Annotated in this window: 87 protein-coding genes, 1 tRNA gene and 2 pseudogenes (1 of these 90 only partly in view); 57 read left to right on the plus strand and 33 right to left on the minus strand. The window is 40.1% G+C overall.

What is annotated here, in order from left to right; all coding sequences use genetic code 11:
- Positions 1-13: the end of a DUF418 domain-containing protein gene (locus tag ACFX4L_RS04095; protein ID WP_377383440.1), read on the plus strand. Its footprint begins 1169 nt before the window's first position; only the last 13 of its 1182 coding nucleotides appear in the window; its start codon lies off the left edge, out of view; it ends in the stop codon at positions 11-13.
- 132 nt (positions 14-145) lie between these two features.
- Positions 146-490, plus strand: coding sequence for a YisL family protein (locus ACFX4L_RS04100; protein ID WP_377383442.1), 345 nt, complete (start codon positions 146-148; stop codon positions 488-490).
- A 54-nt stretch (positions 491-544) separates the two neighbouring features.
- Here the strand turns inward: ACFX4L_RS04100 and ACFX4L_RS04105 are convergent, their stop codons facing one another.
- Positions 545-1111 (minus strand): DUF2777 domain-containing protein, encoded by a 567-nt coding sequence (locus ACFX4L_RS04105; RefSeq protein WP_089363648.1) that lies wholly within the window; start codon positions 1109-1111, stop codon positions 545-547.
- Positions 1112-1431: 320 nt separating this feature from the next.
- Between ACFX4L_RS04105 and asnB the strand changes: the two genes are divergently transcribed.
- Entirely contained in the window at positions 1432-3279 is a 1848-nt protein-coding gene (gene asnB, locus ACFX4L_RS04110; protein ID WP_377383443.1) for an asparagine synthase (glutamine-hydrolyzing), read from the plus strand.
- 43 nt (positions 3280-3322) lie between these two features.
- Here asnB and ACFX4L_RS04115 read toward each other — a convergent pair whose 3' ends face one another.
- Positions 3323-5077: an alpha-glycosidase gene (locus tag ACFX4L_RS04115; protein ID WP_377383445.1), complete on the minus strand. Its 1755-nt coding sequence runs from the start codon at positions 5075-5077 to the stop codon at positions 3323-3325.
- A gap of 370 nt (positions 5078-5447) precedes the next feature.
- Here ACFX4L_RS04115 and ACFX4L_RS04120 point away from each other — a divergent pair, with 370 nt between their 5' ends.
- From ACFX4L_RS04120 to ACFX4L_RS04135, 4 genes are all read left to right on the plus strand, one after another.
- Positions 5448-6695 carry an extracellular solute-binding protein gene (locus ACFX4L_RS04120; RefSeq protein WP_089363651.1) on the plus strand — a complete coding sequence of 416 codons (1248 nt, stop codon included), beginning with the start codon at positions 5448-5450 and terminating at the stop codon, positions 6693-6695.
- A gap of 150 nt (positions 6696-6845) precedes the next feature.
- Positions 6846-8381 carry an alpha-amylase family glycosyl hydrolase gene (locus ACFX4L_RS04125; RefSeq protein WP_377403985.1) on the plus strand — a complete coding sequence of 512 codons (1536 nt, stop codon included), beginning with the start codon at positions 6846-6848 and terminating at the stop codon, positions 8379-8381.
- 78 nt (positions 8382-8459) lie between these two features.
- On the plus strand, positions 8460-10109 hold the full coding sequence (locus tag ACFX4L_RS04130) for a glycoside hydrolase family 13 protein (protein WP_284471475.1): 1650 nt from the start codon (positions 8460-8462) through the stop codon (positions 10107-10109).
- 330 nt (positions 10110-10439) lie between these two features.
- Positions 10440-11483, plus strand: coding sequence for a LacI family DNA-binding transcriptional regulator (locus tag ACFX4L_RS04135; RefSeq protein WP_377383449.1), 1044 nt, complete (start codon positions 10440-10442; stop codon positions 11481-11483).
- A gap of 294 nt (positions 11484-11777) precedes the next feature.
- Here the strand turns inward: ACFX4L_RS04135 and ACFX4L_RS04140 are convergent.
- From ACFX4L_RS04140 to ACFX4L_RS04160, 5 genes and pseudogenes are all read right to left on the minus strand, one after another.
- Positions 11778-12590 (minus strand): annotated as a pseudogene (locus tag ACFX4L_RS04140) (MBL fold metallo-hydrolase).
- A 102-nt stretch (positions 12591-12692) separates the two neighbouring features.
- Positions 12693-13568 carry an SDR family oxidoreductase gene (locus ACFX4L_RS04145; RefSeq protein ID WP_061462066.1) on the minus strand — a complete coding sequence of 292 codons (876 nt, stop codon included), beginning with the start codon at positions 13566-13568 and terminating at the stop codon, positions 12693-12695.
- Positions 13569-13809: 241 nt separating this feature from the next.
- Positions 13810-14301: a YajQ family cyclic di-GMP-binding protein gene (locus ACFX4L_RS04150; RefSeq protein ID WP_061462067.1), complete on the minus strand. Its 492-nt coding sequence runs from the start codon at positions 14299-14301 to the stop codon at positions 13810-13812.
- Between the two features lie 124 nt (positions 14302-14425).
- Positions 14426-14557 (minus strand): DUF3941 domain-containing protein, encoded by a 132-nt coding sequence (locus ACFX4L_RS04155; protein WP_089363655.1) that lies wholly within the window; start codon positions 14555-14557, stop codon positions 14426-14428.
- Positions 14558-14626: 69 nt separating this feature from the next.
- On the minus strand, positions 14627-15493 hold the full coding sequence (locus tag ACFX4L_RS04160; protein ID WP_377383452.1) for a DegV family protein: 867 nt from the start codon (positions 15491-15493) through the stop codon (positions 14627-14629).
- A gap of 156 nt (positions 15494-15649) precedes the next feature.
- Here ACFX4L_RS04160 and ACFX4L_RS04165 point away from each other — a divergent pair, with 156 nt between their 5' ends.
- Positions 15650-16492: a YitT family protein gene (locus ACFX4L_RS04165; protein ID WP_284471472.1), complete on the plus strand. Its 843-nt coding sequence runs from the start codon at positions 15650-15652 to the stop codon at positions 16490-16492.
- Between the two features lie 287 nt (positions 16493-16779).
- Here the strand turns inward: ACFX4L_RS04165 and ACFX4L_RS04170 are convergent, their stop codons facing one another.
- From ACFX4L_RS04170 to ACFX4L_RS04180, 3 genes are all read right to left on the minus strand, one after another.
- A complete protein-coding gene (locus ACFX4L_RS04170) occupies positions 16780-16971 on the minus strand; it encodes a DUF3813 domain-containing protein (RefSeq protein WP_061462070.1) in 192 nt (63 codons plus the stop codon).
- Positions 16971-17123 carry a hypothetical protein gene (locus ACFX4L_RS04175; protein WP_377383454.1) on the minus strand — a complete coding sequence of 51 codons (153 nt, stop codon included), beginning with the start codon at positions 17121-17123 and terminating at the stop codon, positions 16971-16973. The genes ACFX4L_RS04170 and ACFX4L_RS04175 overlap by 1 nt, the downstream gene beginning before the upstream one ends.
- Before the next feature lie 104 nt (positions 17124-17227).
- Positions 17228-18043, minus strand: coding sequence for a Cof-type HAD-IIB family hydrolase (locus ACFX4L_RS04180; RefSeq protein WP_377383455.1), 816 nt, complete (start codon positions 18041-18043; stop codon positions 17228-17230).
- Between the two features lie 241 nt (positions 18044-18284).
- Here ACFX4L_RS04180 and ACFX4L_RS04185 point away from each other — a divergent pair, with 241 nt between their 5' ends.
- From ACFX4L_RS04185 to moaA, 3 genes are all read left to right on the plus strand, one after another.
- Complete coding sequence (locus ACFX4L_RS04185; protein WP_377383457.1) at positions 18285-19073, plus strand: prolyl oligopeptidase family serine peptidase; 789 nt, start codon at positions 18285-18287, stop codon at positions 19071-19073.
- Between the two features lie 106 nt (positions 19074-19179).
- The gene (locus tag ACFX4L_RS04190) at positions 19180-19488 is read left to right on the plus strand and encodes a metal-sulfur cluster assembly factor (protein ID WP_061462072.1); all 309 of its coding nucleotides are present in this window, start codon (positions 19180-19182) and stop codon (positions 19486-19488) included.
- 112 nt (positions 19489-19600) lie between these two features.
- Positions 19601-20614 (plus strand): GTP 3',8-cyclase MoaA, encoded by a 1014-nt coding sequence (gene moaA, locus ACFX4L_RS04195; protein ID WP_377383458.1) that lies wholly within the window; start codon positions 19601-19603, stop codon positions 20612-20614.
- A gap of 292 nt (positions 20615-20906) precedes the next feature.
- On the opposite strand, the gene ACFX4L_RS04200 is transcribed toward moaA, so the two are convergent.
- Positions 20907-21596 carry a Crp/Fnr family transcriptional regulator gene (locus ACFX4L_RS04200; protein WP_284471468.1) on the minus strand — a complete coding sequence of 230 codons (690 nt, stop codon included), beginning with the start codon at positions 21594-21596 and terminating at the stop codon, positions 20907-20909.
- Between the two features lie 225 nt (positions 21597-21821).
- On the opposite strand from ACFX4L_RS04200, the gene argC reads away from it, so the two are divergent.
- The 8 genes from argC to ACFX4L_RS04240 all read left to right on the plus strand — a co-directional run bounded on the left by argC (position 21822) and on the right by ACFX4L_RS04240 (position 31727).
- Positions 21822-22859, plus strand: coding sequence for an N-acetyl-gamma-glutamyl-phosphate reductase (gene argC / locus ACFX4L_RS04205; RefSeq protein ID WP_284471467.1), 1038 nt, complete (start codon positions 21822-21824; stop codon positions 22857-22859).
- A gap of 16 nt (positions 22860-22875) precedes the next feature.
- Positions 22876-24108: a bifunctional ornithine acetyltransferase/N-acetylglutamate synthase gene (argJ, locus tag ACFX4L_RS04210; protein ID WP_284471466.1), complete on the plus strand. Its 1233-nt coding sequence runs from the start codon at positions 22876-22878 to the stop codon at positions 24106-24108.
- Positions 24109-24120: 12 nt separating this feature from the next.
- Positions 24121-24894, plus strand: a complete 774-nt coding sequence (gene argB, locus ACFX4L_RS04215) for an acetylglutamate kinase (protein WP_377403988.1) — start codon at positions 24121-24123, stop codon at positions 24892-24894.
- The gene (locus ACFX4L_RS04220; protein WP_284471464.1) at positions 24891-26042 is read left to right on the plus strand and encodes an acetylornithine transaminase; all 1152 of its coding nucleotides are present in this window, start codon (positions 24891-24893) and stop codon (positions 26040-26042) included. Before argB ends, ACFX4L_RS04220 begins: the two co-directional genes overlap by 4 nt.
- A gap of 81 nt (positions 26043-26123) precedes the next feature.
- Positions 26124-27206 (plus strand): carbamoyl phosphate synthase small subunit, encoded by a 1083-nt coding sequence (locus ACFX4L_RS04225; RefSeq protein WP_377403991.1) that lies wholly within the window; start codon positions 26124-26126, stop codon positions 27204-27206.
- Positions 27199-30318 carry a carbamoyl-phosphate synthase (glutamine-hydrolyzing) large subunit gene (locus ACFX4L_RS04230; RefSeq protein WP_377403994.1) on the plus strand — a complete coding sequence of 1040 codons (3120 nt, stop codon included), beginning with the start codon at positions 27199-27201 and terminating at the stop codon, positions 30316-30318. The genes ACFX4L_RS04225 and ACFX4L_RS04230 overlap by 8 nt, the downstream gene beginning before the upstream one ends.
- Complete coding sequence (gene argF / locus ACFX4L_RS04235) at positions 30315-31274, plus strand: ornithine carbamoyltransferase (protein ID WP_377383468.1); 960 nt, start codon at positions 30315-30317, stop codon at positions 31272-31274. The genes ACFX4L_RS04230 and argF overlap by 4 nt, the downstream gene beginning before the upstream one ends.
- A 273-nt stretch (positions 31275-31547) precedes the next feature.
- On the plus strand, positions 31548-31727 hold the full coding sequence (locus tag ACFX4L_RS04240) for a YjzC family protein (RefSeq protein WP_061462081.1): 180 nt from the start codon (positions 31548-31550) through the stop codon (positions 31725-31727).
- A 53-nt stretch (positions 31728-31780) separates the two neighbouring features.
- Here the strand turns inward: ACFX4L_RS04240 and ACFX4L_RS04245 are convergent, their stop codons facing one another.
- The gene (locus ACFX4L_RS04245; RefSeq protein WP_061462082.1) at positions 31781-32539 is read right to left on the minus strand and encodes an IclR family transcriptional regulator; all 759 of its coding nucleotides are present in this window, start codon (positions 32537-32539) and stop codon (positions 31781-31783) included.
- Between the two features lie 405 nt (positions 32540-32944).
- Between ACFX4L_RS04245 and ACFX4L_RS04250 the strand changes: the two genes are divergently transcribed.
- From ACFX4L_RS04250 to clpB, 5 genes are all read left to right on the plus strand, one after another.
- Entirely contained in the window at positions 32945-33892 is a 948-nt protein-coding gene (locus ACFX4L_RS04250) for a fumarylacetoacetate hydrolase family protein (RefSeq protein ID WP_377403997.1), read from the plus strand.
- A 1-nt stretch (position 33893) separates the two neighbouring features.
- Positions 33894-34385, plus strand: a complete 492-nt coding sequence (locus ACFX4L_RS04255; RefSeq protein WP_289320812.1) for a DinB family protein — start codon at positions 33894-33896, stop codon at positions 34383-34385.
- Positions 34386-34415: 30 nt separating this feature from the next.
- On the plus strand, positions 34416-35528 hold the full coding sequence (locus ACFX4L_RS04260) for a cupin domain-containing protein (protein ID WP_377404000.1): 1113 nt from the start codon (positions 34416-34418) through the stop codon (positions 35526-35528).
- Between the two features lie 124 nt (positions 35529-35652).
- Positions 35653-36852, plus strand: coding sequence for an FAD-dependent monooxygenase (locus tag ACFX4L_RS04265; protein WP_377404003.1), 1200 nt, complete (start codon positions 35653-35655; stop codon positions 36850-36852).
- Positions 36853-37086: 234 nt separating this feature from the next.
- Positions 37087-39678: an ATP-dependent chaperone ClpB gene (clpB, locus tag ACFX4L_RS04270; RefSeq protein WP_061462087.1), complete on the plus strand. Its 2592-nt coding sequence runs from the start codon at positions 37087-37089 to the stop codon at positions 39676-39678.
- Between the two features lie 80 nt (positions 39679-39758).
- On the opposite strand, the gene ACFX4L_RS04275 is transcribed toward clpB, so the two are convergent.
- Positions 39759-39950, minus strand: coding sequence for a YjzD family protein (locus tag ACFX4L_RS04275; RefSeq protein WP_061462088.1), 192 nt, complete (start codon positions 39948-39950; stop codon positions 39759-39761).
- A 296-nt stretch (positions 39951-40246) separates the two neighbouring features.
- On the opposite strand from ACFX4L_RS04275, the gene ACFX4L_RS04280 reads away from it, so the two are divergent.
- The 3 genes from ACFX4L_RS04280 (at position 40247) to ACFX4L_RS04290 (ending at position 42361) form a co-directional block, all read left to right on the plus strand.
- On the plus strand, positions 40247-40969 hold the full coding sequence (locus ACFX4L_RS04280) for a hydrolase (RefSeq protein ID WP_284471457.1): 723 nt from the start codon (positions 40247-40249) through the stop codon (positions 40967-40969).
- A 102-nt stretch (positions 40970-41071) separates the two neighbouring features.
- On the plus strand, positions 41072-41905 hold the full coding sequence (locus ACFX4L_RS04285) for a Rossmann-fold NAD(P)-binding domain-containing protein (protein ID WP_377383474.1): 834 nt from the start codon (positions 41072-41074) through the stop codon (positions 41903-41905).
- Positions 41906-42178: 273 nt separating this feature from the next.
- The gene (locus ACFX4L_RS04290; protein ID WP_061462091.1) at positions 42179-42361 is read left to right on the plus strand and encodes a ComZ family protein; all 183 of its coding nucleotides are present in this window, start codon (positions 42179-42181) and stop codon (positions 42359-42361) included.
- Between the two features lie 42 nt (positions 42362-42403).
- Here the strand turns inward: ACFX4L_RS04290 and ACFX4L_RS04295 are convergent, their stop codons facing one another.
- Positions 42404-42625, minus strand: coding sequence for a hypothetical protein (locus ACFX4L_RS04295; RefSeq protein WP_089363674.1), 222 nt, complete (start codon positions 42623-42625; stop codon positions 42404-42406).
- A 201-nt stretch (positions 42626-42826) separates the two neighbouring features.
- Between ACFX4L_RS04295 and ACFX4L_RS04300 the strand changes: the two genes are divergently transcribed.
- The 4 genes from ACFX4L_RS04300 to ACFX4L_RS04315 all read left to right on the plus strand — a co-directional run bounded on the left by ACFX4L_RS04300 (position 42827) and on the right by ACFX4L_RS04315 (position 46822).
- A complete protein-coding gene (locus ACFX4L_RS04300; protein WP_061462093.1) occupies positions 42827-43762 on the plus strand; it encodes a beta-ketoacyl-ACP synthase III in 936 nt (311 codons plus the stop codon).
- Between the two features lie 53 nt (positions 43763-43815).
- Complete coding sequence (fabF, locus tag ACFX4L_RS04305) at positions 43816-45054, plus strand: beta-ketoacyl-ACP synthase II (protein ID WP_061462094.1); 1239 nt, start codon at positions 43816-43818, stop codon at positions 45052-45054.
- A gap of 132 nt (positions 45055-45186) precedes the next feature.
- The gene (locus ACFX4L_RS04310) at positions 45187-45957 is read left to right on the plus strand and encodes a DUF2268 domain-containing putative Zn-dependent protease (RefSeq protein WP_061462095.1); all 771 of its coding nucleotides are present in this window, start codon (positions 45187-45189) and stop codon (positions 45955-45957) included.
- Positions 45958-46066: 109 nt separating this feature from the next.
- A complete protein-coding gene (locus ACFX4L_RS04315) occupies positions 46067-46822 on the plus strand; it encodes a YjbA family protein (protein ID WP_034314514.1) in 756 nt (251 codons plus the stop codon).
- A 34-nt stretch (positions 46823-46856) separates the two neighbouring features.
- Here the strand turns inward: ACFX4L_RS04315 and trpS are convergent, their stop codons facing one another.
- Complete coding sequence (gene trpS, locus ACFX4L_RS04320) at positions 46857-47843, minus strand: tryptophan--tRNA ligase (RefSeq protein WP_061462096.1); 987 nt, start codon at positions 47841-47843, stop codon at positions 46857-46859.
- A gap of 531 nt (positions 47844-48374) precedes the next feature.
- Here trpS and ACFX4L_RS04325 point away from each other — a divergent pair.
- Positions 48375-49553, plus strand: a complete 1179-nt coding sequence (locus ACFX4L_RS04325; RefSeq protein ID WP_377383477.1) for a putative glycoside hydrolase — start codon at positions 48375-48377, stop codon at positions 49551-49553.
- A gap of 56 nt (positions 49554-49609) precedes the next feature.
- Here ACFX4L_RS04325 and ACFX4L_RS04330 read toward each other — a convergent pair whose 3' ends face one another.
- The gene (locus ACFX4L_RS04330) at positions 49610-49798 is read right to left on the minus strand and encodes a hypothetical protein (protein WP_061462097.1); all 189 of its coding nucleotides are present in this window, start codon (positions 49796-49798) and stop codon (positions 49610-49612) included.
- 98 nt (positions 49799-49896) lie between these two features.
- On the opposite strand from ACFX4L_RS04330, the gene ACFX4L_RS04335 reads away from it, so the two are divergent.
- The 6 genes from ACFX4L_RS04335 (at position 49897) to pepF (ending at position 57772) form a co-directional block, all read left to right on the plus strand.
- Positions 49897-50478: a GNAT family N-acetyltransferase gene (locus ACFX4L_RS04335; protein ID WP_061462098.1), complete on the plus strand. Its 582-nt coding sequence runs from the start codon at positions 49897-49899 to the stop codon at positions 50476-50478.
- A gap of 834 nt (positions 50479-51312) precedes the next feature.
- On the plus strand, positions 51313-51708 hold the full coding sequence (spxA, locus tag ACFX4L_RS04340) for a transcriptional regulator SpxA (protein WP_061462100.1): 396 nt from the start codon (positions 51313-51315) through the stop codon (positions 51706-51708).
- A 467-nt stretch (positions 51709-52175) separates the two neighbouring features.
- Positions 52176-52844 carry an adaptor protein MecA gene (gene mecA, locus ACFX4L_RS04345; RefSeq protein WP_061462101.1) on the plus strand — a complete coding sequence of 223 codons (669 nt, stop codon included), beginning with the start codon at positions 52176-52178 and terminating at the stop codon, positions 52842-52844.
- Between the two features lie 114 nt (positions 52845-52958).
- Entirely contained in the window at positions 52959-54467 is a 1509-nt protein-coding gene (gene cls / locus ACFX4L_RS04350) for a cardiolipin synthase (protein WP_377404006.1), read from the plus strand.
- Positions 54468-54564: 97 nt separating this feature from the next.
- Positions 54565-55776, plus strand: a complete 1212-nt coding sequence (locus tag ACFX4L_RS04355; protein WP_377383482.1) for a competence protein CoiA — start codon at positions 54565-54567, stop codon at positions 55774-55776.
- A gap of 178 nt (positions 55777-55954) precedes the next feature.
- Positions 55955-57772, plus strand: a complete 1818-nt coding sequence (pepF, locus tag ACFX4L_RS04360; RefSeq protein ID WP_289337962.1) for an oligoendopeptidase F — start codon at positions 55955-55957, stop codon at positions 57770-57772.
- Between the two features lie 1431 nt (positions 57773-59203).
- Here the strand turns inward: pepF and ACFX4L_RS04365 are convergent.
- From ACFX4L_RS04365 to ACFX4L_RS04380, 4 genes are all read right to left on the minus strand, one after another.
- Positions 59204-60094, minus strand: a complete 891-nt coding sequence (locus ACFX4L_RS04365) for a ClpXP adapter SpxH family protein (RefSeq protein WP_081108725.1) — start codon at positions 60092-60094, stop codon at positions 59204-59206.
- A complete protein-coding gene (locus ACFX4L_RS04370; protein ID WP_377383487.1) occupies positions 60091-60495 on the minus strand; it encodes a globin domain-containing protein in 405 nt (134 codons plus the stop codon). The genes ACFX4L_RS04365 and ACFX4L_RS04370 overlap by 4 nt, the downstream gene beginning before the upstream one ends.
- Before the next feature lie 233 nt (positions 60496-60728).
- Entirely contained in the window at positions 60729-61388 is a 660-nt protein-coding gene (locus ACFX4L_RS04375; RefSeq protein ID WP_377417070.1) for a lytic transglycosylase domain-containing protein, read from the minus strand.
- Between the two features lie 23 nt (positions 61389-61411).
- The gene (locus ACFX4L_RS04380) at positions 61412-61990 is read right to left on the minus strand and encodes a CYTH domain-containing protein (RefSeq protein WP_377383491.1); all 579 of its coding nucleotides are present in this window, start codon (positions 61988-61990) and stop codon (positions 61412-61414) included.
- Between the two features lie 322 nt (positions 61991-62312).
- Between ACFX4L_RS04380 and yjbM the strand changes: the two genes are divergently transcribed.
- The 3 genes from yjbM to ACFX4L_RS04395 are packed head-to-tail and all read left to right on the plus strand — an operon-like array spanning position 62313 to position 64706.
- The gene (yjbM, locus tag ACFX4L_RS04385) at positions 62313-62933 is read left to right on the plus strand and encodes a GTP diphosphokinase (protein ID WP_061462108.1); all 621 of its coding nucleotides are present in this window, start codon (positions 62313-62315) and stop codon (positions 62931-62933) included.
- A gap of 46 nt (positions 62934-62979) precedes the next feature.
- A complete protein-coding gene (locus ACFX4L_RS04390) occupies positions 62980-63774 on the plus strand; it encodes an NAD kinase (protein ID WP_061462109.1) in 795 nt (264 codons plus the stop codon).
- Between the two features lie 17 nt (positions 63775-63791).
- Positions 63792-64706 carry an RluA family pseudouridine synthase gene (locus ACFX4L_RS04395; RefSeq protein ID WP_284471449.1) on the plus strand — a complete coding sequence of 305 codons (915 nt, stop codon included), beginning with the start codon at positions 63792-63794 and terminating at the stop codon, positions 64704-64706.
- A gap of 90 nt (positions 64707-64796) precedes the next feature.
- On the opposite strand, the gene prpE is transcribed toward ACFX4L_RS04395, so the two are convergent.
- Positions 64797-65540, minus strand: coding sequence for a bis(5'-nucleosyl)-tetraphosphatase PrpE (prpE, locus tag ACFX4L_RS04400; protein ID WP_377383494.1), 744 nt, complete (start codon positions 65538-65540; stop codon positions 64797-64799).
- A 145-nt stretch (positions 65541-65685) separates the two neighbouring features.
- Between prpE and mgtE the strand changes: the two genes are divergently transcribed.
- Positions 65686-67026, plus strand: coding sequence for a magnesium transporter (gene mgtE, locus ACFX4L_RS04405; protein ID WP_375166308.1), 1341 nt, complete (start codon positions 65686-65688; stop codon positions 67024-67026).
- A 135-nt stretch (positions 67027-67161) separates the two neighbouring features.
- The gene (gene fabI, locus ACFX4L_RS04410) at positions 67162-67935 is read left to right on the plus strand and encodes an enoyl-ACP reductase FabI (protein ID WP_284471448.1); all 774 of its coding nucleotides are present in this window, start codon (positions 67162-67164) and stop codon (positions 67933-67935) included.
- Positions 67936-67968: 33 nt separating this feature from the next.
- On the opposite strand, the gene ACFX4L_RS04415 is transcribed toward fabI, so the two are convergent.
- The 4 genes from ACFX4L_RS04415 to ACFX4L_RS04430 are packed head-to-tail and all read right to left on the minus strand — an operon-like array spanning position 67969 to position 70184.
- Positions 67969-68295, minus strand: a complete 327-nt coding sequence (locus ACFX4L_RS04415; RefSeq protein ID WP_377404009.1) for a Ger(x)C family spore germination C-terminal domain-containing protein — start codon at positions 68293-68295, stop codon at positions 67969-67971.
- Positions 68292-68576 carry a spore germination protein gene (locus ACFX4L_RS04420; RefSeq protein ID WP_377404012.1) on the minus strand — a complete coding sequence of 95 codons (285 nt, stop codon included), beginning with the start codon at positions 68574-68576 and terminating at the stop codon, positions 68292-68294. The genes ACFX4L_RS04415 and ACFX4L_RS04420 overlap by 4 nt, the downstream gene beginning before the upstream one ends.
- A gap of 38 nt (positions 68577-68614) precedes the next feature.
- Entirely contained in the window at positions 68615-69709 is a 1095-nt protein-coding gene (locus ACFX4L_RS04425) for a GerAB/ArcD/ProY family transporter (protein ID WP_377383500.1), read from the minus strand.
- Positions 69684-70184 carry a GerAB/ArcD/ProY family transporter gene (locus tag ACFX4L_RS04430; protein ID WP_377404015.1) on the minus strand — a complete coding sequence of 167 codons (501 nt, stop codon included), beginning with the start codon at positions 70182-70184 and terminating at the stop codon, positions 69684-69686. The genes ACFX4L_RS04425 and ACFX4L_RS04430 overlap by 26 nt, the downstream gene beginning before the upstream one ends.
- Positions 70185-70394: 210 nt before the next feature.
- On the opposite strand from ACFX4L_RS04430, the gene ACFX4L_RS04435 reads away from it, so the two are divergent.
- The 9 genes from ACFX4L_RS04435 (at position 70395) to spoVIF (ending at position 74975) form a co-directional block, all read left to right on the plus strand.
- Positions 70395-70715, plus strand: coding sequence for a hypothetical protein (locus ACFX4L_RS04435; RefSeq protein ID WP_061462117.1), 321 nt, complete (start codon positions 70395-70397; stop codon positions 70713-70715).
- A gap of 11 nt (positions 70716-70726) precedes the next feature.
- The gene (locus ACFX4L_RS04440; RefSeq protein ID WP_284471444.1) at positions 70727-71296 is read left to right on the plus strand and encodes a hypothetical protein; all 570 of its coding nucleotides are present in this window, start codon (positions 70727-70729) and stop codon (positions 71294-71296) included.
- Positions 71297-71310: 14 nt separating this feature from the next.
- Positions 71311-71676: a DUF1360 domain-containing protein gene (locus tag ACFX4L_RS04445; RefSeq protein ID WP_284471443.1), complete on the plus strand. Its 366-nt coding sequence runs from the start codon at positions 71311-71313 to the stop codon at positions 71674-71676.
- A 289-nt stretch (positions 71677-71965) separates the two neighbouring features.
- Complete coding sequence (locus ACFX4L_RS04450) at positions 71966-72463, plus strand: hypothetical protein (RefSeq protein ID WP_061462120.1); 498 nt, start codon at positions 71966-71968, stop codon at positions 72461-72463.
- 18 nt (positions 72464-72481) lie between these two features.
- Positions 72482-72952, plus strand: coding sequence for a stage V sporulation protein AC (spoVAC, locus tag ACFX4L_RS04455; RefSeq protein ID WP_061462121.1), 471 nt, complete (start codon positions 72482-72484; stop codon positions 72950-72952).
- A 3-nt stretch (positions 72953-72955) separates the two neighbouring features.
- A complete protein-coding gene (gene spoVAD, locus ACFX4L_RS04460) occupies positions 72956-73972 on the plus strand; it encodes a stage V sporulation protein AD (RefSeq protein WP_061462122.1) in 1017 nt (338 codons plus the stop codon).
- A 24-nt stretch (positions 73973-73996) separates the two neighbouring features.
- Complete coding sequence (gene spoVAE, locus ACFX4L_RS04465) at positions 73997-74353, plus strand: stage V sporulation protein AE (protein WP_061462123.1); 357 nt, start codon at positions 73997-73999, stop codon at positions 74351-74353.
- A gap of 102 nt (positions 74354-74455) precedes the next feature.
- Positions 74456-74608: a YjcZ family sporulation protein gene (locus ACFX4L_RS04470; protein WP_081108729.1), complete on the plus strand. Its 153-nt coding sequence runs from the start codon at positions 74456-74458 to the stop codon at positions 74606-74608.
- A gap of 112 nt (positions 74609-74720) precedes the next feature.
- Positions 74721-74975, plus strand: coding sequence for a sporulation-specific transcription regulator SpoVIF (spoVIF, locus tag ACFX4L_RS04475; protein ID WP_061462124.1), 255 nt, complete (start codon positions 74721-74723; stop codon positions 74973-74975).
- A gap of 132 nt (positions 74976-75107) precedes the next feature.
- On the opposite strand, the pseudogene ACFX4L_RS04480 reads toward spoVIF, so the two are convergent.
- Both ACFX4L_RS04480 and ACFX4L_RS04485 read right to left on the minus strand, forming a co-directional pair.
- Positions 75108-76435: pseudogene (locus tag ACFX4L_RS04480) on the minus strand (IS1182 family transposase).
- A gap of 341 nt (positions 76436-76776) precedes the next feature.
- Positions 76777-79050, minus strand: a complete 2274-nt coding sequence (locus tag ACFX4L_RS04485; protein WP_061462125.1) for an ATP-dependent helicase — start codon at positions 79048-79050, stop codon at positions 76777-76779.
- A gap of 150 nt (positions 79051-79200) precedes the next feature.
- Here ACFX4L_RS04485 and ACFX4L_RS04490 point away from each other — a divergent pair, with 150 nt between their 5' ends.
- The gene (locus ACFX4L_RS04490) at positions 79201-79497 is read left to right on the plus strand and encodes a hypothetical protein (protein ID WP_377404017.1); all 297 of its coding nucleotides are present in this window, start codon (positions 79201-79203) and stop codon (positions 79495-79497) included.
- Positions 79498-79552: 55 nt separating this feature from the next.
- Here the strand turns inward: ACFX4L_RS04490 and ACFX4L_RS04495 are convergent, their stop codons facing one another.
- The 5 genes from ACFX4L_RS04495 to ACFX4L_RS04515 all read right to left on the minus strand — a co-directional run bounded on the left by ACFX4L_RS04495 (position 79553) and on the right by ACFX4L_RS04515 (position 82462).
- Positions 79553-80041 carry a spore coat protein gene (locus ACFX4L_RS04495; protein WP_061462127.1) on the minus strand — a complete coding sequence of 163 codons (489 nt, stop codon included), beginning with the start codon at positions 80039-80041 and terminating at the stop codon, positions 79553-79555.
- A gap of 236 nt (positions 80042-80277) precedes the next feature.
- On the minus strand, positions 80278-80541 hold the full coding sequence (locus ACFX4L_RS04500) for a hypothetical protein (protein WP_061462128.1): 264 nt from the start codon (positions 80539-80541) through the stop codon (positions 80278-80280).
- 159 nt (positions 80542-80700) lie between these two features.
- Entirely contained in the window at positions 80701-81129 is a 429-nt protein-coding gene (locus ACFX4L_RS04505) for a GNAT family N-acetyltransferase (RefSeq protein ID WP_061462129.1), read from the minus strand.
- 4 nt (positions 81130-81133) lie between these two features.
- Positions 81134-81649 carry a YjcG family protein gene (locus tag ACFX4L_RS04510; protein WP_089364809.1) on the minus strand — a complete coding sequence of 172 codons (516 nt, stop codon included), beginning with the start codon at positions 81647-81649 and terminating at the stop codon, positions 81134-81136.
- Between the two features lie 90 nt (positions 81650-81739).
- Complete coding sequence (locus ACFX4L_RS04515) at positions 81740-82462, minus strand: alpha/beta hydrolase (RefSeq protein ID WP_284471440.1); 723 nt, start codon at positions 82460-82462, stop codon at positions 81740-81742.
- Positions 82463-82654: 192 nt separating this feature from the next.
- Between ACFX4L_RS04515 and ACFX4L_RS04520 the strand changes: the two genes are divergently transcribed.
- Complete coding sequence (locus tag ACFX4L_RS04520; RefSeq protein WP_061462132.1) at positions 82655-83212, plus strand: phosphatidylglycerophosphatase A family protein; 558 nt, start codon at positions 82655-82657, stop codon at positions 83210-83212.
- Between the two features lie 17 nt (positions 83213-83229).
- Here ACFX4L_RS04520 and ACFX4L_RS04525 read toward each other — a convergent pair whose 3' ends face one another.
- Positions 83230-83451, minus strand: coding sequence for a hypothetical protein (locus ACFX4L_RS04525; RefSeq protein WP_061462133.1), 222 nt, complete (start codon positions 83449-83451; stop codon positions 83230-83232).
- Between the two features lie 215 nt (positions 83452-83666).
- Here ACFX4L_RS04525 and ACFX4L_RS04530 point away from each other — a divergent pair.
- The 3 genes from ACFX4L_RS04530 to ACFX4L_RS04540 all read left to right on the plus strand — a co-directional run bounded on the left by ACFX4L_RS04530 (position 83667) and on the right by ACFX4L_RS04540 (position 86069).
- Positions 83667-83738, plus strand: a tRNA-Val gene (locus tag ACFX4L_RS04530).
- Between the two features lie 958 nt (positions 83739-84696).
- Positions 84697-85434: a tRNA pseudouridine(38-40) synthase TruA gene (gene truA, locus ACFX4L_RS04535; protein ID WP_377383509.1), complete on the plus strand. Its 738-nt coding sequence runs from the start codon at positions 84697-84699 to the stop codon at positions 85432-85434.
- A 110-nt stretch (positions 85435-85544) separates the two neighbouring features.
- A complete protein-coding gene (locus ACFX4L_RS04540) occupies positions 85545-86069 on the plus strand; it encodes a type 1 glutamine amidotransferase domain-containing protein (protein ID WP_377383511.1) in 525 nt (174 codons plus the stop codon).
- Positions 86070-86261: the final 192 nt, after the last annotated feature.

Below are 86261 nucleotides of genomic sequence, written 5' to 3' on the forward strand. Positions count from 1 at the left end.
TATGCGTCGATGATGACTAGATGAGAAGAAATGTAAATGATGTTCATTAAATTGTTGATTTTACCTATTCAGCTGAATCTTAGTTTTGTTTTTTTGTAAAAGCCTATGATATGATGAAATGGAAACTGAACGAGGGGGCAAAAAAATGACTACACATATTCATATTACAGCTTGGGTTATCGGAATCATTCTTTTCTTTGTCACATATTCGATGCTTAAAAGCGGAAATCCGAAAGCAAAAATGTTACATATGATAACACGTTTATTCTATCTATTGATTTTCCTTACAGGCGGAATGCTGATCACGAATTTTAGTGTTTACGCAGTGAAAATGATTGTCGGAATCATCGTGATTGCGGCGATGGAAATGGTGTTGGTCCGTACGAAAAAAGGGAAAAGCACAGGTGCCATGTGGATATTGTTCATCGTTGCGTTTGTATTCGTCCTTTATTTAGGGCTTTCCCTGCCACAGGGAATGGACTTTTTTTAATACAGAATGGAAACGGGTAAATGAGGAAATCTCATTTACCCGTTTTTTTACAAGTTATTGTGAATTCACTTTCTCAATGACGATCCTTTTTCCAGTGTTAAGTGTGAATTCAAAACGATCGTGATCCTTTTTACCATAAGAAAAATGGTGCTGAACGAGACATATTTGGCTCTCGTTATCAAAGGTGAAGAAATTCACGCCGGACTGGTTAGGGACTGCCCTTAAAAAAGTGAGCTGATTATAGCTATATATACAATCATAAATAGAAAAATCAAGTGAATTCAAGGTCGTTACAAATTGGAAAAAGGAATCGTCGTTCAATTCTTCCAATAAACGTTCAAAAGAGTAGAGCAGTTTTTTGCGAATCCGAATGGGCTCATTTTCCCTTAAGAAGGTGATTTCCCGGTGAAGCAGGATTTTCCCCTCTTCTTCAATAACTCCTTGCCGCCAGCGCCCACCCCTGTACACTTCAATGATGCTATCAACGTGGTCTTCAATGGAGCACGCCTCATCAGTTTCATCATCGAAAAAAATCCATTGTTGATTGATATTTTCCACTGTTCCTTCGGTAAAGCCTCTTGTTTGCCTGTTCATTAACTTGATTCGTTGTTGCTGACTCATACATATACCTCCAATAGTGGAATCCTCACCTACTTTTTAGTCAAAATCCAATGAAAATATAACTGTATATTTTAAAATATTATGGACAAATAACCATCTTTCCGTCTTTGCATAGGCTATGTTTAAACACGGGATACTTTGCTCAACAATTCATTAACAACGTCGGGCGTTGTGGCAGGGGGTCTTACGGAATGATGCTGATCGATACTTAAATCTTCTTTGCAATGGTCTTCGAATTTACAAATATGGAACTGTAAATCTTTTTAAGACAGGGAGCCAATATTTTTTTGATAGTCCGGATAGAAAGGATGAATTTTAAAATGTGTGGGATAACAGGCTGGGTGCATTTTCAAAAAGATTTACGGACAAAAACGAAAACACTGGAAAACATGACAAAAACGTTGGCAAAGCGGGGGCCAGACGAGGAAAATGTTTGGTGCGAAGCCCATGTTGCCTTTGGTCATAAACGGTTAACGGTTGTCGATGCGGAAGGCGGAAAACAGCCGATGACGAAATATCACGAAAACGGCAGGTATACGCTTTGTTATAACGGAGAGCTATATAACACCGAGGATATTCGTAAACAGCTATTATTAAAAGGATATTCCTTTAACGGTCATTCTGATACAGAAGTTTTACTAACTTCTTATATAGAATGGAAAGAAAAATGCATTGACTTGTTCAATGGGATTTTTGCGTTTGGGATTTGGGATGAAAAGGAACAGAAATTATTCGTTGGAAGAGATCGGATGGGGGTAAAGCCATTCTTTTACACGGAAAGGGACGGCGGGTTCATTTTTGGATCGGAATTGAAGGCGATTCTAGCCCATCCCGATGTTAAAACGGAGATCGACCGCAGTGGACTATCTGAAGTTTTTGGTGTTGGTCCATCCAGAAAGCCAGGTTCAGGCGTATTTCATAATATCCAGGAGTTAAGGCCTGCCCATGCGCTTACCTTATCAAGGAAAGGTCTCCGGATTTGGAGATATTGGAATGTGAAAAGCGAAGAACATCGAGATACCCTTGATGAAACGGCCGAGAAGGTCCGCTTCCTTGTCGAGGACGCAGTGACGCGGCAACTGGTATCTGATGTTCCACTTTGTACTTTCTTGTCAGGAGGGCTTGACTCAAGCGCCATAACAGCCATTGCAGCAAACGTCTATCAAAAAGAAGGGAAAGGCCAGCTTCATACGTATTCCATTGATTATGAAGATAATGAACGCTATTTTAAGGCAAATGATTTTCAGCCTAACTCTGATGGGCATTGGATTAATAAGATGTCTGAAACCTTTAACACGGTTCACCATTCATCGATCATCACTCAAGAACAGTTAACGGATTATTTAACAGAGGCTGTCCTTGTAAGGGACCTTCCAGGCATGGCGGATGTCGATTCTTCTTTACTTTGGTTTTGTAAGGAAATCAAGCAGGATTTTGTCGTAGGCCTGTCTGGCGAGTGTGCGGACGAAATTTTTGGCGGTTATCCTTGGTTTCATCGTGAGGATGATTTGAATCGTGCCGGATTTCCATGGATGAGATCGACCGATGAGCGGGTGTCTTTATTGAAATCGGGATGGCGCGAGAAATTGAAGCTTGAGGAATATGCGCAGGAAGCCTATTTTACCACCCTTGCCGAAACGCCCAAATTGGAAGGGGAAAATGGTGTGGCAGCAAAGCGGAGAGAGCTTTTCTATGTGAATTTATTATGGTTCATGACGACTCTTCTTGACCGGAAGGACCGGATGAGTATGGGGGCAAGTCTAGAGGTCCGCGTCCCATTTGCCGATCATCGCCTTGTTGAATATGCATGGAACATTCCTTGGGAAATGAAAATGGAAGGCAACCGTGAAAAGGGTATTCTGAGGAAAGCGTTGGAGGGGCTTTTACCTGATGAGGTATTGTATCGCAAAAAAAGTCCATACCCAAAAACCCATAACCCTATATATACAGACCGTGTGCAGGCATTGTTGAAGGACTTGCTGAAGGATAAAAATTCGGTCCTGCATGAGTTCTTTGATAAACAGAAGCTCACGGATATAGTAGAATCCAAAGGTGCCGCTTTTAAAGTGCCATGGTTCGGGCAATTGATGTCAGGTCCACAGTTGCTCGCTCACTTGGCACAAACCCATGTATGGTTCAAAGAATATGATATCCAAATAATCGATTGAAAAAAACGGGGCCGATGATTTTCATTGCCCCGTTTTCATTGCCTCAATGATTGAATGCGAGAATTTTATATTGATAACCGCCCAATTCAAATTTACCTTCCTGTGTGGTTTCTTTTGTTCTTAAATCGGTTAGTGTACGTCCGTTCAAATCAAAAGGTAGGGTAAAGGATTGCTGGACATCCGTCGGATTGATGAGGATCAGGACAGAACGTTCTCCATTATACTTTTGGTATGCCACAATATTTTCATTTCCGGCTGTATCAAGGAATTTGAACTTTCCGTCATTGGCAAGTAATCGTTCTTCTTTTCGCAAGAGGATCAATGTCTTAATTTCATTGAAAAGCTCGGTATTTTGTTTTTCTTCTTCCCAGACCATGCATTTTCGGCACCCTGGATCCATGCCTCCGGTTAAGCCTATTTCATCTCCATAGTATATACAAGGGCTGCCATTGAATGTCAAAAGGATTGCGTGGATGAGCTTGGTTCGAGCTAGATCTTCCCCGCAATCCGTGAAAATCCGCGGTGTATCATGGCTGCCAAGAAGATTGAATGTCACATCAAAAACATTGGTAGGATAACTGTGATAGATGGCTGTCATTTCTTCTGTGAACTCGCGTGCATTGATGGTTTGTGAAGCGACCAAGCGAAAAACTTGGTTGGTAAACGGGTAATTCATGACCGCATCGAACTGATCGCCGCGAAGCCATGGCATCGAGTCATGCCAAATTTCCCCAAGAATATAAAGGTCAGGCTTTATATTTTTCACCGTTGTTCGAAATTCACGCCAGAATGGCTGATCGACTTCATTTGCCACATCGAGCCTCCAGGCGTCTATATCGAACTCCTTGATCCAATAAGCCGAGACCTCGAGCAGATATTCTTTCACCTCAGGATTCGCAGTATTCAATTTTGGCATCGATTCAAAAAAACCGAATGTTTCATAATTTGGCCTTTCCCCTCCTTTAAGAGGAAAGCTGTGTGGGTGGAACCAATCCTTATATTTTGATTTCTCCCCTTTTTCGAGTAAATCCTGAAACGGGGGGAAATAGTAGCCGCTATGGTTAAAAACGGCATCCAGCATGACCCGGATATTCCGTTTGTGGCATTCGGTTATTAGTGTTTTCAATGTTTCCTTCGTTCCGAATTGCGGATCGATACTCCGATAATCAATCGTATCGTATTTATGATTGGAGTAGGCATGGAAGATTGGCGTGAAATAAATTCCGTTGATGCCGAGCTTCTCTAAGTAATCCAAATGTTCAATGATTCCTTGGAAGTCCCCGCCAAAAAAATTATCCACGGCCGGTTCTTCACTACCCCAAGGTATCACACCTTCCGGATCATTGTCTGGGTTTCCGTTCGCGAATCGTTCAGGAAAAATTTGATACCAAATCGTATCTTTGACCCATTCTGGTGCTCCGAATAATTCATTTTGATGTAGATAAGGAATCGCGAAATAGCTCCCGGGATCTCTGGGGGGTTCTTTAAAGAAACCCTTTTCCGTGTAAATGGCACTTTCATCTTCTGAGGATACCTTGAACCCATATCGAATTCTTCTGTAGGAGGGCTTCACATAAATATGCCAATAATCATAACGGTTATCGCTGCCTGATAAACTCATGGGAAGTTCTTCGTACTGCCATTGACCATCATTATCTGAAATGTATGGATCCCCAAAAATCAATCCGGCTGAGGAGATATCTTGTTTTTTCGTACGCAGGCGGATATGTAGGGTTTCCGTGTTGATGGGATAGCTATAATTGTCATTAGGTCTATGGTGTATGGATGAAAATTCCATTGAAAACACTCCAATTCTATAAGTATTTGAGGAAGTGAATTGAAAAAGGGAACTTCAGGCTGTTTATGAGGGAGGGCTCTATGTAGTTATAATTAGCCGGGTTTAAGTGTTTTTTTCAATATGGTCATATACCCAAGTTTAATTGAAAGAAGCACTTATTAACTAAAAAATAACAAAAAGTGTTCATCACTACAAGGAAATAAATACGTCGAGGAAAATGTTGTAAAAACCAAAGCTGTTCATATAATGATAACAATAGGTTTGGTGCCGCTTTCATTTAGGAACTTTGTTTGATTGGCTGAACTGAAAAACAGTATTATTTGGTGCTTTTGGACATGATAAAATAAACATTTTAAAAAGGAGAATGAAAATGAAGAAGCTGATTTTTCATTTTTTCATGTCCATGTTCTTGATCGTTATTGTAAGTGCTTGTGGATCCAGTTCAGATTTGGAAAATAAAGTAGTGAAAGAAAATAAGAAAAACGAAGAAGCCAGTAATGAAGCGAAGCCGAAAAAATTGATCATTTGGGAGGAAAAAGGTAAAGCCGAGGCCCTAAAGCCAGTAATTGAGGCATTTGAAAAAGAATATGGAATCAAAGTTGAGCATAAAGAGCTGGAAATAGCTACCGAGATGTATCACCGGCTTCGTCGTGATGGGCCAATCGGAAACGGAAAAGCCCCGGATGTTGTTACTTTTTCCCATGACAAAGTCGGGCGTATCGTGAAGGAAGGCCTAATTCAGGAAGTGAAGGTGAATGAAGAAGTAATAAATGCCTTCATTGAATCTTCAATCAGGGGGGAAATGTATCAAGATAAGGTATTTGGATTGCCGAAATCCGTGAACACTTCCGTTTTCATTTATAATAAAAAATTGATGGCTAAAGCTCCTGAAACGATGGATGACCTATATAAAATGGCGAAGAAATCAAGAAAAGGGAAAGTGTATGGTTACTATGCCAAATGGAATGATTTCCATGATGCGTATGGAGTGATGGCTGGAATGGGAGGTTATGTATTTAGAGATAAGGATGGAAATCTGGACCCTTCGGACATTGGTTTGAATAATAAGAGTGCAATAAAAGGGGCTCGGTACATCCAAAAATGGTATAAAGCGGATTTGATTCCAAAAGGCGACGAGGCAGCGATCGGGAAGTTATTTGATCAAGGGAATTTGGCTTCTTTCATGAGTGACGGTAACTCATTTTCCAAGAGAAAGGATACAGGAATTGCCCCTTTGCCCAAATTGCCAAATGGTCAGCCAATGAAAACGTTCATGGAAATCAAAGGCTGGCATGTAACAGCATTCACTAAACATCCTTACTGGTCTACGAAGTTAGTGGAATATTTGACAAACGATGATAATGCAATCCAGCGTTATGAAAAAACAGGGGAAATCCCCCCAAATAAGGCAATCAAACAAAACCCAGCAATCAATGAAGATAAAAGGGCACAAGCCTTAAGCATACAAATACAATACGCTGAACCTGTGCCGAATATTCCGGAAATGAATAAGGTATGGGGACCGATGAATTCTGCCATGGATGATATATCCACTGAAAAAGCAAAACCAAAAAGGGCTTTGGATAAAGCTGTGAAAACGATAAAAAAAGAACGTTAAAATCGTGTTCTGCTTATTCCATTCATTATGCGTAACCAGTATCTCCAAATTGTCCCTTTAGTGTAAAGTTTTTTATAATTTGGATTTGACGTTAAGGGGCCAAAAGGCTAATCTTAAAGGCGTAAAGAGATAGCTAGGAGGAGAGCGGATATGAGAAAAAGAGTGTTATCACTCGCTTTAATTCCGTTGCTTCTTTTTTACGCCATTCCAGTAGGAGCAGCTGAAAAAGAACAACGAACTTGGAAGGATGAAATCGTATATTCATTATTAGTCGACCGATTTTTCGATGGTAATATACAAAATAATGGAGACGCGAATGTCAATGACCCTTCTGCGTTTAATGGTGGGGATTTTGAAGGTGTCACGAAGAAACTGAATTATTTAAAAGATATGGGTTTTACCGCTATCATCCTTTCACCGATTTTCGCTAATGATGAAAATGGTTATCATGGTGACTGGGTGACCGATTTTTATAAAACGGATAAACACTATGGGACAATTAAAGAGTTTAAAAAACTCGTGAATGAGGCACATAAACGCGATATGAAGGTGATCATTGATTTTCAAGCTAATAATGTGGGTCCTGAATCATCATGGCTGACAGACCCTGAAAAACAAGGTTGGTTCCATGAAGAAAAAAAGATTTCCAAGGACGGAAATCAGGATGATTTGGAAACAGGATGGGTTGATGGTCTTCCGGATTTGAATCAAGACAATGATGAACCGCGGAAATATTTACTTGATGCGGCCAAATGGTGGATTACGGAAACCGATATTGATGGATACCGTTTAAATAAAGTCCAATACGTAGCAAAAGATTTTTGGAAGGAATTTGTGGATGCAGTCAAATCTGAAAAATCAAACTTCTATACAATAGGAGATGTACAAGGTGATACCGATTTGATTTCAAGCTACAAGCAGACGGGTATCGATGCTTTTATGGCTTATCCGCAAAATGCCGAGCTGCGGAAAGCATTTGCTGCACCCGATAAAGAATTTAAACCTGTTTTTAATGCATTTGCGAAAAGTGAAGATGAATTTGGGGGAAATGCTCCTCAGGCATTGTTCATGGACACTCAGGGAATGCCCCGATTTACCAAGGATGCAGCCGATCATAACGAAAATCCAGGTTCCAGATGGAAAATGGCTCTGTCATATCTCTATACGGTGCCAGGAGTGCCAATCGTATTTTATGGATCGGAAATAGCCTTAAATGGCGATAGTGCCCCGGATAATCATAAATTGATGAATTTTAAGACAGAACAGGAATTGGTCGAATATATAACAAAGCTTTCCGATCTCAGAGACATGTACCCAGCATTGATAAAAGGGGATTTGGAGCTTTTATATGAAAAAGGTGGAGCTTCGGTTTTCAAGCGTGTGTATGGTGATGAAACGATTGTCGTCGCCATGAACAATACGACTGAAACTCAAACGATAAACCTTACTGAAAAGGAACTTGAAAAGAATAAAGAGTTGAGAGGTATGCTGAATGGGGATCTGGTCCGCAGTAAGGACAACAGCTACTCTATCGTAATCGACAGGGAGACGACGGAAGTCTACACACTTTCACCTAAGTCGATTATTAATATTCCTTACCTGTTAGTTATAGGATTGGTTCTTCTCATTTTTGGTATATTCATTGCTTTGGTTATTAAGCGTTCAAAACGGAACCAACCAAAATAATCATATACCTCTCGATGTCGGTAGCTGCCAAACATTGTCCCTAAGGCTTTGTGGAAAACAGGATCGGGAGGGTACAGCATGAATAAGACCTGGTGGAAAGAAGCGGTTTGCTATCAAATTTACCCGCGCAGTTTCATGGATAGTAATGGTGATGGCGTCGGAGATATAAAAGGATTGATTTCAAAGCTCGATTACCTGCAGGATTTAGGGATAGATGTTATTTGGATTTGTCCATTTTACAAGTCCCCCAATGCTGATAATGGCTATGATATTAGTGATTATCAGGCCGTATCCGATGAGTTCGGTTCAATCGAAGATATCGAACTGTTATTGAAAGATGTTCACGCACGTGGGATGAAGGTGATACTCGATCTTGTTTTGAACCATACAAGTGATGAGCACCCATGGTTCGTCGAGTCACGTTCGTCCCGCGATAATCCTAAACGGGATTGGTATATATGGAGGGATGGGCAGGACGGAAGGGAGCCTAATAATTGGGAAAGTATCTTTTCCGGAAGTGCCTGGAAGTTCGATGAAAGGACCAATCAATACTATTTACATTTATTTGCCGAAAAACAGCCAGATTTAAACTGGAAAAATACTGATGTACGACATGCATTGTATGAAATGGTCAATTGGTGGCTCGACAAGGGAATTGATGGCTTCCGGATTGATGCTATCACTCATATTCATAAGCGTGAGGGCTTGCCGGATATGCCCAATCCTTATTGGCATCAGTATGTACCTGCGTTTGAAATGCATACCAATCAGGATGGGATTCTGGATTACCTTCAGGAGTTGAAAGAAGAGACTTTCTCTAAGTATGATATCATGACGGTCGGTGAGGCCAATGGCGTCAGGATTGAGCAGGCTGAAGATTGGGTTGGGGAATTGAATGGGAAATTCAATATGATATTTCAATTTGAACATCTTGGACTTTGGAATAGGGGACAGAATCACGATGTTGATGTTCAGGGGTTAAAACGCACAATGACCAAATGGCAAAAAGTGATGAAAAACAAAGGCTGGAATGCTTTGTTTTTTGAAAACCATGACCAGCCGAGAAGTGTATCGACATGGGGAAATGATCATCAATATTGGTTGGAAAGCGCAAAAATGATTGGGGCTCTATACTTTTTCATGCAAGGGACACCTTTTATTTATCAAGGTCAGGAAATAGGTATGACGAATGTCCAATTTGATTCGATTGATGATTATGATGATGTTGGAATGAAAAACTTTTACCGGATTGAGACCTCCAAAGGCCGTCCGCATGATGAAATCATGAACATTATCTGGCATAGCGGCCGTGATAATTCACGAACCCCGATGCAATGGAATGAAAATGAAAATGGTGGGTTCACGCACGGAAGACCTTGGATGAGGGTTAATTCCAATTACCGCGCCATTAATGTAGAACAGCAGAAGAATGACCCATCATCCATTTATCATTTTTATAAAAAGATGATTGAACTTCGAAAAAAACATCAGGTCCTTGTTTATGGGGAATATGAATTATTATGGGAAGATCACCCTGAGCTTTATATTTATACAAGAAGTATGAATGAAAATTCAGTGATGGTAGTATGTAACTTTAGTATGAATCACCACCAAATCAACCTTTCTCATTGGGGTAAAATGGAACTTTTACTAGCTAATTATGATGATTGTCCTGAAGGGTCCGTTATTGATTTACGGCCATATGAAACGAGGATTTATCGTTATTGACCTTTAAATGATTTCTTGTATATTACCTTAAAACCCTATGTGGTTAGTCGTCTGACTTCTTTCCTTCCAAAAGACTTGTCGTTTTTTTAGAAGCTGATCCAAAATCAGCTTCTTTTTAATTTTAAAAAAAGGGATGAAAAAAACGGAAAAGTCAGTATTTTCTGAATTATGGACGAGTGGAAAAAAAAAAGTATGGATATATCTGTTGGACTGAGTGTATTATGAATACATACAAGTGTATAATTATAAAATCTATTAGTGAAGTGTTTATTGGTATTCACCTTTTTTGGAATGAAGTCAATAAAGGCTAAGAGGGGAGAGGGGAAATGCATGGCCATCACAATAAAAGATGTGGCACAGCTGGCGAATGTTGCTCCTTCAACAGTTTCTCGGGTGATTGCAAATAATCCTCGAATAAGTGAAAAAACAAAGGTAAGGGTACGTAAGGCGATGAATAAATTAGGGTACCATCCAAATTTCATTGCACGTAGTCTTGCCAATCAATCAACCAGGATCATTGGCTTGGTCCTGCCAAGTTCGTCAAATGATTATTATCAAAATCCATTTTTTCCAACGATTCTCCAGGGTCTTAGTGAGGGAGCTCAGGAAAACCATTATTCCCTGTTGCTAGGCACGGGAAAAACCGAAGATGAAATCTACGAAGGAGTCGTAAACATGGTGCAGGGGGGGATGGTGGATGGAATAATCCTGATGTATTCCAGGATGAACGATCACATTCTGACCTATTTGAGGGCAAGGGATTTTCCTTTTGTCATCATTGGGAAACCCTATGATTTTCTCGAGGAGATAACATATGTTGATAACGATAATGTCTTGGCAGCCGAACAGGCAACAGATTATCTCATTCAGCTAGGACATGAAAGGATTGGATTCATCGGAGGCGATGTAACCCTTGTGATGACGCTCGATCGCTTATTAGGATATGAACGGGCTTTGAAGAGGGCCGGGATCGATCGAAGGAGGGAATATACCCTGCATGAAGACTTTTTGCATGAAGGTGGGCAAGCAGCTGCAAAACGATTGCTTGCCATCGATGAACCGCCAACTGCTTTGGTGGTCAGTGATGATCTTATGGCACTTGGCATCGTGCATTCACTTCGCGAGATGGGCGTTCGCACTCCAGAAGAAATGTCCATCGTCAGCTTCAATAACGTTATTTTCTCTGAACTATCATTGCCTGCCCTGACTTCTGTAGATATTAATATTTTCGATTTGGGATATCAGGCAGCTAAGGGTATCATTCAAATGCTGCAAAATGGAGATACTCCTGTTGGGTCCATCATTCCACATCATTTCGTGGAAAGGCATTCTTGCAGACCGATCAAGCAAGGTGCGATGGCCTTGACTTATTAAACGAAAGGGCATTACGTAAAAGTAATGCCCTTTCAGTCTGTAGACAAAACTCGAAGAAAATCGAGTTTGTCTACAGTTTTTTTATGGCTTGTCCAATTTGAACGTTGATTGGAACGTAGGGCACTTGCTTTCTGCGGGCGGTCCTCACTTTCGCTGCCATGAATGTAAAGAAGATGGCCAATTGGAGATGGCAAGGTCCAAAAATGGCTCGTAGAGACCCGATTCCTTAATATTGAGCAAAATTCAAAGGGAATTTCCAAAGGGGTTCGGAATGTTAATTCCGAACCCCTTTTGCTAGAATTGCACGCTGAAACTTTTGAATGTATGTACACCGGTTCCGTGTCTGACTAAGTTATTCTCTCTAAGATATTGAATGGCTTCGAGGACTTCCTCAAGAATCCTTGGTTCGAGGCCGAGCTGGTTGTGTCCGCCATAGATTTTGGAGACTTTCTGGAGCTTAGCGATTTTTTCTAACGAATTCACAAGGTCTTGAGGGCTTGTCTATGGGTAAAATGCATAAACTGGTGTATCTGAATAAAGCAGGTCACCAGTAAATAAATAACCTGTTTCATTATCCAAAATAGAAATGTGGCCAGGTGAATGCCCAGGCGTGTGATAAATGCCTAAACTGCGGTTCCCAAGATCAATGGTTTCCCCATCTGTTAAGAGCTTATCAGGGTACCCTTGGAATGGCTTGTATGTAATAGGGTCGAATGATTCCGGGACGGGTATGGTGATATCCCGAGCCATTTCTTTTCTTATTTGTTCCAAAGTCAAACCTTTAATGCCATTGATCAGCCAATCGGCATCATCACCATGAACATAAATTGTATCAAAATCCCCATGACCGCCAATATGATCCGAATGCACATGTGTGGTCAGGACGATAATAGGAAGATCGGTAAGCTGGTCCGTAATTCGCTTAATCGAATCGATGCCTAACCCTGTATCGATTAACGCAGCCCGGGTCTCCCCAAGTAGTAAAAAGGAGTGGACGTTCTCCCAATGACCATATTCACTAATTGCGAACGTTTCTGAGTCCAATTCCTGAACGGTGAACCATGGATCTACAAAATTTTTCAAATGACACAACTCCTTCTCATACATATATTTCCGTTTAAACTGGAAATATCCTGCTTGAAAAAAGGTAAAAGCAGTGGATTTCAATTTGCGAAGTCCACTGCTTTTGTCGTTAAGGCAGTTAAGGCCTTATCCATTTACAACGGTCCCGCCGTTTACATGGATGACTTGTCCGCTGACATAAGATGAATCATCACTTGCCAAATATACATAGGCTGGTGCTAATTCCTCAGGCTGCCCTGCGCGACCCATTGGAGTATCCTGACCGAATTTGGCAACATCCTCTTCACCGAATGAGGCAGGAATCAGTGGTGTCCAGATTGGGCCTGGCGCAACACCGTTCACTCTGATGCCATCTTTAGAAATGGAGTTCGAAAGGGCTCTTGTAAATGCTAGTATTGCACCTTTCGTTGAAGAATAATCGATTAGTTTTGGGTTTCCTTGATAAGCTGTGATAGAGGTTGTATTAATGATACTGCTTCCTTTATTAAGATGCTTTAATGCAGCTTTTGTTAAGTGGAACATCGAGAAAATGTTAGTGCGGAACGTTTTTTCCAATTGTTCAGCAGAAATGTCAAGGATACTTGTCTGTACATGCTGTTCTCCAGCGTTGTTCACTAGAATGTCCAAACCGCCGAATTCATCCACCGTTTTATTGACGACATCCTGGCAGAAGGCTTCATCACCGATATCCCCAGAAATGAGTAAACATTTCTGTCCTTCTTTTTCGATCAATTCTTTTGTCGTTTTAGCATCCTCGTGTTCATCCAAGTATGCAACTGTCACATTTGCTCCTTCTTTAGCGTAATAAATGGCAACAGATTTACCTATTCCGCTGTCTCCTCCTGTTATGATTGCGGTTTTCCCTTTTAATTTACCGCTTCCTTTGTAGGCAGATTTAACTGAATCAGGGTTCGGTTCCATTTTTGTTTCCACTCCAGGCTGATGCTGTTGATGTTGAGGTGGAAATCCTTGTTTGTTTTGATTTTGGTTTTGACTAGTCAAGATTAAAACGCCTCCTGTTTAATTATCTACACTATTTCTATTCCTTCTTTTTGGAAAAATAAAACATGTAAAAAATGGTTAAAATTGTCCTAAGGTAAATAGTTTTAACTGAGGGGAACATGACTAGTCTTTCCATGTTCTATGAAGGAGATTCATTTGAGGGGAAAGAGGGTATTAACAAACAATAGAGGCAGCTGCTACATATAAAAAAAGGCCTACCTGAGCAGGTGAGGCCTTATTACTACCGGTAATTTAAGAATTGTACATCAATGGACAGATCAGCGCCTCGTATCGCGGAAATGATTCCTTGCAGATCATCCCGGTTCTTGCCGGTAACCCGGATTTGATCATCCTGGATTTGGCTTTTCACTTTAAGACCGCTATTTTTAATGATGGTATTGATCTTTTTTGCTTGTTCCTTATCGATGCCTTGAATTAACTTGGCCCGTTGGCGGACGGTTCCACCAGAAGCACCTTCTAGCTTACCATAGTCCAGATTCTTGATCGGTACGTCACGTTTAATGAGTTTACCAATGAGGACATCCTTCAACTGGTCAAGCTTATATTCATCGTCTGACACTAAAACCAGGTCTTCTTTTTCAATGGTGATACTGCTTATGCTCCCTTTAAAATCATAGCGGGTCTTTATTTCCTTCATAGCCATGGTAACTGCATTCGTTACCTCTGAAAAGTCTACTTTCGAAACAATATCAAATGAATTTTCCTTTGCCATCACTTACCTCCAGCAGGGTTTATTTCCTTTATTATAGAGAAAGTGTGATGGGAAGACAACTATATAAATCATATGGTAAAGCGGTGACAGCCTATTAAAAAAGCAAGGGGACTAGCCCCGAGCTTCATTTATGGTCCGTTTTCTTCGAATAGGAATGCTTGCCTGCAGTGAGGTTTTCCTGAAATGCGCTATTTTTTTCAGCATTTATCGCTTGGTTATCTTTTGGCCTTTTATTGTTATCAGTTGTTTTTGACAAAGTGAAAACTCCCTTCCATTATCATGATCAATATATATTGTTCACAATAATGGAAGGGAGTATGTATGTTTATGATTTCTCAGGGGTATCGTTTAAGAAGAAGAGGGCAATTGTACCAGGACCGGCATGTGCACCGATGACGGAGCCAATTGTATGGATCATGAAATCGGTTGTCCCGAATTCATTTTGAATGGCTTCCTTCCATTCCAAGGCCGTTGCTTCATCATCACCATGACTGATGGCAATCGTTTGGGTTGTTAAATTTTTGCCTCTTTCATGCATTAATTCGATTACACGTTTAATCAATTTCTTTTTGCCGCGTAGCTTTTCAAGCGGAACAAGCTTCCCGTCTTCAACATGCAATAACGGTTTAATGTTCAATAAACCGCCTACAAAGGCAGAGGTCTTGGAGATGCGACCGCCACGCGCCAAATATTCAAGATTATCTACAGTGAATAGATGCTCCATATGTCTGGTGCGTAATTCGATGTCAGCTAGGATTTCTTCTTTAGAGGCACCGTTTGCTGCTAGGTCGGCTGCTTTCTTTACAATTAAACCGACTCCCATCGAAGCGCATTTGGTATTGACGATTTCTATGTCAAGGTCAGGGTATTCTTCCTTCACCTGATTAAGAATCATCACTGCCGTTTGATAAGTTCCTGATAACTCAGAGGAAAAGGCTATATATATTCCTTGTTTTTTCTCCTTAGCAAACTGTGTGAAAAGTTCTATAAAGTATTCTGGAGAAGCTTGCGATGTTTTCGGGGCTTTTCCCTCAATCATTGCCTGATAGACTTCGTGAGAATTAATAGTAAGTAAATCTTCATAATTTCTCCCATCAAGATGGACTTGTAAAGGGATTAATGTTACATTGTTTTCCTTATAGAAAGACAATGGCAAATCACATGCACTATCTGCAAGAATTGTGATAGCCATAATACACCTGCTTTCTTTTTACAATTTTTAGAAAATGAGTGACCACTCTACTTTTTAGTGTAGCACGTAACGGTAAAAATTCAATCTCTACGTAAATAGAATAAATAATTAAGGGTAAAAAGATAATAGGATAAGGGTGAAATGGAGGTTTTTAGGATGTACAGTGGTGAAATGAAGAAAATAATCATAGTTGTGGTCGGAGCATTACTGAATGCTATCGCGATGAACTTTTTTCTAATACCGGCAAACGTATATGCAAGCGGCTTTACAGGAGTGGCTCAGCTACTATCGAGGATGATAGGTTCTTTTGCACCTTTTGATGTATCGACAGGCATTCTATTGCTTTTATTGAACGTTCCAGTAACGATCATTGCTTGGCGAAAAGTTGGGAAGTCCTTTACCTTTTATAGTTTTCTCAGCGTTGTCTTGATGTCCTTTTTTATGGAAATCATTCCGATTACTCGCTGGTCACCTGACATATTATTGAATGCGGTGTTTGGCGGAGTCATAGCTGCAGTAGGTGTGGGAATCACCTTGAAGTACGGGGCATCGACTGGCGGAATGGACATTATCGCCATGCTTCTATCACGGAAGAAAGATAAACCTGTAGGTACTTATTTATTTCTGCTGAATGGTGTGATCATTGTTACGGCAGGCGCTGTTTATGGACCTGAAAAAGCTTTGTATACACTTGTTACCCTTTACACATCGACCCGTGTTGTGGACGCGATACATACTCGTCATGAAAAGCTTACAGCGATGATCATTACAAAGAAAAGCGAAGAACTTAAACAGGCAATCCACGCGCAGTTAGTCCGTGGAATTACAAGGATTCCGGCAAAAGGGGCGTTTACTAACGAAAATAAGGAAATGTTATTGATTGTCATTACAAGGTATGAACTTTATGAGCTTGAAAAGATCATCAAGGAAGTGGATCCACACGCTTTCACAAACATAATAGAAACTTCAGGCATCGTTGGTACCTTCCGCAGGGAATGAAATTAACAATTAAGGCCATTACACTACTTTTACAAAAGGAAAGTTTTCGGCGTTTTAAGTTTATTGCGTGTACAAATCGGCTAAATCTTATATTGAAGCGCCAAATTAAAACCTTATGAAGAAGTGACAAAAATGGCTGACGAAGAAAAAATGAGAGACAAGAAGCAGGACGTAAGGCACTATAAATCACGACAAGCCGGGAAATTGGACAAAAAGGCGGAAAGGAACAAAATAACAATTCAATTTTAACATAATGAAAGCCTCCAGGAATCCTGGAGGCTTTCACTTTATTTCGAGTGGTTTTCCAGGTCATCCTGGAGTTCTCGCAGTTGTTCTTTTTCGGCCTCGGTCGTATTGGCAAAGGCCGATGAAAGAGCGTTTTTAGCGACATCCTCAGTCTTATGCTGGTCACCGTCATGCTCAGAGTGGAGAGCTTCTTCAACAAATTCTCTAGCTTTCTGGAATAATTTGTTTCCCATTAGAAGCCACCATAGCTTTGTTCAGACATAATTCTCAACCTGTCTTTTTCAGCTTCTTCAAACGTAGTGTGATAAGGGATTCTTTCGGCATGCCTGGCAACACTTTCTTTGCCCTGCTGTACAAATCGTTTAGATTTACTGCTTTTACCCATACTTATCTCCTCCGATTCTGAGCGTTGTCGACAACAGAAGGAAGCTGCTGTCCATATTAGTTTGAACTTGTAAGAGAGATATTATGAAGGTAAAAAATGTCGTTTTACGTTTTTATATTGAATTTTTCTTCGAGGTAGACTGCTATGCCATCTTCTTCATTCGTCAATGTAGTTGTATTTGCTACCGTTTTTACTGGTGAGATTGCATTCCCCATAGCAACCCCGGTTCCCGCGTAATCGAGCATTTCCAAATCATTATCTTCATCACCGAAAGCGATTATCCTGTTTTGAGGAATTTCCAGATAGTTGGATACCCGTTTAAGACCCACGGCTTTACTTAAGCCGCTCTTAATGATTTCGATGATATGAAAAGGCTCTGCCCAGCGGCGATGATCGACCAATTCTGCATGGACATCGGATAAATGCTGGCGAATCTGGCCTACAAATTCACTATCTGTATGAATTAGCATCGAAGTTGGGGAATCCTGAAGGAAATTGCGCAAGTCACCCGTCTTCATGTTGGGTTTTCCTACATTGAACATGTCCATCAACTTTTCATCATGATAATGGACATAAACGTCATCACGTACTTCGGCGATGATGTTGTGATATTGAAAATGATCGCACGCTTCAACAATCTCTTTCGCAACACTTATATCCAATGGGGAGTGATACACCCCCCAGCTTGTCAGCAATGGGTGATGGACGAAAGCGCCATTGAAATTAACGATGGGTGTAGTCAATCCCAATTCCCGGTAATAAAGTTCACTTGAGCGAAAGGGACGACCGGTGGCGATCATAACTTCATGCCCATCTTTTTTGAGTTTCAGTAGTGTTTGTTTAGTCCTTGGAGAAATTGTTTTTTTATCTGTAAGTAAAGTACCATCAAGATCCAAGACGATTAAATGTTTCTCAGTCATGTAAACACCTTCTGTTCTTTTTATTTCATTATATGCGAATATTGTTAAGGCTATTTTAAAGTAAATGTAAATCTTTTTCATTCTTTATGCATTCCTGTATGATATTACTATATGCAGGATTATAATACTTAAAGCGAAGTATAGGTTTAAAGGAATGGAATGAAGAAACCTAAGCCTTTTTGAGAAGGTAGTGAAACTTCTTTTAGGTAAAGATCGGAACAAAGCATTCGGAGGGGTTAAATTGATAATAATTGAAAATGAACAAATTGGACATATTCCTGTATTACACTTAAGTGAGCAAACCACTTTCCATCAGGAATTGCCGCTTATTATTTTTATACATGGTTTTCAAAGTGCAAAGGAACACAATCTTCACTATGCTTATTTATTGGCTGAGAAGGGGTTTCGTGTTCTTCTTCCCGATGTAATTCATCATGGGAAAAGAGGAGCTGGTTTGAGTGATTCTCAAATGATGCCCCGGTTTTGGGAAATGGTTTTACAAACCATCCAGGATATATCTTTGATGAAGGATAATTTATTATCCAGAAAATTAATTGATCCTGCCAGAATTGGTGTAGCGGGTACCTCCATGGGGGGAATAGTTACGAACGGGGCTCTGGCTGCTTATGAATGGATATCCGCCGGAGTAAGTTTAATGGGGAACCCATCATATGTCGCGTATGCAGAGCTCCAAATGGAGGAGATTAAGAAAAGGAAAGTTAATTTCCCCGCTACTGATGAGGAAGTAGCCAAAGTGATTGAACAGCTCAAGCCATTTGATTTGAGTCTTAATCAAAATAAGCTTTCCAACCGCCCGCTTCTTTTTTGGCATGGAGCTAAGGATCCAGTTGTGCCTTATCAACATGCATATCACTTTTATGAAGGGGTCAAAGCAGGGTATAATGATGCAAATGAAAAAATAAATTTTATCCTCGACCCTAAGGCAGGACATAGGGTCAGTAGAGAAGGCGTGCTTATGACTGCAGACTGGTTCGCGAAATATTTACTGCCAACAGTGCAAAAAGCTTAAGTGCTCATTCAAAATCTGTTATGATTCTAATACGGGGATAGGTTAAAGTCCAAATGGACAACGACTATCTAAAACGGAAGAGATTTTCCATAAAGGAGTGATTGAAGTGGATCAAGATACAAAAGACATTATTTTTGGGGCTTTGGAGCAGGTCATTGACCCTGAGCTTGGTATAGATATCGTGAATTTAGGTTTGGTATATGATGTGGATATGGATGAGGAAGGTCTGACTACAGTATCGATGACATTGACTTCAATGGGCTGTCCGCTTGCTGGGACGATTGTCGATCAAGTGAAATTGGTTCTAGAAGATATTCCAGAGGTCAAGGAAACGGATGTGAAGATCGTCTGGAGTCCGCCATGGTCGAAAGACATGATGTCCAGGTATGCTAAAATTGCATTAGGAATCAAATAATGACCATGTTGTAATAGAAATATAAAGCCAGTCAAAAAACAGTGAATCCATTCAATGGAGCCACTTTTTATGGTCTGGTTTTTTTCTAATACTTATGGCTAGGAGTGGTTAATTGAACAGTCATATAAAAGATTCATTGGACAGGCCACTAAGGGATTTAAGAATTTCAGTCATAGATCGCTGTAACTTTCGCTGTCAGTATTGCATGCCAGCTGAAATTTTTCATGAGAATTTTCAGTTCCTGCCTAAAAGTGAGCTTTTATCTTATGAGGAAATTGTAAGGCTTTCAAAGATATTTGCAAGCTTAGGAGTGAAAAAACTAAGATTGACAGGCGGGGAACCATTACTCCGGAGAGATCTTGCCACACTGATTTCAGAGCTCATTAAAATTGAAGGTATTGAAGATATAGGATTGACCACGAATGGTGTGTTCCTGAAAAAACATGCCGCGAATTTAAAGGCAGCTGGTTTACAGAGGGTGAATATCAGTTTAGACAGCCTCGATGATGAACTTTTTAAGAAGATGAACGGCAGAGATATCGGGATAAAGCCGGTTATTGAAGGCATAGCTGCTGCCAAAGAAGCAGGTCTTGGCGTTAAAGTGAATATGGTAGTGAAAAAAGAAACCAATGAATCTCAAATCCTGCCGATGGCCCGTTTTTGTAAAGAAGAGGACGTTCAATTACGCTATATTGAATTCATGGATGTCGGACATACAAATGGCTGGCAGCTGAAGAATGTCATTACGAAAAAAGAACTGCTTGAGTTGCTCCAAACCGAATTCGAGCTTGAACCGGTTGAAGAAGATTATTTCGGAGAAGTGGCAAAACGCTTTCGTTATAAGGGCACTACTGCAGAAGTGGGCTTCATAACATCCGTATCTGAGTCTTTTTGTTCCAGTTGTACACGTGCACGCCTTTCAGCTAATGGAAGTTTATATACATGCCTGTTCAATGGAAAGGGGCAAGACTTGAAGTCATTAATCCGTTCCGACATGACAGATGAAGAATTGACTGGATACATCATATCGCTTTGGAACCATAGGGATGACCGCTATTCAGATGAGCGTGCCGCCGGGACATTGAAGAAACATGCAAAAATCGAAATGTCATTCATTGGAGGGTAACAAAACAATAAGGACTTTCGTCTGAATGAATGTAAAAAAATGAAGGGATGGCACTATGCCATCCCTTCATTTAATATGTATAGTCGATAAGAGCAACTGATGCTTGCCAAATTGCTTAAAAGGATTTTTATGCTTTTTTTATGCATTTTTAGATGACTGTGAAATTATTTTATTCAAATCCCATAATAATGAAAATAATTCAATGGTCCTAGGGATGAATGAGCCTGAAAATTAATCCGATCATTTTAAGATCGTAAGGCATTATGTATTTCGCTGCTTATTATGGGAGGATTTAATCGATGGTACAGATTTCTATTGGACAGTTTTCACAATCGATTTCCTGTTTCAAATAGTCTAAGTCAAGAATCGTAATGCGGCCCTTTTTAATAGAGATGACATTGTTTTTCCTTAATTGAGCGAGCATCCGATTGACTACCTCGCGGGATGTGCCGCAAAAATTGGCGAGTTCTTGATTTGTAAATGGAAGATTGATAACTTTACCGTCTTCAACTTCAGTTCCATGGCTATTTGATAAACGGATGAGGGTGGAGTATAATGCACCTTTCTTACCGTGCAGGAGCATATCGCGGAATTTAGCCTGGTTTTTACGGTTTTGGGCGGATAACCATGTCATCATTTCAACTGCAAGATGGCTATCGGAGGCGATTTTCCCTTCTAATGCCTCTTTGGAAATAACCGCAACAGTTCCATCTTCCAACATTTTTGCATTCACCATATATTTAGGATTTGGAGAAAAAAGGACTGTTTCCCCAACCAAATCATTCTCCGAACAAATCCGTATAGTTAATTCCCGGCCGTCGGGAACAACCTTACTCAATTCTACTTTGCCTTTCAAAATGTAATACAAATCACTTGCTGGGGTGCTTTCCTGAAAAAGGAAGCACCCTTTTTCCATATGTTTAATTTGCTGTTTATTATCTAAAATTGCATGCAGCCGATTAGATAACGAAAATCCATTCATGTGTATGACCACCTTTCAGATACCGTTATTACACTACCTTTGATTTAAACGGAAAAAACACTAGTAGTCAACAACTTTGGATAATTACGGAAGCTAAAATGGGTAATTTCCCATTTTAAAGTTAAGTTTAGAAATTTATAAAAATACATTTGATTTTATTTTTATTCAGTCATATAATAGTAGAATCAAAGAATGACAGGTACTTGAAATATAGGAGATGGTTTTATGAACGTATCAATAGTAGGTGCAACGGGTTATGGAGGAGTAGAACTAATAAGGTTTTTGAATAATCATCCGCAATTCAAAATAAAATCATTGCATACTTCATCCCAATTTGGTCGAAATTTATATGAAGAAAATGCACATTTAATGCATATGAAAGATAAATTAGAAGAAATTGATCCGGAAGCGATTGCAAAAAAATCCGATATTGTATTTCTTGCAACTCCTTCTGGTGTTTCCTCACAATTGATTTCGGAATTTTCGGACCTTGACATTAAAGTAATCGACCTATCAGGAGACCTGAGGCTTCAAACCCCAGGTGAATATGAACAATGGTATAAAAAAACAGCCGCGCCACAGCATATTATTGAAGAAGCCGTATACGGTTTGGCTGAATGGAATGCTGAAGCAATAAGGCAAGCGGCGATTGTGGCAAATCCAGGGTGCTACCCAACCGCATCACTTTTAGGCCTTGCCCCTCTATTCACAGAAGGATTGGCCGGAGCAGCTGCAGAAGTGATCATCGATGCAAAATCCGGGGTTTCAGGGGCGGGTAAATCACTTTCGGCTGTTACACATTATAGTGAAATGAATGAGAACTTTAAGATATATAAGGTAAATCAACATCAACATATACCGGAAATCGAACAACAGCTTGGACGATGGTCAGCTGATTTACAACCTATTACCTTTAATACCCATCTGGTTCCAATGACACGAGGTATTATGGCAACGATGTATATAAAGGTAAATCGGGAAACCTCAAATGTTGAATTAAAGGATTTATACGAAACAGTATACGAGAAACATCCTTTTGTCCGGGTACAGCCGCTCGATCGCTTCCCATCCACGAAACAGGTATATGGATCGAACTTTTGCGACATTGGTGTCGCATATGATGAAAGAACAGGTAGGGTAACGGTAGTTTCGGTTATTGATAATTTAGTGAAGGGTGCTGCAGGGCAGGCCATTCAAAATGCAAATATATTAATGGGACTAGAAGAAACGGCAGGACTATGGAACAGTCCGCTATATCCATAAACTTTGGAGGGAAATAATGAATACACTACAGCCAGTTGAAGAAATCAAACAAATTCAAGAAGGAAACATTTTAATGCCTCAAGGATTCAAAGCGTCAGGTGTCCATGCAGGATTGCGCTACTCCAAAAAGGATGTTGGCATCATTTTTACCGATGTTCCGGCGTCGGCCGCCGCGGTTTATACACAAAACGTTGTTCAAGCCGCTCCAATCAATGTAACGAAAGATAGCATTGCCGCTTCTGGAAAACTTCACGGCATTGTAGTGAATAGTGCTTGTGCGAATGCTTGTACAGGAGTACAGGGTCTAAAAGATGCATATGAAATGAGGAAGCTTGCGGCTCAAAAGTTCGGTATGGAGGATCATTCATTTGCAGTGGCTTCTACCGGAGTAATAGGGGAATTTATGAAAATGGAAAAAGTTAGAAAAGGGATAGAGTCATTGCAGCCAGAAAATTCACCTGAAGCTGCCGATGATTTTGGTAACGCCATTTTAACAACGGATATTGTAACGAAGAGCTGTGGTTATGTAACAATTATAGACGGTAAAACCGTGAAAATGGGCGGAGCAGCGAAGGGTTCGGGAATGATTCATCCAAACATGGCAACAATGCTCGGTTTCATTACAACGGATGCCGTCATCGAACCGAATGATTTACAGCAAGCACTATCTTCCATAACCAACGATACATTCAATCAAATTACGGTTGATGGTGACTGTTCAACGAACGACATGGTGTTAGTGCTTGCGAATGGAGAAGCGAAAAATGAACCTTTGACAGCTAACCATCCAGAATGGTCTGTCTTCTTGGAATTATTAAAACAAACATCCGAGAATTTGGCAAAACAAATTGCGAAAGACGGAGAAGGTGCCACAAAACTGATAGAAGTGAATGTTCATGGCATGCCTACGAAGCAAGATTCACAGATGATGGCGAAGACGATCGTTGGATCAAATCTAGTGAAAACGGCAGCTTTTGGCGCGGATGCAAACTGGGGACGAATCATTGCGGCGATGGGAAGAAGCGGAGTGGGATTCAATCCGGATCAAACGACGATTGTTTTTGGTGATATTGTCGTACTTAAAGATGGTGAGCCAGTACTGTTTTCTGAGGAAGAAGCCAAAGCATATTTGGAAAATGAAAGTATCATCATTCATGTTTATTTGAAAGATGGCAATGAATCCGGAACGGCATGGGGCTGCGATTTAACCTATGATTATGTAAAAATAAACGGAAGCTATCGTTCGTAAGGGGGGAAAATAATGAACATATTAGTCATAAAGTGCGGCGGCAGTATCATCAATGAGTTATCGGAGTCGTTTTTCAATAGTGTTATAGAGTTACAAAACCGCGGCTACCAAATTGTCTTTGTTCATGGAGGCGGCCCTGATATAAATTCGATGCTTGAAAAATATGAAATTGAACCAGTCTTTGAAAATGGTTTAAGAAAAACGACCTCTGAAGTGATGGGAATTGTGGAACTTATGCTGGCAGGCAAATCTAACCGCAGTCTCGTTCATAAATTGGAAGCACACGGAATTAAGGCTGTCGGTTTAAATGGTTCTGACGGCGGGATTCTCACAGGTGAGTATATCGATGAACAGAAACTTGGAGCTGTAGGCGAGATACAAAAAGTCAATACTGAATTACTTGGGATATTATTCGAAAATGGTTATTGTCCCGTATTGACGCCAATTTCAACTACCGAAGAAGGTACTAAATTAAATGTGAATGCTGATATGGCCGCTGGGTCTGTAGCGAAAGCGCTATCTGCAGACATGTGTTTATTTGTGACCGATGTTAAAGGGGTCTTAAAGAATGAACAGATCATTGAGGAATTGACTGAAACGGAAACGAAGCATTTGATAAAGGATGGAAGTATCCATGGAGGAATGATTCCGAAAGTCAATACTGCGTTGTCGGTGCTGAATAAAGGGGTTGAAGAAGTGATGATCGTTAGTGGAAAAGATCACTTTTATGAAGGCGGACAATTCATCGGTACGAAATTTCTTCAGGAAGAAGGGGTATTACAATGAGTTCTTTATTTCCAACATATGCAAGGTGGAACATTGAGCCTAGAAAAGCGTCAGGAATGAAGATTACGAGTACAACAGGTAAAGAGTATCTGGATTTCACATCCGGAATCGGGGTTTTGAATCTTGGTCATTGTCATGAGTTGGTAAAAATGGCAGTCACCAAACAGCTTAATAAATATTGGCACGTATCGAACATGTTTCAAAGTTCCATACAGGAACGGACAGCACAAATGCTGGCAGATGCCTCCGGTTTAAGCCAGGTATTTTTTGCTAACAGTGGAGCCGAAGCGAATGAGGCAGCTATCAAACTAGCGCGTAAAGCTACTGGGAAAAGCAAAATCGTCACATGTCTGCAGTCTTTCCACGGCCGTACGTTTGCAACGATGGCAGCAACGGGACAGGAAAAAATAAAGACTGGTTTCGGACCGATGCTAGCTTCATTCGAGTATGTTCCATTTAATGATAATGATGCCATGATAGCAGCCATAGATGAAAATACGGCGGCTGTAATGATTGAAATAGTTCAAGGTGAGGGCGGCATCCATGTTGTACAGCAATCCTATCTGGATGCGATTCAAACTCAATGCCAAGAACACGGAGCTCTTCTTATCATTGATGAAATTCAGACTGGGATAGGACGTACAGGGAAACCATTTGCATTCCAGCATTTTAATATCCAACCCGACATCATCACTTCAGCAAAGGGGCTGGGAAATGGCCTGCCAATCGGCGCGATGATTGGAAAGGAAAGGCTGTCGGATTTCTTTAACCCTGGAAGTCATGGATCCACATTTGGAGGTAATCCCGTTAGTGTTGCAGCAGCAGAATCCGTTTTAAAGGAAATTTTCCAATCAGGTTTTTTAAAAGAGACCGTGAAAAAGGCTGAATACCTTGAGAGTGAATTGGCAAAAGCGTTAAAGGAATCGGAAGAAGTTAAAGAGATTCGCGGACTGGGGTTGATGGTCGGGATTGAATGCAAACAGGATGTTCAGGGGTTTTTAATGGAACTTCAAGAAGAGGGCTTACTTGTGTTGAGTGCAGGTCCTAAAGTGCTTCGTTTACTCCCATCTCTGACAGTTACTGAATCGGAAATCGATATGGCGATAAGTAAAATTGAAAAAATATTGGCAATAAAACAAACTATTTAAATTTAATGAATTTTTATAGAACAAAATGAATAATTATGCTATTCTATATATAAATATACAGCATCTAAAGAGGTGAAGATCATGAAAAACTTTCTATATTTAGAGAATGGTTCCGTCTTTGAAGGGGAACTGCTGACTAAATCGACTGAAAAAGCAATCAATGGAGAGATTGTCTTTTTTACAGGGATGACCGGATATCAAGAAGTATTGACAGATCCTTCATATAAGGACCAAATTGTCGTTTTCACATATCCTCTAATCGGAAATTATGGAATCAATGAAAATGATTTTGAGAGTAAGAAGCCACATGTTGCCGGTGTTATTGTATATGAAGGGAATATGAGCCATTCCCATTATCAAGCTAAATATTCACTTGGTGAATATTTAGACAAGTGGAACATTCCGCTTTTAAGCCATGTTGACACAAGAGCGGTCGTTAAAAATATAAGACAGGAAGGTTCCATGCAGGCTGCCATCACAGCCGAAGAAAAATTTTCTATCAAACCTGGCCAGGTTTGTTTATCAGCCCATGTATCTGAGGTATCCACAAAGGTGGTCGAGAGCTTTGGAGAAGGCGACAAGCATGTGGTGATGATTGATTTCGGTTATAAAAAATCCATATTGGATTCTTTGATTGAACAAGGCTGCCGAGTTTCAGTCGTTCCATTCGATACTGAGTTCGAACAAATCAAGTACTTGAAGCCGGATGGTATTTTGCTTTCAAATGGGCCTGGGGATCCAAAACAGCTTGAATACCTTTTAGGAAACATAAAGAAGGTCATTACGAATTTCCCAACGATGGGCATATGTCTCGGTCATCAATTAACGGCCCTAGCCTTTGGGGGAAATACAAAAAAAATGCTGTTTGGACATCGGGGTGCGAATCAGCCCGTGGTCGATTTGAAAACGAAACAGGTGTATATGAGTTCTCAAAATCATAGTTATGAGGTTGATGAACCGAGCTTAGAAGGAACATCTCTTCAAGTGAGATTCAGGAATGTGAATGATAGCACAGTTGAGGGGCTTATGCATGAAGACCTGCCAATATTCACTACCCAGTACCATCCTGAGGCTAATCCAGGACCCATCGAGAGTTCACTTCTCTTCAACGACTTTTTACAAATGATAAATGATTATAGCGGGAGAGAAAAAGCCTATGCCTAAGGACAACACGATACAGACCATTTTAGTGATTGGTTCGGGGCCAATTGTCATCGGGCAGGCCGCCGAATTTGATTATGCAGGTACACAGGCCTGCCTCGCTTTAAAAGAAGAAGGATATAAAGTCATACTGGTCAACAACAATCCGGCAACAATCATGACTGATGATATGAATGCGGATGCTGTCTATTTCGAACCTTTAACAGTTGATGTACTGGAAAAGATCATTTCCAAAGAAAAGCCGGATGGCCTGCTGGCTACATTAGGCGGTCAAACAGGATTGAATCTTGCTTATCAATTGGATGATGCTGGAGTACTTGAAAAATATAAAGTCAAATTATTGGGAACTCCGATCGACTCCATCAAAAAAGGGGAGGATCGTGAACTGTTCCGTGAGCTGATGTTTGAAATAGGTGAACCCGTTCCCGACAGTACAATTGTCCATACTCTTGAAGAAGCGATAGCTTTTGCCGAAAAAATCGGTTTCCCGATCATCGTTCGTCCCGCATATACACTCGGCGGCACTGGCGGTGGGATTGCTGATTCATTGGATACCTTTAAGGAGCTTGTCCGGGGCGGACTCCAAGAAAGCCCGATTACACAATGCTTGATTGAAAGAAGCATAGCTGGATTTAAAGAAGTCGAATATGAAGTAATGCGAGATGGCATCAATACGTGCATCACTATCTGTAATATGGAAAATATTGATCCTGTAGGGATCCATACTGGTGATTCCATCGTTGTGGCACCATCACAGACCTTATCGGACGATGAGTTTCAGATGCTTCGTTCCGCTTCAATTAAAATCATCTCTGCTCTAGGTATCATAGGCGGCTGTAATATTCAATTCGCACTTGATCCGAAAAGCAAACAATATTATCTAATTGAAGTAAACCCACGCGTCAGCCGTTCATCGGCATTAGCTTCCAAAGCAACAGGCTATCCCATAGCACGCATAGCTGCAAAGCTTGCTGTCGGCTACCATTTATCGGAAATCGTCAATCCTGTAACGAAAAGCACATATTCAAGCTTTGAACCTGCTCTTGACTATGTAGCGGTGAAGTTCCCGAGATGGCCATTCGATAAATTCAAGACCGCCAACCGCAAATTGGGAACACAAATGAAGGCGACAGGTGAAGTGATGGCTTTACACCGCAGTTTTGAGGGGGGAGTCCAAAAGGCCGTCGATTCTTTGGAATTAAAAACGAATGGACTGCAGCTATCATCGCTGAAAAATAAAACCGTTCCTGAGCTTTGGGTGAAGCTTGCCGAAAAATCTGATGAGCGAATATTTGTCATTTTTGAAATGCTTAGAAAAGGCGTGACGATTGAAGAAATCCATGAAGCCACAACCATAGATTATTTCTTCCTTAAATCCTTTGATTCATTGATCCAAAACGAAATGAAGATTGAAGCTAGGAGAATCGATCAGGTAACAAAGGAAGAACTGCAGTCATATAAGGAAAAGGGCTTTTCAGACCGCTATCTTGCTTCCGTATGGAATGTTAGCGAGCTGGAAGTGAGAGCACACCGGAAGTCACTTGGTCTTACGGCTGTCTACAAAACGGTTGATACATGTGCAGCCGAGTTCGAATCACATACTAACTATCACTATTCAACATATTTCGGTGAGAACGAACAGAAAAAAACGGATAAAAAGAAAGTCTTGATGATTGGCAGCGGCCCTATCCGGATTGGACAGGGAATAGAATTTGATTACTGTTCCGTTCACGGGGTTTATGCACTCCAGGATGAAAATGTTGAAACGATCATGATTAATAATAACCCGGAAACGGTAAGTACGGATTTTGCCACGGCAGACCGCCTTTATTTCGAGCCGTTAACTCTGGAATACGTTCTTAATGTAATAGAAGCTGAAGGTATTGAAGATGTTATCGTCCAATTTGGTGGGCAGACTGCGATAAACCTGGCAAAAGGCCTGGAAGATTACGGTGTCAATTTGTTGGGGACTTCCTTCGATACACTCGATCAATTAGAAGACCGTGATCGTTTTTATCAGCTTCTTCAAAAACTGGATATTCCTCATGTACCGGGTTCGATGGCTAATGGTGAAGAACAATTAATTGACCGTGCAGAGGCTATCGGTTTTCCAGTACTCTTACGCCCATCATATGTAATTGGCGGCCAAGGAATGGAAATCATCCGCTCCAAGGAAAGCTTATTGAATAGAATGGAAAATGGGACTGCACTTGCATACCCCGTATTGATCGATTCTTATATTCCAGGGAAAGAAGCCGAAATCGATTTGATTGCTGATGGAAATGATGTATATATTCCAATCATTGCGGAACATGTAGAAAAAGCAGGCGTCCATTCAGGGGATAGCATGGCATTACTGCCAGCCCAATCATTAACCAATGAAATCAAAGATAAAATGACCCAATATGCGAAAAAACTAGTAATCGAGCTTGGTTATAAAGGACTTATGAACATTCAATTCGTGATTAAAGGAAATAGTGTATATGTATTGGAAGTAAACCCTCGCGCCAGTCGGACAATTCCAATCATCAGTAAAGTCACCGATGTACCCTTGGTGCAAATAGCGACAAAAATATTGCTTGGGAAATATTCATTGTCGAATGTGTTCGAAAAAACGGGCTTAATGGAAGAAATTCCATATGCAGTCGTCAAATATCCAGTATTCTCTACATTTGCACTAAGCGGCCTTGATTCGAAGGTAGGTCCGGAAATGAAATCAACTGGTGAAGGAATCGCCATCGGAGTAACGGTAAAAGAAGCATTGACAAAAGTATTCCATGCTCAAAATGCTAATCATAATTCAGGTGTTTATCAATCCAAATCAGTCAAATTAGGCGAAGATTTGCTAGTGCAAATCAGTGAAGCAGGTTTGACACTGGGGGATTCAAATTTTGATAAATGGTTAAATGAAGGGAATGCATCGGTCGTTTTGGCATATGGAACAACAGAAGAAGATAAGAAGCTAAGGTTAATGGCAGCAAAATATCGCCTTCTGGCATTTACGGAAGAAGAGACTTTCAAAGCCTATCTACAATCGTTAGAAAATGCTGATCCAGGGGTTATCTCGCTTCAGGAATGGCTTGTATCATATTCGGAAGGAGTGTCACAAGTATGAGTTCAATGACGGCACCGACACAAGCGAAGATTTTAAATGGAAAAGACTTTTTGACCATGAAGGAGTCAACACCCACTGCGATAGCGGATTTGTTAAAGCTGGCACAGACCATTAAAGGCAAATTGCAAGCTGGCGAGGAATATACACCTTTAAAAGGGAAAACGCTGGGGATGATCTTTGAAAAATCGTCTACCCGTACCCGTGTTTCTTTTGAAGTTGGGATGATGCAGCTTGGCGGACACGCTTTGTTCTTAAGTGGTAATGACTTGCAAATTGGACGCGGGGAAACTATTTCCGATACTGCAAAAGTCCTTTCCGAATATATTGATGGGATCATGATTCGTACCTTCGAGCATGAAAAAATCCTAGAGTTGTCGGAAAATGCTTCTATCCCAGTCATCAATGGTTTAACAGACCTTGCACATCCTTGTCAGGTACTTGCTGACTTCTTGACGATCATCGAGATAAAAGGGCAACTAAAAGGCCTGAAGATGAGTTATATCGGAGATGGCAATAATGTTGCCAATTCATTGATGGTCGGCTGCGCAAAAATGGGAATGGATTTTTCCATTGGATGCCCTGAGGCCTACAAACCTGATGAAAAGGTCGTTGCCTATGCTCAAAAAGTGGCAGAAGAGACTGGCAGTGAAATTGTGGTGACAACCTCAGCTTCAGAAGCTATAAAAGATGCGGATATCGTCTATTCCGATGTTTGGACCTCCATGGGGCAGGAAATCGAGAATAGTATTCGCTTAGAAGCCTTTAAAGATTATCAAATCAATAGTGAACTTGTGAAACATGCCAAAGAAGATTATTTATTCATGCACTGCCTCCCTGCTCACAGGGAAGAAGAAGTAACAGCTGAAGTCATCGATGGACCGAATTCCGTCGTTTTCCACCAAGCAGGAAATCGTCTTCATGCCCAAAAGGCGGTTCTAGTGGATTTAATGTCTTAACCAAAAAAGTGTCTGCTCAGAGAGCAATCGCTCAGTTTGTAGAAAAAAAGGTTTCGGAATGGTCCCATTCCGAAACCTTTTTGATTTTATTTGTAGCAGTTAGAGAAATAATAACTGGATGGATCAATACTTGGGTTTACCAGTCTAAGTGTCTGCTCAGAGAACAGACGCTTTTTTAATTCAGCCGAATTTCCTGTATTCCTTAATTTTTCAGACATGAAAGAAAGTAACCTGGTAATAATAACAAGGAAAGCATGTAAAGGGGTGAAATCTATGGGGCAAAATCGTCAATTTAAGCCAGGCCAGAAGGCACCTAATAATGGGACCTATGTAGAAATCGGTGAAACGGGCAGCACGGTAGTGAATCCGAAAATGGTTAAGCTTGATGCAGGGGATGCCTTTCCTGAAACGTCTAATCATAACCGGATATGGACATATCAGCGAAAGCCATGAAAAATTAAAAAGCAGGAAAAAGGAATGATCGCCATCCTTTTTCCTGCTTTTTTCTATTCAGCGGTAAAACCGAAAATTTTCGAAATTTCCAAATAGCTCTTTCTTAAATAATGGCTTAAGGGATCTTCGTAATGATCTGGAATGCTTTCAGTGAATCCAACGGCAGTGATCGCTCCCAATAATTCTGAATTATAATTAAAAACTGGAATGGACATGGAGGAAACAGATGGTACAAGAGGCTCTTTGGCAAAAGCTATTTTGTATTTCCGAATTTCATCATATTCATTTGTTTCTTTAAGGAACGAGCCTGTAACATGACGATCTTTTTCAATCCAGTCCGCTGTCAAGGAAGGATCCTGAAATACTGTGAATACTTTTCCTGAAGAGGATGATGGGGGGAGACGCGTACCTAACTGGGCCCCGATGTTTAAGTTTTGGTTGGAATTCCATATTTTTGCCGTGATTGGTCCATCGTATGTCCAGACGGAAAAAAGGACTGTGCAAGAGGTATGGTGACTGATTTCCTGTAAATAAGGGGTTATTCTGCTCGTGACGTCCTCATTTCCGATGGCTGCCATGCCGTATTGAATCAATTTGCTCCCAAGGTGATACATACCTGTTGTCTTATCACGATAAAGTAACTCGAGTTGAGTCAAAGTATTCAAATATTTATAGAGATTACTCTTCGTTATTTCCGTTAATTCTTGAATATCAGAGAATCTTAAAGGATTTCTTTGGGAAGCAAGTAAATCGATAATGCCCATACCTATTTGTAATGATTGGATTGTCGAACCAGATTTTACGATTTCCATATGTCAATCTCCCTAATCAGTTTAATTTAGGTCTAGTATATCAGAATCTTTAAAATTTAAATGAAATTTAGCAAGAAATACCGGAGGCTGCTTGAAGCTATCAATATACTTTCCTTTTAAATAAATAACTTTAGCGGACCATTTTATTGATTCCGAAGTAGTCATAATGGTGTAGATGATAACATTTGCACAAAAATTTGCAATACTTTCTTGACAATATTCCGAAAATTAAGTTATCATTTATATAAATAGTGAACAGTGTTATCTATAAGTGAAGTTTGTAGATGCACAGTCATTCATATTCTGGTTTGTGAAGTAAATCTAAAAGAATTATCCCGCAAATTAGGATCGTGGCATCAAGAAGAGGTTTTTTTAAAAATCGAGATTAATAAAGGAGAATGAAATATGAGATTAGTAACTTTCAGCATTCAAGGATTTAAACGTATTGGTGCAATTTACCCGAATAATGTAGTAGTTGACTTGAACTATGCCTATCAAGCGCTTCTGGAAAGCGAAGGGAAACTTCGCAGTGAACAAATCGCTGAGGCATATGTACCAGCAACAATGGAGGCATTTTTAGAGGGAGGGAATGAAAGCCTTTCCATCGCTAAAAAGGCTGCTGACTACGCAATTAACAATCGTGATTCATTCAGACATAAATTGATACATCCAATTGAAGATATAAAGCTTGAGGCACCTGTCCAAAAGCCAGGTAAAATTATTTGTGTAGGACATAACTACCGTAAGCACATTGCTGAAATGGGCCGCGAATTACCGCCATTCCCTGTGGTATTCGCAAAGTTCGCCAATGCAGTAATCGGTCCGCAGGATGACATTCCGTTTTTCCCGATTTCTGAACAACTGGATTATGAAGCGGAATTCGCTTTTGTAGTCGGACAAAAGGCACGTAATGTTTCACAAGAAGATGCACTTGATTATGTAGCGGGTTATACAATTGCCAATGATGTTACGTATCGTGATATCCAAAGGCGTACACTTGAATGGCTTCAAGGGAAAACGGTTGAAGGAAGTGCTCCGATGGGTCCTTGGTTAGTCACATCCGATGAACTATCCGATCCATCTGGCTTAAATGTCCGATTAACTGTAAATGGTGAGGAACGCCAAAAAACGAATACATCCAACTTCGTATTCGATGTGAAATATTTAGTTGAATTCTTATCGAATTTAATGACGCTTGAACCTGGTGACATCGTTCTTACAGGAACACCTGGTGGGGTAGGAGTAGCCCGTGATCCACAAGTGTTCTTAAAAGATGGTGACGTTGTCAAAATCGAAATCGACAAAATAGGTTATCTTGAAAACCGTGTTCGACGTGTCGGGGAGGGAAAATAAAATGGCTTATCAGGAGATCGGGACATCAATCCAATCGGTTCAACAATCAATCGACCACATTCTTGAGACAGCCGCAAACCTTCCGGAAGAGACGATCCGATTAAAGCCTACAGAGGAGGAATGGTCCATCATGCAGATACTTTCCCATTTAGCTGAAGCCATTCCTTATTGGTTAGGTGAAGTGGAAACAGTAATAGCAAAGCCTGGGGCCAAATGGGGGCGTGGATTGCAAGATCCAGCCCGATTGGCAGCAGTCGGTGATATTGACAAACTTGATGTTGATGATGTCTTGAAGCAAGTGGAGGAGCTTAAATATGAAGTGGAGAGCAGGCTTGGGAATTTAGAAGAAGAAGCACTCTCTAAAGAATCGCCACACCGGAATTTCGCTAAATTCGGAAACAAACCAGTTTCTTATATTGTGGATCACTTCATCGATGAGCATGTTTCAGGACACTATGATCAAATCAAGCGAAATCTTTCTAAAATCCAGTGAGGAAAGATAAAAAAGAAAGTAGGGATTAATATGGCTGAAAAATCGGAATACATGAACAGTACAATCGTAAAAGATTTTACAAAGGATATCCAGCAGTATAACCTTGGGCCTCTGTGGGAAGCCATTCCCGCCCTGATGGACCATGAACCTAAACCTCATGCCCATGCTTATTTATGGAAAGAAGAGCTTTTGACAAAAAAGTTGATGGAAGCAGCAGAAATCTTCACACCTGATCGAGGAGGGGAGCGCAGGGCCATTTATTTTCAAAACCCTGGCTTAACTTATCGTCAGCCATGGGGATGGGCTTCGACAACACAAACACTTTACGCAGCGGTTCAGCTGTTGTTGCCAGGTGAAGTGGCTCCTTCCCACCGTCACTCTCAAAGTGCTCTTCGTTTCATTACGAATGGTAAAGGTGCCTACAGCATCGTGCAGGGAGAAAGGATCTTCATGGAAGAAGGAGATTTCTTGATCACGCCGAAAAACCTATGGCATGGTCATGGTCATGTTGGCGAAAAACCGATGATTTGGATGGACGCCCTTGATATTCCAACTATCTATTCCATAGGCGGCACTTTCTTTGAACCATACCCAGACCGGATTGAAACGCCTAAACGGCCGGATAATTTTTCGGAGCTCCGTTATCAAGGCGGGATGGTTCGTCCAGTATCCGATCGTTATTCACAAGTGGCACCGCTTGCCAACTACAAGTGGAAAGGAACCAAAGCAGCGATAGAAGGATTAATGAACTTTGAACCAGATCCATATGAAGGTTTTGCAGTGGAATATATCAATCCTTCAAATGGACAAACGGCCAATCCGACGATGGGGGCATGGATGCAGAAACTTCCAAAAGGTTTCCATACCAAAGCACATCGCCATACCCATTCCACAATCTATCAAGTGCACCAAGGTTCAGGCTATACGGTCATTAATGGAGTGCGTTTTGACTGGTCCAAGGGAGATTATTTCGTCGTTCCGAATTGGGCTTGGCATGAGCACATTGCAGAAGCGGATTCTTACTTATTCTCGGTAAACGACCTACCGATAATGGAGAGATTCGATTTAGAACAGCAACAGGCATTTGAAGCAAACAATGGTTACCAAAAGGTTGAAAGTGAATTCAGGCCGGTTTTGGTTTGAAAATAATCTGTTTGCAGCTTTCATCTTGTTCCTGATGAATATATATCCCAGTCGAATGAAAACGCTTACTTATATATTGTTTCGCAACTTTGGCTAAAAGCAACTAATTTAGGGGGAATTGATGATGAACACAGAAAAAAAACCATTCATCGTTATCGGTGGGGGAATTGGCGGATTGGCAACTGCTTTAGGAATCGCAGAAACAAAACAGTATGTAAAAGTCTTGGAGCAAGCTCCCGAATTTGGTGAAATTGGTGCAGGGATTCAGCTTGCAGCAAATGCCACCAACGTTTTACAGCGTTTAGGCGTCATGGATAAAATCAATGAAATTGCAGTATTTCCAAAAAGATTGGTGCTGATGGATGCCTTTTCCGGCAAAGAGCTTTCCGCTTTGGATTTAGGTGATGTTTATAAGGAAAGATATGGAGCACCGTATGTTGTTTTGCATCGTTCCGATTTGCATAAAGTACTGGCTGAAGCCTGTGAAAATAACCCGTATATCGAACTGGTAACGAACCAAACGATTATTGATACAGTGGAAAATGAAGGGGAAGTGACGGTTACTTCTGCCAATGGGTCCCAACATTCAGGAACGGCTGTCATCGGAGCTGATGGATTATGGTCCAAAGCACGGAAACTTTTTGTCGAAGATCAACCGGTCTGCTCGCAATATGTTGCATACAGAGGAGCGATCCCGATGGAAGAGGTTACGAGCCATGGAGATTTAGATGATGTATATATGTGGATTGGACCAAACCTTCATCTTGTTCAGTACCCGGTTAGAAGGGGGGAACTATACAACCAAGTAGTCGTGTTCAAAAGTTCTCAATACACGGTAGAAAACGAAAAAACAGATCAATGGGGAACCCCGGAAGAAATGGACCGTATATTTGCCGGAACTTGTGAGCTTGTTCAGAATGCGATTTCATTTATTCAACGACAACGCCGCTGGCCGATGTATGACCGATTACCAATTGATAATTGGACAAAAGGAAGAATTACGCTTACGGGCGATGCTGCACACCCGATGCTTCAATACTTGGCACAAGGGGCTTGCCAGGCGTTAGAAGATGCAGCTTATTTGTCGGATATGCTTCATCAGCATGGAAATGACATTGAACAGGCATTTTTGGAATATCACGAGGAACGCATTCCGCGTACGGCTAATGTTCAAACAAACGCAAGAATTTGGGGGGAAATCATTCACAATACGACCGATGCAGGCATTCTGCTCCGAGATACGATTCTTACAGGTCGCACGGACAAGGATTTCCAATTCGTCGATCAATTTCATGGTTACAATAAAACGGCCGTGAAAGCATAATCCGTTTTGTTTCATCTAAATACTGTGCTAAGGCATTTTATGCATTTTACAAATGGGTCTGCCTTTCTTCTATATGAAGAAAGGTTTTTTTCGTTTATCCTCCATACCTCCCTGCATTTTTTATAACTTTCCTTTACATAGGGGAAATTAGAAGTATAATGAAAATATAAAGGTCAAAGTTGGTCAAACCAAGAGTGAATTCGTTCATGATATAGATGAATGGGAGGTTTTAAGATGGATATGAATAAAATGACGGAGAGAACCCAACAGGCATTCATTGGCGGCCAGGAACTAGCCAAAGATAGAGGGAATCCAGAGCTGACGGAGCTTCATTTATTAAAGGCCTTAATGGAACAGGATGAAAGTTTATTGATCAGGATTTTATCGGAATCTGATAAACCGATGAATCAGTTTGATATAGGGCTTAATAGAGAATTGGATCGATTACCGGAAGTGAGTGGGAGTGTTTCTGAGGTTTACATGTCATCCTCCTTACAGAAAATTTTGACGGTTGCCGAAAAAGAAATGCAGAAGTGGGAAGATGAATATTTATCTGTGGAACATTTGCTGCTGGCGTCCTTGAAGGGCAATAACACGAATATAAACAGACTATTCTCATCACATGGAATCGATTACGAAAAAGCAAAACGGATTATACAAGATGTAAGGGGGAATCAGCGGGTGACTAGTCAAAATCCTGAAAGCACATATGAAGTACTGAAAAAATACGGCAGAGATCTTGTTGCTGAAGTTAAATCAGGGAAGGTCGATCCAGTCATCGGTCGTGATGCGGAAATCAGAAACGTCATCCGGATCCTATCACGTAAAACAAAAAATAACCCCGTATTAATTGGAGAACCTGGTGTTGGTAAGACAGCGATTGTCGAAGGATTGGCGCAAAGGATCGTCAGGAAGGATGTCCCGGAAGGATTAAAGGACAAAACCGTTTTTTCACTAGATATGAGTGCACTTGTCGCAGGGGCAAAATTCCGCGGTGAATTTGAGGAACGTCTTAAAGCGGTATTGAATGAAATTAAGAAGAGTGATGGAAAAATTCTTTTATTCATCGATGAACTGCATACAATTGTCGGTGCTGGCAGAACGGATGGCGCACTTGATGCAGGGAATATGTTAAAGCCGATGCTTGCGCGTGGCGAGCTGCATTGTATCGGTGCAACAACCCTTGATGAATATCGACAATATATTGAAAAAGATCCGGCTCTAGAACGCCGTTTCCAACAAGTTCTGGTTCCGGAACCAGATGTGGAGGATACGATTTCAATTTTGCGTGGGCTAAAAGAACGGTTTGAAATTCACCATGGTGTCAGGATTCATGATCGGGCGATCGTGGCTGCCTCTGTCCTTTCGAACCGATATATAACGGAGCGATTTCTGCCGGATAAAGCAATAGATCTTGTGGATGAAGCCTGTGCGATGATCAGAATGGAAATCGATTCAATGCCATCTGAGTTGGATGAAATCACGAGAAGGGTCATGCAACTTGAAATTGAAGAAGCGGCCTTGAAGAATGAGGAGGACCCTCAAAGCAAAGCTAGACTGGAAGTGCTTCAAAAAGAACTCTCAGAACTCAAGGATCAAGCGAATGGCATGAAAGCCAAGTGGCAAATGGAAAAGTCGGCGCTTCAAAAAGTGCAGGATCAACGTGAGGAACTTGAGAAGTTGCGTCATGAACTGGAACAGGCAGAGAATGACTATGACCTTAACCGAGCAGCGGAACTTCGGCACGGAAGGATTCCACAGCTTCAAAAAGAGTTGGATGCCATGGAAGATGAATTGGAAAAGGAAAAACAGGAATCACGGTTGCTTCGCCAAGAAGTGACGGAGGAGGAAATTGCCTCGATCGTTGCAAGGTGGACGGGGATTCCTGTAAGCAAGCTGGTGGAAAGTGAAAGGGAAAAGCTGCTTCGACTATCTGAGATCCTTCATGAACGAGTAATAGGTCAAGGGGAAGCGGTGGAACTCGTATCCGATGCTGTATTAAGGGCAAGGGCGGGAATTAAAGATCCAAACAGACCGATTGGTTCATTCATTTTCCTGGGGCCGACGGGTGTGGGTAAAACAGAACTCGTAAAAGCTTTGGCAGAAACGTTATTCGATAGTGAAGAACATATGATTCGTATCGATATGTCGGAATATATGGAGAAACATTCCGTGTCCCGTCTTGTTGGTGCACCTCCTGGATATGTTGGATTTGAGGAAGGAGGCCAACTAACGGAGGCAGTTAGGAGAAACCCATACTCGGTCGTATTATTGGACGAAATTGAAAAGGCGCATCCGGAAGTCTTCAATATTTTGCTGCAAATGTTGGATGACGGGAGGATAACAGACTCCCAAGGTAGAACCATAAACTGTAAAAATACAGTGATCATCATGACTTCAAATATCGGTTCCCATTTCTTGTTGCAGTCCAACCGAGTGGATGGTGGAATTGAAGAAGAGATAAAAGATCAAGTCTTTAAAGAATTAAGAGGGCATTTCCGTCCGGAATTTTTGAATCGGGTAGATGATATTGTTTTATTCAAACCGCTTACTAAACAAGAAATCGTAGAAATCGTAGAAAAAATGGTTTTTCAATTACAGGTAAGGTTAACTGAACAAAATATAAACCTTAATGTCACTGAAGCGGCCAAGGAATTCATTGCGGACCAGGGATATGATCCTGTATATGGGGCCAGACCGTTGAAGCGATTCATCCAAAAGCATCTGGAAACGAAGATCGCCCGTAAAATCATAGCTGGCACAGTTGGACTGAATGAAGAAGGAATAACGATTGATTATGATGATGATGAATTGGTCCTCATATAAAAAATTTGAAATGGAGTTTAACCGTAAGCAAAGTACGGTTAACAAAAAGGACATCCTCAATGGATGTCCTCTTTTGCTTCTTAATGTTGATGAGAGTCTTTTGCTGGCCCAGCAGGCAAAATAGCAGGGATGATGCAAATCAGGATAGCAGCAGCTAATCCTAAAATCGTTCCCTGTTTAGCATCGTATGAAACTCCGATCATGGAAGAAACAACATATACAGTCATATGCACTAATAAGAATGTCCAAAAAATTGCCCAAGCATAACGCATCGAATTTCACCTCATTCCACTACATTCATTTTTATCTTACCATAATTAATATACAGTTAAAACGTGTTTTTAATAATAACCTTTAAATAATTCATACATTAAATCATAAGAGAACTTTTCAGGCACAGTCCAGTTGGTACCAAACGTCAAATGGAAAATCATAGGACCCAATATAAAACAAAATCATCACCATTTGGTTAATTTGGGATAAGAAGTTAGGTATTTCCACTGACCCTTTCTATTTTTCGTCATAAATTAATATAGTAGTAGTAATATTCCTTAAAGGAGTTTGACCGATGGAACAACGAACTTTTCAAATTGATGACCAATGGAATATCATCTATTATCCAGAGCGGCCCAGTGGTTTTTCCGTATTGGTAATTGGAGACCGTAGTCATTTTGTCGAAAAAGACAGCAGCTTTTGGCTGCAGCATCCTGGCAGGTTGGAGATATTGGAATATTTAAAGGAATACGGATACACTCTATTTTCATCCAATTTTTACGGAGCCAACTGGGGAAGCCCAAAAGCATTGAACCTTTCCCTTAACCTATATATTCTCTTCATGAAAAAAGAAATAGTCAATCAAAGGGTTCATATATTGGCAGAGGGGTCAGGAGCGCTCCTTGCCTTAAAGCTAATGAATGAACTTGGAAATAAAATACGTTCAGTTGTATTGATTGATCCGGTTTTTTCCTTGAAAGCACAACTGGAGAAGGAAAAGGAAAATAAGTTCTTCTATAAAAAATGGCTGTCCGAGGTCGCTACTGCATACGAGCTCGATCCACCAGAATGTGAACAGCATATTATGGACACTGAAGATCCAGTGATTGCTGAGAAAATCCCCATGAAAGTGATTCAGGTTTTTGGAAGCATGCGGAAAGAGCAAGCCTCCCTTTATCGGCAAATCCAACTGGCTAGAAAAGCAGACTTGCAGCTGACGTATTTATTACCGGAAAAACGGTATAAAATCCCCTATCAAATACAGAAGTTTTTCAATGAGAATGAAGAGTCTTTATGAGAATGGATATATTTCTACAATAGTTTGCATACGATACAGCATCTAAAAAAACTAGACGTGCCGGATGAAGTGGGCTGGATGGCATACGAGGGGGCTGTATTTATGCAAACGTACATTGTAATAGGTGCTTATCAATTTGTGGGATTCTATGTGGCTCAATACTTTTTGAACCAAGGGGAAGAAGTAATCGGAATTGATTGGACTGATTCCGAAGCAAGTAAATATATTATGGAAGAAAAGGAACTTGAAATAGGTAGAAGTTCAAATTATATTTACTTTCCGATAAATAAACTTAAATTATTGGATATTACAAAGCAGGACACTGTGTTCATATCTTGTTACGATATTCAAAGCGGAAAGATGGGTAAAATCGATTTTCTTATAGACGAAATCGTTTTCTTTATTGAAAAATGCAAAAAAAATGGCTCGAATGAAACGCCAAATTTTGTTGTTTTCATGCCAATTGAAGAAGAGGTCAGTATTTTTCAATCCATATTAAGCTCGATTCGTGGAATTGATTCTGCAAAAATCATATTTTTACCCACGATTTATGGGCCTTGGCAATCGGAAGGCATGAGCTTTGAAGCTGGGATCAATCAACTTGGTCAGTCTGATATCAAACCGGCGATTGCTAACGAATATACTGGGGATGCTCTCTTCATCACTGATTTTGTGAATGCTTTGGAAGAAGTGCTTACTTCCTCTTCCGATAGGGATATCCAATTGTGCAGCAGTATAGATGATCATTGGAATAAATGTGCAAAGTTAATATTTGGTGAAAGTTTGGGTTCATTCAATTCCCAATCAACAACTAAAATCAATAAAGGATCAATATTTGAGGTGCCTAGCAAAATAGATCCAGAAGAAGGCATTGCTTTACAAAGAAAACATAATAAACGATTAAACTTACTTAAAAAGTGGAGAAAGCGTGATTGAAGAGGGAATGGCTGGATAATCCGGATAATCAAATTTGAGGGCAATTATGAACAAAGAACATTCGAATCACAATTTTTTTGTGATCGAGTACTTTCGTTATTTAAGAAGGTCAAAACTGTATATTTGCCTCTAACTTATATGTTTTGTACTATAATGTTCAAGGACCGAAATTAATATCAAATGATATTCATGATATTATATTTATGCCCTTTACGAAAGGGACATCTGGAATTATGATAATATTGATATTCAAATGATAGGGGGAAACACAAAATGAGTTCAGATAAAACTCTTGAATTTATGGGGATCGCCATGAAGTACTTCCCTGAGGCTAAAGCGAAGCTTGAAGCAAACGGGATTCCATTCTCAATGGAGATGGCAGAGCCATTCATGGAGCTCTTTAAAAACGTAATGCAAGAAGCTTATGAGCTTGGGAAACAAGATGCTCAGCGTTAATTAAACGTAGGCTGTCCAAATAAAAGGACAGCCTGCATTTTTTTATTCTTTTTTCAAGAACTTGGCGATCAATGGGTTCAGATTAATTTTATCAATGGCCGGTTTGTATTGACCGTATAAGCCCATCAATGTTTCAACGCTCTCCATCAATTGCATGTAATCAACATTCGATTCCTCTTGTTGGGGTTCACTTTTCCTGCCAAACATCAAATTCGAAAAATGATCATCCTGGTTACTCCGGTTGTTGTGATTGAAGATGTCCACAATAATTCCTCCTTTTCTCCTTTTATTTATAATGTATGTCCCTAAAATCCCTTGTCATAGGCATTTGTCCGACTTCAGTAACGGATTCTTTTATCCTTTCAAACTGTTATCTCTTGCAAGGAGGTGTTTTTTTATATAAAATTAGTACCAGGTAATAATAGATGCTTATAATAACTCATTAAAATATAAGGGGATGGCAAAATGAACGCTGGAATACTAGGGCTTGGCCGCTACTTACCCGATAAAATCGTTACAAATGCGGATTTAGAGAAAATGATGGATACCTCTGACGAGTGGATCCGGACTAGGACAGGTATAGAGGAAAGAAGAATTGCCAATGATGACATTGAAACATCAGATATGGCTTATGAAGCCGCAAAAGCTGCATTGGCAAATGCAAAAATTTCGGCTGAAGAGATAGATTTAATTCTTGTAGCTACTGTTACACCGGATCAGTCGTTTCCTTCTGTCGCGTGTATGATTCAAGAGAAATTGGGAGCGAAAAGTGCAGCTGCAATGGATGTAAGTGCTGCATGCGCTGGTTTTATGTATGCAATGATCACTGCACAGCAGTTCATTAAGACAGGTGCATATAAGCATGTATTGATTGTCGGTGTTGAAAAACTTTCGAAGGTAACCAATTGGGAAGACCGCAATACTGCTGTACTATTTGGTGACGGAGCGGGTGCAGCTGTACTTGGACCTGTTTCGGAAGGCAAAGGGATCCTTGCCTTTGAATTAGGCGCAGATGGAACTGGTGGGAAGCACTTATTACAGGATGGAGATTTCATTCATATGAATGGACGTGAAGTATTTAAATTTGCTGTCCGTCAGATGGGGGAATCCAGCCTAAGTGTGTTGGATAAAGCTGGATTAACAAAAGAAGATGTGGATTTGCTTGTACCGCATCAAGCAAACATACGCATTATGGAATCCTCAAGGGAACGCTTGGGTCTCCCGATTGAAAAAATGACAAAAACGGTTCATAAATATGGAAATACTTCTTCAGCGTCCATTCCAATGGCCCTTGTGGAAGAAATGGAAGCAGGAAGAATCAAGGACAACGACCTAATTATCATGGTCGGTTTTGGTGGTGGCCTTACATGGGGCGCTATCGCTCTTAGATGGGGTAAATAAAAAAAGAAGAAGCAAAACATAAAAGCTTTAAAAAAAGGAAGGAGCCATTTCTAATGACTAATCGTCGTGTAGTTGTAACAGGTATTGGAGCAATATCACCAGTTGGTAATGATGCAGAAACTGGATGGAAGAATATAATCGAGGGGAAATCAGGAATAGGTCCTTTAACTCGTTTGAATGCTGAAGAATTCCCTGTTAAAGTTGCTGCTGAAATCAAGGAGTTTGATATAGAGACATATATTAATCGTAAAGAAGCGCGTAAGATGGACCGTTTTACCCATTATGCAATTGCTGCGTCCGTTATGGCATATAATGATAGTAAGCTGGAAATAACGGATGAAAATGCAGCACGTGTCGGAGTCTGGATCGGTTCGGGTATCGGTGGGTTGGAGACACTTGAGACACAGCATGAAAACTTTTTAAACAGAGGGTATAAGCGGGTGAGCCCATTTTTCGTACCAATGATGATTCCGGACATGGCTGCTGGCCAGGTGTCTATCTTACTGGGTGCTAAAGGAATCAATTCATGTACGGTAACAGCCTGCGCAACAGGAACAAATTCAATTGGTGACGCGTTTAAAGCCATTCAACGGGGCGACGCCGATGTGATGATCACAGGCGGAGCAGAAGCGCCAATCACAAAAATGTCGGTTGCGGGCTTCTGTGCAAATACGGCTTTATCGACCAACCCTGATCCACAAACTGCTAGCCGTCCTTTTGATCTGAATCGTGATGGATTCGTAATCGGGGAAGGTGCAGGGATTATCGTTCTGGAAGATCTGGAACATGCATTGAATAGAGGGGCCAAGATTTATGCTGAAATAGCTGGGTATGGATCAACTGGAGATGCTTTCCATATAACGGCTCCGGCACCTGGTGGGGAAGGCGGGGCAAGGGCGATGAAAATTGCTATTGAGGATGCAGGTTTGAATCCGGAAGACATCCAATATGTGAATGCCCATGGAACGAGTACGCCATACAATGACAAATATGAAACAATGGCAGTCAAAGAAGTCTTTGGCGATCATGCTAATAAACTAGCATTAAGTTCAACTAAGTCCATGACAGGCCATATGTTAGGGGCAGCCGGTGGGGTCGAAGCAATATTCACGATTCAGGCAATCAGGGACAGCATATTGCCTCCAACGATCAATATTGAAACACCAGACCCTGAGTGTGATTTGGACTATGTTCCGAATAAAGCAAGGAAGTGCGAAATTAATGCCGCCATCAGCAATTCACTTGGATTCGGTGGACATAACGCTACTATTCTTTTCAAAAAATATCAATAAATTAAATTGAAGGTAGAGCAGATCTCTTGGGATCTGCTCTTTTTGTGTTATAGAGGTTATGCAAGGGATATAAAAGTGTCAACCGCCTTTTTAAAATCATACGATAGTCTAAAGAAGCGGGGGTGTATAGAAATGGGAGTTATTTTAACTGATGAGTGGATGAAAAAGGATTTCAACCGCCCTGTCCAGATGATGGAAAGACTTAAAAGTACATTCAACAATACCCTTGATGCGAATATGATTTATCATCATTTATTGAAGCATGGTATGTATTCGCCAAATAAAAAAACGAAACTCACATGGGAACATTTAAAAGAAAATAATGCATGGGAAAAAACACAAAGCCTGTTTACTTCTTATAAGAAACTGTGGGGAGGGCCTGATGTTCCCATATATATTTTTCCGCTCATGTCTTCAGGGATGTGGAATAAAATGGTTGAAACGAAGTCAGGATTGGCATTTAAAGATAAACTATTCCTTTTTTACGACAAGGGTATAGCTGAAAAGGAAATGGAGGCCATATTGATCCACGAATATCATCATGTCTGCCGATTACATCATTTGAAAAAGGATCAAAAAGAATTCACTCTTCTTGATACGATGATCATGGAAGGACTGGCGGAAAGAACGGTGGGTAAATATTTAGGAGCAAAATATTTAGCGAAATGGACTAAATTATATCAGGAAGATAAACTGCGAGAATTTTGGAGCAAGCATTTACAAGAAAAGCACACAATAAAACGTACAGATCCTCTTCATGATGTCCTTCTGCTTGGAATGAAAGGATACCCACATATGCTTGGATACTGTAGTGGTTATTACCTAGTGAGAAATTCTGAAAAACTCTCTGTGAAAAAATCATTCATTATTCAATCTGAAGAATTCTTATCGAAAAAGAACTAATTATATACGTTCTTTTTTTCTTAATCTGTTTTCTGGAATAGGAATAAATTGTATGGTTCCTGCCTATACTGATTGACAAACAGAAATTTGTTTAAGTGAGGGATGAATGATGTTATATCTTCATGATGTATGGGTTAACTGGTTTGAAGGAGAAGAAAACGGCTATAATATTTGTCATTTTCATGAATGGAGGAAGGATGATGGGATCGAGCTACTAGATCAAGTTCCTTTGTTGAAAGTGTCATCAACATTGTTCCACTACATAGAAAACGACTTGTCAGAATTACCTAAGCCATTGCTGAATGATGTGTATCAAAAAGCATATGCAAGGAAAAATCATGAACGAATTCAGCTTGACTATTGTTTTATCGTGACTGATGGAAATGGAATTTTAGCTGTTGATACGATAGGTTATCATATTCCGATTAGGAAAAGCAGAATAATTCCCCGGCAGGAACAAATTGTTTATGACATGATAGAAAACCATGATGAGATGGATTACACCTTTACTGAAAAACCTACATCTGAGAAAGAATATCATATTTTATCGCCGTCTCCCTTATTCATGAATGGGTTGACAAGAAAAGAAAGACAGCTTAAGCAATTACTATTCATGGCCATGGACCAATTATTCACGGCGAAAAACACTGCTGAAATCCGCTATTGGTATACAGAATGGGCTCCTGAAAAATATGAAAGCATTCAAGAAATGGATTTTCAGATAGCATGGCTTGAGTTATATGAAGAAATGAAGGAAGGCTGGTCAGAGAAGCACCTTCAACTTTGTGAAAACTTGGTGAAGGGGCAGCCTTTTTTTGAAAAGCTTTGGCAAGTGGAGGCTGGCGATAGCCCATCGATATTATGAACAAAAAAGACGATCCGATGAGGATCGTCTTTTTTTATCTCTTTCTGCCAAGTCCCATGCCATTATACATTTTTCTAATCATCTTATTGGCTTCAATGTTCGCTTTTTCTGCACCGCGGTCAAGAATTTCATCCAATTCTGGTGAATCGATCAATTCATGATAGCGTTCCTGGATTGGCAGGATTTCCCCAAGAACCACTTCAGCCAAATCACTTTTAAAGTCACCATAACCTTTACCTTCATACATCTCTTCAATTTCTGAATAGGTTTTCCCACTGAAGATGGAGTATATGGACATCAGGTTGGAAACACCGGCTTTGTTTTCCTTATCGTAACGGACAATGCCTTCGGAATCGGTAACAGCGCTCTTGATATTTTTTTCGATTTGCTTCGGATCATCCAATAAGGCAATCGTTGCCTTTTTGTTAGGATCCGATTTGCTCATTTTCTTGGTTGGTTCTTGTAGGGACATGATACGTGCCCCTTCTGTAGGGAGGCTGATTTCCGGGATTTTGAAAATATCATTGTGCTTTCTATTGAACCGTTCAGCCAAATCGCGAGTCAATTCAAGATGCTGTCTTTGATCTTCCCCAACAGGAACTACATCCGTACTATAAAGGAGAATATCGGCTGCCATCAGCGGCGGGTATGTAAGCAATGCTGCAGAAACCCCCTCTTTGCCAGCTGATTTATCTTTAAATTGTGTCATTCGCTCAAGTTCACCAATATAGGAAATACTCTGTAAAATCCAGCCTGCCTGAGCATGCGCAGGTACCTCTGATTGAATGAAGATTGTATTCTTTTCTGGATCGAGGCCAATGGCCAAATATAAAGCGGCCAATGTTTTAATGTTTTTCCTTAATTTAAGGCGATCTTGTGGAACTGTAATTGCATGCTGGTCAACAATACAAAAGAAACATTCATATTCATTTTGTAAGTTAACGAATTGTTTCATGGCTCCGATGTAATTTCCTAAAGTAACGGAACCGGATGGCTGTATGCCGGAGAAAATCCTTTTCAACTGCTAGTCACTCCTCTAAATGCGTTTATTGATCAATGGATATTCGCTCTTCATTATTGTAAGGATAAATAGAAAATGAATCCACTTTCTTTGAAAGAAATGTGCGCCTTGAAAGGGGAACGCTCATTTAAATCTCGTGGAAGGCCGTTTTGTCCTGTATCGATGCCATTCTGAGAATACGAATTGTCCACTATAACTGTATTTTAGCATTTATTCATATTAAATGTATAATCGAAACGGCAATAACGCCACTGGAACGGATTTTTCGTCTGTTTGTATCGATCAATGAAAGCAACAAGGTAAATAAAACCGTTTTATATATTTCACCTTGAGCAGGTGATTTTAGGGAAAGATACATACAAGGGAATACGTGCTGGAAACGTGTTTGCATCCAAGTGTGTTTATTTATGGCAGAGTTTTTTTTATTATTTATAATATATAGGAGTAAAGTTAAATGGTTGTGGTATTAAAGAAAGGGGTCTATTTTTATTTATTGAATATTGATGACTGATGGCGAATGAGGTGGAGGAAATGAAACAAAGAAGTAAATGGTTGATGACAGGTATGTGCATATTCCTGATTCAACAGCCAGTTCATGCACAGGACATGAACGAAACCAGGCAGGTAGCATTAGAAAATAAAGAACTGCCTGTGAATGCACCGCGTTTTGTTTTTGATTCGGGGTTGAAATTCGCCTATCCGGATGCTGTGCGTGGAATATATGTGACAGGGCCTGCAGCGGGTGGCAATAAATTGAATGAACTTATTAAATATGTAGATGAAACCGATTTGAATGCGATGGTCATTGATATTAAGGATGATTGGGGGAACGTAACGTATAAGACCAAAAATCCCGATTCTCCATATGCCGGGATTGGTAAAGACTACATAAAGAATCCTAAGGCAATGCTGAAAAAATTTGAGGATAAGCAGATTTATCCGATTGCAAGGGTAGTTGTCTTTAAAGACTCACTTCTGGCTAAAGAGAAGCCTGAATTGTCATTTTTAGATGGCGAAGAGGTATGGAAGAATGGTAGAGGTGAAGCCTTCGTTAACCCATTCTTAAAAGAGGTTTGGGATTATAATGTCGGTATTGCCATTGAAGCGGCAAAAATGGGTTTTAAAGAAATTCAATTTGACTATGTCCGTTTTCCCGAAGGATTCGAAAATAAAGAAAATGATTTGAAATATGATATCGGTGAATATGATGAAGCGAAAGTGAGTCATACAGCTAAAAGGGTTCAGGCAGTGACGGACTTCGTAAGTTATGCGAAGAAACAACTGGAGCCATATGGTGTGGAAGTGTCGGTGGATATTTTTGGATATGCGGCTACGTTACCTGAAGCCCCTGGAATTGGACAGAACTTCACTAAAATCTCTGAGAACGTGGATGTAATTTCCTCAATGATCTATCCAAGTCATTGGACATCTTATTTTGGTATCGATAAGCCTGATTTGGAGCCCTATAATCTCGTTAAGGAATATGCGAAATTGGAAAATGGGAAGCTGAAGGAATTAAAAACCCCGCCAACTTCAAGACCTTGGCTTCAAGATTTTACTGCTTCGTATTTAGGAGAAGGGAATTACCAAAGGTATGGCAAGAAAGAAGTGGAAGCCCAAATAAAAGCGTTAAATGATAATGGGATTGATGAATATTTATTATGGAATGCAGCAAATCGATATACAAAGGGAGTGGATTATACCCCATGAAAAAAAGGGGATGGCCTTAAGGAATATCCTTCCGGTCATCCGATTTCTTTCTAAAATTACCGCTTTTTATTCCCGCCAACTTGATTCCACCCTGACTGAATTCGTCTCGATTGATCGAAAATATGAGAGTGACGTTTCCCTCCAAACCATTTTTCGCCGATACCATTCGTCACAACGCCATTTACGGCAGTGATGCCAATAACGCAAGCTGCGACTAAAACAAAGTCAATAAAGTAACTGAACATCCAACCCCCCCAATATTGTTTTAAAGCTATTTAAGTTCCATTGTAGTGGATAAGAGAAAATCTGGAAAGAATAAACTAGCAAAAGAGGAGATTAAATCATGAATTGGTATGAAAAACTAAACCAGTATTTCCCCATTGAAGAAATGAAGTCTAAAGAACATATTGAAGTTCTCTTAGAAGATAAGCAGGAAATATATATAAAGGATGAAGGTCCCGACCATGTTTTATTGTATGTGGAAGGGGAAGAGTTTATATTCGTTGATTACCTATTTGTATCAAAGAAATCAAGGGGGCAGGGATTAGGAAGGAAATTGATCCAGAAATTGCAAAAAAAGCAGAAAACGATTTTGCTGGAAGTCGAACCAGTTCAAGAAAATGATGATGATACATTTAAAAGGCTGAGATTTTATAAAAGGGAAGGATTCAAGCATGCTTCTTCGATTTCCTACAGCAGAAAATCGCTTGCCACCAAAGAGAATACTCCAATGGAAATCTTATATTGGCCGGCAAATCCATCTGTTGAAGAAGAAGACGTTTTTGATTTTATGAAAGAGATTTATTCTGAAATCCATACCTACAAAGATGACGACCTTTATGGAAAGTCTTATCAGGATGTAGAGGATGTACTAAGCTTGAATGCTGGTCAGGAAACGGATATTTTTAAAGAGATGGAAGTCTGAGAAATAGGGCCGGTTTTCGGCCCTTTCATTTTGTCGATAAGTTCGGAAGTGTCTCACCCCGAACCGTAATTTTAAAACAAGACTTGGTTATCCTTCATGTATTTTTGCGCTTGAAATTTGCGACACTCCTGTCGAATAACTGGCTTGCCGAGACCCCGCAGATGCTTGCTTTGATGAGGCTTTGCAGACAGTCGGCAGGAGCGAATTTCTGAAATCAACTGGAACCTTTTTTAAAGAATAAAACAGAGGAAACTGGCTTTTTTTCGAATATGCTACAGTCTGAAAGTGCCGGTTGTTCACCTGCACATTGTGCATCTTTTGAGGAAAATGAATATTTATAACTTCTGGATGGTAGATTGTTCCCTACTTGCCGATTCTTTTGAATTCCCTTATTCACTTTTGGTATTATATGTGCTAAAAGAATGGTTTTTCTTGTAAAAGGAGGAATTTGCTTTTTATTAAAGAAAATATATTAACATGATCTTGTTTATTGACAAGGATTGGGGGTAAATAAAAGTAACGAGCAAATTGACAAAATCATGAGGGCTGAATTGAGAGTTAAATGAGAATGGTAGGTAGGTATTTTCAATTAGAAAAAGTGATTTCAATGTATTACATAAAAAAACGAAATAGCTATAGTACAGGCTAAACAAGAAGTTTAAAAGGATTTTTTCAAATATCAAAAAGGGTATTCATTTTAAATGAATTAGTGTATAATAAACAATATGAAATACTTATTTAAAATTATTTCAAATTAGAGTGGTACTTATGAATACTAATAGTAGATTTCCCCTCATAGATCACCGATTCTATATTTAGGGAGTGTGAGTAAACATGGTAACATTATATACATCACCTAGTTGTACTTCATGCAGAAAAGCAAAAGCATGGTTAGAGGAACATGAGATTGGATATAAAGAAAGAAACATTTTTTCTGAACCGTTGTCAATTGATGAAATTAAAGAAATTCTTCGAATGACAGAAGATGGGACCGATGAAATCATTTCAACACGGTCTAAAACTTTCCAAAAGTTAAACGTAAATTTAGAGAGCCTGCCTCTTCAAGAATTATATAAATTGATCAAGGAAAACCCGGGATTGTTGAGACGTCCAATTATCCTTGACGAGAAACGGCTTCAAGTAGGTTATAACGAAGATGAGATAAGACGCTTTTTACCACGTAAAGTCCGAACCTTCCAGTTACGGGAAGCGCAACGTATGGTCAACTAATAATGTCTTTCAAGCTCTGCCAGGAATTGTGCAGGGCTTTTTCTTTATACAAAACCGATTTTTCGTCCAATTTTAGATCCATGGGCGACAGGGATGTTTGGCATCTCAAGCAAGTCCCTATAGCCGGTCATCATTTAAAGATAAAATAAGAATGCAATTAACCATCGCATGTATATAATAAGGCATAAACGGCGGTAAGATTAAAATTAAAGCATGCATTGTGATAGTTGCATACGGATGAATTATTTTATAGAATGAATGGAATATTAGGCAAACAATTGTTTTTTAGATAAGTAATGTTTTTTATTTCCCTTCTTCAAGGTTTTGTCATAAAATGATGTAAAATAGTATGCTTTAATGACTATCATGATTTACAGTATTCACTTACGGGTAAAGAGCTTTTAAGAGCAATTTTCGCTTGGGGGTTATTATCCCTTCAAAATGAGAAAGGAAGGGAGAGGGGAATCATGGAAATCGAACGCATTAATGACGATACAGTTAAATTTTATATTTCCTATATAGATATTGAGGAAAGAGGCTTCGATCGCGAAGAGATTTGGTACAGTCGTGAGAGAAGTGAGGAACTTTTTTGGGAAATGATGGATGAAGTGCATCAAGAAGAAGAATTCATGATTGAAGGACCTTTATGGATTCAAGTTCAAGCCCTTGAAAAAGGCTTGGAGGTTTTGGTCACAAAAGCCCAGCTTGCCAAAGATGGTCAGAAACTCGAGCTGCCTCTTTCAGATGATAAGTTTAAGGAATTGAATGTATCAGATAAGATGGATACCCTTCTTGATCAACATTTTCATGGTAAGGATGAAGAAAGCGGTATAACATTCGAAGATGGTATGATTGAATTCATCACGACATTCGAGGATTTTGAAGATGTCATTTCATTAAGCAAGCGTCATGGCTTGGATGACTGGACGACAAAACTTTATGTTTATCAAAATAAATATTATCTTTATATCGAGTTTTCCGAGGCGGAAATTGACGAGGAAGAAATCGATAATGTGTTAAGCCTCTTATTGGAATATAGTCAGGAGTCACCAATAACGGTGCACATGCTTGAAGAGTACGGGAAAATAGTCATCGAAAATGATGTATTCACAACGGTCGATAAATATTTCGCATAGACTGTTGAGGCCGATTTCAGTAGAAATCGGCCTTTTCGTCCAAGAATAAATGTTTTTACCTTAAGCAGGGAGGTTTTTAAATGTGCCTGTGTTTGTTAATTGGAGGTAGTCCAGGTGAAGAATATAGTTGGCATAAGTCTGCTAATTCTCTTGTTGGTCGGCCCTTGGTATTTTCTGACAAGTGAAGTCGATGGTAGGCTGATTTTTTATTCTAGCCTTATAATGACCCTGTTCTTGGTGATAATTGGATCCATCATTTTCCTGGAAAATCGGGATCCCATCCAGACCATAACATGGCTTCTTATGTTTGGCGCTTTCCCATTCATCGGTTTCATTTTTTACTTTTTGTTTGGCCGTAATTTTCGGAAAGAGAGGATATTTCGCAAGAAGTACTTTTTGGATAAGCAAAGTTTCGTGAAAATAAGCGGAGAAGCGGAATATAATGATCGAATTAAGGAAATGGGAGAAAACTCACAGCAGTTATTCACGCTTGCAAATAGGCTAGGGAATAGTCCTATTTCATTTACGACTGAAACCCGGATTTTAAGGAATGGTAAGGAGACTTTCTCCAATATCATCGAAGAATTAAAAAAAGCCAGACATCATATTCATTTAGAATATTATATAGTTAGGGATGACCGCATTGGCGGTGTTCTAAAAGATGTCTTGATACAAAAAGTAAAAGAAGGGGTAGTGGTCCGTTTTCTCTATGATGCGGTTGGTTCTTGGAAGTTAGCTCGCGCCTATATCGATGAACTGAAGAATGCTGGAGTCGAAATGGTAGCCTTTGGTCCGTTGCAGCTCCCTTTATTAAATAATAAATTCAACTTTCGTAACCACCGTAAAATAATTGTGATAGATGGCTCTGTCGGTTTCATGGGTGGCCTCAATATTGGGGATGAATATCTGGGACATGATCCGAAATTCGGTTTCTGGCGTGATACGCATCTTCTCGTAAAGGGGGAAGCGGTCAGGACTCTACAGCTCATATTTCTGCAGGATTGGTATTATAGCACCAATAATAGCTTTTTAACGGATGAATACCTCCTGACCGGCATGCCGATCCATGATGGGCATGGCGGAGTTCAATTGATTGGCGGAGGGCCGGATAGTGAGTGGACGATCATTAAGAGCATTTTTTTTAAGATGATTACTTCAGCAGAAAAGTCTGTCTGGATTGCATCTCCCTATTTCGTTCCTGACGACGATATCCTTCAAGCATTGAAGGTAGCTGCTTTAAGTGGTTTGGATGTCAGGCTGCTCGTCCCAAAGAACCCCGATAAGCGAATTGTATTTCATGCTTCGAGAACCTATTTTCCCGAATTGCTTACTTCGGGAGTTCGTATATTCCAATATAATGAAGGCTTCATGCATAGTAAAATCATCATCGTTGATGACCAAATGGCCTCAATTGGGACAACCAATATGGATATGAGAAGCTTTCACTTGAATTTCGAAGTCAATGCCTTTCTCTACCGGACGGAAAGTACACAACAGCTGGTAAATGATTTTTTGGAAGATATAAAGGTATCCCAAGAAGTGGAAATCAATGCGTTTTCCAAACGGAATTTTGGATTGAAAGTGTTGGAATCCACTTGCCGATTGCTTTCCCCCCTTCTTTAGATATTACTTTTCCTTTATGCCGATCAGGCATTTTTTTTTTGAAAATTAAAAGGAATCCATTGCTATGCAAGCGAATGTAGTGGTGAGGAGGAGATGTATGTTAACTGCGATAAAGAGTGATGGGACTTGGATTACCCTTCCTGAAAAGATACCGGCAAACTTGCTTGCTGAATGGAGAAAGTCAACAGATTATTATTGTCCCTGCTGCAAGACGGAAATGTCGATTAAAGCAGGAAACGTCAGGGTCCCGCATTTCGCCCATAAAAATAATTCTTCATGCCGTGCTTCTTCAGAACCGGAATCCGCCTATCATTTAATGGGAAAAAGAAAATTGTTTCAGTGGTTTTCATCACACGGTTATCAAGTGGATCTAGAAGCCTACCTGCCCGAAATCAAGAAAAGGGCTGATATCTTAGCTACGATAGGAGGTAATCGCTATGCAATAGAATTTCAATGCTCAGTTATTCCGGAGATTGAATTCATTGAACGGACAAGAGCCTATCAAAGCGTAGGCATCATGCCAATTTGGATCCTCGCTGCAAAACGCCTAAAAAGGAAAAGCATGTATGAATTCAGTTTATCCGGATTTCAATGGCTCTTCGTCACCGGCAGTTGCCACCATCCGTTTCTTTGGATGTATTGTCCGGAAACTAATCATTTATCAGTATTGAAGAACCTCACTCCTTTTACCCCTAGAACCGTCTTTGCCGAATTGACGACTGCTTCTTTAACGCTCCTACCCCCTAGTCGGGCATTGCCCCAAAACTGCTTCCGTTTCCCTTTTCTGCCTGCGTGGAGAAACAAACGAAAAGACTGGACCCTTCATCGTGTGAAAACTGCACGGAGAAGCGATCCTTTTTTCGAAGGGCTCTATTTACATCATATTACACCTGCGGCAATTCCCATTGAAGTGGGTGTTCCCGTCAGAGGGATGCTGTTGATTGAAACTTCCCCGATTGAATGGCAGGCATGGTTTTACATGGATGTGTTTCAAGAGAAAAAACCTGGGGAAAAGATTTCTATGGCTGATATTATCCACTTTTTTAAGAAGCGCTCAAAAAAGGGGGAAATAAAGTTCAGACCGTTACCATTGCTTCATGAAAAACCCGTGGAATATCCTTTAGATCAATATATCAAGCTATTAGAGAAATTGGGTTACATTTCAAAGGAGGAAGAGGGGGTATTTAAAGTTGAAAAGGCATTTTCCATTCCCTTCACCAGTGACCACGGTCAAATGATGGAAAAAAATTTCTATGATAAGCATAAATTGATGATGGAAAAGGGGAATATCCAGTATAATCGGGGATAACATCTCTATTTATCTTGAATTCAGATGAATTGGCAGGATTATTTTTGTTAATGGAGAAATAGTAATAGGAACGAGGATTTAAAATCTTTAAGGAAGCATGAAGCTGTTTGAAGCATTGATCCGGTTTGGTGATTGTTAGCTGAATGGCGAGTTTTCTATAGAATGGAGAGGAATTTTAATGGCACAAGAAACTAAAGTGAATGCATTACCCTCAAGAAGTGAAATAGCTGCGGAAGATACTTGGAGACTGGAAGATATCTTCGCCACCGAAGAAGATTGGGAAGCTGCTTTCCAAGCAGTAAAAGAAGATCTCAAGAAAGCGGAGGGACATAAAGGGACTTTGGGCGAAAGCGCAGAAAAGTTATTTTCGGCTCTTCAACTCCAAGATGAAGTATTTGAGAAGCTAGGGAAAGTTTATTCTTATTCACATATGCGCAATGATCAAGATACAACCAATCCTTTTTATCAAGGGATGGAAGATCGGGCAAAAGCTTTATACGCCCAGGCAGCGGCTGCGTTTTCATATATGGTTCCTGAGCTATTGAGTATTGACGAAAGCAAAGTGGAAGGGTTTTTGGAAGAAAAAGAAGAATTGAAATTATATAAACATTCATTAGAGGAAATCAATCTTCAGAGACCCCATATCCTATCTGCCGAGCAGGAAGAATTATTGGCACAAGCTTCAGAAGTACTCGATGCATCAGGCAATACTTTCGGTATGCTTAACAATGCTGATTTGAAATTCCCGACCATCAAGGATGAAGAGGGAAATGAAGTGGAAATAACTCATGGAAGGTATATCAGTTTTCTTGAGAGTGAAGATCGCCGTGTACGTGAGGAGGCATTTAAAGGGGTATACAGCAAGTATGGTGAGTTCCGTAATACATTTGCTTCAACCCTGTCAGGTGAGGTGAAAAACCATAATTTCAATGCCACAGTCCGAAAATATGATTCAGCACGCCAAGCGGCGTTAAGTAGCAATAACATTCCGGAGACAGTATACGATAATCTCGTTAAAACAGTCAATGACAGCTTGCCGTTACTGCACCGTTATCTTGATTTACGTAAAAAAGTACTAGGATTAGAAGAACTTCATATGTATGATCTATTCACTCCGCTTGTTAAAGAAGTGAAGATGGAAGTGACATATGAGGAGGCCAAAGATTATGTCCTAAAGGGGCTTGCTCCGCTTGGGGAGGACTATTTGAATGTTTTGAAAGAGGGATTTGAAAACCGTTGGGTCGATGTGCATGAAAACAAAGGGAAACGAAGCGGTGCCTATTCTTCTGGTACATACGGGACGAATCCATATATTTTAATGAACTGGCAAAATAACGTCAATAACTTATTCACGCTCGTTCATGAGTTCGGGCATTCGGTCCATAGCTACTATACGCGTAAATATCAGCCTTACCCATACGGTAATTATTCTATATTTGTAGCGGAAGTTGCCTCGACTTGTAATGAAAACCTGCTGAATGATTACTTACTCAATACAATCGAGGATGAAAAGAAGCGCATCTATTTATTGAATCATTATCTAGAAGGTTTCCGTGGAACATTGTTCCGCCAAACGATGTTTGCGGAGTTTGAACATTCCATACATTTAAAAGCTCAAAATGGGGAAGCGTTGACAGCTGATATGTTAACTAAGGAATATTATGAGCTGAACAAGAAATACTTTGGTGAGAATGTGACAATTGATGAAGAAATCGGTTTGGAATGGGCACGTATTCCACATTTCTACTATAATTACTATGTTTATCAATATGCGACTGGAATAAGTGCAGCAACAGCATTAAGCAAGCAAATCCTTGAAGAAGGAGAGCCCGCTGTCAAAAGGTATCTGGAGTTCCTGAAATCAGGAAGTTCTGATTATCCGATTGAAGTACTAAAAAAGGCAGGGGTCGATATGACAAAAGCCGAGCCTGTACAAGAAGCCATGAATGTATTCGAAGAGAAATTAAATGAGTTGGAAGAGCTTTTGAATAAATAGGATTCGAAAGGGACCCGAGCGGCTGAACTGCACCCCAATTGTTAGACACCATCTAACAATTGGGGTGCTATTTTTTATGACAAAATATTCATTAGAGTTATAATTAAAACTGTCCTTGCTTATTTAGAAGGAGTTGACTCATTTAGATCTGTCGCCAACCAATTTAATACCAATTATGATATGAAGATGGATGTACTAAAACTATATGAACGATTTTGGAGTGTCTAGTACCCAAACGGCTGCTGGTATAATATTGCTTCTCCCTCTACTATGGATAAGTGGCTAAAGCAATTGGGGGAGAACGGGATTGACGATCTTGAACCGAATAAAAAGGGGCGTCCATCCATGAAAAAAGAAACGAAGAAAATACCAGTAGAAGGATCCATTAGAGGCTTTACAGGCTGAAATGAACGTCCAGAGAATGCATATTTAGTTGAGAGCCTTAGTTCAAGAACCCGAGATTACCGGGTTCATGCCCCTCAAGACTGCCTAATTAAATAAATGTCTAACTTTTTGGGTTTACTTCAGTTTTGGTCCCTTCTTCTCTTATATGAATATCCGTTATAATCCTTTAAAACGATTTCTTTGATTTAAGCTGTGAAGAATAATGAAGAAAACAAAAAATAAAATTGGGGAGGTGAAATACAGAGGAATGAGGTGCATGATACCGAGTAGCTGAACGAATAGCGACCCTATTAAGAGTATGAGTAGAATAAAGCCTTTCAATTTGGTCACCTCCAACCTGACAGCAGTATATGATCATCTGCTCCTTTATTAGATTTTATGTTTTAGAATAAGCAGTATTCTAAGAATATGACAATAATGTGAAAATGCGCACAAAGTTCTTGCAATTAATGTGTATAATCTGATATAGTACAGATAAGAAGTTATCACATCCCAAACATATACCCCTTTGTTTGTTCGTCGTGAAATTTCTCCCATCCCCTTTTTCGTATAAATAGATGAAAACCCCAACAAATTTCGCGATTTGCTGGGGTTTTTTCATGTTGTTGAAGTGAAATGAGGCTGTTGTAAAAAAGTGACAAATGTTTGAAAAGGATATGCACTAATATGTGATGTTTTTCACAATCTAATGTATATCCTTACATATCAGAAATCAATCAGAAAGAAGATAGCAATAAACCTTTAAATTAAAAAGACGCTCTTTTTACAATACACCTAAGGGATAATGATAATAGAAAAGTATATATTATGAACAATTTGTGAAAAGTAATACATATAGTTGAAACATAAATGGATTATCTGTTATATTATTTATTGTGAAATAAATCACAAACAAACATTTACCCCTTTGTTTGATCGTGAAAAAAGTTTCTCCCATCCCCTTATTTCTTATAATAAAAACCATGCAATCATTTGATTTGCATGGTTTTTCCCTTTTTTTGAATAGCAAAGAAGCAGTCAAAATCATTACTGCTTCTTTGTATATCTCCAAAACGTCCCGTATTTAGCCGGAATTTTCTCTGCCAACTGTTTTAAAACAAGTTTCTTCATTTCCAACTCGACGTTATTCTTATTCATATTATAAACCGTTTCGATTTCCTTGGTGGCCACCAGTTTGAAACAGCTTAAAAACTCTTCGATAGAGGGTGGTTTTGCAGGGGCGGGAAGACCATTAAGCATATCTTCTAAAATTTGAACATATACCTCGTAAGAATAGACACCCGAAACCTTTATTCCCTCTTCTTCAATATTTTGATTGAAAAAGACAAGGGAAGGTATTTCAGTCACTTCCATTTCGCTGGTTATTTTCAAGTCACATTGAAAACCTTTGGCTGCACTGGAAGAATTGATGTCATCAAGGAATTCCTCCACATCCAGTTCAACCGTTTTGGCACACTCGGTCAAGACCTCGATATTGGATATATCCTTTTTCCCAATGAATACATATTCTTGAAGCTGCCTTAAAAAGCGAATGGCCAATTTACGGCCCTGCAATTCCGCTGCTTTTATTGCGATGGAAGCTGTATATGGAGAAGAGATTGGGTTTTCAGACCAAAGGCTACCATCACAGGACATTCCCGAGCGGCTGGCTGTCTTTTCCCAAACATGAGCAAGGTTTTCATAATTTTTATTTTTCCCCATATTAAGAGAATCGATTTTACCGCTTAAAACATGGCGTAAACTGAATAATTGGCCATATTCTATCTGTAATTTTCTAATAATTGGTTCTAAGCCCCAGCATTCGGGACAAAGCGGATCAACAAAAACATAAATTTCAATTGGCTTTTTTCCTATATCATAGCAATGCTGCGTCTTGATCCAATCGGAAATATTGAAAACTGGTTTATGTGCGCTCAACTGTCTTCTCCTTTCCCATCAGTACCGGATGTATTGATCATATGCTGTGCCGTCAAAAAAAGGCGGTGATAGAAAAACTCTCTTATTTCACCCTCAAGGCCCACTTCGTCCATAGCTTGATACATGCATGAGAGCCATGCCTTCGCTCGTTCTGGCGTAATTTCAAAAGGTATATGTCGAGCCCGCAACATAGGATGGCCATGTTCTTCAGTATATAAAGAGGGACCACCTAAATATTGAGTCATAAATTGTTTTTGTTTACGGACCGTTTCTGTTAAATCGTCAGGGAAAATCGGCAGTAGATCCGGGTGTTGATTAACGTTGGAGTAAAACACATCAATTAACCTGTGTAATTGCCCTTCTCCAATTAATTCATATGGTGTAGGGTTCCCTTGCATCATGTTGATTACTCCTTTTATTGAAAGATGGTTGATGTTTATACATATTTTATCAATGACGTACTGATATAACAAATATATAGCTTGAAGAAAATTTTACATCTGTAGTATGACACAGGGGAATGAACGGAAAAGACCGCTTTTGGGGACTTAAACTTTTGTGCGGTTTTGGATAAGAAATATATGTACACATATGAAAAAAACTGACCCATCAAAAATATCAGGGTCAGCTTTCATTAGCTTGAAAATGTGCCATATACTTTTTGGACATAATTCTGAGTTTCTTTAAAGGGCGGAATTCCATTATATTTATCTACGTTTCCTGGTCCGGCATTATAAGCAGCAAGGGCAACCTGGATGTCCCCGTCATAACGGGCCATCATTTGACTTAAATATTTACTCCCGCCCATGATGTTTTGTTCAGGGTCGGTTGCATCATCAACTCCCAGGCTCCTTGCAGTTGCGGGCATTAACTGCATAAGGCCAGTTGCACCAGCATAACTGGTTGCTTCAGGGTTAAAGTTCGATTCTTGTTTAATGACCGACTTAATCAGTTTTTCCGGGAGATTATACAAGCTGGCCGCCTGGCTGATGATTTGATCGTAATTTGTGACGGCTTCGCGAGTCTCACCGTTAGTATGGGCAGCAGCTATCTGGTTATTGGATGTCAGTCTGCTGGATTGAAGAAAAGACTTCGTTTCCGTTTCCACATTGGATAATAAGGAACCCAATGTCTGTGAAGTACCTTCAAGAGCATCACCCGAAACCAGTTCCGACAGCATGTCCTGGAAAACGGATCGAGATGAAACAGTTTTAGGGATGTTTCCATTTGTGAATTGCTGGATTGCCTGCAATTCCATAAAAGTCTTGAAATCTTGGATTATCAAATTTCCCACCTCCGAATATGGTTCAAACAGGATTATTCCTGGAATTTGGCGCGATAAAACCTCTTAACTTTATTTTCGGTTTCTCTTTCCGGAATTTGAAGGGTTTCAAGGAGAGTCAGGAAATTTTCTTTACCGGCTTTTGAATCCGTCACTTCATATTCAAGCTCGAAATCTTCCTGATTCACATATGAACTATGATCTAAAACAAGTAAACCCTCTTTGTAAGGGAATTCATAACGGTCGGTCTTTAATGTCCCAAAACAGGTAAAATCCTTTGGATTAACTCCGCATTCAATGATAAGCTGTTGGATCTCCCCTTCAGGGAAAGTGTTTTGATTCAGAAACGCATAAGCGGTTTCTTTAGAGATATCTTGATTCGTTTCCAATAATCCTTCTGTAGCAGGCTGTTTTAAAGTTAGCTCGTAACAGCCGTTTTTCTCCCGGATCCTAAGCGCAGAGTCCAGATTTTTCAAATGGAATTCGAATGTATCGAAGTAATGATTTTTCTGTGATTTAAAGTTCGATGTCCCGATATGAAAATAATCAATCAGTTGTCGAAATTCGTTTTCTTTCAAAAGGTTTTTAAACTCAATTTCAATATGCTGGCTCATGTGTCCCTTCCTTTCTGACTAAATATCTTAGGTTAATCATATAAGAACCATTCAAGCTGTCAAATTGAATACAATAATTTTTTGCTATTGTACTTGAATATTTAGGAATCAATTGCAGGATATGATAAAATAAAAACGTTGAACACGGGAAGTGGATTACCGTTTATAGAGAAATTAATACATACTTTTTGTTTTTAGAGAAAGATTCAATAGGATCCAGTGGTGAATTGGCAGTATGTCATAGGACTGCTGGATAAGGAGAGCGTTCTGCCCATACCAGAGTTGAACAGACGCTTTTTAGATAGATATAGGTGGTGTGGCAATGGAGAGTTGGGACGATTTCTTGGCGCCTTATACTCAGGCTGTCGAAGAATTAAAGGTTAAGCTAAAGGGATTAAGGAAACAGTTTGAGAGAGAGAATATTCACTCACCGATTGAATTTGTAACAGGCAGGGTAAAGCCGATTGTCAGTATTTTGGATAAGGCGAGTCAGAAGGATATTGCCATTGATAAATTGGGAACCGAAATTCAGGATATTGCAGGACTTCGCATGATGTGCCAGTTCGTGGATGATATCGAACAGGTAGTTGAACTTTTACGAGGTCGCAATGACTTTGAGATAGTTGAGGAGAGGAATTATATTTCCCATAAAAAAGCAAGCGGATACCGTTCTTATCATGTTGTCATCCGCTACCCGGTCCAGACGATCCATGGCGAAAAAAATATACTTGCCGAAATTCAAATCAGGACACTTGCGATGAATTTTTGGGCTACGATAGAACATTCTTTAAATTATAAATATAAAGGCATTTTTCCGGAAGATATTCAACTGCGGCTAAAACGCGCAGCTGAGGCCGCCTTCCTGCTTGATGCAGAGATGTCGCAAATCCGTACGGAAATCCAGGAAGCACAGCGTCTTTTTTCCAGGAAGAAAGATTCTTAAACGTATAAATGAACAAAAAGAAATCTAAATTGTAAGGTGGGATTACATGAAATTTGCGATTACGTCAAAAGGAGATGCGAAATCGAATACTTTAATGCAAAGGATGCGAACGTATCTTCAGGACTTTCATTTGGAATATGACGAAGATCAGCCGGATATTGTCATTTCTGTCGGTGGTGATGGCACATTATTATATGCATTTCACCGTTATAGTAATAGATTGGACAAAACCGCCTTTGTTGGTGTACATACAGGACATCTTGGTTTTTATGCAGATTGGACCCCTGATGAAATTGAAAAATTAGTGATAGCTTTAGCAAAAACCCCATTTCAAGTGGTGGAGTATCCACTGCTCGAAACAATCGTCCGTTATCAGCATGGAGGACGCGAAACCAGATTTTTGGCTTTGAATGAATCGACAGTCAAAAGTGTTGAAGGGACGCTTGTCATGGATGTTGAGATACGCGGCCAGCATTTTGAGACGTTCCGCGGAGATGGTCTATGCATTGCGACGCCATCTGGAAGTACGGCTTATAATAAGGCGCTTGGTGGAGCCATCGTCCATCCATCAATCGATGCCATTCAGATTACCGAATTGGCATCCATTAATAACCGGGTGTTTAGGACGGTCGGATCTCCTCTGCTGCTGCCGGCACATCATACATGTATGTTCCGGCCGGTCAATGCTGTCAATTTTCAAATTACGATCGATCATTTGACCCTGCTTCAAGAAGACGTCAAGTCGATACAGTGCCGAGTTGCAGATGAAAAGATCCGATTTGCCAGATTCCGCCCTTTTCCTTTCTGGAAAAGAGTGCATGATTCATTTATTGCTAATTAAGGAGATAGACTCACCTCATGTCAAATCAAAACTTTTCTTTGACCTGGTCGGTTTTTGAAGAGGATTCTGGCTCTTTATTGCGAGAGTTTCTCAGCAAATGCGATATTTCAAAACGAGCATTAACGGATATTAAGTTTAAAGGTGGATATATCCAGTTGAACGGTGAAGAAGTAACCGTAAGGGAACGGATTGAAACCGGCGACATCATCACCGTCATATTTCCGCCGGAGCAGGCAAGTGAAGGCCTTTTGCCAGAACCCATCCCCCTAAATGTCAGGTATGAAGATGAATTTGTATTGGTGGTGGCCAAGCCTTCTTCCATGAATACCATTCCTTCCCGGGAGCATCCCAACGGCAGTCTGGCCAATGGCTTGGCGGGATATTATAAGAAGAAGGGAATACAGGCAACGATCCATATTGTTACAAGGCTTGACCGCGACACATCGGGGTTGGTTTTAATTGCCAAGCATCGGCATATCCATCACCTTTTAAGTGAACAACAAAAATCAGGAAAGGTTAAACGGAGATACCAAGCCATAGCCGAAGGACTCGTTGATGGACCTGAAGGGGAGATAGTTGCGCCAATTGGCAGAAAGTCGACCAGCATCATTGAACGGGAAGTCAGGGACGATGGCCGGTATGCCTGTACTCTATTTAAGGTATTGGCACACACTGGGTCGCACACATTCCTCAATTTGGAACTCCAAACAGGGAGGACACATCAAATAAGGGTCCATATGGCCCATATTGGTCATCCATTGGCTGGTGATGATTTATATGGAGGGAGCAGGAGGGATATCTCTCGCCAGGCCCTTCATTGTTTTGAATTGAAATTTTTACATCCTTTCACAAAGAAGATGATGTTGTTTCAAGAAGAGCTACCTGAAGATATGACCCGATTGCTCGAGGGAAGTATAGGCTGGGATTCCTGATTTTATAACCGGCCCGCATCAAGCCGAAAACAAGATTAAGCAAAAATCCATAGACGCAAAAAAACTCACCAAGATGGCGAGTTTTTTTGGTTAATCAAAAGATGTCCTGAATTTTTCCGCTATATATGGCATGGTTGAAGGCACCTCTTGAAGATCCATTTCAGGATAACGGACAGCTGTTAGTTTTCCACCGAAGACGCAGCCTGTATCAATATTGTAAGTATGATTGACTCGTCTTGCTTCAGGGACTGGTGTATGGCCATACACGATCCATTTTTTCCCTTTGTAGGATTGAGCCCAGTCCTTCCTGACCGGAGACCCATCTGGATGTTTGGAGCCATTGATATCACCGTAGAGGACAAAGGTTTTTACCTTACTGCTATATTGGCCAATATAATCACTGCGAATTCCCGCATGGGCAATGATCAGTCGTCCATCATCAATAAGTTGATATAGTGGGGAACGTTCATACAGATCCATGAATTTTTTTCGGATTTTCTTCTGCTCCCGAATGTTTAGGGATTCATATTCAGCTACTGTAGTCTCTAAACCATGTGATATTTGAACTTTATTGCCTGAAAAATAACGATACAATTTATTGCAATGGTTTCCTGGGGCATACCTTGCAATATTTTGGTTAATGACTAATTCATGGACAACCTCGATTACTTGAAGGGAATTAGGGCCGCGATCGGTTAAATCCCCTACAAAGCCGAGAACCCTTCCGGAGGGATGGACAGGAATCCCAGTATCCCATGTATAGCCCATTTTTTCCGTCAGTTGCTTGAATTCGGCGAAACATCCATGAATGTCCCCTATGATATCGATGTTCATTTGACACACCCTTTGTTTGTTTTGTATATGTTTATGGTATTAGTATAGTATTATTTAAAAAAATAAAATATAAACGAGGAAATGAAAAAATATGTTTTAGGAGGTGCAGGTTATGGAGGAGATGAAGGAAAGGGAACGTGTTCAAATGAATAACGGGCTTTTGCTTGAAGCGCTTAAAACGGAAAATCTGGATCAGTTCCGTACGGAGTTCCTTGAAATGCATCCATATGATCAGGCCCAATTTTATACAAGCTTGTCAGATGAATTCAGATCCGTCGTATATAGATATTTGTCACCGGAAGAAATGGCTGGCCTTTTTGAAAATATAGAAATAGATAAAGAGGATTTCGAAAGCCTGCTGGCTGAAATGAATCCTTCTTACGTGGCTGATATGCTTTCCCATATGTATGCAGATGACGCGGCTGACGTCCTAAATGAAATCAATGATGAGCAGGCCGTCAGCTATTTGACCATCATGGATGATGAAGCGGCAAGTGAAATCCAAGAGCTTCTAAACTATGAAGAGTATACAGCGGGAAGTATCATGACGACAGAGTTCATCGCCATTGAAGCAAACGAAACGGCTCGATCAGCCATGAAGATCTTAAAAAGGGAAGCTCCGCAAGCGGAGACGATATATTATGTGTTCGTTACCGATCAGGATAAGAAACTTCTTGGTGTCTTATCGCTCAGGACATTGATCATAGCTGATGAAGATGCTTTAATTGGTGATCTAATGGATGACCGGGTAGTATCCGTACCTGTATCTGAAGACCAGGAAGAGGTTGCGCGTAAAATAAGGGACTATAATTTCCTTGCCGTGCCAGTCGTCGATTTTCAAAACCATTTGTTAGGGATCATTACAGTTGATGATATCATTGATGTCATGGATGAAGAGGCATCCGATGATTATTCTAAATTAGCGGGTGTACCAGATCTCGATCATGTTGATAAGAGTCCCTTTTCTGCTGCAAAAAAACGGTTGCCATGGTTGATCATTCTCTTGTTCTTAGGCTTATTGACCGCTAGCCTTATTGGTCGTTTCGAGGAGACACTTAGCCAAAAAGCGATCCTGGCTGTATTTATTCCATTGATTGGCGGCATGGCTGGCAATACAGGAACACAAGCATTGGCCGTGGCGGTACGGGGAATTGCAACAGGGGAATTGGAGCAGGCAAGCAAGTGGAAGCTCGTCATACGGGAGGCGGGGACTGGCCTCATCACTGGCCTGACATGTGGAACAGCCATCATTTTTATTGTATATATTTGGCAAGGTGATCTGATGCTGGGTTTATTGGTTGGAATATCGATTTTCATTACTTTAATAGTTGCCACACTCGCGGGCTCGCTTGTACCGCTCCTCATGCATAAAATGAAGATTGACCCTGCGGTAGCCTCAGGACCATTCATTACAACTATCAATGACATTATCAGTGTTCTGATTTATTTTGGATTAGCTACATTATTCATGGGTTATTTACTATAAGTTAAAGCAGGCCTTTTGGGGAAGCGATATTCCAAAGGGACTTCAGAAAACGGTGTTTTTATCAGAGGAAATTTGGTATACTGTCATTAGTAGCAGGTACTAATAACTTGTATTAAAATTAGGAGGTCACATACGATGACTTTTTCATTAGAGGGAAAAACGTTTGTCATAATGGGTGTAGCGAATAAAAGAAGTATTGCATGGGGAGTTGCCCGTTCCTTACATAAGGCAGGTGCAAAGCTGATATTCACCTACGGAAAAGATCGTACAGAAAAAAGCGTTAGGGAACTATCTTCTACATTGGAAGGGAAGCCTTCCGCCATTATACAATGTGATGTAACGAAGGATGAAAGCATTGAAAAATGTTTTGCGACGATTAAGGAAGAAACAGGTATCATTCATGGCGTGGCACACAGTATCGCATTTGCCAACAAGGAGGAACTTGACGGAGAGTTCCTCAACACGAGCCGTGAAGGGTTCTTGCTTGCCCATAATATCAGTTCTTTCTCTTTAACCGCTGTAGCTAAAGCTGCGAAAGAAATCATGCCGGAAGGTGGCAGCATTGTCACGATGACGTATCTTGGCGGTGAACGTGTCATGCCAAATTATAATGTAATGGGAGTGGCTAAGGCGTCACTTGAAGCCAATGTCCGTTACCTATCAAATGATCTTGGTAAAGATAACATTCGAGTGAATGCAATCTCAGCCGGTCCAATCCGTACGTTATCCGCTAAAGGTATCCGGGACTTCAATACAATCTTGAAGAAGATTGAAGAAGAAGCACCGCTCCGTCGTACAACGACTCCGGAAGAAGTAGGGGATACTGCGGTATTTTTATTAAGTGACATGTCCCGCGGAGTTACCGGGGAAAATATCCATGTGGATTCGGGTTATCATATAATCGGATGACAATAAAAAGGGGGCTTCTATGTCCCCCTTTTTTTATTGGTTTTCCCATCCTTTGTCTCTCTGCCCTTCAAAGATCGGTGTTAATCTGTGCTTTCCAGTATCTTGAATTTGCACATCAATTTGGATTGACCTGAGTGTGTCTTCCTCCAATGGAATTCTCCCGTTGGTTTCAACCTTCTTCCAAGCTTTAATATCCTTCCGATAGAGTTTTTCAGAAAGCCGGAAAAGGTCAATATCCCTTTTTTGTGTATATTGATAGGTTGTCTTTATTTCCTTTTTGATTGCACGTTTTATTTCTTTTTCATATTGATCACGTGTTGCCCCTTTTATCAACATTTCAACACTAGCTTTAACTTTCATCTTAATGTCAAAACGCACTTTTCCGTTTTTAACCACAAATGGTGTAATTTTATTTTTTTATCATAAATGACAACAAGAAAGAGAAGAGAGGGCTGTCCTTCAATTAACCCCATAAATTGATTTCCTCCATATATCCCATCTATATCAATTGCTTCAATACTTTTAGTGATAGTTTGAACCATTTCAGGATCAGAGATATCATCCATATATAAAAGGGCGACTTTAGTCAATGTTCGCCTTCCCACTTCGAAATATTTCACACTCAAGGAGTTTGTTCGCATTCGCTTTCGTATTAAAGCGACATTTATGGATAAATCTTCTATGAATTATCTCTCGGCCCTTTTATCGTTACTTCTGTAGTTGTTTCCTCGGGAGTACGCTGCGGTCGATTAGCAATATTTGTAGACACCAGATAGTTGTATCCTTCAAAGTAAATCAATAATTTCCCAGAATAGATATCTGCGAACAACTCTTCCTTTGTGTTTACATCGGCAAGGTGAGGAAGATGAAGGGAGTCCTTTATGTCATCAATTTTTAAAGCTCCTCTTGGATGCTTTTCGAAAAATAAAGATAGCCCTTCAAATACAAGATTATTTAACAATTCAGTATCGATAAGACCGTCACATCCAATTAATGTGATTTTTATCGGAGACTCATCACGATATAAACTGCTTTGGAAGAATACATCTTCTGAATTATGAAAAATTTCTTTTATATCGTTTTCGCTTTTTATTATGAGATGTTCTGATTTTTCAATTTTACTATTCTGTTTGGACGGTTGCTTTTTCGTTTTTTTGAACATCGGATGAGGACCTCCTTTTTTTACGATTAAAACAAAAATACTTAAAAGGATGGAAAACGCTAAAAAGAACCAGAATGTAACCGGCAAGACAATTGTTTTTATAATGTAATATAATATGACATCACTGAAACTGAATGAATTGGAAACGATAAGCATCACTGAATAGGCAATGAGCAATATCGTTTTGTTCAGCGGTTTTTTTATCGATAGGACTTCAAGCGATAAAAACAGTAAAAAGGAGACTCGTATGAATGCCCCGGTTAACCATTGATAAATGGATAAGAAGTCAAGGTGTTCAATGAACCTTCCCAAGGTGACCAATCCCCATTGCTCAAATGCAGGGTACTTTTGTCTTGAAGCTTCAAGCAGACCGAATTCGGTAATGGAGCCAATAAGGGGGCCAAGGATAAGCCAAGTAAGGATAATGGTATTCAATGCAAATACCTTATATTTTATTTTCCCATGACCTTTTTGTTGAATGAAAAGTATGACAATCAACTCAATAAGCCCTGACAAAGGATAGATCATCCCAGAGAAAACAGGAGACCAGCCATGTTCAAGAATCGGTTGCAAAAGTGAATAATTTTTAAATTGAATATTTGCGATTGCCACAAAAAAACCAAACAGGATTACGGCAAATAATACGAATAGTATTGGTAATAGCAATCGTTTGGATGTTTGTTGAGGCAAGGAAAAAGCAAAATTCCGTAAAAAGGATTATTTCAAAAATCGGTGGAGTTACGGGCAAGTAGGATACTTTTGTCCATACAACCATCTCTTTCAACGAAACTGCAGCTAATGAAGCGAAACAAATACTTATGACAATGGATAACATTCTGCCTGGCGCTTTACCAATATTCGTTTCCACCCATACAAATATGTTGGTCTGACCGGTGGATTTATGGATGTAAAATAAAAGTAAACACCAAATCATTATCAATCCAAAAGCAAGTAAAACGGAAATCCATCCATCCCGTTTTGCACTTGGCAGTAAGTGCGGGAGGATCGTTACATGATTTTTCAAGCCGACAGCCGTCATCATGATTAAAGATAGTTGTACGGTTGAAATCTTCCCATTTTTTTTCATCCTCATTTACTCCTTTAACATATCATTATCTTTATTTTTCTCCATTAATACCCAACATATCCAAAATTGGTTACCGTCATTATTTAACATCTCCAGCATAAAAAAGGGTGAATTTCATATAAATGATACATAGAGTAGATATTAAACTGTTTGTGAGAATCAGTATAAACCTGCTTTCAACCCTATTCGTGAAAAAGAAGGAGGGGCATCATGGACGTGAAGAAAGTTGACCTGCCTTGTGCTGTTGGAAAACAAAACATACACAATATGCTGAAGAGACATACGAATTTGAATTTGGATGAAAAAAAATTCAGCACTTCATATACTGCCGAGGAATTGGTGGAGCTATTGTCCCGACTCCCTGCCTTTGCACCTAAGCCTGTTTGTAAATTCATCATCAATGACCGCACACTGTTTGGAAAATTGGAACATAAGAAAGAATCCAGTCTGTTCATAAGGCATAAATTCGGGAAAAAGGTTGTTCAATACCATATGAAACAGCTGCAGTCTGTGGATATTCTGAAATATTAAGGAGGATTTTCATGTCAGAGAATAATGGCGATAAGGAATCCAAACCATTGTTATATGTAGATCAGGCAAAAATCTCCGATCTGCGAGGGAATATGCAAAGTGATTTTCGAACGAAAAAAGAAACACCGCAAGAAAACGTTGAGCCGGTACTTCAGGAAGACGGGCATAAGGAAGAAAAAATCGAAAAGATCAAACGCGAATTTGGTGTTTATGATGTCATGAAGGAAATTGAAACAGAGATTACGGGTATAAGGAAAATTACCGAACAATATGTCCCAGAACAAACTCCGGTTGAACACATGGAAAATCCTGAACAATCAGAAAAGGAAACCGAAAAGCCAGTTAAGAAAAAAAGAAAGAAAGTGGAGAAAAGGGAATCTTCTGGGGACATCATTTCCCGCCTATCCAATCATCAAGGTTTTCCAAAGCCATTATGTGAGGCTATTGTTAACGGAAAAACGATTCAGTTTCATGTATTGGGAATGAAGGGGGAATCAGTGAAGATTAAAAGAGGGAACCATATTCGTTTCGTGGGCCTGCCGGAAATCATTGATGCCAAAATAATTGAAGAACCTAAGTGAAGGAGCAATATTAAATGTTTCCCCCACAAAATGAATTTACCTTATTTATAATATTAGGCTTGGCTTCCTTCAGGCTGACACGCTTGATCGTTTTCGATAAAATCCTGGAGCCGCTGCGCCGCCCCTTTTTTACAGAAATAGAGGAAAAAAATGAAGAAGGGGATGTGGAAATATTTTTAATGCCCAAGGAGAAGGGCCTGCTTGGCTGGATTGGTCAATTGCTAAGCTGTTTTTGGTGTGTTGGTGTCTGGGTAAGTCTTTTTCTGGTTTTCCTTTATATCCAACATGGGTTTATTGGCGACGTACTGATATTAATCCTTGCCGTAGCAGCAGTAGGCGCAATTATTGAGGTCATAATCAGCAAAATTATGGACATTTGATTGGAAACAACTTGTCTCTTCGTTCATATAGTATGGTATAGATCTTAAAGGAGGAGTCATAAATTGAATCAGAAACAGAATCCATGGGCTTATGCAAAACCGATTAAAAAAGATCAACCGGTCAAAATCAAGAAAGACTGTGGCTGTAATAATAACAATAAAAATAAAGGCTATTGAGTGAAAAAACCTTTCCATTTTGGAAAGGTTTTTTTATTTCCTAATCCTACCATTCATAAAAACCAGTTAAACAAGAAAATAATAATAGAACGATAAATTAGGATGTGATTCTATGTTCAGACAAGGAAGATATTTTAAGGGCAAATGGCTGTTTGTTATGTTTGTTTTGTGTTTGCTCACTGCCTGTAGCAGTCAGGGTGACGGAAAAACAGAGAATTTAGCATTGCTTAAACGTACGAATCCTAAACCGATGGATATCATTAATGGGATGGATGAAAAGGGTGAAAAGGGACTAATCTCAAAGGTCAAGGAAACCGTTGCTAACGAAGACGCCATCTATGATGTGATCGTCGTGAAAAATGGCAAAAAGATTATCGTCGCATATAAGGTTAAGCACTTAAAACGTTTTCATATGAAGAAAATTGAAAAAACTGTGACTGGAAATCTTGAAAAGCAGTTTCCCAAGTATGATTTTATCGTTTCGAGCGATTATAAAATCTTTTTGGAATCTGTAAGATTGAACGAGTTACTCAAGGAAAAAGATGTTCCCGAGAAAAAGGCGAAAAGGAAGTTCAAGGAGATTGAAGGACTTCAAAAAGAATTAATTTAGAAAGGGAGGTTCAGTACTATGAGCGGCAAGGAGAAAACTACCCCACAGCAGGATGCATATAAAGAGCTCCAAGGGAAGCATGAAATTAAAAGGCCAATAGTGAAGAATTGTTTGAAAGCCTTTTTAGTAGGTGGCATTTTCTGCATAGTGGGACAAGCCATTTCTTACTTCTATATTTACTTTTTTAACTTTACGGAACAGACAGCAGGTAGTCCAACAACTGCTACCATGGTATTTCTTGCTCTTCTAATGACCGGCTTCGGGTTTTACGACCGCATTGGCCAGTTCGGTGGGGCAGGAAGTGCTGTCCCTGTTACAGGGTTCGGTAACGCAGTCATTTCGGCAGCTATCGAACATCGGACTGAAGGATTTGTCCTTGGTGTTGGAGCCAATATGTTTAAATTGGCTGGATCGGTTATTTTATTTGGAGTATTTTCAGCCTTTGTCGTGGCGTTGATAAAAACGATTTATCAAATGATAGGGGGCTAAGCGGTGTTAAAGGGAAAACAAACATGGATGTTCGCCAATAAACCGGTCATCTTGGAAACAGGGGTAACAGGTGGGCCATTTGAGGCAAATGGAGAAATCGCTGGTGATTTTGATATCCTATACGATGATTTGTGGATGGAACAGGATTCTTATGAGAAGGCTCATCGCCATTTGATGGAGAAAGCGGTTGAGCTTGCACTGGAGAAAGGTAAGATTGACAAGGAGCAGGTACAATTTTTCTTGGCGGGTGATTTAATCAATCAGGTTACACCCACAAGTTTTGCAGCCAGAACCAACGGCATTCCATACTTCGGCTTGTTTGGAGCCTGTTCCACTTCAATGGAAGGTCTCGCTCTAGCTGCCTTCATCACCAATTATGGCGGGGCTAACTATGTGTTGACAGGCGCCTCGAGCCATAATGCAGCTGTTGAAAAGCAATTTCGCTATCCAACTGAATATGGAGGGCAAAAACCTCCGACAGCTCAATGGACGATAACAGGAGCAGGGGTGGCACTGGTAGCTCCTAATGGAAGCAAGCAAGGGGAATTTCCCCATATCGTCTCGGCCACCATCGGAAAGGTCATTGACATGGGATTGAAGGATCCCTTCAATATGGGGGGAGCGATGGCCCCAGCCGCCGTCGATACGATTCTTGCCCATTTCAAAGATACTGGTTTGACCCCGGATGATTATGATTACATCATTACTGGTGATTTGGGGAAAATAGGCAGAGGGACAGCCATTGACTTATTAAAACAAAAGGGCTGCGATATCAATCAGGAAAAATTCAAAGATTGCGGATTGATGATTTTTAAAAAGGATCAGCCTGCTTTGGCAGGCGGGAGTGGTGCGGGATGTTCGGCTGTGGTTTTATATGGCCATATACTAAATGAAATGATTTCTGGTAAATATAAAAGAATCCTGCTTGTTGCAACAGGAGCATTATTGTCACCGCTATCTGTCCAGCAAAAAGATTCCATTCCGTGCATTGCCCATGCGGTAGCCATTGAATATGGATGAAATCATGAAAAAGGAGAGATTTGGATGTTAGCAATGTTTTTTTGGGCCTTTGTCATCGGTGGCTTGATATGTGTAGTCGGCCAGCTTCTTTTCGATGTTGGCAAGCTGACACCAGCACATACGTTAAGCCTGTTCGTTGTAATAGGAGCTGTTCTTGGCGGGTTTGAATTATACGAACCGCTTGTTGACTTTGCCGGTGCTGGAGCAACCATACCAATCGTTTCTTTTGGGAATTCGCTCGTGAACGGGGCAATGATGGAATCGGAAAAACACGGTCTCGTTGGCGTACTGACAGGTATGTTTGAAATTACGAGTTCCGGTATCTCTGCAGCTATCATCTTTGGATTTATCGGGGCGTTAGTTTTCAGACCAAAAGGTTAAAATAACGGAAATAGGCAGCCTGGACTAGGACATGGCCTATACATATTTGTCCAGACCTACATATGTTATCAGTAAGCTTTAGCGAGAGCGAGGTGATATAGTATGTTTGGTTTCGGTGGCTACGGTTGTGGCAACAGCTGTTATGGCTACGGAGGCGGTTATGGCGGAGGCTATGGTTGCGGCGGTTCTACTTTCGCGATAATCGTCGTCTTGTTTATCCTATTAATCATTGTAGGGGCTTCTTTCTGCTGCTAACGTAAATGGAATAGGCAGAAGAAGCCTATTCCATTTATTTTTATTTGTGAGGGCCTAGCACCATTTTTCTGTTAATACATAGGATAGGTACAGAAAAGGGAGGGGCTTAGGTATGGATAATAACTTTTTTAAAAACATAGAAGGTAAAACGGGCGTAAATATGAAGGATGTATTAGAGTTGGCAAACTCTCTACAGGGAGCCAATTTCAAAGATGAAACAACAGTTAGAAGCGTCATCAAGCGCGTTTCAAAAATAGCAAATAAGCCGGTCAATAAGGAAACGGAAGATAAGATCGTCCATTCCATTGTATCTGAAGGGAATAAACTGGATTTCGGGACCATTTCCAATATGATAAATAAAAAGTGAAAAAAAGGCCTGCTAAAGTGCAGGCCTCAGTTTGTCGACAAAAGGGGTTAGGAATTAACATTCCGAACCCCTTTTGAAATTCCCTTTGAATTTTGCTCAATATTAAGGAATTGGGAATACGAGCCCACTATGTTAGGCCATTTTTGGACCTTGCCATGCCAATTGGCCATCTTTCTTTACATTCATGGCAGCGAAAGTAAGCATCGACAATTTTTTAAGTCCCCTTAAAGTAGTCCAACGCATACCATGCTTTTCTTTTGCATCTGGGAATACACGCTCAATCGTTTCCTTGCGTTTCGCATAGATAGGTTTTACATCTTGATGATGACGCAGGTGATCTGCTTCTTCCATATTTTCTTGCCAGATATGGCGCGTCACCACTTTTTGATGGTCTTTGCTTTGTGTACACTGTGATAAAAATGAACATGTCTTACAAATGTGTTTGGGAGATTTGTACTCACGATGTCCCTCTTTATTTGTTGTTGAGTACTTTAAAATCTCGCCCGATGGGCAAAGGTAACAGTCAAAATGTTCATCGTAAACATACTCATGTTTGCGGAAGAATCCTTCTTTTGTTCGTGGCCGTGTATAGGGTAAAGCCGGTGTGATTTCTTTGTCAAAGAGGTAGCTTGTAATGGCTGGTGTTTTATAAGCTGCATCTGCGGCAACGGCTTCAGGCTTTCCAACTTTCTCAATCACTTGTTCAACCAGTGGCTCTAACATATGGCTATCATGCGTATTTCCAGGTGTTACAATCGACCCTAGCACAAAACCATTGCGGTCTGCAGCCGTGTGAAATGAATAGGCAAACTGTTTTGTCCGTTCATCTTTCACATAGTAACCACTCTCAGGATCTGTTGTACTTTCTTTCATCTCTTTGGTTTCTTCCTTATAAAATTTATCTGGTGGAAAAGGTTTCTTTCCATGGTTTTCACAATCTTGATTTATTTCTTCTTGAAGGCGTTCTTGATACGCTCGTGTTTCCTTGCGAACGACTTTCTTTGCGAACTTTCGCTTATTTGCACTGACTTTCCCATGAGTGGAATCAACGAATACATGCTCAGCACTTATTAACTTTCTTTCGGAAGCTGTCATTAAGATGCGATAGAAAATCTGTTCAAACAGGTCAGTATCTTTAAAGCGTCGCTCGTAATTTTTCCCGAACGTTGAGAAGTGAGGCACTTTATCATGGAAACCGTAACCTAAAAACCAACGGTAAGCCATATTCGTTTTAACTTCTTCAATTGTTTTACGCATCGAACGAATACCAAAGGTATATTGAATCAATGTCAATTTAACTAAAATAACTGGATCAATACTTGGGCGCCCTATCTCTGAATACATATCTTTCACCAAGTCATAAATGAAAGTGAAGTCAATGGCCGCCTCTCAATTTTACGAACCAAATGGTTCGCTGGCACCAGTTGATCTCGCTGAATAGAATCATGTTTAGAAAGCATCCTCATCACCTCAAGTTATAATACTCCTATTTTAAAACAAAAATGACTCCAGGCAAAAGTGTTCCATCTAAAAGGCAAGACAAAGTTGATTGGAACGGAAGGTACGAGACTCCTGCGGGAAAAGCGCGTCCAAGGGAGACCCCACAGACGCAAAGGCGCCGAGGAGGCTCCCGGACCGCCCGCGGAAAGCGAGTGCCTGGAGTGGAAATCAACGTCCAAATTGTACAAGCCATAAAAATAGACAAACTCAATTTTCATCGGGTTTGTCTACAGTCTGAGGCCTGCTAAAGTGCAGGCCTTTCTCATTTCGATTTTCAAAGAGAGATATTATTCACTTTTGGTCAAAGCTTCAAGAAACGTGATGGATAAGCGGTCCGTCCCCGTCTAGTTTGCAGGATGGAAAGGTAAAGATCCTTTTTAGCCCGGGTTGCTGCTACATAGAGCAAACGTCTTTCTTCTTCAAGAGGGGCCAGCTCCCCTTTTCGGTATGATTCAAGTGCGAAATCATGAGGAATGCTGCCATCGACAGCAGCAAGAACATAAACGGTTTGATATTCAAGCCCTTTTGAACGGTGTATGGTAGTTAGCTGTATGGCATCCTTAAAATGTTTCGATAGCTGTTTTATCTCTTGAACCATCGCAGTCATATGATCGACATGATCAAGGAAAGCGGCGACGGTGGGAAAACGATTTGCTGCCACCTTTAGGTCGCGGATGTCATCGGAACCTTTTTCCAGGTTTGCTTCATTTCCGCGCTTTTTTACATATTCCTGGTATCCCAAATCTTTCTCGATGATTTCTAAAGCTACAAGTGGAGCCATATTTTTTAAAGAGCGGATTTGTCCTGGGATCGTTTTTAATTTTCGTTCTTGAAAAGCATGTCCTGTCTTAACAAAAGCAAATGCATCGATAAAATCACAATCCTGCAGTATTGTCATTGCTTTTAACTCCTGTAATATACTTTGCTTTAAAAATAAGGAGGAAAGGACATCAGATGCTGCCTTGCTATCATGGGGAAACAAACTCAGGCGCATAAAGGCAAGCATGCCGCGAATGACCCTGCGCTGATAAAACGAATCTGCATCCTTTTCAATGACAAATGGCAGGTTTGAAGCGGCTAGCCGTTCAAAAATGGCCCTGGACATCGTATGTGTCCTATACAAAACTGCAAAGTCCCCAGGGTTTGCTCCCTTGGATATTTTTTCTTGGATGTCGGATACGATCATCGTTGCTTCCAATTCCTCATCATAAGGATAAAATAATACAGGGGGATTACCAGAATCATGCTGTGCTGTCATCTTTTTTTCCATCCGGTTCTGGTTGCGCTTGATCAAGCGGTTCGCTGTAGCGACAATTTCATGAGAAGAGCGATAATTCTCGGTCAGCTTTACCACTTGGGATCTAGGGAAATCATGATTGAAATTCAGAATATACTTCGGATCGCTTCCGCGGAAAGAATAAATGGATTGATCATCATCCCCAACCGCACATACATTTTTTGATTCAGCAGAGAGGAGTTTTATCAATTCATATTGAACTTTATTGATATCCTGAAACTCATCAACCAAAAAATAGTTAAATCTTTGCTGATATTTCTTCAAAAAATCCGGGTGGTTTTTTAAAAATACATAACAGCCTACAAGCATATCATCAAAATCATATTTCCCTGTTTGCTGTTTATATTCTTCATATTTCTTATATAAAAATAAACAGGATTTCTCCCACTCGTCTGTCGGTTTAATATCTTCTGGAAAGGCCAAGGAATTTTTCCAAAGCCCAATTTGTTGAAGGGCTTGATCATATGCAAATTCCTTATCATCAAGTTCCAATTCCCTGCCAGCCTGTTTCAATATCTTTTCTTTTTCCCATTCCCACTTCAATAGGAAATCACGCTGCCATTTGGATGGTTCGTGAAAAATCAGGATTTTATAAAAGATGCTATGAAAGGTCCCGCTAACTATTTGAGAAACAAGGGAAGGCGTCATATAGGGATAGCCGAGCAGACGCTGCTGCATTTCCTTTGCAGATTTCGCCGTGAATGTTACAAGCATGATACTTTTTGGATCAATCTTCTTCACTGTGAGCATATAGGCAGTACGTACCGTTAATACCCGGGTTTTCCCACTGCCGGCTCCTGATAGGACGAGGATTGGTCCATCGATCGTCATTACCGCTTTGAGTTGCTCTGCATCTAGAACAACCCCGGATGAGGATAATTCCTGAAAGTATGGTTCCTCTGGTTGTTCCAGGGCAGAAGGTTTATCTGAATACTTCGGATTGCCAGTTATGGGCCGGCTTTTAAGGAAAGGTTCCGTAATGGTTTTTGTTTCTGTAATGGTTCGTGATGTAGGAATCCTAAATCCATTCTGTTCCATATATTCTAATGGCCTGTCCTCATTTATCGGTTCTGAATTCGGCATTTCGCAGTGAGCCTGCGATGGGTCACTATGATAAAAATAGGGTGTCTCATGGATCCCAATAAATAATTTCACTGGTTTATGACAAATGATACAAGAAAGCTGATCACGTTTTCCTTTTTCAAAAAGTGTCTGCAGCTCACCAGCTGAAACGGTATGTAAATGTACGATTTCATTGCCAGATTTTGCTTGATTCATATAAATGGATACCTCTAATCTATTAAAAATATCGGCAATACTCATCATACCAGAAGATTAGGAAAAAAGAATGCGGAAATAGTGTTTAAATCTCATTCCAGACGGGTAATTAAATGACAACATAACTATTTAAATAAAGGTGGGATTCCTATGGGATACATAGCACCTGTTACACAATTTGAATATATTCAATATGCCAACCGGACGGTCGGAGCTGAAGAGAAAGTAAGAATTGTCAAAGGAACGAAACCCATTCAACCGATCCGCTTTGATCAGGTGTTGGAAGAGGAAATGGGAAGCTTTGAAGGATTCGATCAAGTTCAATATCATAATCGGGAAAGGACGAATGGAGCAGGCGCTAATAAAAATCAAATGGGCATGGGGGTTAGTGAAGAATTTACGGCTGAAATGACGGGAAAAGGGTGGTATTTCAACGAAAGTGTCTAGTTTTGCAAAGAAAAACAAAAGAGGACACGTGAAGTGTCCTTTTTGTGTTGATCTCTTAGAGAACGTCAATTTCCACGATTAGAGCTAACAATAATTGTAGTAAAAGTTGAATGTTAAGAGCGATTTGTGCATCAGTTGTTACAACGTCGATATCACGGCTGTTTTCAACAATTGTTTTTTGGCGCGTGATTTGTTTAACATTAGAAGATTGGATTAATTCTTGGGTAATCCTATCAGCATTATCATTATCTGCAACGGAAATGCTTACGATGATCGCGATAGCTGCTTGTAGAGCGGATTGTAGAGAAAGAGCCGCTTTAACATCTGTTGAAGTGATATTTACATTACAGGAATCTTTAATGTAAATTAGTTCTTCGGAAAGCTGAACCTGAGAATTGTCTTGTCTTGCCTCTTGTTCGATAGAGTCGTCTTCGTTATTGCAGAATCCTGTCAGGGGGTGGTGTGAAGCTGAATCTAGGGCTGACCATGATCTTTCAGAGTCTTCATGAGTGTTACAGTTGCTACGATATACATTTTGGTTCATGTTGTTTTTTCCTCCTTAGGTTTTATTCCCTATTAAAATATGCTTTGATGATTAATCGGGTTGGACGAATAAATCAGTTAATTCGTCTATTTTTTAATACTTAGGGAAAGTATTAGAGTGTGGGGGGGTGAATGATAAAAGAAGCTGGAGCTTCAGGAATGAAATGTAAGTGCTGCTATGTTTTCTGTTACTTATTTCTCCCCAGCAAGTAGGGTTTGATTAGGTGAAATGGTGAATCATTTATCTTTGGAATCCGTGAATTTGTTGTGAATAGAATTTGTAATTGGATTAACATCTTTTTCCGTGATGTTCTTGTCTTGGTTTATGATTTTTTGCGATTGCTCTTGTAAATAGCGAATGGTTTCTCTAAGGTTATTTCTTTCTTTTTCAGTTAGATCGACTTTTTCCTTTTTGAAACCATGTTTTCTCATAGTCCTCGAAACCAGCAGTTCCATTAATCTTTTTTGAGACTCCTCCAGGTTAAATTCATTGTTGCCCATAAAATTTTCCCTCCTTCTTGCTTTCTATATATAGTCTATGTATTTTTGCGGAGATTGCCATTGAACAGAAATGGTTTTTTTATAAAACGATAATTTAAGATCATGAACGAACAAAAAAACGCTGTCCAATCAGAAAACTGAAAGGACAGCGTTTTTATATCATAAAATGGTCTTCGTCATCGTTTTATGAGGAATGCCAGCATCCATGAATTCGTCGGAAACGATCTCATATCCTAACTTTGAATAAAAAGGAATCGCGTGCACCTGGGCATCAAGCTTTAATTGAGGTACTTCCCGTTCGCTTGCGTATTCCTCAATAGCGTTCATGATCATGGCACCGGCACCATTCTTTCGGCCCGATGATAGTACACAAATGCGCTGGACTTTACCAATGTTGTCGATTACCCTGAAGCGGCCGGCACCTATTGGCTGATCCTGATCATCATATAAAACGAAATGTGCAGACTCTTCTTCATATTCATCGATCTCTTCTTCAAGAGGGACTTTTTGTTCTTGGACGAATACTTTTTTTCGAATCATATAAGCATTTTCAAGCTCTTGGCTGTTCTCTGCAATTTTTACAAACACGAAATCATTCAGCTCCTAATCTAAATGTTTCATAAACGGTCCATGCCCCATCTTCAAGCTGATACAGCAAGTGAACTCGTTTCACCTCTTCTTCATGGCTAACGTCAAGCATGCTTAATTGGCCTAAAACATCAGAATGCTCATTATCGGATAAATCTTGAGCGATGGTAATATGCGGGACGAATGCATGTTCATTTTCACTTTTCATGAATTCCTCATTATTAAGTGCATCATGCAGCTCTTGAAGCCCTTCGGATAATTCCACTTTGAAATAAATAGTATTGCTTACGGGTTGGAAGGACTTCGCTTTCGTTACGTTCATCGTAAAAGGACTGCACTTTTGAGCAATGCCTTTTAATTGTTCCGCGATCGTCGAAATTTCCATATCCGTCGCTTCGAATGTTGGTTTAAGCGTTAAATGCGGTGGAATGAAAGCATATTTCGTATCATACCTTTTTCGATAGGAGTTAGCTAAATCTTGAAGTTTTTTTGAAGGGAAAATTGCAACACCATATTTCATAAATAAAACCTCCTGATATTTTTTTATTGTTGTATTATAGTTGGACATGTTTTTCTTGAAACCATCTCAAAAGAGATGATTACGAGTAAGTTAGAACATTTCCAATAGTGCTCTTTTTAAATCTGCCTGCCAATATTTCCAAGTATGATTACCTTCAAATTCTTCATAGAAGCATGGAAATCCTTTTTGCTTTAATAATTTATGCAATTCCCTGTTGGGTTCTATGAAGTTTGCCCTGTTGCCATCAGTCGTCGGAACATCAGTTTCCCCAGTCCCGATCACATGGTAAAGTTCGAGGAGATGCGGATCCTCAAAATTACGTACAGCATCCATTACTGCTTCATTGGCAAGTGGCGACTGCATGATGCATTTCCCGAATGTATGGGGATACTTTAGTGCGGCCAATAAAGAAACTGTACCACCAAGAGAGTCACCTATCAAAGCTCGACCATGTCCCATTTGATAGGTCGGAAATTCATCATCTAAAAACGGGACAAGTTCATGGGCAAGAAAACGTATGTATGCAATGTACTGTTCCCCGTCCGGATGATATTTGCTCCTGCGGTCAAAGCGGTCTTTATAGGGAATGCCGACAACGATGATATTCTCGATCTCTTCGTTCCCTAATAGTTCATCGGCTACGCGACCAATTCGGCCCATTTGAAAATAATCACGGCCATCCTGAGCAATCACAAGCGAATATTTATACAGTGGCGAAAAATTAGCAGGCAAGTAAACAAGTAGTTCCAACTCTTCTGCTAAAGCTTCGCTTTTAAACATGTACTCTTTAATTGTGCCTTTGCGTAAACTCATTTTCCCGCACCTCGATGATAATTAATAATGAAAAACAACTTACTTGACTATTTTAGCATAGCCTTGCGATTTTTTCCTGTGAGAAGAATTTAGAATAGAATATTTTCATTATATTTTCTAAAAATTTAAATTATAAGGTGCTATAATACTAGCATATAGGAAAATAATACAATAAAAGAGGTGGCGAATAAAATGGCAGATGTACAAGTACACAGCAGGGAAGTAACAAAGGCGGCTAAACGAACATTAATAGAGCGTGGTGTAAGTGTGGAGGCAATTGCAAAAATCGTTTTTGAATTGCAGTTCCCGTATAAAGCTGATCTTAAGCTGGAGGAATGCATCCACAGCGTCGAGCGTGTCCTGTTAAAAAGGGAAATTCAACATGCCATTTTAGTCGGTGTGGAGCTGGATAGACTGGCAGAGCAAAAAAAGCTATCAGAGCCCCTGCAATCGATTGTTGAATCTGATGAAGGGTTATTCGGAGTGGATGAAACGATTGCCTTTGGTGCAGTACTCGGTTACGGAAGCATTGCTGTAACGACCTTTGGCCATTTGGATAAAAATAAAATAGGCGTCATTCACGAACTCGATAAGAAGCAAGAAGGAATCGTGCATACCTTCCTGGATGATATCGTTGCAAGTATTGCCGCGAGTGCCGCCTCAAGGTTAGCTCATCGTCTGAGAGATGAAGAAGAATCGTTAACTGAACAGGAAAAGGACATTCAGGAAGAAGAAGAGTTGATCGGTTGAATCTTGTCGACCAATTTTCATCCCGACCTATCAAACCTGGCCTTAATGAGGCGGGCAGAAAGGATATTGTCCATTTTAAATGTCCGTTTTGTCTGCCTTAGAAAACAGAATGCGTGAAAATTGCCTGGATAAATTTCAAGCACCTGGATTTTCCGCTGCGTAATCTTTCCTTGTTCGGAGAGATAAATTATCTCTAATGGAGCGTTTTCTTCCATATGTTTTCGAAGTATATATTTCATTCCTTGTCACTCCTTTGCTGACTTACTTGCAATCATTATATGCGAACATACGTTTCTTATGCAAGTGAAAAGGGAACGCCGGTTCTTGTTTTGCGGATAGGTAATAAAAAATAAGATGAAAATAAAACTTTTTTAATATAATGCGTTGACTTTTTAACAAAAAAACATATAATAAATTATGTACTTAAGTATTTTACTAATCAGTTATTACATACGACTTGTTAGCTCAGTGGGAGAGCACTTCCTTGACAGGGAAGGGGTCGTGGGTTCGAATCCCTCACAGGTCATCCGAACGGCGAAAGCATTGCTAAGCAATGTTCTTGCCGTTTTTTATTTTAAATCAACGACTGTATGATGGGTTCAAGGTAAACACCATAGAATGCCTAAAAACCACTTCACGCTAAAATATGTGAGGTGGTTTTTTTGCTTTTAAATTTCGAATTCAAGAATTTCATGAAGAGAAAGCACTTAAGTAACATTCAATTATGCTAGGTTTACTGTGAAGAAAATGAATTTGTAAATGTTAAGATGTTACTGCTAACATCAGTTTCTTTTCCTTGTAGCAGTATGGATTTTCCAAAGGGCATTTCTATTACAGTATCCAGTAGCGCTGGACATATAATTTGAAAGTTGTTAAGCATTACTTTACTCAGGTAGTCATCTCTAAGGAATAAAGACGCAAAAACTTTTGAATGACTCGTTCGTTGCATGACGTTAGCCTCTTTGGTAGACTATGCAGAAGTACATTTGACTTTGGCTAGGATTTACTATGGAACGGCATAGAGCTTCCCATTTTCAGGTTTCGTTTGGGACATCTCACTTTAGTAGGAGAATAAAGGGATGCAGCTTTATAAAAAGAAATAACCCATGAATCACACATACATTTTCCATATGTGGAGTGTGTGTCAAATCAGTTTTAAAAGTGTAACCCAATCATACAGGTTCCCGATGCTAACTCTAATTTCGTGGGGATCTTTTTCATGTCTATCCTTTTTCTATCTTTTCCTTCTCTCCTCTCCCAAAAAAGTAAGAACTCTTTAACTCGAACGGCAGGGGGCAGTGAAACTTCTAAGGAATAATTTTTGGATGTACAAAAATACATTACAAAAATAAAAACTTAACAATTTGATGTGTTTCTAAGAAAAAACCATCTTTTCTCATAAAGCAGGGGTTGTATGTGGGCTTGTAATTTATCAAGAATTTTCTGTTTAGATGACTATACAGGAATAATATAAGGAGGAAGCAATGAACAATTATAAATTGACCATTCAATATGATGGCGGGCGTTATAGAGGCTGGCAACGACTCGGTAATAGTGATGATACGATTCAAGGGAAAATTGAAAATGTATTAACGGAAATGGTAGGGGAAAAAATTGAAATCATCGGATGCAGCAGAACGGATGCCGGTGTACATGCCCTTGCCCAAATAGCCAATTTTAAGATCGGTGAAAATCTGACTGAAGTTGAAATCATGAATTATTTGAATAGATATTTACCACGGGATATCAGTATTGTCGAGGTTAGGCTAGTTCCTGAACGTTTTCATGCCCGTTATAATGCTAAGGATAAAACCTATTTGTATAAGATCTGGAACGAGCAATATACAAATCCTTTCATGCGAAAGTACAGTATGCATGTAGAGGAAAAGCTGAATATCACAAGAATGAAAAATGCATGTCAACATTTTATAGGTGAACATGATTTCACTGCTTTTTCAAATGCAAAGTCTAAGAAAAAGTCCATGGTGCGTGAAATATACTCCATTGATATAGAAGAAAATGCTGGCTTCATCCAAATTACAGTGCGAGGCGATGGATTTCTTTATAATATGGTTAGAAAGATTGTCGGGACGTTGATAGAAGTTGGGTTGGGTGAAATAGATGCTGAAAATATACCAAGTATTATAGAGTCAAAAGAAAGAATCCAAACGGGTCGTATGGCGGAGGCAGCTGGGCTGTACTTGGTAAAGGTTGATTTATAGGCCGGATGTTGATGCATCGGTAATTGTATGTTAAGTGTACAGGCAGTAGAAAAAGGGAAGTAATAGGGAAGAATGGTAAAGCGGAAAGTACGAAAGAAGGAGAGATTTTCATGAGATTAGCAGGAAAGAAAATAATCTGTCTTGTGCACCATGATTTTGAAGATTTAGAGCTCTGGTATCCGATTTTACGTTTAAAAGAAGAAGGGGCGATTGTTCACCTCGCTGGTGAAAAGGCGAATGAAACATACATTGGAAAATATGGTGTACCAGCCATTTCTGATTATGAGTATGGCAGTATTAATGCAGAAGAATATGATGCCATTCTTGTACCGGGCGGTTGGGCACCCGACAAAATTCGCCGGTTTCCTGAAGTGTTACCGCTCCTTCAAAGCATGGAAGAAAATAAAAAAACCATTGGGCAAATTTGTCACGCTGGTTGGGTGTTGATATCCGCGAAAATTTTACAGGGGAAGACTGTAACGAGTACACCTGGCATTAAAGATGATATGGAAAACGCAGGGGCAACTTGGATAGATGAGCCCGTCGTCGTAGATGGAAACCTTGTGTCAAGCAGACGTCCACCTGATCTGCCGGATTATTTAAGAGAATTGATAAACGTGATTGAAAAGGGTTAAATCCATAGTACGGTGAAAAACCACTCAGTTTGTAGACAAAAGGGGTTCGGAATTAAAAAATTCCGAACCCCTTTTTGAGATTCCCTTTGAATTTTTGCCTGAAGTTAGGAGATTGGGGCTCTACGAGCCCACTATGTTAGGCCATTTTTGGACCTCGCCATGTCCAATTGGCCATCTTCTTTAAATTAATGG

The organism is Peribacillus sp. YIM B13482 (genome assembly GCF_042787975.1).
GTDB lineage: Bacteria > Bacillota > Bacilli > Bacillales > DSM-1321 > Peribacillus > Peribacillus simplex_A.

Excerpts from the sequence above, each read along its gene's own strand:
- ACFX4L_RS04100 (WP_377383442.1), top strand. The coding sequence starts at position 146 with ATGACTACACATATTCATATTACAGCTTGGGTTATCGGAATCATTCTT.
- ACFX4L_RS04105 (WP_089363648.1), bottom strand. The coding sequence starts at position 1,111 with ATGAGTCAGCAACAACGAATCAAGTTAATGAACAGGCAAACAAGAGGC.
- asnB (WP_377383443.1), top strand. The coding sequence starts at position 1,432 with ATGTGTGGGATAACAGGCTGGGTGCATTTTCAAAAAGATTTACGGACA.
- ACFX4L_RS04115 (WP_377383445.1), bottom strand. The coding sequence starts at position 5,077 with ATGGAATTTTCATCCATACACCATAGACCTAATGACAATTATAGCTAT.
- ACFX4L_RS04120 (WP_089363651.1), top strand. The coding sequence starts at position 5,448 with ATGAAGAAGCTGATTTTTCATTTTTTCATGTCCATGTTCTTGATCGTT.
- ACFX4L_RS04125 (WP_377403985.1), top strand. The coding sequence starts at position 6,846 with ATGAGAAAAAGAGTGTTATCACTCGCTTTAATTCCGTTGCTTCTTTTT.
- ACFX4L_RS04130 (WP_284471475.1), top strand. The coding sequence starts at position 8,460 with ATGAATAAGACCTGGTGGAAAGAAGCGGTTTGCTATCAAATTTACCCG.
- ACFX4L_RS04135 (WP_377383449.1), top strand. The coding sequence starts at position 10,440 with ATGGCCATCACAATAAAAGATGTGGCACAGCTGGCGAATGTTGCTCCT.
- ACFX4L_RS04150 (WP_061462067.1), bottom strand. The coding sequence starts at position 14,301 with ATGGCAAAGGAAAATTCATTTGATATTGTTTCGAAAGTAGACTTTTCA.
- ACFX4L_RS04160 (WP_377383452.1), bottom strand. The coding sequence starts at position 15,493 with ATGGCTATCACAATTCTTGCAGATAGTGCATGTGATTTGCCATTGTCT.
- ACFX4L_RS04165 (WP_284471472.1), top strand. The coding sequence starts at position 15,650 with ATGTACAGTGGTGAAATGAAGAAAATAATCATAGTTGTGGTCGGAGCA.
- ACFX4L_RS04170 (WP_061462070.1), bottom strand. The coding sequence starts at position 16,971 with ATGGGAAACAAATTATTCCAGAAAGCTAGAGAATTTGTTGAAGAAGCT.
- ACFX4L_RS04175 (WP_377383454.1), bottom strand. The coding sequence starts at position 17,123 with ATGGGTAAAAGCAGTAAATCTAAACGATTTGTACAGCAGGGCAAAGAA.
- ACFX4L_RS04180 (WP_377383455.1), bottom strand. The coding sequence starts at position 18,043 with ATGACTGAGAAACATTTAATCGTCTTGGATCTTGATGGTACTTTACTT.
- ACFX4L_RS04200 (WP_284471468.1), bottom strand. The coding sequence starts at position 21,596 with ATGAATGGATTTTCGTTATCTAATCGGCTGCATGCAATTTTAGATAAT.
- argC (WP_284471467.1), top strand. The coding sequence starts at position 21,822 with ATGAACGTATCAATAGTAGGTGCAACGGGTTATGGAGGAGTAGAACTA.
- argJ (WP_284471466.1), top strand. The coding sequence starts at position 22,876 with ATGAATACACTACAGCCAGTTGAAGAAATCAAACAAATTCAAGAAGGA.
- argB (WP_377403988.1), top strand. The coding sequence starts at position 24,121 with ATGAACATATTAGTCATAAAGTGCGGCGGCAGTATCATCAATGAGTTA.
- ACFX4L_RS04220 (WP_284471464.1), top strand. The coding sequence starts at position 24,891 with ATGAGTTCTTTATTTCCAACATATGCAAGGTGGAACATTGAGCCTAGA.
- ACFX4L_RS04225 (WP_377403991.1), top strand. The coding sequence starts at position 26,124 with ATGAAAAACTTTCTATATTTAGAGAATGGTTCCGTCTTTGAAGGGGAA.
- ACFX4L_RS04230 (WP_377403994.1), top strand. The coding sequence starts at position 27,199 with ATGCCTAAGGACAACACGATACAGACCATTTTAGTGATTGGTTCGGGG.
- argF (WP_377383468.1), top strand. The coding sequence starts at position 30,315 with ATGAGTTCAATGACGGCACCGACACAAGCGAAGATTTTAAATGGAAAA.
- ACFX4L_RS04240 (WP_061462081.1), top strand. The coding sequence starts at position 31,548 with ATGGGGCAAAATCGTCAATTTAAGCCAGGCCAGAAGGCACCTAATAAT.
- ACFX4L_RS04245 (WP_061462082.1), bottom strand. The coding sequence starts at position 32,539 with ATGGAAATCGTAAAATCTGGTTCGACAATCCAATCATTACAAATAGGT.
- ACFX4L_RS04250 (WP_377403997.1), top strand. The coding sequence starts at position 32,945 with ATGAGATTAGTAACTTTCAGCATTCAAGGATTTAAACGTATTGGTGCA.
- ACFX4L_RS04255 (WP_289320812.1), top strand. The coding sequence starts at position 33,894 with ATGGCTTATCAGGAGATCGGGACATCAATCCAATCGGTTCAACAATCA.
- ACFX4L_RS04260 (WP_377404000.1), top strand. The coding sequence starts at position 34,416 with ATGGCTGAAAAATCGGAATACATGAACAGTACAATCGTAAAAGATTTT.
- ACFX4L_RS04265 (WP_377404003.1), top strand. The coding sequence starts at position 35,653 with ATGAACACAGAAAAAAAACCATTCATCGTTATCGGTGGGGGAATTGGC.
- clpB (WP_061462087.1), top strand. The coding sequence starts at position 37,087 with ATGGATATGAATAAAATGACGGAGAGAACCCAACAGGCATTCATTGGC.
- ACFX4L_RS04275 (WP_061462088.1), bottom strand. The coding sequence starts at position 39,950 with ATGCGTTATGCTTGGGCAATTTTTTGGACATTCTTATTAGTGCATATG.
- ACFX4L_RS04280 (WP_284471457.1), top strand. The coding sequence starts at position 40,247 with ATGGAACAACGAACTTTTCAAATTGATGACCAATGGAATATCATCTAT.
- ACFX4L_RS04285 (WP_377383474.1), top strand. The coding sequence starts at position 41,072 with ATGCAAACGTACATTGTAATAGGTGCTTATCAATTTGTGGGATTCTAT.
- ACFX4L_RS04290 (WP_061462091.1), top strand. The coding sequence starts at position 42,179 with ATGAGTTCAGATAAAACTCTTGAATTTATGGGGATCGCCATGAAGTAC.
- ACFX4L_RS04300 (WP_061462093.1), top strand. The coding sequence starts at position 42,827 with ATGAACGCTGGAATACTAGGGCTTGGCCGCTACTTACCCGATAAAATC.
- fabF (WP_061462094.1), top strand. The coding sequence starts at position 43,816 with ATGACTAATCGTCGTGTAGTTGTAACAGGTATTGGAGCAATATCACCA.
- ACFX4L_RS04310 (WP_061462095.1), top strand. The coding sequence starts at position 45,187 with ATGGGAGTTATTTTAACTGATGAGTGGATGAAAAAGGATTTCAACCGC.
- ACFX4L_RS04315 (WP_034314514.1), top strand. The coding sequence starts at position 46,067 with ATGTTATATCTTCATGATGTATGGGTTAACTGGTTTGAAGGAGAAGAA.
- ACFX4L_RS04325 (WP_377383477.1), top strand. The coding sequence starts at position 48,375 with ATGAAACAAAGAAGTAAATGGTTGATGACAGGTATGTGCATATTCCTG.
- ACFX4L_RS04330 (WP_061462097.1), bottom strand. The coding sequence starts at position 49,798 with ATGTTCAGTTACTTTATTGACTTTGTTTTAGTCGCAGCTTGCGTTATT.
- ACFX4L_RS04335 (WP_061462098.1), top strand. The coding sequence starts at position 49,897 with ATGAATTGGTATGAAAAACTAAACCAGTATTTCCCCATTGAAGAAATG.
- spxA (WP_061462100.1), top strand. The coding sequence starts at position 51,313 with ATGGTAACATTATATACATCACCTAGTTGTACTTCATGCAGAAAAGCA.
- mecA (WP_061462101.1), top strand. The coding sequence starts at position 52,176 with ATGGAAATCGAACGCATTAATGACGATACAGTTAAATTTTATATTTCC.
- ACFX4L_RS04355 (WP_377383482.1), top strand. The coding sequence starts at position 54,565 with ATGTTAACTGCGATAAAGAGTGATGGGACTTGGATTACCCTTCCTGAA.
- pepF (WP_289337962.1), top strand. The coding sequence starts at position 55,955 with ATGGCACAAGAAACTAAAGTGAATGCATTACCCTCAAGAAGTGAAATA.
- ACFX4L_RS04370 (WP_377383487.1), bottom strand. The coding sequence starts at position 60,495 with ATGATGCAAGGGAACCCTACACCATATGAATTAATTGGAGAAGGGCAA.
- ACFX4L_RS04380 (WP_377383491.1), bottom strand. The coding sequence starts at position 61,990 with ATGAGCCAGCATATTGAAATTGAGTTTAAAAACCTTTTGAAAGAAAAC.
- yjbM (WP_061462108.1), top strand. The coding sequence starts at position 62,313 with ATGGAGAGTTGGGACGATTTCTTGGCGCCTTATACTCAGGCTGTCGAA.
- ACFX4L_RS04390 (WP_061462109.1), top strand. The coding sequence starts at position 62,980 with ATGAAATTTGCGATTACGTCAAAAGGAGATGCGAAATCGAATACTTTA.
- ACFX4L_RS04395 (WP_284471449.1), top strand. The coding sequence starts at position 63,792 with ATGTCAAATCAAAACTTTTCTTTGACCTGGTCGGTTTTTGAAGAGGAT.
- prpE (WP_377383494.1), bottom strand. The coding sequence starts at position 65,540 with ATGAACATCGATATCATAGGGGACATTCATGGATGTTTCGCCGAATTC.
- mgtE (WP_375166308.1), top strand. The coding sequence starts at position 65,686 with ATGAATAACGGGCTTTTGCTTGAAGCGCTTAAAACGGAAAATCTGGAT.
- fabI (WP_284471448.1), top strand. The coding sequence starts at position 67,162 with ATGACTTTTTCATTAGAGGGAAAAACGTTTGTCATAATGGGTGTAGCG.
- ACFX4L_RS04415 (WP_377404009.1), bottom strand. The coding sequence starts at position 68,295 with ATGAAAGTTAAAGCTAGTGTTGAAATGTTGATAAAAGGGGCAACACGT.
- ACFX4L_RS04420 (WP_377404012.1), bottom strand. The coding sequence starts at position 68,576 with ATGCGAACAAACTCCTTGAGTGTGAAATATTTCGAAGTGGGAAGGCGA.
- ACFX4L_RS04430 (WP_377404015.1), bottom strand. The coding sequence starts at position 70,184 with ATGAAAAAAAATGGGAAGATTTCAACCGTACAACTATCTTTAATCATG.
- ACFX4L_RS04435 (WP_061462117.1), top strand. The coding sequence starts at position 70,395 with ATGGACGTGAAGAAAGTTGACCTGCCTTGTGCTGTTGGAAAACAAAAC.
- ACFX4L_RS04440 (WP_284471444.1), top strand. The coding sequence starts at position 70,727 with ATGTCAGAGAATAATGGCGATAAGGAATCCAAACCATTGTTATATGTA.
- ACFX4L_RS04445 (WP_284471443.1), top strand. The coding sequence starts at position 71,311 with ATGTTTCCCCCACAAAATGAATTTACCTTATTTATAATATTAGGCTTG.
- ACFX4L_RS04450 (WP_061462120.1), top strand. The coding sequence starts at position 71,966 with ATGTTCAGACAAGGAAGATATTTTAAGGGCAAATGGCTGTTTGTTATG.
- spoVAC (WP_061462121.1), top strand. The coding sequence starts at position 72,482 with ATGAGCGGCAAGGAGAAAACTACCCCACAGCAGGATGCATATAAAGAG.
- spoVAE (WP_061462123.1), top strand. The coding sequence starts at position 73,997 with ATGTTAGCAATGTTTTTTTGGGCCTTTGTCATCGGTGGCTTGATATGT.
- ACFX4L_RS04470 (WP_081108729.1), top strand. The coding sequence starts at position 74,456 with ATGTTTGGTTTCGGTGGCTACGGTTGTGGCAACAGCTGTTATGGCTAC.
- spoVIF (WP_061462124.1), top strand. The coding sequence starts at position 74,721 with ATGGATAATAACTTTTTTAAAAACATAGAAGGTAAAACGGGCGTAAAT.
- ACFX4L_RS04485 (WP_061462125.1), bottom strand. The coding sequence starts at position 79,050 with ATGAATCAAGCAAAATCTGGCAATGAAATCGTACATTTACATACCGTT.
- ACFX4L_RS04490 (WP_377404017.1), top strand. The coding sequence starts at position 79,201 with ATGGGATACATAGCACCTGTTACACAATTTGAATATATTCAATATGCC.
- ACFX4L_RS04495 (WP_061462127.1), bottom strand. The coding sequence starts at position 80,041 with ATGAACCAAAATGTATATCGTAGCAACTGTAACACTCATGAAGACTCT.
- ACFX4L_RS04500 (WP_061462128.1), bottom strand. The coding sequence starts at position 80,541 with ATGGGCAACAATGAATTTAACCTGGAGGAGTCTCAAAAAAGATTAATG.
- ACFX4L_RS04510 (WP_089364809.1), bottom strand. The coding sequence starts at position 81,649 with ATGAAATATGGTGTTGCAATTTTCCCTTCAAAAAAACTTCAAGATTTA.
- ACFX4L_RS04515 (WP_284471440.1), bottom strand. The coding sequence starts at position 82,462 with ATGAGTTTACGCAAAGGCACAATTAAAGAGTACATGTTTAAAAGCGAA.
- ACFX4L_RS04520 (WP_061462132.1), top strand. The coding sequence starts at position 82,655 with ATGGCAGATGTACAAGTACACAGCAGGGAAGTAACAAAGGCGGCTAAA.
- ACFX4L_RS04525 (WP_061462133.1), bottom strand. The coding sequence starts at position 83,451 with ATGAAATATATACTTCGAAAACATATGGAAGAAAACGCTCCATTAGAG.
- truA (WP_377383509.1), top strand. The coding sequence starts at position 84,697 with ATGAACAATTATAAATTGACCATTCAATATGATGGCGGGCGTTATAGA.
- ACFX4L_RS04540 (WP_377383511.1), top strand. The coding sequence starts at position 85,545 with ATGAGATTAGCAGGAAAGAAAATAATCTGTCTTGTGCACCATGATTTT.